We start from the raw sequence: 115,343 nt of genomic DNA on the forward strand, positions 1-115,343 counted from the left end.
CAGCAACCGCATTAAGCTGAAAATGGATTCATGGACACTCAATTAACGTCTCTGACCTGGCCATCCCCTGCCAAACTGAACCTGTTTTTGTATATCACAGGCCGCAGAGAGGATGGCTATCATCTGTTGCAAACGCTGTTTCAGTTTCTCGATTATGGTGACAGTGTCACAATCACACCCCGCACAGATGATAATATCCGGCTTCTGACGCCGCTGTCCGGTGTACCGGATGAGCAGAACCTGGTTATCCGTGCCGCCCGCTTGTTACAGCAATATGCCCGCGAACAGCATCTGACAGATACCCCGTACGGTGCGGATATCTCTGTTGATAAAATTCTGCCTCTGGGCGGCGGGATCGGCGGCGGATCATCCAATGCCGCCACAGTTCTTGTTGCGCTGAATTATCACTGGAAGTTACAGTTACCTGATGAAACTCTTGCGCAATTAGGTGTTACCCTGGGTGCCGATGTCCCGGTATTTGTCCGGGGGCATGCCGCATTTGCCGAAGGAATCGGTGAAATTCTGACCCCGGCGTCACCGCCGGAGTGCTGGTATCTGGTCGCACACCCGGGAATTTCGGTTCCGACACCGCTAATCTTCACAGATCCACAATTAATTCGCGACACCCCGATCCGCTCTCTGCCCGCATTATTAAAGGCTCCGTTCGCAAATGACTGTGAACCGACCGCAAGAAAACGTTTCCGTGAGGTTGATGAACTTCTTTCCTGGCTGCTACAATATACAACGTCACGCCTGACCGGTACGGGTGCATGTGTGTTCGGTGAGTTCGAAAACCAGGCAACCGCCCGACAGGTGTTAAGTAACGCGCCGGCGTGGGTGAAGGGCTTTGTGGCACATGGTGTCAACATATCGCCGCTTCATCAGTTCCGCGCCGGCATTAAACCGTAATTGCCCCTGATTTCGTCCCCCTGACGCTTTCAGGTGTACAATTCACTCTCTCTGGACGCATGCCTGAGGTTTTTCTCGTGCCTGATATGAAGCTTTTTGCTGGTAACGCCATCCCGGAACTGGCACAACGTGTTGCCAACCGCCTGTACACTAACCTCGGAGATGCTGCGATTGGTCGTTTCAGCGACGGTGAAGTCAGTGTTCAAATCAATGAAAACGTGCGCGGTGGTGATGTCTTCATCATCCAGTCTACCTGTGCACCGACCAATGATAATCTGATGGAACTGGTTGTGATGGTCGACGCGCTGCGCCGTGCTTCTGCGGGTCGTATCACCGCGGTAATTCCGTACTTCGGTTATGCCCGTCAGGATCGTCGTGTCCGCTCAACGCGTGTACCAATCACCGCGAAAGTGGTTGCTGACTTCCTTTCAAGTGTGGGTGTTGACCGTGTGCTGACTGTTGATCTTCACGCTGAACAGATTCAGGGTTTCTTTGATGTCCCGGTTGATAACGTCTTCGGCAGCCCGATCCTTCTGGAAGATATGTTACAGAAAGATCTGGATAACCCGATTGTGGTTTCTCCGGATATCGGTGGTGTGGTACGTGCGCGCGCCATTGCCAAACTGCTCAACGACACTGATATGGCTATCATCGATAAACGCCGCCCGCGTGCGAACGTTTCTCAGGTGATGCATATTATCGGTGATGTGGCGGGTCGTGACTGTGTACTGGTTGACGATATGATTGATACAGGGGGCACGCTGTGCAAAGCTGCGGAAGCACTGAAAGAACGTGGTGCGAAACGTGTATTTGCTTACGCAACTCACCCTATCTTCTCCGGCAACGCGGTGAACAACATCCGTGATTCAGTAATTGACGAAGTGATTGTCTGTGACACCATTCCGTTATCAGCTGAGATCAAAGCACTGAGTAATGTCCGCTCACTGACATTATCCGGGATGCTGGCTGAAGCCATCCGCCGTATCAGTAATGAAGAGTCTATCTCCGCGATGTTCGAGCACTGATTCATCTGAATCAGGCGCACATATTGCGTGTCAAACCCGTTGCTGATTACAACGGGTTTTTTGTATGCAGAACAAAATGACCGGTATTTGTTACGGCGTTACGGCATCCGGCGACGATAGCGGCTGTGAAAGTTACGCAGCCAGTAATATTTGTCTGCGATACATTCACGGCGCCCGCTTATACCGGCTCCGGCTAACCAGACTAAAGCACCGATAAAGATCCCCATAAGGGAAGCCTCAGAATAAACATCAGGCACAGGAAGTGCAAAGATAAGAACGCTGAAAGTAAAGGCCATACTGCCGACCATCAGTAACATACCGACGATCATCAGCAGATTCCCTACTAATAAGGTTAGTTTACGTTTCATAGAAACCTCCGTCACTCATTTGTCTCAAAACAACTAAAAGTACGAAAGCAGGAATTCCTTCTTAGTACAGATTATAGCCCGTATTTTTACGAATATGTTGCGTATGAGATCACATAGACCAAAAATAACCTTTTTTATTTGGCTAATCGTGCCAAACAAAAAAAATTTAATAGTTCCCCACTAAACTAGTGCACAAATAGTCACTCTTTCCCCTGCCCCGGCGTTTATTTTTGTACTCCGCGCAGCAGACAGGTAGAATATCCCTCTTTGCATTAAAACCCTGCCTGAACAACAAGTGAAAACAGTGTGAGTCAGATTAAATTAATTGTGGGGCTGGCAAACCCCGGTGCGGAATACGCCCAAACGCGCCACAATGCCGGTGCCTGGTTTGTTGATGAGCTTGCCCGTCGCCATAACCAGTCATTAAAATCAGAAAGTAAGTTTTACGGCTATACCGCACGCCTGAATATTCAGGGAAATGATGTCCGCCTGCTGGTACCGGTTACCTTTATGAACCTGAGCGGCAAAGCCGTCAGCGCCATCGCCGGTTTTTATCAGATTGCCCCGGATGAAATTCTGGTTGCCCATGATGAGCTGGATCTCCCGCCCGGCGTGGCAAAAATGAAGCTCGGCGGCGGTAACGGCGGGCATAATGGTCTGAAAGATATTCAGAGCAAACTTGGTAACAACCCGAACTTTCATCGTCTGCGTATTGGTATCGGGCATCCGGGCGATAAAAGCCAGGTTGTTGGTTTTGTGCTGGGTAAACCACCTGCCAGTGAACAGCAATTAATCGATGACACTATCGATGAAGCCGTGCGCTGCACGGATGTACTGATGAAAGACGGCATGGCAAAAGCCATCTCCCGTTTACATACGTTTAAAGCAGAGCGCTGAGTCGGGAAATGTCGTCTGTTTAGCCGCAACCGTGTATAATCAGCGGCAATTATTTAACGTGCTTGCAGACCGTATCGGTCTGCTGTCATTTTTAAGGTGAAGAATTTATGGGTTTCAAATGTGGTATCGTCGGCCTGCCGAACGTTGGTAAATCAACGCTGTTTAACGCGCTGACCAAAGCAGGTATTGAAGCGGCGAACTTTCCGTTCTGTACAATCGAACCGAACACCGGTGTTGTTCCGATGCCGGATGCCCGGTTAGATGCTCTCGCGGAAATCGTTAAACCACAGCGTATTCTGCCGACTACCATGGAATTCGTCGATATTGCAGGGCTTGTGAAAGGCGCATCCAAAGGTGAAGGTCTGGGTAACCAGTTCCTGACTAATATCCGCGAAACGGAAGCTATCGGTCACGTTGTCCGCTGTTTTGACAACGACAATATTATCCATGTATCCGGTTGTGTAAACCCGGCAGATGATATTGATACCATCAATACCGAACTGGCACTGGCGGATCTCGATACCTGCGAGCGTGCTATTCACCGTGTTCAGAAGCGCGCCAAAGGCGGTGATAAAGACGCAAAACTCGAGCTGGAAGTGCTGGAGAAATGCCTGCCGCTGCTGGAAAACGCACAGATGCTGCGCAGCCTGTCTCTGAATAAAGAAGAAGCCGGCGCTATCCGTTACCTGAGCTTCCTGACACTGAAACCAACTATGTACATTGCCAACGTCAGTGAAGATGGTTTCGAAAACAATCCGTATCTTGAACAAGTGCGTGAGATTGCAGAGAAAGAAGGTTCTGTGGTTGTGCCTGTATGTGCGGCAATTGAGTCTGACATTGCTGAACTGGAAGATGGCGACCGCGAAGAGTTTATGGCCGATCTCGGTATTGAAGAACCGGGTCTGAACCGCGTGATCCGCGCCGGTTATGCCCTGCTCGAATTGCAGACCTATTTCACCGCCGGTGTAAAAGAAGTCCGCGCATGGACCATTCCTGTCGGTGCCACTGCCCCGCAGGCAGCCGGTAAAATCCATACCGACTTTGAAAAAGGCTTTATCCGCGCCCAGACCATCGCCTATAACGATTTTATTCAGTACAAAGGTGAACAAGGCGCAAAAGAAGCCGGTAAAATGCGCGCAGAAGGCAAAGAGTATATTGTCCAGGACGGCGATGTGCTGAACTTTTTGTTTAATGTTTGATTGAGTTTAATATCCGGTAGCCATGTAAACCCACGCAAATGCGTGGGTTTTGATATGTATACCTATACATTACTGCCGCCTTAATCAGTATAGCTGCCTGCGGCTTGAATGACGGTGAGTATATATATATCAATAATTTAATTATCGTAGAAAAACATAGATGCCTGCGAATTAATATAAAATCAATACACGTAATCATATTTAATATCAGCATGGTGATTATATATAGCATCTTTTTTTACCTTTATCACCTTTAATTAAAACTGATATATCTTGTTCGGCATCAGTACATCTCCCAAATTTATTCCAGTCTTTACACGTCGTCACTGTTGTTTCAGTTGTAAAGAATTCCTGTACCTTTTTGCTGCTTAACTCTCGGTTATCATCTCCATAAGTAAACTCTTCTATAGTTGAACCGGATCGGGTTTGTATTAAGCGGTTTTTAGAATCATAGCTATATATTGTATTAACACTGTCATTTTTCATTGTACTAACCCGGCTTGATTCAGATACCCGGTCCTTGTCATCAATTAAAAATGTTGTCACTGCTTTAGCAGACATACGATCTTTCCCAATAAGAACATAAGAGGTATCTTCAGATTTATTTATTTTTCCATTGATGTCAGTCTGAAACTTTCCACTCATTTTCTGCAACATGATATTTTTTTCGATGCCATCTTGATTAACCGCAGACATTTTAAATGTCATTTTATAACCCCAGATTTTATCATTTTTATTTATCGCCATATCTGTTGCGTTGATTAGAATATTTTCTTTAATCTGAGATTTAATGACTTCATTACTTTTCAACTTTAACAGCACCCCACAACCATCAAATTCCGCATGTGTATTATTACTAATATAATCATCTTTGCTTTTTATGCGTAAATTTATTTCTTTCAGAGAATCATTAAATGGTTGCTCTTGAGTAAATATGAAATTATTAAAAGCATTGACGGAAATCATATCCCCGGAGCAGGTTTTTTCACTTGAATGTGCATTATAAGAAACACTACACATCAGACATAGCAGCAATGATTTTTTCAAGACTAATACCCCCTGTAACACGATAAACTACTAACGTACACGAATTATAGAATGATAACTACCCACCGCAATACCCCGCACCATACCCTCATCTAACCAAACTCTATTTATATCCCTACCTGACGTAATTTACAGAAAGCGGCATCATTAACGGATTTTAATAAAATTACCGGCTGTTAATCACATTCCGAAAATCACCGGACCGTTTACATTCGACCATAATTAGTTCACCATCAAAGACTATTTTACTGATACAATTCGCTATTAAATAAAAAAAAATCAGGTGGTCACCCTGTGCTCTCATCCCGCTCCCGAGTAATCATCCATCTGAGCAGTTTTCTGATTGTGATATACAGCCTGACGCTGCTGTTGCCGATGCTGGTTGCGCTGGCCGCCGGGGAGCAGAGTTTTTTTGCGTTTGCGACCAGTTTTCTGATTTTCTTTCCGGCGGGGATAGTTTGCTGGTATCGCAGTAAAACTGCGGAATTACAATTGCAGACCCGCGATGGCTTTCTGGTTATTGCTGTGTTCTGGCTGTTATTTTCAATTATCAGTGCTATGCCGTTCTGGCTGGACGACCACCTTAATATGGCATTTGAAGATGCATTATTTGAGGGGATTTCCGGTATTACCACAACGGGTGCCTCTGTCTTTCATAATGTCACTGACTTGCCCCGCTCTGTTCTTTATTACCGCGCTCAGCTCAATTTTATCGGCGGATTGGGTGTTATTGTCCTCGCCGTCGCGATATTTCCCCTGCTCGGAATAGGAGGGATGCGGTTATATCAGTCTGAAATGGCCGGTCCCTTTAAAGATGAACGCTTAACACCACGCCTGGCAAGTTCTGCCCGTAACTTATGGTTTACCTATTTATTGCTGGGTTTCCTCTGTATTGTCGCTTTTAAATTTGCCGGAATGTCGTGGTTTGATGCATTGTGTCACGGATTATCAACTGTTTCTCTCGGCGGATTTTCAACCTACAGTGAAAGTATCGGGTACTTTAACAGCTCATCCATTGAGCTGGTTGCCGGGATTTTTTCATTATTATCTGCGGTCAATTTTACACTCTATTTTATGGCACTGGCAAAGCGGAGTCTGAAACCCCTTTTCAGCAGTACTGAACTACGGTTCTATTTTGCCGTTGCCGCGTTTATTATCGCCCTGGTATTTTTTGAAGTCTGGCGGGCAAATATGTACTCCTCAGCGGAAGAGTCCTTTGTTCATGCTTTTTTCCTGACCAGTTCAATGCTGACAGATAATGGATTAGCTACCGCCGATTATGCACAGTGGCCGTCTCATATTATTGTATTACTACTGTTTGCCAGCTTTTTTTGGTGGCTGTGTCGGTTCTACCTGTGGTGGTATTAAAGCTGTCCGTTTTTTGATTTTATCCAAACAGAGTTGGCAGGAAGTCTATTCCCTTATCCACCCGAAAGCACAGACGCGGATTAAAATCGGCGATACCGTTATTCAAAACCGGTTAATCAATTCCGTCCTGAGTTTCTTCTTTCTCTATATTATCTGTACCTGTATTTTTATCTGGTGTCTCAATCTGATGGGATACGATTTAATGACCTCCTTTGCCAGTGTGGCGGCCTGCATTAATAATATGGGGCTAGGGTTTGGATTAACCGCTCCGGGTTTCGGTGAAATATCACCGGCGGCAAAATATCTGCTCTGTTTTGCTATGTTATTAGGCCGCCTGGAGATTTATACCCTGCTGGTGCTGTTTTCTGTCAGTTTCTGGCGTAACTGGCCGTAATGATATTTATTCTTTTTACCGCACTGTTAGCCTGAAATATGACAGTCATATACTCTAAATAATTCGGGATACCTGTCGGCGACAAGCGTACTCAACACCCGGGTATCCTGAAGTATGACGAGTATAAAAGATATTAATTTTTACTGCTGTATATTTACTTCGTACTTAATAGGTTCTATTAGTCAGGAGATAACATCTCCGTAACGGAGTTACATAATGTCAACAAAACTCATCTTAATTATCGCCGGTATTATTATCGGTGCCTGTGCCTTAATTCTCGGAATATACGGAAACCCGCCCAATATGGGGGTTTGTGTTGCCTGTTTTATCCGTGACAGTGCCGGTAGTATGGGGTTACATAATGCAGAAACCGTTCAATACCTTCGTCCTGAAATTTTCGGTTTTATTCTTGGCTCATTTGGTGCCGCCGTTATTTTTAAAGAATTTAAGTCCAAAGCGGGGTCTGCACCCGTTATCCGTTTTACCTTAGGTTTTCTGATGATGGCCGGTTGCCTGGTCTTTTTAGGCTGCCCGTTACGGATGATCCTACGGATAGGTGCCGGGGATTTAAATGCCGTTGTCGGGTTATTTGGTCTTGTTGCCGGTATATGGGGCGGCAGTCTGTTTCTTAAAAAAGGATTTTCATTACCGCGTAATTATCAGCAATCCGCAGCAGAAGGTCTTATCCTGCCGGCTGTTTGTCTTGTGCTGTTCATTATGTTTATTGTTGACAGCACTATATTCAAATCCAGTGTCAAAGGTCCGGGGGCAAGCCACGCTCCGGTCTGGATGGCCATTTTCGCCGGTCTTATTATCGGCGTGATTATCCAGCGTACCCGGTTTTGTTTTATTGGTATGGCGAAAAATATTTTTCTCTCGCGTAACTATAATATGGCTATCGGCGTTATTGCCCTGCTCATCATTATTATTGCCGGTAATGCCCTGACAGGGAAAATTAATATCGGATTTGAAAATCAGCCGATTGCGCATACTGATGGTCTGTGGAATTTTCTGTCCATGATGCTTGTCGGCTTGTGCGGTGTCTTTATTACCGGGTGTCCGCTGCGCCAGCTGGCTAATGCCGGTCAGGGAAATACAGATGCGGCTGTCAGTGTCCTCGGTATGCTGATCGGGGCTGCTTTTGCCCATAATTTTTCTTATGCATCGAGCCCGGCAGGTGTTACCGGAAACGGTAAACTGATTGTTATTATTGGTTTATTGTTAACGATATCAATCGGTATTATCTATACACGCATTGCCAATAAAAAATCCGAGGAAGAACATAGTGTATAATTATTTGTTTTTATTCCATTCTCAGCATGGTTTAAAAAAAACTTAAAAGCCAATTACATGCCAATGCCGTAGAATCCTCCGTGACAGATGCACCCCGCAAGGTATCGACAGAATGTGAAACTGCGCTGATTGCCGGTTTTAATACTGAAAATGCCTATCTGGATTATACCGGCGAAAATATCAGGGAAATCTGGCGGATATCCGGTTCGGATTATAAACAGGTCTGGATGGATAGAAACGCGTAGTTACACAGAATAAATCGATACATAAAAATGAGCAGCGCATCACTGCTCTTTTCTGATCAGTCATCACAATATATACCCAACGTCATTCAAGATGCAGGAAGGCGGCAAGGGAAGATAGACGGGGAGCATACACAAGTATGTGACCCGGCTAGCTGAGTGCAGCCAACGAACCTGCAGTTTGAATGAATAAGGGTATATAACAGGAAAAACAACATGTCGGCACCAGATACTATTCTTAATAAAATCACTGCCCTTTTAGACGAGCACAACGCCCGTTATGAAATAATGAGCCATGATGCGCTCGGGTTTACCTCCGGTGAAGTCGCGCAAATGCGTGATGTAGAGCTGGGACAGTGCTCCAAAGCTGTAATTCTTAAAGTAAAAGGCAATGGCGTAAAGAAAAATGTGCTTGCTGTGTTACCGGGCGATGAAAAAATTGATGGTGAAAAACTGACCGGCTTTTTCGGTGGAAAAAAGATGTCCTTTGCGACAGCCGATCAGGTGAAAGAGTTAACGGATTGCGTGCCCGGCGCACTTGCGCCTTTTACATTTAATCCTGATCTTGAGCTGGTTATTGACCCGGTATTATTTGAGCGCTATTCCGAGATTGCCTTTAATGCCGGAACATTAACCGAAACCATCGTATTGAATGCAGAAGACTACCGCGCAATTGTGAAACCGCAGGAATTTAGTTTTATCCTCTGATACTGCGCGCCTGGTTTAGCCGGTGTAAAAAAGAATATTATTCATTAATAATCAAATAGTAATATAAGAATGATAATTTAATGTTCTTTTATTACATCTATGAGGCGGGTTTAATCGCATTACAATGTGATGATTATCACGTTATGCTGAAATGGTAAATTTAGTTACATTAAAAACAATCGGTTCAGCCTGTTTTTATTGGATCTCCTAAGTATCATTTAAAATGTCAATAATTAATTTATTTCGACATTAATATTACACAGCCACTCATGCTATCAAATATGGATTATATTGTTAATTTTACGTTAAAATGATAACTAAGTGCGTTGTTAAATTACAAAAATAGATAAAACAAACATTTTGATATCTTTAATTTAACATATACGTATCATTTATGGGCATAGATCACATTTTTCACCTCTTTCCTCCTTTTCCCGCTGCCCCACATCTATAGTCAGGTTTCATTTTGGTCTCCCTACAACACTCTCTGTATCCATATAAAAGGGTCATTACCGATGAAGAAAGCCTATTTTAAAATCGCGGCATTATCTGTTGCTCTCTTTTCTGCCAGCGTGTTTGCAAAAGAATACGAAATCGTCAACGTTGTCAAAGTCTCCGGTATTCCCTGGTTTAACCAGATGGATAAAGGGGTTCAGCAGGCAGCAAAAGATCTTGGCGTGAATGCCTATCAGGTTGGTCCTTCCACGCCGGACCCAGCTCAGCAGGTTAAAATCATCGAAGACCTGATCGCCAAAAAAGTGGATGCCATCACCGTGGTTCCTAATGACGTTACCGTGCTGGAGCCTGTCTTTAAGAAAGCCCGCGCACAAGGTATTGTCATCCTGACTCATGAAGCACCGGATGGTCATAACGCAGACTGGGATATCGAAACTATCGATAACGATGCCTACGCCAAAGCCACCATGGATGAGCTGGCAAAAAACATGGGCGGCAAAGGCGGCTATGTGATTTATGTCGGTTCACTGACCGTTCCTCTGCATAATAACTGGGCTGATCTGGCTATCGAATACCAGAAAAAAACCTACCCGGAGATGTTCGAGGTCACCAGCCGTATGCCGGTTGCAGAGAGTATTGATGCTTCTTTTGCCGCGACCAACGACCTGATGAAAGCCCATCCTGAAATGAAAGGGATTGTCTCTTACGGCTCACTGGGTCTGATTGGTGCCGGTGAAGCGATCAAGAAAAAACGTGCTAAAAATAAAATCAGTACTGCAGGTATCCTGATGCCGGCGCAGGCTGCACCTTATCTGAAAGGCGGCGAAATCAAACGTGGCTTCCTGTGGAACCCGGCTGATGCGGGTTATGCCCTGGTGTCTGTCTCCAAAGATATGCTGGATGGCAAGAAAGTGACTGACGGCGTTGAAGTAAAAGGTCTGGGTAAAGCAGAAATCGATACCAAAAAACAGGTGATTAAATTTAATAAAATCCTGGAAGTTGACAGCAATAATGCGACTTCACTCGGTTTCTGATTTTTCATTCTTTTAGTCATTCCGTCATTTCCGTATTTCCGTATGTTTGTTAAAAGGGCAGCGTTGCTGCTGCCCTTATGGGCTTGTATATGTCAAAAGACGCACTGATTACCTTAAAACAGGTTTCAAAACACTTCGGCTCCGTCATTGCACTCGACAGCATTAATCTGACGTTTAACCGGGGCGAGGTTCATTGTCTTGCCGGTAAAAATGGCTGCGGCAAAAGTACCTTATTCAAGGTTATCTCCGGGGTTCATTCACCGGAAAATGGTGCTGAGATTATTATTGACGGACGAAGCTACAGTAAATTAACTCCGCAGCAATCTATCGCGCAGGGAATTCAGATAATTTATCAGGATCTCTCGCTGTTTCCGAATTTGACCGTTGCTGAAAATATTATTATTCAGGAACATGTTAAATGGTACAAAGGGCTGGCAAACCGCCGGCATCAGCTGAAACAGGCACAGGCTGTTACAGACCGTATTGGTCTTTCCCTGCCCCTGAATAAGCGTGTTGAACAACTTTCTATTGCTGAATGTCAGCTGGTCGCTATTTGCCGCGCAATGGCAAATGATGCCCGGCTGGTGATTATGGATGAACCGACCGCATCTCTGACCCGCAGTGAGGTCAATCAGTTGATCCGCGTGGTGGCTGATTTAAAAGCCGCCGGGGTAACTGTTGTGTTTGTCAGTCATAAGCTGGATGAAGTGATGGAAATTTCAGACCGGATTTCTGTTATCCGCGACGGAAAATTGATCGGAACCTATAACGCCCATGAGATGAACAGTGATGAGCTGGCTTATCTTATGACCGGACAGCGTTTCGAGTTCACACCATTACCCGCGTACAACACCAGGGGAAACCTATGTCTCTCCACCGAAAAGCTTACAAAACAAAAACAATTTTATGATATCGACCTGCAACTGCGCGCCGGAGAAATCGTCAGTATTACCGGACTACTCGGCTCCGGGCGCACAGAACTGTGCCTTGCGTTATTCGGCATGACAAAACCGGACAGCGGCACAGTGCAGATAAAGGGTTCACCGGTCACATTGCGCTCCAACCGGGACGCAATTAACCACGGCATCGGTTATGTGTCAGAAGACAGAATGAGCACAGGTCTGGTAATGGCTCAATCTATTCATGACAACACCACGTCCGTGATGCTGCCACGTCTGACCCGCAAAAGCGGATTACTCGACAACACCAGGGCACATCAATTAGTCAGTGAACTGATAGAGGCACTACAGATAAAAGTGTCCGATCCCGCATTGCCGGTAACCAGTTTATCCGGCGGCAATGCCCAGCGGATAGCGATCGCCAAATGGATCGCCGCCAAACCGGAGATCCTTATCCTCGATTCACCGACAGTCGGGGTGGATGTCGCGAACAAAGAGAGTATTTATCAGATAATCAGGATGCTGGCTGATGAAGGTATGGCTATTTTGATGATCAGTGATGAAATTCCGGAAGTATTCTATAACAGTCACCGGGTTATTGTGATGAAAGAAGGTCGTTTTACCCATGAATTCAGTCCGTTAACATCGACAGAGAAAGAAATAATGGAGGCTGTCAATGCTTAATTCACTGCGGGGGCTGTTACAGCACCACGAGTTCTGGCTGGCAGTATTGATTGTGCTGCTCTGCCTGTTCCTCGGTATCACCAATGAAGATTTTATGACGCTGGGTAATGTCTTTGACATGACCACCAGCACGGCAATTCTTGCCATTATGGCCTGCGGTCTGTTTGTGGTACTGGTTTCCGGCGGGATAGATATCTCGTTTCCGGCAACGGCGGCCATCTCTCAGTATGTAATGGCAACGTATGTTCTGTCTCAGGGCGGCAATTTCTTTATCGCTTTTGCCATTGCCGCAGTCACGGGGCTGCTGCTCGGGCTGATTAACGCCCTGCTTATCTATCGCCTGAAAGTGCCGTCCATCATTATTACTATCTCCACACTGAATATCTTTTTCGGTCTGCTGATTTATGTGACTAACGGCGAGTGGCTGTACGGCTTCCCGGAATGGTTTATGGATGGCGTTGAAGTGATGTCATTTACCGGCACTGATGGTTACGATTACGGGCTTTCCCTGCCAATCCTGACCCTGATTTCTGTGATTATACTGACCGGTTTCCTGATGAGCAAAACCCGCATCGGACGCCAGATTTACGCGGTCGGCGGTAATGCCGATGCCGCAAAGCGGGTCGGTATCAGCCTGTTGGGCGTAATGCTGTTTGTTTACGGCTATATGGGTGCGCTGGCAGGTATTGCTTCTGTGATACAAACACAGATAACTCAGTCTGTGGCACCGAATGCCCTGATGGGGTTTGAATTAACCGTACTCGCCGCTGTGGTTCTGGGCGGGGTGAGCATGTCCGGCGGAAAAGGCTCACTCACCGGTGTGATTCTGGGGGTTGCGCTGCTGGCTGTCGTGAAGAACGGACTGACACTGACGGGCGTTCCGTCTTACTGGCACACGGTTCTGACCGGTTTTATTATTGTAATCAGTATCAGCCTGACCGCGTACAACGAAAAACGCCGGGCAGCTAACGGAGGTCATCTGTCATGATGTCAATGCTGAATCTGCGGAGTGACCGCAATATTATTTATCTGCTGGTCATTATGGCGGGGATCCTGATTTTACAGGGAATTTTTAACGCCGGACCTTTCTTCTCCCTATCCAACTTCCAGTCGATGACCTCACAGATGCCGCTGCTGGGTATGCTGGCGCTGGCCATGTCTGTCTGTATGCTGACCGGCGGAATAAATCTGTCCATTATTGCCACTACTAATGCCAGCGGGCTGGTAATGGCAAGTGTGCTGGCGCTCAGCCCCGGTGATGGTGCACTGTTACTGCCCGCTCTGCTGGCAGGATTAGTGACCGCCATTGTGATCGGGCTGATTAACGGGTTCTTAATCGCCAAAGTGGGCGTTTCCCCTATCCTTGCCACACTCGGTATGATGACGTTAATCAACGGGCTGAATGTGCTGGTTTCCGGCGGTACGGTGATTTCAGGCTTTCCGCCGTCACTGTTATGGCTGGGTAACGGCACTCTTGCCGGTATCCCGATGCCGCTTATTCTGTTCCTGCTGTTTGCTTTTCTGCTGTGGGGCTTACTGGAATACACCCCGCTGGGACGCACCGTTTATCTGATGGGCTCGAATGAAAAAGCGACCCGTTTTTCCGGGCTGAATACACAGAAAACCATTATCGCGGTGTATGTCATTTCATCCGTTCTGTGCTGGGTTGCCGCGATTATTATGATGGCGAAATTTAACTCCGCCAAAGCCGGTTACGGGGAATCTTATCTGCTGATCGCCATTCTTGCCTCTGTGCTCGGCGGCGTTAATCCGGATGGCGGTTTCGGGCGCATTATCGGGATCGTACTGGCCTTATTTGTCTTACAGATGCTGGAGAGCGGGCTGAACCTGCTGGGTGTGAGCAGCTATCTCATCATGGCATTGTGGGGCGGTATTCTTATCTTATTTATTGCATTGCAGAAAGCCCGGTCATAAGGAAGCGAATTATGAGTGTCTATTTTATTGGTGTGGATGTCGGGAGCGGCAGCGCCCGGGCCGGTGTTTTTGATGCCGCAGGGCGTAAAAAAGGTGAAGCAAAGCGGGATATCCGCCAGTTTAAGCCACAGGCTGATTTTGTTGAACAATCGTCTGATGATATCTGGCAAAGTGTATGTCTGGCGGTAAAAGATGCTGTTGCCCAGGCGCGCATTGATCCTATTCAGGTCAAAGGGCTGGGGTTTGATGCCACCTGCTCTCTTGTGGTTCTGGATAAACAAGGGCAGCCACTGACCGTCAGCCCGACCGGGCGCAGTGAGCAAAATATTATTATGTGGATGGATCACCGCGCCATCAGTCAGGCACAGCGGATCAATGATACAAAGCATCCTGTGCTGGCCTATGTCGGCAACCGCATCTCCCCGGAGATGGAAACGCCGAAACTGTTATGGCTCAAACAGAATATGCCGACCACCTGGACGAAAGCGGGCTATTTCTTTGATCTGCCTGATTTTCTGACCTGGAAAGCGACATATACCAACAGCCGTTCGCTCTGCTCGACGGTGTGTAAATGGACCTATCTCGGTCATGAAGATCGTTGGGACAGTCATTTTTTCCGCCAGATTGGTCTGGAAGACCTGCTGGAAAATGACGCGCAGATTATCGGGAGTCAAATCCGTCCGATGGGTGAGCCGGTCGGTAACGGGCTGACACCGAATGCCGCCGCCGACCTGGGGCTTATCCCGGGCACGCCGGTTGCAACCTCAATAATAGATGCGCACGCAGGTGGTATCGGCGTGCTGGGTGCGGCGGATGCCACCGGTGCAAAACCGGATTTCAATACCCGCATGGCGCTGATTGGCGGTACATCCTCCTGTCACATGGCGGTGTCAAAAAATGCCCGCTTTATTGACGGGATCTGGGGGGCATATTACAGCGCCATGATCCCGGGTTACTGGCTCAATGAGGGCGGACAGTCTGCCACCGGCGCGCTTATCGATCACATGATCACATCTCATCCGCAATATCAGGATGTGCAGAAACTGTCGGAGCAGCAGCATCAGACTGTTTATCAGTTTCTGAATGACCGCCTGCTGGCACTTGCCGGATCAAAAGAAGATATCGCCCTGCTGACGCGTCATATTCATGTGCTGCCCTATTTTCACGGCAACCGCTCTCCGAGGGCGAATCCGAACCTGCGCGGTGTTGTGACCGGGCTTCGCATGACTCAGACGCCTGACGACCTTGCGCTGATTTACCTGGCAACCATTCAGGCAATTGCCCTGGGTACACGTCATATTATTGAAGAGATGAATAAAGCCGGATATGCCATTGATACTATTATGGGATGCGGCGGCGGGACCAAAAACCCGATTTTTATTCAGGAGCATGCTAACGCCACAGGTTGCGCAATGCTATTACCGGAAGAGAGTGAAGCGGTATTGCTCGGCTCCGCGATGCTCGGCTCTGTTGCGGCGGGGTTCTATGCCTCTATTCCGGAAGCCATGCAGGCAATGAGCCGCATCAGTAAAACCGTGACACCACAGGCAGAGAGTATTAAACGATTTTATGATGCCAAATACCGCGTATTTCATCAGTTGTATCATGATGACCAGCGCTACCGGCAATTAATGTCCGACGTATAATAACAGACAGGTTCCGGCTGATATTCAGTCACCGGAACCTGTGGTTTGAATGAATAATGAATAATGAATAATGAATAATAATAATTAAATAAGAATATATACTCTAAATAATTCGGGATGCATGCAGGCGACAAGCAAAGCCCGCCGGGGAGCATACATTAGTATGTGACCCGGCTAGCTGAGTGCAGCCAATGCACCTGCAGTTTGAATGAATAAGGGTATATTATTTATTTATCCAGCGTCACTGAGAACACCCCCGTCGCCGGGATCGGCATAAACTTCTCATATAATTCTTTGCGGGTCGCTTCGGGATCCAAATCAGCAAATAGCTCCGGATGCAGCCATTTTGCTAATGCCTGAAGGGCAATAATATTCTCCGGCGAATCATAGAATATATGCCATAAGCCATGAACCCGGCCTTTCTCAACGGCGGATAATTCACCAATCGGGTTACGCTGAGATATTATTCTCAGGCTGCTTTGTGCCGCCTGTGGTGTTGCCGAATAGCCTAATGTCACGCCCCTGCTGCCTTCGGGAAATACACCGGTGGCAACATAGACATCCGGATGACGGCTTAAAATATATTCCGGGTTTAATTTACCGATAGCGCCAGGAATAATGGTTTCGCCAATTGCTGTCCCACCGGCAAGGTTAATCATATCTGTCAGACTGCCTTTACCGGGTGAACCGCAGCACTCCTGTAAACCGGGCAAATAATCCACAAAAATAACCGGTTTCTTGTCTGCCGGAATATCCGCCGGAATACGGGCAATCACATCATCCATTTTTTGCTGATAATACTGATTAAACCGTTCCGCCTCTGCTGTTTTTCCGATAGCCTGCCCGAGAATACGCATACTTAATTGTGTATTTTTTACCGGATGCTGGCTGAAATCCACATGAATAACCGCGATACCGGCTGATGTTAATAACCGCGCCGCTTCACTGCCGGCACCCGGACCATGTCCGCCGGTCATCGGTAAAATAACCAGATCAGGCTGCAATGCTAATGCCTTTTCAATACTGAATGTATCTTCTGAGCCACCACCCACCACAGGAATAGTATCTGTCTGCGGAAATACCGCTTTAAACGCAGCGTAGCCCTGAACATCCAAATCACGAAAATCGCCCTGCCAGCCCACAATCCGTTTAAACGGCGCGTCTTTTTCCAGTATGGAGAGCGGATAAATCATTCGTCCCTCGCCCAGTAAAATCCGTTTTACATTATCCGGTACATCGACCTGACGACCGGTAATATCAGTAACCATAACCGCCTGAGAAAACAACGGGCACATTAACAGCCCCGCAGATAAGACTATTTTCAGTTTTGCTAATACTGTCATTTTATATTTCCGTTAACAGAAGAGATGTTATTACGCTGATGTTTTCTTTTTTTTCCACCAGATAACAATGCCACTGACATACAGCAGCGGTAATAATATGCCGGACAAAAAGGCGATAATGACTCCCGGTATTCCGATACCCATATCCTGGTGTAACTGAGTAATAAGGGGTTTATATTCCGGTATTATTGACAGAATATCAGGGCGTGCCAGAAAAATGCCGGTAACCGCGATCAGCAACAGCGGCAGTGAAAAATAGACAGCAAAAAAAATAATGCCATTGCCGCCACTTTGCCGCGCCCTGTAATCCGGGGCGGAATAAGAACAGTGCAGACATAAACTGATGCCATCCTTTACGCGGCCACCATAAAACAATCCCGCTGATAACAGAAAGAGTCAGAACAATACCGCATGTAACGACCAGCCAACCGCCGGAAACCGGCGGTAATAAGAGTGTCCGGTGCAGGGAAACAACCTGCGAAAAAATCAGGTCATCAAAAACAATAAACCCTTTCGGCGTGCCGCTTACCGGATCAATAAAAGCGATCCCCAGTTTGTCAGAATGAGAAACCGAACCAAACACCATTGCGTTCGTTGCCGGAATAAAGCCGCTCCCCGGAGCAGCTTCTCCCATAACGCGGGAAAGTTGCGGATAAGCCGCCTGCGCATTCTGCCGCCAGATATCCGGCGACAAGAAAGCAGAGTTTCCGGTTACCGGCGGCGCATAAAGCACCGCCTTACCGATTTCCCATTCCAGTACCGGTTTTTTCAGCAATAACACCGCACCGGACATTCCGATCAATGAAATAAAGAATCCGATAATAATTCCCGGCCAAAAATGCAATCTCAACCAGTTTTTACGTGTTATATACTGAGCCATACCAGTTACCAGTTATACCGCAGTGATGCGATAATGGTTCTGTCAAAACCAACGGAACAACCACCCGTTGAACAACTGGTGTAATATTTTTTGTCCGTTACGTTATTAACATTAATACCGGCACGCCAGTTTTTAAAATCAGGATTTATGCCACCCAGATCGTAATGGGCTGCCATATCAAATAAGGTATTTGACGGGTTTGAAATAGTGTTATCGTTGTTAACCGGTGAAGACCCGGTATAACGCGCACCCGCAGCAAGACCTAACCCCTGTAAATGACCGCCCTGAATAGTATAATCTGCCCATACTGATGCCGTATGTTCCGGTAAACCGGTCGGACGCTGTCCTTTCTCTTCCTCATCAGTGGTTTTGGTATTTTCCAGCTTATTAAAGGTATAAGCCGCCGTCAGATTCAGCCCGTCGACCGGTATATAGGTTCCCTGAAGTTCAATACCCCGGGAGCGGACTTCCGCCGTCTGAATGCTGTTTAAATTATTATCCGGGTCTGTCGTCAGCATATTTTGCTGTGTCAGTTCAAAGACGGTCAGTGTCGCATTAATATTTCCGCCTTCCGGCTGATATTTAAGACCGGCTTCCGTCTGTTTGGCTGTAACGGGTTTATAGGTTTCCCCGTAAAAATTAACACCCAACTGCGGATTAAATGAAGTTGAATAACTGACATACGGCGCTAACCCGAAATCGGTCAGATACATTGCCGCTGTGCGATAGGTAAATTTGCTGTCGCGCTGGTCGCTGCTGTTATTTGTTTTACGGTTTTTGGTTTTACTGTCAGACCAGTCTTCCCTGCCGCTTAATACCAGTATGATACCGTTATCAAATTTCGCCTGCTGCTGTAAATAAACCCCCGCCTGATCACTGGTCTGAAGTGTATTCGCCATCATATTATCAACCGGCCCGTACTGACCGCCGTAAACCGGGTTAAAAATATCAATCGGCGCGGCTTTCCCGGACATCAGTAAATAATCTTCGCGGGTATGGCGATAATCAACACCCGCCAGGGATGTCATTTCCGTATCTTTCAGCCACCAGTCCGCTTTTATATTATTATCCAGGCTGAGCACATCACCTTTAATCCGGAAATGGTATGCCGCACGGTTAAGTGTGCGCATATCCGGCGATAAATATAATCCCTGAGCAATATTGGTATTTAAATCAGTATGGCTGAACCGCGCACCTGAGTGTCCGGAAAAAGTATCATTAAAATTATGATCTAACTGATAACCCAGCGAGGCCTGTGTGCGGTCATTTTTTAATCCCGGCTCGTCCAGGAAAACATTCGGATCCACTTTGCCGTTCGGGTTGGGTAATAATGTTCCTGCCAGGGGTAAAAACGGGCGCGGTGCGCCAAATTTATCATGGCTGTAATCCGCTAAAATAGTCAGTGTCGTATCATCATTTGGCACCCAGGTAAATGCCGGGGCAATATAGACTTTATCATCTTTCACATGATCAATTTGCGTATCACTGTTACGGACAAGCCCGGTCAGCCGGTAAAAATAATGGTCGCTGTCACCCACAGGGCCACTTAAATCGCCCTGAATCTGTTTGCGGTTATTATTACCGCCCTGCACTTCAATTTCATGAAAGGGTTTATACAGCGGGCGTTTTGTAACCTGATTAATAATGCCGCCGGGTGAATTCTGCCCGTATAATACGGATGCAGGCCCGCGGATCACATCAATGCGCTCAAGTCCGTATTGTTCGGCTTTCGGCCATGCCTGTGCGGTTGTGCTGCGTAATCCGTCCCTTAACATCCCGGTGCTGGTAATATTAAAACCACGGATACTTAAATTATCAAAACGCGAAGATGCTGCATCGTTTGTCTGTAAAACACCGGCGGTATAACGCAGTGCTTCACTGACCGACTGTGCATTACGGGCGGTCATCTCATCACGCGTTAATACCGTGACCGACTGCGGTGTTTCAATAAGCGGTGTATCTGTCTTTGTCGCACTTACACTGCGGGTTGCAATATAGCCGTCAATTTTACCGGCAGGCGACTGCGCCGGTTTGGCTGTGACGATTATTTCATCTTTTTTTTTCGTCAGAATGACTTTCAGACGCAGCAACAGAAGAAAAAAGCAGCGGTAAGAGGGCAATACACACCGGAGATAATACACGCCCGGAGATAACCGGATAATAAAGAACAGATTTTTTCATTGAAATACGAACCTGCAGAGAGAATAAATATCAGAATGATAATGTATCTCATTTACGCATTTATCTTCTGCCGGAGACTTTCGCTGTTATGACTATTTGTTTGTCAGAAAAGCTATCTACCTGATTATATACTCTAAATAATTCGGGATACCTGTAGGCGACAAGAGAAGACCGCCGGGGAGCATAGGTAAACTATGTGACCCGGCGGGCTGAGCGTAGTCAACACCCAGGCATCCTGAAGTATGACGAGTATATTTAACATAATTCTTTAGGTGAGAACCCAAACCGCCTGCGGAAAGCGGTTGAAAACGCAGCCGGAGAATAACCGACCTGCCAGGCAATGGCAGATACCCGCATATCACCGGCACAAAGCAGGCGATGCGCTGATTGTAAGCGCTCTTCCTGAATAAATGACGTAACAGACAAACCGAATAACTGCTTAAAACCAAAACTGAGTTTGCGCATATTCAGCCCGGATTGCCGGCTGAGCTGATATACCCCCGGCGGGTTGGCTAAATCGGCTAAAATACAGTCTCTTATTTCATACAAACGGTGTATATCATGCGTCGCTAATTTAGGGTGATGAACCGTCCGGGTATTTTGCTGAATATGTTCAAATGAATAAGCGCATAACTCAAGAATTTTACCTGCCAGATACATCTCTCCCGGCGCACCGCCAAGCGGATTATTCAGGATTTGATTTCCCAGCACGGTTAATACATTACCGGCTTTACCGGACAGTAATTGCGGTCCGCGCGATACAGCATCGGTTAATAAAGGCGGCGGTGAAATGTTAAATGCATCCAGCAGGCTGTCAGATAAACAGACTGAAACAAAACGGATATCTTCTGACTGTAAAAAACGTTGGCGGCTTTCCTGTTCATCATTGTTGGCAATAACACACAAAGACGCGCCGGAAAGTGAAACACTGTTTTTATTATCCGGCTGACATTCCAGTTCACCATTCATCATCAGAACCAGTTTCAGTCCTTTCCATAACGGCTCGCTGACCCATTGCCCGGCATCCGGTGTCATCTTTCCGCAATAAAAGAAAGAGTCTGCACCGGGTAACAATGCATTCATTTTACCACTGTGCATGATACTTCACCTTTTGCCTCTTTAATAAAGGCGAATAATAACCATTATCAGGTTTGTTTTCCACCCTGATTTTTCAGACAGTGCCACCGCATGTTATAGCGGATTTATTGATAAAAACAGTCATCTTATCCGGTAAAAATAATGCCGTGACAGAGCGACGATATGATCGGAGTCACAAAACCGCCGCGCAATCCTGTTGCTTAAAACCTGTCACAGTGCACAATTACGTTGCGTTTAGTGATGTTCCTCACATTCTACAGGGGTAATGCATGTGTGACCTTTAATGTCTCCATCGGCACTTCCGTCTTAACACTTTGAATACTTGGTATTTGTGTCAGATGATCGGCATGAAACCGGCGGTATGAGGTTAAGTCTTTAGTCACAATACGTATCATCGCATCACACTCACCCGCCATCAGATGACACTCAACAATTTCGGGCATTTCATTGATGGCGGCAACAAAGTCATTGATAGTCTGCGCGTCCTGTCCTTTGAACCATATGCGGGCGTATAGCATCAGCCCCGCCCCTATCTTGCTGCCATCCAGAATCGCCGCATAGCGCTTTATAATGCCGTTTTCCTCGAGTCTGCGCACCCGGCGCAGACAGGGCGACGGCGACAGCCCGACTTCCCGCGCCAGCTCCACATTCTGAATTTTTCCGTTACGTTGCAGCTGATCCAGTATCCGCCGATCCATCTTATCCAGTTCAATTGACATTTAAATCACCACCTGACTATTTCCGCGCAATAATATTGCTAAGAATAGTTTTTTTCCGTCAATTTAACAACCTAATTTCCCGCAAAGCCCGGTATAATTCAGTTAACAAACAAATCCGTCGCAATACGAATAAATTCATTAATATTCAATATATTGCGAACTATTAATATATTATTGAATTTGGGGTGTTATATGGTCATAAATACGTTGATGGTTTTTGGTGTAACCGTATTACCCATTGTATTTGCGCCCGGTCCCGATATTTTATTCGTTTCATCACAAGGTCTGGCAAGTGGTTCAAGAGCCGCGCTGAAAGCAAATATGGGCGTGCTTTTAGGTTACGCCATGCACTCCGTCTTAGCCGCTTTCGGACTGGCAGCCGTTGTGGTGGCATCCCCGATTCTGTTTAATGGTATGCGCTGGTTTGGTGTCGCCTATATTGCGTATCTGGCGGTGCGTATGATGATGTCATCAATGCATAAAAGTGACATGCCGCAGATGCAACCCGCCGCCAAAGCCGTTATCACCAAAGGCTTTTTCACCAGCTTCCTGAACCCGAAAGGTCTTCTGGTTTACTTTGCCATTCTGCCTAACTTTATTTCCGGCAGTGAAAGTGTCGCGGTACAATCCTTGTTATTATCCGGCGTCTATATTGCCAGTTGCGCAGTCGTCTACAGCGCGGTCGCACTAATTTTCGGACAGATGAGCAAAGGCGAATATAATGATAAACGCCGCCGTATCGGTGAAGGCGTTGCCGGTGGGCTATTAGCCACTGCCGCGATGAGCCTGGCATTTAGTTAATTAGCTGATTATTCAAACAAAAAGCGGGAACCTAAGGTTCCCGTTTTTTGTTTTTTAGTATTGTACTAACCGCTATTGCTAATAGCCGTTGGTTGTCTCTTCAAGCAGATCGTTATGATAATCAGATAACACTTTCAGGGTGAATGCCGCTGTATCACACTCAGCTTCACCCATTGCCGCCAATATTGTCAGTTTGACCAACTCCATAGATACATTCAGTTCAATACCATTGAGTATCAGGAACACACTGGCCGCCTGAAATGCCGTCCTTTTATTCGCATCATTAAAAGCATGAGCTTTTGCAATTGAAATCAAATACATTGCGGAAAATTTAAATATATCATCACAGTGCTCATAATCCCTTAATGTCTCAATCCGGGAGAGAGCGCCTTCCAATTTAGCTATATTCGGCTTTCCGCTATTGGGTAATGTCGATTTTTGTATCTCTATGACTTCATCAACGGTCAGAAATCTCAGGTCCATCATTTATCTTCCAGTGCCCTGATAATATCCGCATGTTTGATCTTCGTTTTATCAAGTGCCTTTTGAAAATCGGTACGTTTATCAGTAACACATTGTATATCTTCCGGTGCGTCCGAAAAATCCTGTGCAGAACGGATTGCCTTTACATCATCTCCTATTCTCCGGATATGGCTTATTGCATCAGGTGATAATAACTTATCCGATGGCCGTTCTGCCCGCCTTGTATAAGGCGTTATCGCCGGTACATCACCGGCATATTCTCCCGCGCATCGTTGTTCACATGATGATGGAATAGTGCCGGAAATTACCACATCCGGCTTTCCGCGCTGAGTGATAGTCACACTTCCGCCTTTTCTGAGGGTATCCAGTATTGTGGAAAGCTCCGTTCTCATCTGAGTGTATGAGACATTTTTCATCGTCATCATCCTGTACATGTACATGTTATGAACTGATAATAGACTACAGACTTAAATCCGGCAATTTTTTTGTACACACAGACCCGATTATGATTGTGTCTTTTGCAGCACATAACACAACCTGCCCAGGACTTTCATTGCATTATCCATGCGCTCGTTCCATTCAAAAGAACAATTCAGCCGGAAGGCGTGATTAAACTGCTCACTGGTCGAGAACATACTGCCGGGGGCGATACTTATCTGCTCATTGAGTGCCATCTGATACAGCTTGGTGGCATCAAACGGTGGTTCAAATTCCAGCCAGAGAAAATAACCGCCCTGCGGGCAGTTAACCTTCACATTCGACGGAAAGTGCTCGCTGACAGCATAGAGCATCCGGTGCTGGCGCTGTTCAAGCTGCTGGCGCAGTTTCTTCAGGTGCGCATCATAACCACCCTGTCCCAGATACTCCGCAATCGCCTGCTGTGTCGGCATGCTGGCAGAAACGGTACTCATCATCTGCAACTGCTGGACTGTCCGCGCATGTTTACCCGCCGCCACCCAGCCAACACGAAAGCCGGGTGCAAGACACTTGGAAAATGAGGAGCAATGAAAGAAATTGTTCTCTTTATCCAGGCTTTTTGCGGGCTGTGGTGCGTTATTGCCAAAATACAGTTCGCTGTAAACATCATCCTCAATAAGCGCAATATTATGGCGCGTCAGGATATCCACCAGCCGGTGTTTATTTTCCACAGGCATTGTTCCGCCGAGCGGATTCTGAAAATGCGTCATCAGCCAGCAGGCTTTAATATCATAGCGCCCGGCGACATCTTCGAGCGCATCAAGATCGATTCCCGTCTGCGGGTCGGTTTTAATCGCCACCGCTTTCAGGCGCAGACGTTCAATCGCCTGTAATGCGCCGTAAAATGCCGGAGATTCAATCACAACCCAGTCACCCGGCTCAGTCACCGCCTGAAGGCTGAGAGACAGCGATTCCATGGCACCGGCGGTGATCACGATTTCTTCCGGGGACACATGAATGCCCTGTGATGCATAACGCCGCGAAATATTACGCCGCAGTTTTTCATTGCCCGGCGGCAGGTTAACCACCGCACTTTGTGGTGCAATACGCCGTGCCACCGCCCCCAGGGCTTTGGACAGTTTCGGCTGAACCAACAGTGTGGGATCAGGGAATGCTGAGCCGAACGGCACAATTGCCGGGTCTTTGCACGCCTGAAGCACATCAAAAAGTGAGGCGTTTATATCAACATTTTCAGTAAGATGTAACCCTAACCCACCTTTTGCCTGAGCAAACGCAGGTGCGCGTTTTGCGACAAAATAGCCGGATTGCGGGCGGGCAAGAACCCAGCCCTGACTCTCCAGTAACTGATAGGACTGTACGACAGTCATCAGACTCAGTCCCGACTGTCTGGCGCTTTCACGCAATGACGGCAGCCGGTCACCGACCTGCCAGATATCATCTTCGATCTGTTGTTTTATCTGTTCTGCTAACTGTTCGTAGCGTGTCATAGCGTGATCCCTGAAAACTGTTATAGACATATACTGATTAATTGTAACTATTATAGTCTAGCAACTCATGGTGTACTACGCCACACTTTTCATCTGCATATAATAACGAGAGGTCACAATGTTCGGGTTAAGTGCCCTTGAGCTTGCGCGAATTCAGTTCGCCTTCACTGTGTCGTTTCATATCATATTCCCTGCGATAACCATCGGGCTTGCCTCTTTTCTGGCGGTTCTTGAAGGAATGTGGCTGAAAACCCGCAATGACGATTACAAAAAGCTCTTTCATTTCTGGTCAGCCATCTTTGCCGTCAATTTCGGCATGGGTGTGGTTTCCGGTTTGGTGATGGCGTATCAGTTCGGCACCAACTGGAGTTTCTTTTCTGAGTTTGCAGGATCTATCACTGGTCCGCTGCTCACCTATGAAGTACTGACGGCGTTCTTCCTGGAAGCAGGTTTTCTGGGGGTTATGCTGTTCGGCTGGAACCGTGTCGGCGAAAAACTGCACTATTTCGCCACCTGTATGGTTGCACTCGGCACACTGATGTCCACGTTCTGGATACTCGCCTCCAACAGTTGGATGCAGACACCGCAGGGGCATGAGGTCATCAATGGGGTTGTAGTGCCGGTTGACTGGTTTGCGGTGATTTTTAATCCATCCTTCCCGTACCGCCTGCTGCACATGACAACTGCCGCCTTCCTGGCTGCCGCGTTTTTTATCGGCGCTTCTGCGGCCTGGCATCTGCTGCGCGGCAATAAATCGGGTGCGATAAAGAAAATGTTTTCAATGTCGCTCTGGCTTATCCTGGTTCTCGCACCGTTACAGGCACTGATCGGGGATGCTCACGGGCTGAATACCCTGAAATATCAGCCGGCAAAAGTAGCGGCAATGGAAGGTCACTGGGAGAACAAACCCGGGGAAGCCACGCCGCTTATTCTGTTTGGTATTCCGGATAACGAGCGGGAAGAGACGCGGTTTGCCCTGGAAATTCCGGGTCTGGCGAGCCTTATCCTGACTCACAGCCTTGATAAACAAGTCCCTGCACTGAAAGAGTTTGCTCCCGATGAGCGCCCGGCGAACGTCTTTATGGTGTTCTGGTCATTCCGTGTCATGGTCGGACTGGGAATGCTGATGATTTTAGCCGGTGTGCTGAGTCTGTGGTTACGTTACCGCAAACGCCTGTATGACTCGCGTCCGTTCCAGCACTTTATATTCTGGATGGCACCGTCCGGGCTGATTGCCCTTCTTGCGGGCTGGTTTGTCACTGAGATCGGGCGGCAACCCTGGGTGGTTTACGGGTTGCAGCGCACGAAGGATGCGGTTTCCGCGCATGGCGATGTACACATGAGCATCAGTCTGCTTCTCTTCTTTATCGTCTATGGCTCTGTATTTGGTATTGGCTACATCTATATGATGAAACTGATCCGCAAAGGTATCGCGACGGAGGTTCCTCATGAGCATTGATTTACCGCTGATTTGGTTCGTCATCATTGTATTCAGCACGCTGATGTATATCGTGATGGATGGTTTTGACTTAGGGATCGGCATCCTCTACCCCTTTGTGAAAAGCAATGCTGACCGCGACCTGATGATGAACAGTGTCGCACCGGTCTGGGACGGCAACGAAACCTGGCTGGTGCTGGGCGGCGCGGCACTGTTTGGTGCTTTTCCGCTGGCATACGCGGTTATTCTGGATGCGCTGGCTATTCCGCTGACGCTGATGCTTATTGCCCTGATTTTCCGGGGTGTCGCATTTGAGTTCCGTTTTAAAGCAGATGAACATCACCGCTATTTCTGGGATCGCGCCTTTCTGACCGGTTCTGTCATAACAACCTTTGCACAAGGTGTGGTTGTCGGCAGTGTGATTGAAGGTTTTCCGGTGGAAAACCGTGCTTTTGCAGGCGGCGCACTGGACTGGTTCACACCGTTTGCCCTCTTTTGCGGACTGGGATTGGTTGTCGCTTATGCGCTGCTCGGCTGTGGCTGGCTGGTGATGAAAACAGAAGGTCATCTGCAACAGCAGATGTATAAAGTACTGAAACCATTGACGGGGGTGATGCTGGTTGTGCTGGCAATTATCAGTCTGTGGACGCCGCTGGCGCATGAAGCAATTGCTGTCCGCTGGTTCAGTTTCCCGAATATTCTGTTTTTCCTGCCGGTTCCGCTGCTGGTGCTGGTCTGTGTTATCGCGCTGTTCCGCAGTGCCTCCCGTCACGGACATTACACACCGTTCTTCGCGGCACTGGCTTTGGTATTTCTTGGTTTTACCGGGCTTGGTATCAGTATCTGGCCGATGATTATCCCCCCGGCGATTGACTATGAAATGGCGGCAGCACCCGCTGAAAGTCTGAGCTTTATGTTAGTCGGTGCGCTGTTTATTATCCCTGTTATCCTGGTGTATACCTGGTGGAGTTATTATGTCTTCAGAGGAAAAATCACTCATGACCAAGGCTACCACTGAGTCTGCGGTGGACAGCAATTCCCCCTGGTGGAAAAAAGCCGGCTGGATGATAGCCATCTGGGCGGGCAGTGTTCTGGCACTGTTTGCTGTCTCTTCGGTTTTCCGCTTATTAATGACGGCGGCGGGAATGAAAGTAAGGTAGTCGTTATGTTTCATCCGTAAGTACCTCATCAGTGCTTCATGCCCTGTCTTTCAGGGGCATTGCCCGGCACACCACGCCCCCTCGTGGTGTGCCTTTTTTAAATGGTTCTATTGATAATGATTAGCATTCGTCAAAATACCTGCTAAACTCCGCAAAACAGATATAACTAAATAAGATAATTCATAACGGAGAGTCCGCATGAGCCGGGATAAAAAAAGAAAAAAAACATCTACCGCCCTGCACCACCACGTCTGGTTCAGGTGAAATCTTATATTGATGTCACACCCAATCTGCGCCGTATCACCTTTACATCTGAGACGATGGACACTTATCCGTCAGGCTGTGAAGGCGGTCATCTGAAACTGTTTATTGCCAAAGATGCACCGAATGCGCCTGTGCTGCCGGTTTTATCGGATAAAGGCCCTGTCTGGCCGGAAGGCAAAGAACGCCCGATAGCCCGTACTTATACTGTGCGCGCCATCCGTCCTGAACTGAAAGAGATAGAGATTGAATTTGCCCTGCATAATGATGCCGGTCCGGCGGTGGATTTTGCCAAAAATGCCAAACCGGGCGATTACATCGGTATTACCAATCCGGGCGGACCGGATCCGCTGCTGCCGGTGGCAAAGCACTATTATATGGCGGGTGATTTAACAGCACTGCCGGCGATTGCGGCACTGCTGGAAAAAATGCCTGCTGATGCACAGGGAAATGTGGCGGTTCGCATTGATCATGACGACGATAAACAAACGCTGAATAAACCTGCGGGAATGACTGTTCACTGGGTAATCGGCGGCACAGAAAAAACAGATGAGATAACCGCGCTGTTTAAAAGCTGGGCGGTAACAGATGTTACTGACTGCACGTTCTGGATTGCCGGGGAAGATTCCATGGTGAAAGATCTGCGCCGTTATGTCCGCCGTGAGTTAGGCGGGGAGCATAATCAGATGTATGCTATTCCGTACTGGCGCTTTGGTTATAATGAAGAGGGTTATCATCATCAGCGCCATGATGTAATGGATGCCGACGATTAATAACGATTAATTATAAAAAACAGCGACTCACAATAGCCGCTGTTTTTTGTTTTTATCATGATTATTTATCAGTTATACCCAACGCCATTCAGGATGCAGGCTAGCTGAGTACCGCCAACGAACCTGTAGTTTGAATGGATGAGGGTATATATGCCTGCAATGCCCGCAGACACAGTGATGACCGCACACAGTCATCCTGCGTAAATGACACCACCGACACCATTTCATCATCACTGAACCGGCGCAGTACATCTGCCAGCCCTGACGGCACATTGCCCGGTAAATCACACTGACTGACATCCCCGTTGACAATGACTGTCACATTTTCACCCATCCGGGTCAGGAACATTTTCATTTGTGTGACAGTGACATTCTGCGCCTCATCGAGGATCACCACCGCATTTTCAAATGTCCGCCCGCGCATGTAAGCAAACGGGGCAATCTCCACCTTGCCTATCTCCGGACGCAGGCAATATTGCAGAAATGATGCACCCATCCGTTTCACCAGAATGTCATATACCGGTCTGAAATAAGGTGCAAATTTATCACTCATATCACCGGGCAAAAATCCCAGATCTTCTTCCGCCTGTAACACCGGACGGGTCACGATTATCCGCTCAATTTCTTTATTAATCAGGGCATCCGCCGCAAGTGCGGTACTGATAAAGGTTTTGCCGCACCCTGCTTCGCCGTTGGCAATAATAAGCTGCTTATGTGCTATCGCCTGAATGTATTTATCCTGTGCATCATTGCGGGGTAAAACAGTGCTGTGATCCCGTTTTTCCCGCGCCATGCCGATGGCTTCCACACCGCCCGCCGGGATAAATACCGCCACATTATCATCACTGAAACGCCCCCTGCGGGACTCTTTCCGGGTCATTCGTTTTGCCTCTTTGCGTACTCTGACTACCGCTTTTTGTCTGCCCATAATCTTAATCCTGTTGAGTTATGATGACGGAGTAACTGAAACAGTGTATTGGTCAACTAAAATTGGCAACCGGCGGCGTCCTTCAGGCCATGAGTGAAAATCCGGATATAAAAAAAACCGGTGATAAACTCCACCGGACATACTCTAAATAATTCGGGATGCCTGTAGGCGACAAGCTCCGACCGCCGGGGAGCATACATCAGTATGTGACCCGGCGGGCTGAGTGCGGTCAACACCCAGGCATCCTGAAGTATGACGAGTATATAGGGGGGTTATCACCGGCTGACACTGTCGTTCGTCTGTATTACGCATTCGTTATCCTCAGATGACAAACTAAAGCGAACACTAAACTGACTGTGTGACAGTATAATGACAATGTTACGGACCTCAGCGCACTTTGCAGTTTTTTGCTGCTATATACCCTGCCGCTTCTGCTGAAATCGCATCCGGGAAATATTCACTGTTTTTTGCACTGACCCGGTTATAGCCGGGACAATCCTGATGGTGATAAATTTTACTGTTACGGTTAGCACGGATAGTCTTATTTTCCGTTTTTTTCACCGGAGATGTCGTCGTTTTTACCGGTGTTGTCTGAACCGGCGCAGAAGGCAGGCGGGTAAAAATTCCGTCGGCAGTATTGATATGACCCGGCTCCCAGTGGCGCTCACCGGTCACAAACGGGTTTGATTGCCCGGTCACCGCGCGGATACGAAGGTCGCGTTCACGCTCCCAGGCTGATGGCGGATAAGTTGCATCCCAGGTTATCAGGAGTTTCTGCTGCTGCTCTGACATCGCCAGATCATAGCGATCATGCATATAGAACCAAACCCGGGCAACCTGTCCTTTTACCTCATCACGCGGTTCAAACACCCGCTGCTTAAAATCCACCCGGCTGGTGCATTGCCCGTAACTCTTGGTTCCCGCACCGCGGGCCATACTGTAACGGAAATTACTGCGGTCGCCATTCACTTCACCAATGGAGGGTGCCAGATTATGGAGATCGGCTTCCATCGCGCGGAATACCGGATCTTCGCTGATACAGTTTTTTCGTCCGCCCTGCTGCCAGCACTGGCGCTGATGTCCAAACACCCAGGCCGGTACAATGTGTTCCCACTCAATCCGTTCTGCACGGGTTTGCTGTGACCGCACCTGATAGCCACAACTGTTCAGATCCACCCTGCCGCCTGATTTTCCTGTCCACTCCCACTGACAGCCGCAATAGAGTGTTCCCTCGCCCTGCGGGTCGCGGTTCTGATCATGATACACCTGCTCACGGGACACAATTTTTGCCTCATCAAACCGTTCAGGTGCAGCGGCAAACGCCGCGGATAATGTCAGGAAAAATGCAAATAATGACAAACTAAATAATTTTAAAATACGCATAGAAATCATATACCAACAGAATAATGAGGGCGGCAATTATGCCATGTCAGACACGGATAATCGCGTCAGAGGTGAGAATAACATCTCAATCCGCTGTTTATGGCGTATTTAGGGTGTTTTTTTACAGTATTGCCCTGACACAAATTGTATATTCTGTACCTTTTATACCCAACGTCATTCAGGATGCAGGCTGGCTTCACGCCGCCAACGAACCTGCAGTTTGAATGAATACGGGTATATGTCAGGAATGAGGAGATACAGATGCACCCGTTGGTCGATAAGATGATAGCTGAGATAGTCGGAACTGCCCGTTCTCATAATGAAGAAGAAGTCGATGTCAGTGTACAGGAGAGTTACAACCGGGTGCAGATTCAGGTTAATATCGCAGAGAAACCGGTAATGGATATTATCCTGAACCTGAACCCCGTCACTTAGACGCGCGGGCGCTTGCGGTAAAGCCACAACCCCGGTACCGATAAACCAATTGACAATGCCCCGACAACAAACGCCGCCCGCAGAAAATTATTCACCAGCATCTCAAGCAATTCAGGCGTATAACCCGCCTGTGATAGTTTGACAACAGCCAGCATCGCCATATAAGCATTAATCCCGGGAAACATCGGGATAATCGCCGCGACCGTAAATACTTTCGGATGAGCCAGCCACCAGCGTGACCACTGAATACCAATAATACCAACAAGTACCGATGCCCAGAATGTGGCTGTCACAATATCAAAATCTGCTGCCATCAGGATAAACCGGCTGCCATGACCAATTGCGCCCAGATAAGCACAATATTTCAGCGCACGTTTCGGCACATTAAAGACCATCGCAAAACCGACCGCAGGGATCGCCGCCAGCAGCATGTCCTGCATCAGCGCGGTAAAAAAAGAGAGTACGGCCATCATATCCAGTCCCTCAGACTACCGAGCGTTATCGCCATAAAAATACCGATACAGGTTGCCAGGGTCAGCAGGCTCGCCATCGCCCAGCGCGCCAGCCCTGTATTCACATGCCCTTTAAACATATCCGCAACTGCATTAATCAGCGGGAAGCCCGGCACCAGCAACAAAACACTCGCCGCCATTGCAATGCCCGATGTTGCCGTAAACAGCGGGAGCTTCAGCATAAGCCCTGCCACCATTGTGGCAGAAAAGGCGGTAAAACAGAAATTGATCAACGGATTCATGTGCCGTGCTGTCAGCACCTGACGGACATACATTGCACAACCACTGGCAACAAACGTGACACAGGCTCCGTCCCATCCGCCTTTGTTCAGTTTACAGAAACAGGCGCAGGAGAGTGCGACCATCAAAACCATGACCCAGCGCGGATAACGCAGCGGCTTAATATGAGCGAGTTTTTTCTGTACACCTTTGTAATCCAGATGTCCGTGTTCCGCGAGGATCACAACATGCTGTACCTCTGTCACCACATGCATATTAATACCGCGATCCACCACCTTGCGCGTGGAGGTCATGCAGTGCCCGTTAATAATCGTCGTCAATACAATGGCATTCGCTGAAATAGCACAATCTACCTGTTCAGCCCCGAGTGCTCTGCCTGTGCGCACCGCCAGCTCTTCCACCAGCATACTTTCCGCGCCGTGCTGCAACAGCAGTAACCCGCTCTCAATACATAACCGGGTAATGGTCCGCTGTGTATCGACTGAAATCTCTTTCCCCTGCCCCATAGTTTTACCGTTAGCCGTTGATGGTCTGACTTTCCCGCTATTCTAAATCTTTGTATTAACAACTCACTGGGTTTGATCAAGAGTTTGAATAATAATTTGAACAACCGTCTGACCAATAAACGGCCACCCTTTGTATTATTGTCAGTATGGCAGCAAAGGCAGCTATTGAGCAATCCTCCCCGGCGTGGTTAAATCAGGGCTTATATCACTACCGGAGCCTGTTTCTGTTATGTCATCATCCCCGTCACCCTTAACCCCGAAAGGGCAGCGTCGCCGCCATGCTATCCTCACCGCCGCTGCAGATGTCTTTATTCTTCATGGCTACGAGGGAACGACACTGGATATGATTATTGAACAGTCAGGCGGGTCACGCTCCACACTTTATACCTCGTTCGGGGGAAAAGAAGCGCTGTTTCTGGCGGTGATCGAACACCTTATCTGCGGAATTTTTGAAGACGGGAAAGATACCCCGGATATTGCCCCGGAGCCGGAAGCACTGTTATACGACTGCGGCAGACGTTATCTGAACAGCATTGTTCATCCGCAATCACTCGGGCTGTATCAGTTGATTCTTGCGGAATCCCAGCGCTTTCCGCAAATCAGCGAGCGCTTTTATCAGGCAGGACCTCAGCGGACATCACTGCAATTAGCTACCCGCCTGAAAACTATCCCCGGGATAGATGCATCACCAGAGATATTACAGGCTGTCGCCGCGCGTTTTCTGGAAATGCTGAAAGCAGATCTTTATCTGCCGGTATTCAGTCAGCGCCATGAAAAACCCACTGCCGAATTTATTGAAAAACAACTGCCGTTATCCGTTGAGATAACGGCCTGCTATATTCGTCACCACCTGACCTGCCAATAAGCAGCGGTGACAATCAGCATCTGCGTTCAGCCATTCAGTTCAGCGGCTTTTTCGCGCGCGGTACGCAGATCGTCTGCAACAACAACCGGCACACCATAAATGGCGGATGCCATAGGTGCAAATTGTTCCAGCTCCGCTTTATCCTGTACATCCGGGTTCACGGTCAGGATCATTGCCCGGCAATACTCCGTCATTTTGTCCTTTCCGGTTTTTAACCAACGACGGACATATTTGCGGGCATCCATATCTTCCTGAGTATCCGGTTTTTCCTGTGCGTCTTTCGGCGGATAAATCAGTGAAAAAGCGGCCTGTTTTTCCAGCAACACATCCAGCTCTTTAACCCACTGCTCTGTTTGTGCCATATTTTCCGGGAATGAAAGCATAGTCACTACCGGAAATTCGCTGATATCCATATGAATAAAGGTAAATTCTGACATAAAAACTCCGAATCTTGTTTTGTATTTATTAGTACAGTATTCGCCGATTGATCGCATGTCAACAAATAAGAATGATTTTCACTTTCATTCGCACGAATTATCCGGATTTTCCTGTTACGCCTTCCTTTTCCATCCACTGCGTAATTATGTGGTTTTTACTTAATATCTACGTAATTATGCTGACATTCATATTATTCTTATATATAAGACAGGATAATTCAGGGCATAGTGACTAATTATTCATACTTGCCCACCCTACCTACAATATAAGGCTTATAATGAAAAAACTGACGTTAATTTCCCTGGGATGCCTGTTTTCTTTGACCGCATTTGCGGCAAATGCAAGCAATGTGTGTAATGAGTACTTCACCGAGATAGACGGTATGGTGAAACTCGCAGAGCAGGAAGCGAAAGGGAATGCCGATGCCACTGCACAGGTGAATGCAATGAAACAACAGCTTGTGACAGCCAAAACACAGATCCAATCTGTCCCGCAGGAAACACAGGATATGGCATGTCAGCAAGGGCTGGATGCATTAAAGGAATTCAAAGCCGCAGCAGATAAACAGTAATTGTCCTCTGTTTGACCTTGTAAATAATTCTGTTGTATTGAAAGAGGCCCGCAGCGGACCTCTTTCTGTTTTGGATTCCGGGTACGGTCAGCGCACAACCAACACCGAAATCGGCGCATGTGCCACAATTCCTGATGCGGTAGAGCCAAGCAAATGGGTGGAAATGCTCGGATGGCGGGAACCTATCACAATAAGATCCGCCTTTATTTCTTTTGCTTTCGCAAGAACTTTATCCCGTGGTGTGCCGTAATCGACAAAATAGCTCACCTGCTCCGCAGGCAAATCAATTTTTGCGGCAATCACCTTTAATTCTTCTTTTGAACGCTCAACGGCTTTATCCGCAAATGAGCTCAAAAGTTCATAGTGATAATTATAACTTATTGAAAATTTGGAAATATCAGGCACAGAATGAAATAACATCAGTTTTGCCTGCGACATTTTTGCCAGATATACCGCGTGTTTAAGTCCGTTACTGGTCAATACATCTTCTGTCACATCAATAGGAACTAATATCATTCTATACATACTATCCCTCATTATTGATTAATGTGTACCTGACTTGAGTATAGATGGCACCGGACAAATAGCCGTGCCCGCTATCATATTTCTGATAAACAGCGCTTATTTGCGGGTGGTACTTAAACAAAGGAGGAAAACATATCCGGCGATAGTCTATTTATCACCGGATAACAATATCAGCAGATAGCGATATCAGCGGACAACCATGACAGAAACCGGGGCGTAACGAACCACACCACCGGCGGTTGAGCCTAATAAATGGGTGGAGATATTCGGGCGACGGGAGCCGATAACAATAATATCAGCATTGACCTCTTCAGCAGCCTGAATAATTTCATCCCTTGGTGAGCCGAAGGTAATCGTATACGCCAGACGCTCAGCCGGCAGATCAATTGAGTCCATCAGCATGCGTATATCTTCTTCCGCTTTGATCGTCGCTTTATCTTTTATTTCCATATAACCCAGTGCATACGCATTAATAATCGCGGATGAAATAGGCAGGACGTGGACAATATGAAGCTTCGCCCCTGTCTCTTTTGCCAGATAAAGGGCATGGCGGACAGCTTTACTGGTTAATTCTTCTTCTGAGATATCAACCGGAACTAAAATGATATTATACATACTGCCTCCTGTTACGGGTCATGCGATATACCACCACTATAGTAAATTTCACTGAAAATATCTGTGAGATTGATACCGTTACCTCTTATTTATCAGTGATTATCTCAGTCTGTAAAATTAACCGGTTACGGATAAACCTGACATAGTCAATTATTTCATGGGCGGTTAATCCGACCGGACCAATTCCGGCTGCCACACATTCATCTGCTGCCGCGCCATGGAGCCAGACACCGCCGCAGACAGCCTCCTGCATGGGCAATTTTTGTGCCAGCAGGCTACCGATGATCCCTGACAACACATCGCCGCTCCCCGCCGTGGCTAATCCGCTGTTACCGCTGTAATTACACCACAACGCGCCATCCGGGGATGCCACCAGGCTCCGGTGCCCTTTCAGAACCACCCAACAGCGGTATTGTGACGCGAGTGCCTGTGCTGCCCCAGCGCGGTCTGCCTGAATATCAGCCACAGTGGTATGCAAAAGGCGGGCAGCTTCCTGCGGGTGCGGGGTTATCACACCGTTGTCATGCAGTATTGTTCCCGGCGTTCCGGCAAGGATTGTCAGCGCGTCCGCATCCAGAACCAAAGGCTTATCCGTGACCAAAAATGCGTCCTGCGCCAATTGATAACTTTGTGTATTCAGTCCCAGACCGGGACCGGTCACCAGCGCAGTAATTGCCTGAGCGTTCATTGGGTCACCTGTCGTTCTCAGCATCAGCTCCGGTGCATTTTCAATAAACGGTAATGGTAATTGTGGCTGATTAAAACGAAGAATGACTTTGCCGCAACCGCTTTTCAGCGCGGCACATCCTGCCAGAATAATGGCGCCACTCATGCCCTGCGCTCCGCCTGTGATACTCAGCGTGCCAAATGTGCCTTTGTGACTGTCTGCGGCACGCGGTGTTTTCAGCGCCGGATAATTACTGGTTATCGTATTGATATCAATGCGGTTCATATTATTAACCTTATCGCAGGACACGGATTGTTATGTCAGTATATTAATCATTATATACCCAACGTCATTCAGAATGCAGGCTGGCGGGCTTAGTTCCGCCTACGGACCTGCTGTCTGAATGAATAAGGGGATAATGAGGAATGAAAAAGAAACTAGGGTAGTAACCGTCATTTCTGGTATTCTTTGCCGCTGATATATCGGGACAGATAAAATAAAACGGTTGAGGTTAACCATGAATAACGCATTTAAAACTGAAAACGAAATTGAAGCATTAGCAGCGGAAGTCACCTGTTTAAAAGCACTGGTAACATATTTACTGAAAGCGGTAGGCCAGGCTGATGCCGGTCGGATTATCGTTAATATGGAACGTCAGATCAGTGAGATTGATGATGAGCACTTATCTGAGACGTTTAAAAAATACTATCGCTCAGATTAAAACGGTTTACCGGAAATAATTCTGCTGCCTGGCAATAAATGCGATTCATTCGTAATGCAACAAATCGCTAAAGAGAGGAAGAAGTATTCTTGTTACTATAAATTTCCTGTACTAAATACCCTTCCTTTTATTTTTTGATTTATTCCGCACGCTGTTATACAACGTGCGGATTTTTTTATCTTCTTACCTGCGTCAGTGGTTACATCTGTGAGGGTTTGATCTCTTTCAGTAACCGGATGGCAAATAACCCGAGCACGGCAACACCCGCCACCAGCACACCCCACAACAGCCAGGTTTTCCAGGCAAACGGGGAAGCCGCCTGAGGTGCCGGACGGAGTTTTTCTTCCCCGCCCAGCGTTCTGAGCTGCTCTGATACCGTTGCAGACGGCAACTCAGCCTGGTTTTTCAGGGTATTTTCCGGCAGCATCTGTGAAAGCGGCATAAATACCGGCTCCGCATTATAAGCCCCCCACGCCAGAAGATACGGTGCCGCACCCTGTGCATTAAAGGTCAGATATTGCGCATATTTTATACCTGTGACCTCCGGCGGCTGATCACGCCAACTGCTGTTAATTGCAGTCAGGCGCAACTGCCGGACAGGCTGGTCATTGAGCATAATATTGGCATTGTGGCTTTCCGCGCCGTTATCCTCCAGCGAAAACAGCACCTGATTTGCCAGCGGTAACCATTTGCCGTCAGTTTCTGTCCGGTACTCAACCCGCACCGGCAGTACGGTATTTTGCTGTGCAATATTAATCTCCAGCCGGTTCAGATACTGAATATTCGGCAAACTGTAAATCACCGCCCCGTCCGGCTCTGCACTATGTTCAAAAACAAAACGATTCACATCCCGGCGCTCAACAGTCTGCAATCCGGTGCCTTCTGCTTTCGTAATCAGCGGCGGTGTCTGCCCGTTATCTCCCGTAACGGATAGCAGCCAGTACGGTGCTTTTCTTTCTGATGCACTGACCGATGATGGGATCATTATTTGCTGAGCCAATAAGGTATCTGTGCCGGATGTCAGATCCATCAGCGGGATATCACGCGCCACCGGTGACCAGTTTTGTTTATCATCACTGCGGTAGAGGGTGGCTTTTGCCTGCATATTACCGGTTTGCGCCGGCCAGGTCAGACTGACCTCACGCAGCGGCAGTGCCAGCGGCTGATGATTGTCCGGCACCAGCAGATACGTCGCCGTTGCCGGGCGTAACAGCGTTCCCGCATTATCATTGTAGATAGTCAGTTCTGTGCCGTTATCCGCTTTCAGACGAATTTTACGATCGTCCTCATTCCCCTGCGCGCGGGTCTGTGAGAGCGGATAGATAATAAACCGGACTCTGATTGTTTCATCGGTTGTCTGTTTTGCTGACGTCAGTGCCACCGGAACAGAATGACCGGTATTATCAAACACACGGATATCCCGCAGATCCGGCCGGGCGCTGTTCAGATAAACATTCTCCGGCACGGTCAGCCGGTAGAATGGTGCATTGCCGCCCTGCAAAACCATTTCAGCGCCCTGATTAAAATCATTCAGAGTCAATGTCTGCGCCGGTGTTTCTGCCCGGGAAAATGACGTCACTGATGCCAGAAATGCAGTCAGGATCATCATACCGCAACGCCATCTGCGATGATTTATTGCATTATTCCCTGAATTCATCCGTTATGTTCCTTATTAGTATAGTTGCCTGTCGCCACTTTCGGCGGTAGCGGGGAAAAATACCCCACAACCAGGATAAGCAGCGCAACACCGATAAACGCAATTGCGCGGGCAAGCCCGCTGCTCTGGTTCATATCAATGACAAAAAGCTTAATTATCACCACCGTCAGTGTAATCGCACCCGCCAGCCACAAGTAACGTTTATGGTAACGGGTGGCGCTTATCATCAGGATCACGGCGGTCAGCGCCCAGATAATCGCCAGTGTGGTCTGAATAAACCGGGACTGAATCAGCGCCTGTGATGTCCATGCCGTACCATCAACAAACGCCAGCGCGCGTATAAGTATCCCGTTTGCCCACCAGATACCCAGCGCAATAACGGTAAAGCCCAGCCACCGGACAATATCTGCCCGGTAACGGACTTTCGGTCGTGTCCGGATAAGCGCATTGCGCAGGCTCCATAACGCCGCGATACCGAATAATCCCGCTTCATCAAGCGGATTAAGCAACGGAATATACGTCCAGAGAGATAACTGACCATCCTGAATATTCCCGCTGATAAGCATAATCACAAGTATAACCACCAGCGGATACAGACACTGCCAGTAAAGCCCGGCATGCTTGTCCATCGGCGGCAGCGGAAGATGCTGTAATATATAAAGCGTAAAAATGATGCCGCAGATTGCCAGCAGATTAATAAAATAGATCCATTCATCCATACCCCACGGCAGGCGGTTATCTACCCACAACACTTCTGCCAGCAGCAAACCGATCAGCGTCCACAGGGTCGCACCGTGTACCAGATTACGGACAATCTGCGGAACGTTTTCCGGCAGAAGACGAATAAAGTTCACCATACTCGCAATAATCAGCAACCAGATAAAACTGCCGTACACAGAGCCCATAGGGTGATTACCGATGCCAATGTCTCCGATAATGGTCAGAAGACTGAGTGACCACAGGAAGCCGATGCAATAATACAGTTGAGTCCACTGCACTCTGCGGGCAAGGAAATACCAGCTCCAGACAGAAATGACCAGTCCGGTCAGCAGGTATTCCTGCGGCGACAGGAAATTCCCCGCCGGTGACAGCCACGGCAGCATCCATAACCACAATCCCCAGACTATCATTGCCAGGACAAGTAACAGAACCGAAACGGATTTACTGCCGGAAAGTGACCGGTAGTGATGATGCAGCGCACCTGCTGTCAGCAACCCTGCCCACTGAAAGATGTACATCCACATACTTTGCTGTGACCAGTAAATGAAATCCATACTGTACAGAAGAGAGGCAAAACCAAACAAGACCAGCCCTGTTCCGCTCAGGACAGAAACCCGCTGTTTTTGCAGGCAGGCAAACCACAGGATAGCCAGCCCTTCAATGGTCCAGACAACTGATGTCCACTGTGCCGATAATGCCAGCGGAACGGCAAGAGAAATAAACCCGGTGCTAAGCAGTAAAAAACCGAGTGAGAGACGATGCCCGGATTCCCGGAAACGGCGCAGGCTGATAACCGTCAGCACCATATAGATCAGACCAAAGCTCAGCGAGGAGATAGCGGTTCCGAGGTAAAACGGCAGTGTAATCGCGTATTGCAACGAAAACGCCAGGATCGGTGGCGCAAACAGTAAAACGGAATCCACCGTCAGTTGTTTGCGGTTCCCGTCAGTCTGCATGTGGAGCCTTGCGTACTGCTGGGTCATCAGTCCATAAAGGATCAGGTTCAGAATAATAAAAATCTGGCAGCTCAGATAGTATTCCGGCTGGTAACTGTTTACCCCCCAGGCCACACCGATAATAAAGGTAAAGGCAAAGCCGATAATATTGAGCAACCGCCAGCCCTGCCAGTGATTCATCACCAGAATGGATACGGAAAGCATCAGGTAATAAGAGAAAAGCGCAATATAGTTTCCGCTGCCGGTTGAAAGCAATACCGGTGCGGCATAACCTCCGATCACGGCAAGAACCGCCAGACTTACCGCGCGCTGCACCACAGCAAAAAAGACAGATGCCATGCAGATAATCACCATCAGTAAGAGTGCAAAAGCAGGCGGCAGGAACTGATATAATTTATAGGCAGCAAAAATAGTGATGTAGAAAGCGCCCAGACTGCCGCCCTGAACGACCAGGCTGTACAATCTGTTTTTATCGCGCACACGCCAGGCGATGATGAACAGCACAACAGACAACGTTCCTGCGCCGATCAGCCGGAACTCCGGCGTCAGCATATTGTTTTCGATACTGAATTTCAGCAGATAGGAAAGCCCGACAAACAGCAGCAGAATACCGATTTTTGCCAGCACATTGCCGTTAAGCAACCACTGGATGATATTTGCAGCGGGATTATTCCGCTCCTGAATATCACCGGTATTTCCGTCATAAACAGGTGGACGATTAACCGGTTCCACTGTTTTTGTTATGGCAACCGGTGCAGGGGTTGCAACCGGAGGCGCTTTCTCTGTCACCGCCTGCATTGAATACGGCGCAGGCGCGGGTTCAGCGCAGACAGCAACTGTTTCAATTTCTGTTTCCGGCACTGGTTCACCGGAAAGGTAACGCTTCAGTGCTCTGCGCAATTCTTCCGTTTCTGCGCTCAGGTCACTCACTTTATCTTTCAGCTCAGCTGTACGCCGTAATGCCGTATACGCGATAAACGGCGTAACGATAATAATGGCCAGCAATACAAAACCACCGATGAGTAATGAATCCATATTTATCCTGTTTGTCAGCCGCCGGTACACAGCGCAGATAACATTTGATTTCAGTTAAGTACCATTCTGCCTGTTTTACTGATGAAAATCCCGCAGAGCAATGCGATATTTAACAAATGCAATAAAATTCTGCCATCCGCCGTTAATCCGATGTGAAAACACAACCGGACAAAGCCCGGCATCTGTTTCACACTTATTTTAACCAAAATTCATTTTTACGGACTTTAAATGTTGACTGCGGTCACAAAAACGGGCAATTTTCAGATACAGATCACAACAACACAAGGATATCTGCCATGCGATTTTTTGCCCGTTTCTTAAAAGAATTAGACAAGGTTACTGCGTCCTTCTGTGTGGTCGCATTTTACCGTAATCGTCTCTGAAGCAGCTTCTTATCTGTATTCATAAACACCGTACCGGTTAAAATCAAATTTCCGTTTAAATGTTAAATTTTATTTGCAATGAAGATTGACATACATCAACCAGATGTTAAAGTAACCGCATCGCATTGTAAAAACGCAATAATAAGAACGCAATTATGTTACCTGCAATAAAAAAATATCAGACGTTTTATCTCAGAGCTGAACAAAATCGCCCGTATTATATTCTGAAGATAAGCGCACACTACTTTCAGGCTCCCTTCGCGGAGCCTTATTTTTTTCTCTCCATACCCCATCCGGCACCGAAAGATTTATACCCTTATTCATTCAAACTACAGGCTCGTTGGCGGAACGATACCCGCCGGGTCACATAGTTTCCCTATGCTCCCCGGCGGGCGGTGCTTGCCGCCTGCCTGTATCTCGAATGACGTTGGGTATATACTGGCTGCATTATTTTTTTGCGAACAATGCGAACAAGGAGCTATTGTCGTTATGCAACATGACATCCAACGTCTGAGAAGAATCCGCCAGACCCCGCAAATGCGTGATCTGTTCCGGGAAACCTCACTAAGTCTCAATGACCTTGCATTACCGATTTTTGTCGAAGAAGGTGCCGACGACTATAAAGCTATCGCCAGTATGCCGGGCGTGATGCGCATTCCGGAAAAACGCCTGGCGTATGAGATAGAGCGGATAGCAAAAGCCGGGATCAAATCAGTGATGACGTTTGGTGTGTCACATCACCTTGACGCCACCGGCAGCGACGCCTGGTCAGAAAACGGGCTAGTTGCCCGCATGTCCCGCATCTGCAAAGAAACTGTGCCTGAAATGGTGGTGATGTCTGATACCTGTTTCTGTGAATACACCAGCCACGGGCATTGCGGTGTGGTGCATGACGGTGTTGTCGATAATGACGAAACATTGCATAACCTGGGCTTACAGGCTGTTATCGCTGCACAGGCCGGAGCTGATTTTATTGCGCCATCTGCGGCGCAGGACGGACAGGTCCGCGCGATCCGTCTGGCACTGGATGCCGCCGGTTTCCATAATACCGGGATTGTGTCTTATTCGACAAAATTTGCCTCTGCCCTTTACGGCCCGTTCCGCGATGCCGCCGGTTCCTGCCTGAAAGGCGACCGCAAAACCTACCAGATGGACCCGATGAACCGCCGCGAAGCTATCCGCGAATCACTTACCGATGAGCAGGAAGGTGCGGATATGCTGATGGTTAAACCAGCCGGGGCTTACCTTGATATCCTGCGTGATGTGCGTGAGCGTTCAAACCTGCCGCTGGCGGCTTATCAGGTGAGCGGCGAATATGCCATGATCAAACTGGCCGCGCAGGCCGGGGCTATTGATGAAGAACGTGTGGTACTGGAAACGCTGGGGTCAATCAAGCGCGCCGGTGCTGATTTGATTTTCAGTTACTTTGCCCTGAGTCTGGCAGAGAACAAGATCCTGAGCTGATTGTTTAAAATATCACATTTGCTGAAAAATCCCGGTTCGCCGGGATTTTTTTGGGCTGTGCCGCATCCTATGATAATTTTTCTTCCAGAAATGCCTTCAGTACATTTGCCTGATTATGTTCTTTATCTTTTGCAGCAAATAGTAACGTCAGATTACCCTGCCCCGCTTTTACCACTAACGGCTGCCAGGATTCAGGTCTGTCTTCCAGTTCCTGCCGGTAACGTCGCTCAAATTCGGCGAATTGCCCCGTATTGGCATGAAACCACTTGCGCAGTTCTGTATCAGGCGCAACGCCTTTATTCCATTCATCGTAATGAAGATCTGTTTTTTTTGATCCCTCTTGGCCACAGGCGGTCAACCAGAACCCGGTAACCATCACTCTCAGTGACCTCATCATAAACCCGTTTACAGAAAATCATGCCGCCACTCCTTTGTACTGTTTTTCATGTGCCAGCAACCAGGCTTTACGCGCAGTACCTCCCGCATAGCCGGTCAGTTCGCCATTTTTACCTGTGATACGGTGACACGGCACCAGTATTGATACCGGATTCATTCCATTTGCCCGCCCCACCGCCCTGACAGCCTGCGGACAGGATAATATCTCCGCCAGCCCGCTGTACGTCTGTGTACTGCCGAAGGGAATACATTGTAATTGTGTCCAGACCTGCTGCTGAAAGGGCGTGCCGGGTAACACCAGCGGCACCGTAAAACACTGTAATTTACCGGAAAAATAGTTCTGTAATTGTGTTTCCAGCAGAATGAGATGCGTATTGCTCCCGTCGGTAACCGCCAGGTTCAGACGCCGGGCGACCAGTGCGAGGGTATCTTCCCGACGGTTGTCCTCAAAAAACTCCAGAAAACAAATGCCGTGCTCAGTGGCAGCCGCAGACATATCGCCCAATAGCGTATTGAATTTTGAACGAATTATCATCATGGCTCCCCATATTCACAAGCATGACCTGGTAGGTGTACTGTTTTCTTTACAAAAATGGACAATTTTTAAGCTAAAATTGATTTGATTGTGTTCAACTTCTTTTGAGCAAAAACTTGATTGAACTCACACTAATGAGTAAAGTGCATCTCAACGATACAACGTGGACTGTCCACTTAACTGTATCAGTTTGTATAATGAAATAAATATCACTCACCTGAATATTAAACATTATTTTTTAAAATAATGGAGGAATTGTTATGGCTAAATTAATCAAATCTACAAAAACAACTTTCGATCGTATTACTGATGCTGTTATGACAATTTCTGTACCGCACTTCTTTTAATTAGCGATACTATTGCCGGTGCTGCCTGATACGCAATTATACCCTTATTCATTCAAACCGCAGGTGCGTTGGTTACACTCAGCTAGCCGCCTTCCTGCATCTTGAATGACGTTGGGTATATATGTGTGTATGCAGTACAAAAAAAAATCGACAGCCTGTAAGCTGTCGATTTTTTTTATAACTTAGTCAGATAAAAAAACAGATTATTGTGCGCTCTTCGTAATATCCGGTACTTTTGCTAAGTCCGCAGCAATTTTAACGGTTTCATCAAGATAGGCATCAGGTCCTTCATAATCTTTCGGCAATGCCTCCAGATTCAGAATAGGTTTTTTACCTTCACGCGCATAACGTTCGTTAATACGCTTGAGCCGGGTCGCTTCCAGCTCTTTATCTTCTTTATCACGCTTGGCAAAATTGAGCGAAATAACATCCTGCGTTGCTTTATTGGCTTTATAGCGTTGCAGATCTTCATGGATATAACCAAATTCAGGATCTGTTTTCGTCCGCTCCTGATATTTCAGTGCAAGCTCAGGTACGGCTTTACTGACCACATCGACAGACTTGTATTCCGCAGGCGTAATACTGTCCCACGGCAACGCGTTATCTTCAAAGCTTTCGCCGATATCATCATTATCAAAGCCGGTCGGCATAATAATATCCGGTGTAACGCCTTTACGCTGCGTACTACCGCCGTTGATACGGTAAAATTTCTGGATAGTGTACTGAACAGAGCCTAAATCCGGCCATTCCGGACGCAGCATCTGGTCGTAAATCCGGCTGATCGGCCGGTGCTGCTGCACAGTGCCTTTACCGAAGGTCGGTTCACCGACAATCAGCGCACGTCCGTAATCCTGCATAGCAGCGGCAAAAATTTCAGAGGCCGAGGCACTCAGTCTGTCGACCATGACCACCAGCGGACCTTTATAGTAAATAACATCATCGGTATCCGCATCCTCACGGACACGACCATTGTTATCACGTACCTGAACCACCGGACCACTGGTAATAAACAGACCGGATAAATCCACCGCTTCTGTCAGTGCACCGCCGCCGTTACCGCGCAGGTCGATAATCACCGCATCCACTTTCTCTTTTGCCAGCTTCTGCAACTGCGTTTTGGTGTCATTGGTCAGACCGACATAAAAGCCCGGAATATTGAGAACGGCTACTTTCTGAGAACCGACCTGTTTAATGGTCATTTTAGCAGCGCGGTCTTCCAGGCGGATCTGTTCGCGGGTCAGCGTCACAATACGTGGCTTCGCACCTTTGGTGTCACCCAGTACTTCAAGGCGGACTTTACTGCCCTTCGCACCTTTGATTTGTGAAACAACATCATCCAGCCGCCAGCCGACCACATCCACCATTGCTTTACCGGTCTGACCTACCGCGAGGATTTTATCCCCGACGGCAAGTTCTTTACTCTTGAGCGCAGGACCACCTGCAACCAGTGAGTTGATCACGGTATAATCGTCATCCATACGCAATACCGCACCGATCCCTTCAAGGGAAAGGCTCATTTCTGAGTTAAACTGCTCTGTATTACGCGGAGAGAGGTAACTGGTATGCGGGTCGATTTCACGCGCAAACGCCGTCATGATCAACTGGAATATATCTTCACTTTTCGTCTGTGTCAGACGTTTAAGCGCATAGGTATAGCGCTTTGTGAGTGTTTCTTTAATTTCTTTGTCATCTTTGCCGGATAATTTCAGGGCCAGCCAGTCATATTTGACTTTGGCATCCCACAGATTATTCAGCTCAGCTTCTGTCTGCGGCCACGGCGATTTGCCTCTGTCCGTAGCAATAACATCGTCACCATCAAAATTCATCGGCTGCTTCAGACGGGCCAGCGCATATTCAAACCGCTCAAAGCGGCGCTTCTGCGACAGGTTAAACAGCTCATATAACGGCTGTAATTCCCCTTTCTGAAGGTAACTGCCGACCTGCGATTTATTTTTACTGAATGCAGCCACATCAGAGGCTAAAAACACATTATGGCTGTAATCCAGTAAATTCAGGTAACGTTCAAGAATTTTTGCTGAAAACTCAGCATCTAACTGAAACTGACGGTAATGGGAATGCAGAAACCGGGAGGTTACGCGCTCACTGACCGTCGAGTGCTCCGGAGCCTGCTGTGTATCCGGTAGCTGACTCAGTTTCACATCCGGCAATGCAGTTGTGCCGGTTTTGGCTATCGTGTTGCCGGTTAAACTAACTCCGATGAGCAACGCCAGGGGTAAAAATTTGTTCATGCCTTGGTTGACTCCGTATCAGAATTTTAAGTGTTCCGCACGTACGATCATTGCCAACCCTGAAGGTAGCTGAACACGTACACCATCTTTGGTGATTTCGAGGACCTGCGCATCCATAACGCCGGATCCTACCGTCACCTTCAGCTTCTGCCCTACAGTCAGTGCCTGAATATCCGTAATCGGAATCAGTGCAGGCTGAGGTTCGGCACGGGGCACGCGTGGTTTATTACGCGGCGCACTCCGGGTCTGTGGCGGCTGAGCAGTTCCGGCATTCGGCGCTTTAGGCTGATCCGGGTTATGACGGCGGGCGCTACCGGCGGCTTTATCAGCCGTACGCGGTTTTTTCTCACCGTTCTGCTCACGTTTTTGTGCACGCTGAGCCTGAACCCGCGCTTTGGCTTCTGTTAACTGAATACGGGCATGTTCAACATGTTCCGCTTCCAGTTCGCCGCAATCGTTACCATCCAGATCAACACGTTTTGCTCCCTCTTTGACGCCATAAAGGTAACGCCAACTGGAGGTATACATCCGCAGTGCGGTACGTAACTGTGTTTTACTGATGCCGTCTTCTTCGGTGATACGACTAACAATATCGCGGAAGATGCCGATTTTCAGTGGGCGGGCTTCCCCTTCTGCTATAAAGCAGAGCGGGAAACGCTGAGCCAAAAATGAAATAATTTCTTTACTACTATTCAACTTGGGTTGATTTTCCATGAAGTTTCCTGATTACAACGGGGCTTTGCCAACCAGTAGGCATGAACAGGCGACATTATAATAGTGTTGCAGACAAATGCTATGCTCCTGTGAGCCTAACTTGCGATCATTTCACGATATTTTGGCATAACGCACGTTGCCAGATGTGCGCAGAGCGCGTCATTCAAGGCTTTAAGGCCGATTTCATCATTATTATCAAAACGATTAAAAATCGGGCTGTCGATATCCAATACACCAATAATCAGATTATTTACACACAGAGGTAACACAATTTCTGATTTACTGGCTGAATCACACGCGATATGGCCGGCAAAATCGTGTACATCCTGTACACGGATTACCCGGTATTCAGACACCGCCGTTCCGCAGACTCCCCGTCCGACAGGAATACGGACACACGCCACTTTTCCCTGAAAGGGACCCAATACCAGAGTGTCACCCTGTAAAAGATAAAATCCCGCCCAGTTTACGTTATCCAGCTCGTCAAAAAGCACGGCACTGACATTAGACAGTGTCGCTATCACATCTTTTTCATCGCTGATAAGCGAGGTTAAACGGCGGGTCAAATCCTGATAAAACGCAATTTTATTCATGTACCACACTATATTACGGATTAATACACCAGCTAAGATAATGGTTAATTTATATCAAATTACGGGGCGACCCTATAGGAATATTACAAATCCTTGCGTAATTAAGGAAAAAAGCAGGAAAAGTGCATTATATACACTACATAATTCGGGATGCGGGCAGACGACAAGGGATGACAGACAGGAGATACGGATAAACTATGTGACCCGGCGGGCTTTGCGCGGTCAACACCCGGGCATTCTGAAGTATGACGGACGGATATATACTCTAAATAATTCCGGATGCATGCAGGCGACAAGCGAAGACTGACGGGGAGCATACATCAGTATGTGACCCGGCTGGCTGAGCGCAGTCAACACCCAGGCATTCTGAAGTATGACGAGTATAAAAAAGAGACCGGATAAAGTCCGCTATCCGGTCCAGGGAAAAAGGCTCGCAGCGAGCCATGCGCTAAAATTGCCATTGAAAATATCTTACAACCTACATAATTAAGATTAGCTGATTTATTTACATATACAATGTATTTATTTATCAAATCATTAACATGTATCTATTTTAAATAGCTTATATTTCAGTGAATTAATTAATAACCTGATATCAATCGTTAAATTTCATAACTAATACAGGTTATTTCTCACCGCACAGCGCCTCAGCAGCTTCAATGACAGGGGTAATATCCATCTGTTTTTCTGCATTATCCGATCGCTTTAATATAATAACGGAGAGATCTGTCACCTTTATTTTTTGCGCCTTCGCCTGCTCTGCTGCCACGTCATTGAGCGGATAAGACATCAGCGTCGACGGATTGATGACCCACAGCGCATTGCCTTCACGGCAATTGATCATCACCTCTTCCCGGGTAAAGGGCCAGTTTTCACCAAACTGAAATTTACTGATGGTCTTCAGTGGTGCAGCCTGCGCCGCACCGACAAGTAAAAGAGGAATTAACGCCAGTGCTTTCATTATATTATGTCTCATCTGTCTGCCGGTATGCAGCCCGCTTATCACGCAGGCTGATAGGTTGCAAAAATGGCCACCATTAAAATGGCAAGTGTGCCGAGAATTATCTCAACCCAGCAATTAATCATCAACAGGCGAAAGCGCCCTGATTGTGCTATTTTCGGGACAATGATATAGCGGTTAATCACCGCCAGTACCATCATAGTCAGTACCAGGCTGATTTTCAGCCACAGCAGTGCCTGATAATCACTGCCGCTGAAATGTGGCCAGTCCGGCAGCAGCAACACCGTACTGACAATCCCAGTCGTCAGCACCAGAAAAACCGCAACATGCCCCCAATTTGAAAACCGGATCAGTGTGGCCGTCACTTCTTTCGGTAAACCATCGGCAAGGGAAGCACGGCGCAGAAGTATCAGCAGGCAAACCAGAAACGGCCACAAGCCACCGAACCAGTATGCCGCGCTCAACAGATGAATAACCTGTACTATCTGATGAAGCCGCCCTATCCAGCCGCTGTGGAGTACCCCGTGTCCTGTGAAGGCATGCAGTGACAACATCACGGCGGCACACAGCAGAAACAGAAAACTCTGTTTTCGCCCTGACGGCAAAAATAATCCGGCTGTCAGAATGGCAGCAAACACCAGTTGCCAGCGCCAGACCTCCCCGAATGCCGTGGAAAGCACCGCAAGGATAATATCCGGATCCCGCATATCAGCCCAGCCATCTCCCATAAGTGCGCCCTGTAACAGCAGCCATAATACGGTTGTCAGTACAGTAAAAACCACCGCTGCGTGCACTGTATTATGTAACCGTGCACGCAACAGAACGGCGACGCGATCAGATGCCGGTAGTACCGAAAAAAGACCGCATCCGGCTGACAACATAAGAGAGACAAAATGAATGAAGCGGCTGGTGACCAGCAACGCTTCAGGTGTCAGAGTCATTGCGCTGTTATTTCACAGTAAACTGATAGTTACCGTTGGTTTTATGACCATCAACGGAAACCACTTTCCAGTCAACATGGTACAGACCCGCAGGCAGGGTTTCCGGCAACGGCAGAATGAGCTGAGTGTCATTGTGTTCGTTCAGAGCCAGCTTACCGGTGGCAACGGCGTTATTTTGCGCATCTTTTACACTGATTTTACTGAATTTCAGTTCGATTCCTTCGGAGAAATCCAGTGCAATATGCTCAGGTGCTTTCGCAACTGATGTATCAGCTGCCGGTTCGAGTGCTTTAATATGTGCATGAGCCAGCGCCTGCTGGCCGGATAAACCGACAAACAGAACAACAATTGCAGAGAGTTTGCGCCATTGCGCGGTCAGGGTGGTTAACATAATGGTATGCCTCATTTTTTTGCAGGTGATGTAATTATGAGGAACATACTAGCGTAACCGGCAGGCTTGCGGAAATCATCAAAACAAAAAGCGTTTTTTTTGTGATCAGCGCCACAAATAAAAACCACACAGTTATCAGTTAATTATGATAATTGTGTGGCTATATCCTTGATTCATTCAACCTGCAGGTTCGTTGGCTGCATCCTGAATGATAAACAAATCAGCAGGCTGATGGATCAACGGCCATACGCGCCAAATCTTTATCCAGCAGGAACAGTGATTTTCCGCTGTCACCCACCATTGCGAATTTATCCAGAACAGATTTGAATAATTTCTCTTCTTCATGCTGCTCAGACACATACCATTGCAGGAAGTTAAAGGTGGAATAATCTTGTGACGTCAGCGCAACATGAGCCAGTTTGTTAATTTCCTGTGTGATTAATTTTTCATGCTCCAAGGTCTGCTCAAAAATTTCACTGACAGATTTGAATTCTGACGGCGGTGCCTGAACCGTTCCCAGCAGCGGCAGTGCGCCGGTGTCACTGAGGTAATTAAACAGGCGGTGCATATGCTCCATTTCTTCGGCAGCATGGGCTTTCAGGAACGCTGCAGCGCCTTCGTAACCTTTATCCGCGCACCATGCACTCATCTGTAAATATAAGTTTGAAGAATAGAATTCCAGATTCAGCTGGGCATTCAGTTGTTTAATCATATCCGGTTTTAACATAGCAAACTCCTGTGCGGTCGTTTATTTCATCATCTGCGGTCATTATGCACACTCCCGCAGGGAAGAAAAGCGCTATTTAATATATTCACAACATATTGAAAACAAAATAATTTTGTAAAGATAATCAGAATAAATCGCATTCTCTTTCTGCTGGTTCAGCCGCCGTATTATTTCAGGGTATTTTCCGGCAAAAACGTCCGCTCTTGCAGATCCGGTGCAACTCGATTAACGTTATACCCTCACCGCTATACCCTCACCAAAAACAGGAGCATATTGTGGGTTATAATCTGGCAACACTCAGCCATGAAGAAATGGACAAAATTAATGTGGATCTGGCGGCATCCGGCGTGGCATTTAAAGAGCGCTATAATATGCCGGTGATTGCAGAACAGGTACAGCAGACACAACCTGAAATACTGCGTCCGTATTTTGCTGAACGCCTGGCGTTTTACCGTGCGCGGAGTGTGCACTTCTCCCGCCTGCCGTACGAGCCGAATAGTAAGCGATAAGGGCCCGCCTGAGCGCGCCCTTCTATACCCTTATTCATTCAAACTGCAGGTTCGTTGACTACGCTCAGCCAGCCGGGTCACATACTGATGTATGCTCCCCGTCAGTCTTCCCTTGCCGCCTTCCTGCATCCTGAATGACGTTGGGTATATACTCTTATTCATTTAAACCGCAGGTTCGTTGGCTACACTACGCCCGCCGGGTCACATAGTGGATTGCTACTTTGGCAGACCGTATGTCATTGTTTGTGCGGCACAATTAATATCGACAATATAACTGAGCTGTTTTTTCGAGCCACGCACTGTCAGCGGCACACTGTAATTACCGTCTTTTTCAGTTACGTCAGCGGTATTCACCCACGCAACCGGTTTGCTGCCCAGCAGCGCTTTATCATCCTGCCAGCGGGTATAGCGGTTTTGCACAAAGTCATACTTAACCTGTGCTGCAACCTGATCTTTTGTCAGTGAATCACACGTCGGAAATGTCACCATGCGCTGATTGTCAACAACCGGTTTTACCGGTGTTTGCGCACTTACCGTAAACGCCAGCAGTATACCGGCACCTGATAATCCGATGCGGGTACACAGATTGATTACGTTCATAAAACCTCCTGTTTTTATCTCTGTCTGAGATTAAATGTTGTCTTATATACTCTTATTCATTCAAACCGCAGGTTCGTTGGCTGCATCCTGAATGACGTTGGGTATAAAATTTCACTTAAATCTTATGCATGTGACATTAACATATTTATTATCAGGAAATTGTGACATTTGTTAGATATTTGTTACCGATCGTTGTCGTCGCTGTCATCATCATAGTCATCAGATTCTGCGTCGTAGTTATCTGTTGAATAGCCATCTGTTGCATTATCATCTGTAGCATAATCGTCAGCGTCATCTTCATCAAACAGCACGCGGACCTGTTCTCCGTCCTTATGCTGCTCGCGTAATTCTGCCGCAACCAGTGCAATAGCCTCACCACTGCTCATGCCGTCCTGCATCAGCGCATGGATACGTTCAACTGCTGCCTGTTGTTCTTCGTGATTTAATACGGGAATACCGCTGGACATAATTACCTTCTGTAACATATCGGCAAAAAACGCATTATACTCACAAAGGCCGCCGCACGCATCTGCCCGTTTTCAGTTAAGATAGTGCGATGTTTTCCTGAGAATTCGTTTACTGACAGACCAAATCATGACACAACATTCAATACCTGTACTGACACCGCTTGATTACCATCCCGGACTTGCCGTCACGCTGTTCGCGCCGCTGGCTCATCTGCCACAGGCTGTGCTGCTGCACTCGGGTGATGCTCAGCATCAGCATAACCGCTTTGATATTCTGACAGCCGACCCGGTAATGACCCTGACGACCCGGGGCGATGATACCGTTACTGAAGATAACCGGGGTCAGTCTGTCTGTCAGAAAAGTGATCCGTTCCGATTACTTGACGATGCCCTGGCGCAGTGCGGGTTTTCTCCCTGCCCGCAGGATGATTATCCGTTTATGGGGGGCGCACTCGGGCTGTGGGGATATGACCTCGGACGCCGCACAGAATCCCTGCCGTCACTGGCACGTAATGAACTCAATATTCCGGATATGGCAGTGGGTTTGTATGACTGGGCTATCATTGTGGACAACCATCGCCGCTGTGCCACACTGATTACTTATGACGATCCTGCTGCGCGTCTTGCGTGGTTACAGATACAGCGGGACGCAGCCCCCGCGCAGGCTGTTCCGTTTGCACTGACCGGCGGTTGGCAGTCAGACATGAGTGAGGCGGAATATCATGAGAAAATCGCCCGTATTCATGAGTATCTGCAGGCCGGGGACTGCTATCAGGTGAATCTGGCACAACGTTTCACCGCCCCTTATGAAGGGGATGAATGGCAGGCGTTTCTTTTGCTGAATGCAGAAAATAAAGCGCCGTTCTCTGCATTTCTGCGCCTGGCGGATGCAGCGGTTATCTCTGTTTCACCGGAGCGCTTCCTGTCGCTGAAAAACGGCACAGTGCAGACACGTCCGATAAAAGGTACCCGTCCGCGCCACCCGGAAGATGCACAGGCTGATGAGAAAGAAAAACAGGCTCTTGCCGCATCCGAAAAAGACCGCGCCGAGAACCTGATGATTGTTGACCTGATGCGCAATGATATCGGACGGGTTGCACGACCGGGCTCTGTCAGTGTGCCGTCACTGTTTGCCGTCGAGGCATTTCCGGCTGTGTATCATCTGGTCAGTACCATTACCGCCGAATTACCGCCGCAATGCCATGCGGCTGATTTACTGCGCGCCTGCTTTCCGGGTGGATCAATTACCGGCGCGCCGAAAATCCGTGCGATGGAAATTATTGAAGAGCTGGAACCTTACCGCCGACATTCCTATTGCGGGTCAATCGGCTATATTAGTTTCTGCGGAACCATGGATACCAATATTGCTATCCGTACCCTGATTGCCGAAGACAACCGGCTTTACTGCAAAGCGGGTGGCGGTATTGTGGCAGACAGCCGCGCCGCAGATGAATATCAGGAAACATTCGATAAACTGGGGCGGATTTTACCCGTTCTGCCGGAGAAATAACTCATGAATTCACTGGCGCAGTTTATCCCCCGTTTTCAGTTAATCCGCCCGGAAGAGGCAGAAATCACAGGGCAGCGTGATCGCCATGCGGCTGTTTTGCTTCCGATCACGGACAAACCCCGGCCGGGTATATTACTGACCCTGCGCGCCGCCTCACTGCGATCCCATCCGGGTCAGATTTCACTGCCCGGCGGCGCGGCGGACCCGGGTGATACCTCCCCGGTTGCCACCGCCCTGCGCGAGGCTCAGGAAGAAATTGCCATCCCGCCGCAATCGGTACAGGTGCTGGGGCAGATGGCGCCGGTTGACAGTGTGACAGGTTTTCGCGTAACCCCGGTTGTCGGGATAGTTCCCTCTTCACTGGTCTTGCGGAGTAACCCGCAGGAAGTCGCTGATATCTTTGAGCTGCCGCTGGATGCCGCTCTTGATGTAAGCCGTTACCGCTATATTGATATGAAACGCAATACCGTGGAGCGCCGCCTGTATTTTTGTCTGTATGAAGGAAGAATGATTTGGGGACTGACTGCGGGCATTTTATATCGGCTGGCAACGCAAGTTAAAAATGATTAATTTGTAACCGAATTCACACTCTTACACTATTTTACCCTGTATTTTTTTCATCAACCATGCCTATTTTTTTATCTGAAAACACTGTTACGCAGTAAAAAAATGCGATAAACTGCTTTGTTAGCGTGAGCAAACAACAGTAAAGTAACGCGCTTTACAATAAATCACTATTACATTGTTTTTTTAAGGAGTCTGACGTGATTAGCGTTTTCGACATGTTTAAAGTGGGCATTGGCCCTTCCAGCTCTCACACCGTAGGGCCGATGAAAGCCGGGAAGCAGTTTGTTGATGAATTAGTTGAAAAAGGACTGATCTCACGCGCAACCCGCGTCTCCGTTGATGTCTACGGCTCACTCTCCTTAACAGGGAAAGGTCATCATACTGATATCGCTATCATCATGGGTCTGGCGGGTAACTTACCGGCAACCGTGGATATTGATGCTATTCAGGGCTTTATCGCAAATGTCAGTGAAACAGAAAAACTGGCACTGGCAAATGGTCAGCAAACCGTTGATTTTCCGCTTGAAGGCGGGATGAATTTCCATACCGGTAACCTGCCCCTGCATGAAAACGGCATGAGCATCACTGCATTTGCCGGTAACGACGAACTGTTCACAAAAACCTATTACTCCGTCGGCGGTGGTTTTATCGTCGATGCGGAACATTTCGGTCAGGATAACGCCAATGAAACACCGGTATCCTATCCGTACGCCAGTGCTGAAGAGTTGCTGAAGCACTGCCATGAGACCGGTCTGTCTGTCTCCTCTCTGATGATGAAAAATGAGCTGGATCTGCACACCAAAGCAGACATTGACGCGTATTTTGCTGATATCTATAAAACCATGACCGACTGTATCGCGCATGGTCTGGAAACCGAAGGCATTCTGCCGGGTCCGTTGCGTGTACCACGCCGTGCAGCAGCACTGAACCGACTGATTAATTCCACCGGTAAACTGTCAAATGACCCGATGCAGGTTATTGACCTGGTCAATATGTTTGCACTGGCGGTCAATGAAGAAAATGCCGCCGGCGGACGTGTTGTGACGGCACCAACCAACGGCGCCTGCGGGATCGTGCCTGCAGTACTGGCTTACTACGACAGTTGCATTGAAAAAGTTACCCCGGATATCTATCTCCGTTACTTCCTCGCCAGCGGTGCGGTCGGCATTCTGTATAAAATGAATGCATCGATTTCAGGCGCAGAAGTCGGTTGTCAGGGAGAAGTCGGCGTTGCCTGTTCAATGGCAGCTGCGGGACTGACTGAAATTCTCGGCGGCAGCCCGGAGCAGGTTTGTATCGCGGCTGAAATTGGCATGGAACATAACCTGGGATTAACCTGTGACCCTGTCGCCGGACAAGTTCAGGTGCCGTGTATTGAGCGTAACGCGATTGCGTCTGTGAAAGCGATTAATGCCTCGCGGATGGCATTGCGCCGCACAAGTGCGCCGCGTGTCTCACTCGATAAGGTTATCGAAACCATGTATGAGACAGGCAAAGACATGAATGCCAAATACCGCGAGACATCGCGCGGTGGCCTGGCGATTAAAGTTCAGTGTGACTGAACCGGACCATGTTGTGATCTGATCCGCAAAACATAATTTTCAGACATTAATATCCCTGCAACATTGCAGGGATATTTTTTACCTGAAGCGCATCAGCATTGCTGTTTTTTTGTTCAAATTTATAATATTTAAAGTAATTATATTAATGATATGTAAAATTCATTAGTTCATCCCGCTATAAAATACTAAATAATCCCGCCATTCACCTGATAAATGACTCACTCAACATAATTATCATCTTTACTTACATGTTTCGTGTTTCGATTTTGTTGTTTTCTGACGGAAAGCAAGTTTTTTTTATAATCATAAAATGGTAGTCTTACAATTAATTAGCGCCCCGAAATTAATTACCGCTGCTTAAACGTAAATAATTAGCGGTATCACGGGCCTGAGACTATCTTTACACCGGAGTCTTGCGGTTTTTTCCTGACCCATAAAAGATTCTGTGTAATACACAAACACTATCCTGGCTGATGTTAAGGGGGAGAAAGGTGAGTATAGCCATTATGATTGGCACCCACGGTAAAGCCGCGGAGCAATTACTGCGCACGACTGAAATGTTGATTGGTGAACAGGAAAACGTTTCCTTCATCGACTTCGTTCCGGGGGAAAATGCCGACACACTGTATGCCAAGTACAATGAAAAGCTGCCCGGTTTATCAACTACCGACGGGGTATTATTCCTTGTCGATACCTGGGGCGGCAGCCCGTTCAACGCAGCAAACCGTATCGTCACTGAGCAGGATCAGGCGGCAGGCGGCACCAGTAATTATGAGATAGTCACAGGGGTGAATGTTCCGATGCTGGTAGAGACTTTTATGTGCCGTGATGATAACCCGTCATTGCAGGAACTGGTCGCTGTCGCACTCGAAACCGGCCGTGAAGGTATCCGCGCCCTGAAAACACAGGAAGCAGAAGCACCAAAAGCGGCACCAGCGCCAAAACCGGCTGCAAAACCTGCGGCACCTGCCGGTCCCGGCGGACATATGATTATTTCACTTGCGCGTATCGATGACCGTCTTATTCACGGTCAGGTTGCAACACGCTGGACCAAAGAAACGAATGTGAAGCGTATTATTGTCGTCAGTGATGATGTCGCAAAAGATACTGTCCGATCCACATTACTCAAGCAGGTAGCACCTCCGGGCGTTACTGCTCACGTCGTTGATGTCGATAAAATGATCCGTGTCTGGAATAACCCGAAATACGCCAATGAACGTTGTATGCTGCTGTTTACTAACCCGGCAGATGTACTGCGTCTGGTTGAGGGCGGTGTCAATATCACGACCGTGAATATCGGCGGGATGGCATTCCACGAAGGCAAGAAACAGGTTAATAATGCAATTTCTATCGATAGTGACGATATCGTTGCATTCAAGGCCTTAAATGAACGGAACATTGAGCTGGAAGCCCGCAAAGTGTCTACCGATTCAAAAATAAAAATGATGGATTTAATCAGCAAAGCTGAAAGTTAATTTGACCCATTACTCAATGCAAAATTTGTTTTTCACAACATGATTGGTTAAAGGAGAAAGACAATGGAACTTTCCGTTGTACAAATCGTCCTGGTCTTCATCGTTGCCTGTGTCGCAGGTATGGGGTCAATCCTCGATGAATTCCAGTTTCACCGCCCTCTGGTCGCCTGTACGTTGATGGGGATTGTACTGGGTGATATGAAAACAGGGATAATGATCGGCGGTACGCTGGAAATGATCGCCCTGGGCTGGATGAACATTGGTGCGGCAGTCGCACCGGATGCGGCGCTGGCGTCCATCATTTCCACCATTCTGGTTATTGCCGGCGGGCAAAATATCGGTGCCGGTATTGCACTTGCTATTCCGCTGGCCGCAGCCGGTCAGGTACTGACGATTATCGTCCGTACTATTACTGTCGCCTTCCAGCACATGGGGGACCGTGCCGCAGATAAGGGGAACCTCTCCGCGCTGGGCTTTATCCATGTCGGCGCCCTGCTGCTTCAGGCAATGCGTATCGCTATTCCGGCGGTTATCGTTGCAGTATCAGTCGGGACAGATGTTGTCCGTGAAATGCTGGATTCCATTCCTGACTGGGTCACTCACGGTCTGAATATCGCCGGAGGCATGATCGTTGTTGTCGGTTACGCCATGGTGATTAACATGATGCGTGCCGGTTACCTGATGCCATTCTTCTACTTAGGCTTCGTGACTGCCGCATTCACAGATTTCAACCTGGTTGCCCTGGGTGTTATCGGGACTGTGATGGCTGTGCTGTATATCCAGCTCAGTCCGAAATACAACAAATCGGAAGTCGTTGTCGCTGCCGGCAAGAACGACCTCGATAACGAGTTAGACTAAGAAGGTGAACAACATGGTTGATACAACAAGCAACATAACTGCAAAAAAACAGTTAAGAAAGAGCGATATCCGTGGTGTGTTCATCCGCTCAAACCTGTTTCAGGGGTCGTGGAACTTTGAACGTATGCAGGCGATGGGTTACGCCTTCTCCATGGTGCCGGTTATCCGCCGTCTTTATCCTGAAAATAACGACGAGCGCCGTCAGGCTATCAAACGCCACATGGAATTCTTCAACACGCATCCGTATATGGCAGCCCCTATCCTCGGGGTAACCTGTGCGATGGAAGAGCAGCGCGCCAATGGTGCTGATATCGACGATGGTGCCATCAATGGTATCAAAGTCGGTCTGATGGGACCGTTAGCCGGTGTGGGTGACCCTATTTTCTGGGGAACCGTGCGTCCGGTATTTGCCGCACTCGGTGCCGGTATTGCCATGACCGGCAGCCTGCTCGGGCCACTGCTGTTCTTCTTCCTGTTCAATATCGTCCGCCTTGCCACCCGTTACTACGGTGTGACGTACGGCTATAAAAAAGGATTGGATATCGTTCAGGATATGGGCGGCGGCTTCCTCCAGAAACTGACAGAAGGCGCCTCTATTCTCGGCCTCTTTGTCATGGGGGCGCTGGTGAACAAATGGACAAAAGTGAATATTCCGCTGGTGGTATCGGAGATTAAAAACCCGACCACAGGCGAGATAGATGTCACCACTGTCCAGACCATTCTTAACCAGTTGATGCCGGGTCTGATGCCACTGTTGCTTACCTTCGGGTGTATGTGGCTGCTGCGCCGCAAAGTAAATGCGCTGCTGATTATTATCGGTTTCTTTGTGCTCGGTATTCTGGGTTACGTTTTCGGTTTCCTGGCACCGTAATCAGTAAAAAAGTATGTTAGTTTAAGCGGGAGGAAAACCTCCCGTTTTTTATTGCCGCTTCCGGGGAAAAGAAACCACCATGACTATTAACGATATCATTTTACTGTGTGTAATTATTCTGATGCTGCTGTTTGCGGCCTATGACGAATTTATCGTCAATACACTGAAAGGTAAAACGCAGTTACGGGTCAAACTCAAACGTAACCACCGTGCTGATGCCGTTATTTTCATCTTTCTTATTGGTATTGTTATTTATAATAATATAACCGGACATGGTAGTGCATTAACAACCTATTTACTTTCCGCCTGTATTATCATTGCAATCTATCTGGCTTTTATTCGTTCACCCAAGTTATATTTTAAGCAGGATGGATTCTTTTATGCGAATGCCTTTATTAAATATAATAGAATAAAAACAATGAATTTATCTGAAGACGGCATTCTTCTTGTGGGTTTGGAAAATCGAAAAATCTACATTAAGGTATCTCATCTTGATGATTTACAACAAATTTACAATTTCATGGTTAATAATAAATAATTACCCTTTATTTTTATCCCCCTATAAAAATAAAGACTAATATCAATATTAGTCTTTATTTTCTTATTTAAAATCACGCAATGAAAATCATTCTCATTAGCATCTTTTAAAACCAGAATATCAATTCTTGCCTTTTTTATTTTCTGTGATATCTTTCCGGTCACGTCATTGGGGAGTAGCCTGTTCTATTATTCACCTCTCAGGTAAATAACAGAAAATCCGTGTCAACATGCTCGCTGGATATTATATCAGCGTGGTACGGATGCCGTTTCGGTTGGCAAGACCATAGACACACATTTCACCGGAGGTCGGGGATGATTTGTGTGTATATGGATAGCTACCCGACCGAGACTGAGTTTATGAGTTTTTATGCCACCCTCGTCCTCGCCCTGGCCCTCTCTATGGATGCCTTCGCCGTTGCTGTCTGCAAAGGCGCTACCTTGCACAAACCCCCTTTACGCGAAGCTCTGCGCACCGGTTTAATCTTTGGTGTCATTGAAGCGATCACACCGCTTATCGGCTGGACAATCGGTATTTTTGCCAGCCAGTATGTTATCGAGTGGGATCACTGGATTGCGTTTGCGCTGTTATTTATTCTCGGCGCCCGTATGATCTACAACAGTATCACTGCCGGTGATGATTGCTGCGCCCAACACGAAAAACCACAGCGCCACAGTGCAATGCACCTTGCCACAACCGCCGTTGCCACCAGCCTGGATGCCATGGCAATTGGTGTTGGTCTGGCGTTTCTGGAAGTCAATATCGTGCACACTGCCATGACTATCGGGCTGATGACCATGATAATGGCCACCACCGGGATGATTTTGGGTCGCTATATCGGCCCTATGCTGGGTAAACGCGCGGAAATTGCTGGCGGGGTTGTCCTGATCCTGATTGGATTCACCATCTTATATGAGCACATTGGTTAATCGGTTCTGCGGTTAATCCGTTCTGCTTTGCTCGCAATAAAATGACCCGCTGTCGCGGGTCATTTTATTTATGCATCACGCCGGTAAACCCGGATCAGAAAATCAGTTTCACAGGAAAATTCCGTTTCTGCTGCCAGTTGGGTTTTCACCGCCTCTGTTGCTTTCCACGCAAACGGCGTCATCGAGAGCAAGGCGGTTGCATCTGCCCCCGCCAATAGCATCGGATATGCTACCTGATACTCCTGTACCGGACTGAATCCCGGGAAACATTCCTCTTTCAGCGGATGAAGATGCACATCAGTATAAATCAGAGATTTCAGCTGGTATAAATGACGCGGACCCGGTGTGACGGTCACAATAATCCCGCCCGGCTTCACCACGCGGGTTAGCTCATCCGGGTTACAGGGAGCATAAATGCGCAATACGCCTTCCAGACTGTTATCTTCAAACGGCAGCCGCTGACTGGACGCCACGCTGAAATTCACCTGCGGATACCGCTTTGCACCAAAACGTACCGCAACTTTCGCCACATCCAGCCCGTAAACCACGACATCACGCGCAGCAAGGCTTTCCGCCAGCGCGCCGGTGTAATACCCCTCGCCACAGCCGATATCCAGAACTGCCTGCGCCTGTTCCGGTAAAAACTGGTCAAACGCCGCAATAACCTGATCACGCATCGGGCGATAATGATGATTATCCAGAAACGCTCTGCGTGCCTGCATCATCTCTTTACTGTCTCCCGGCTCTTTTGAGCGCTTAAACTGAACAGGTAACAGATTGATATATCCCTCTTTCGCGAGATCAAACTGATGGTTATTATCGCAACAATAACTGTTTGAACGGCGATCCAGCGGGTGTTGGCAAAGCGGGCATTGGTAAGACATAATCATTCACTGTGAAATAGGATAAGAGTGCAACCGGCAGCGCCGGTAACAGAAAAATTGAGGCAAAACCATATCATGAAAACGTATTGGTGGCAGGATAAAATTGATGATTATCAGCAATGGCACAGCCTGCACGTCAGAGTTAATCCACAGGCCTCTTCTTCTGTACGCAGCGACTGTTGAGTGTAATCAGATAAATCTGCTTTGAATATTTTTTGTACACGCCAGAATACGGGTATTCCTCCCACTCTTACTTCACACGAAAAATATAACAGGAATACCTATGCTCAGACTTACCCGTCCGCTTTTTGCCTCACTTTTATTTTTATTTTCAGCCACCACATTCGCTGCGGTTGACACCAAACCGGCACCGCCTGAAATAACTGCGCCCGCAGATTTAGACCTGGTCTTTGTTTTGGATAAAAGCGGGTCAATGTCCGGATTTGAACAGGATACTATCGGCGGTTATAACTCTGTGCTGGCAGAAAACCGGAAAAAAAGCGGGAATATTTATGTCACTACCGTGTTATTTAATCACGAGAGCAGTACATTACATAACCGGGAACCTATCAGTAAAGTTAAAAACCTGACACCCGGGGATTATTCTGTCGGCGGTAATACCGCATTATTGGATGCCGTTGGTCAGACAATCGAAAAAAATCCGTGAAACCCGTAAAATCACGAAAAATAACAACGTATTATTTGTCATTATTACTGATGGCGAAGAAAACAGCAGTCAGAAATACAGTCAGTCAAAAATTAAATCGATGATTAAGTCTGCGGAAAAAGAAGATAAATGGGACTTTATTTTCCTGGGTGCCAATATTGATGCTATTTCAGAAGCCGGTAACATCGGTATTAAAAGCTCGAATGCCACCGGTTATATACAGGATGAAAAAGGCTATGACAAAGCCTATGAAGCTGTAAATAAAGCTGTCTCAGTCAAACAACAGTCCAAACCGATTACCGGCGAATGGAAAGCGGATGTCGAACAGGATAACAGCGAGCGCAGTAAAAAATAACGTTTTACCTTTATAGCATTCAAAAAGTAGATCCCCGGCTGTCAGGCCGGGGATTTTCTTATTGTTATGACTTTCTTTTGGTTATGATTTTCTTTTGGCTAAATTGTTTTATGGCGGCGCAGCCAGATGAGTTTATAAGCCGCCGGAATAATAAACATCGATAATAATGGTGCAGTTATCATGCCGCCAATCATCGGCGCTGCTATCCTGCTCATCACTTCAGAGCCTGACCCCGTTCCCCATAATATCGGCAGTAAACCTGCAATAATCACCGCCACTGTCATTGCTTTCGGTCTGACGCGCAGCACCGCACCGTGGTAAAGCGCATCATCCAGACCTTCGCGGGTAAATGTCGCCGGGTTAGTCAGTTTGGGGTCTGCTTCTATGGCATGGCGCAGATACATCAGCATGACCACGCCAAATTCTGCCGCAACGCCCGCCAGCGCGATAAACCCGGTGCCGGTGGCAACGGACAGATGGAATCCCTGCCAGTACAGGAACCAGATACCGCCGATCAGCGCAAACGGCATACTTAACAGAATAAGCAGAGCCTCATCAAAACGCCGGAACGCGAGATACAGCAGGATGAAAATAATCATCAGCGTCATCGGCACCATCAGCATTAGTTTCTGATTTGCCCGCTCCAGTAATTCAAACTGACCGGAGAATGACACACTGGTTCCCGGGCGCAGCTTCACGTCCTTCTCAATAGCCTGACGCAAATCGTTCACTACAGAAACCATATCCCGCCCGCGGGCATCGATATAGATCCAGCTTGCCGGACGTGCATTTTCTGTTTTCAGCATAGACGGACCGGACGCCACGCGGATGTCTGCCAGGTCGCCGAGCGTTATCTGCTGATTCAGTGGTGTCAGCACCGGCAGTTCGCGCAACGCCTGCGGACTGTCGCGCAACGCCTGCGGATAGCGCAGACCTATCGGATAACGCGCCACACCCTCCACGGTTTCCCCCACCATCGCGCCGCCGGTTGCGGATGATACAAACAACTGAACATCACTGATGGTCATACCGTAACGTGCTGCTTTTTCACGGTTTATCACCACATCGATATAACGCCCGCCCTCAAGCCGCTCGGCAAGCGCCGACACAACACCGGGAACGGTTCTGGCGACAACTTCAATATCCGACGCCGTTGCATCAATGTCGGCTAATACCGTACCGGATACCTTAATACCAATCGGGCTTTTTATCCCGGTGGATAACATATCGATGCGGTTGCGGATAGGCGGAACCCACAAGTTGGCTAATCCCGGCAGACGAACGGTTGCATCCAGCTCCTCAATGATTTTATCCAGCGTCATGCCTTCGCGCCACTCTTCCTGCGGTTTCAGCTGAATGGTTGTTTCTATCATTTCCAGCGGCGCAGAGTCCGTTGCGGTTTCTGCTTTCCCTGCTTTGCCGAATACCGTTGCCACTTCAGGCACAGTGCGGATCAGTTTATCCGTGGTCTGTAACAGTGCGGTTGCCTGTGCAGGAGAGACTCCCGGCAATGTGGAAGGCATATACAGCAGGTCGCCCTCATTAATTTTCGGTAAAAACTCCCCGCCTATCCGGCTGAGTGGCCAGATAACAGAAAAGAGTGTGAATACCGCCACCAGCAGTGTCAGTTTCGGACGGTTCAGCACTTTCAGTAATAACGGGTGATAAATGCGGATCAAAAAACGGTTCAGCGGATTCTTGTTTTCAGCCGGAATGTTACCGCGTATCCAATAGCCCATCAGGATAGGGATAACAAAAATCGCCAGCGCGGCAGCCCCCGCCATGGCATAAGTTTTGGTAAATGCCAAGGGTCCGAACAGCCGTCCTTCCTGACCTTCAAGGGTAAAAATCGGGATAAATGATAATGTAATAATCAGCAGACTGATAAATAATGCAGGACCCACTTCAACAGAGGCTTCAGTGATCACCTGCCAGCGCGTTTTATTATCAAGAAATTTACCGGGATGCTGATGTCCCCACTCTTCCAGGCGTTTGTGTGCATTTTCTATCATCACAATCGCCGCATCTACCATCGCGCCGACGGCAATGGCTATCCCTCCCAGCGACATAATATTGGCATTCAGTCCCTGAAAATGCATGATGATAAACGCGATAAATAATCCCAGCGGCAATGAAATAATCGCCACCAGCGCAGAGCGCAGATGCCACAGGAACAGCGCACATACCACAGCAACCACCAGAAACTCTTCCAGCAGTTTAAAGGTCAGGTTTTCAATGGCGCGGTCAATCAACTGGCTGCGATCATAGGTCGTGACGATTTCAACACCTTCCGGCAGACTGCTTTTCAGTGCTTCAAGCTTAGCTTTGACCGCTGAAATCACCTCGCGGGCATTTTCGCCGGAGCGCAAAATCACTATTCCGCCCGCGACTTCACCTTCACCATCAAGTTCGGCAATGCCACGGCGCATTTCCGGCCCTATCTGCACGGTTGCCACATCACGCAGGTACACCGGTACACCATTCGCGTCCGTCTTCAGGACTATCTGATTAAAATCATCCACAGATTGCAGATAGCCGGTTGCCCGCACCATATATTCGGCTTCTGCCAGTTCAAGGGACGATCCCCCTGCCTCCTGGTTTGAAGCGGAAAGCTGCTGCTTCACCGTTGCAAGGCTGATACCGTATTGCGCTAGTTTCTGCGGTTCCACCACAATCTGATACTGTTTTACCACACCGCCGACAGATGCGACTTCTGCCACATTGGGAATGGTTTTCAGCTCATATTTCAGGAACCAGTCCTGCAATGCGCGTAAATCCGCCAGATCCTGTTTTCCGCTGCGGTCAACCAGTGCATATTCAAAAATCCAGCCGATACCGGTGGCATCCGGACCAATCTCCGCACTGACTCCGGCAGGCAATTTTCCCTGAATCTGATTAAGATATTCCAGCACCCGGGAACGCGCCCAATAGAGATCGGTTCCGTCTTCAAAAATAACATAAACATAAGAGGCACCAAACTGTGAAAACCCGCGGACTGTTTTCGCCCCGGGAACAGACAGCATGGTGGTTGTCAGCGGATAAGTTACCTGGTTTTCAACCAGTTGCGGCGCTTGTCCGGGATACGTGGTTTTGATAATAACCTGCACATCAGACAAGTCAGGCAGTGCATCAACCGGGGTTTTGGCAATCGTCCAGGCGCCCCATAAGGTCAGAAACAGCACACCGAACATCACCAGAAAGCGGTTGGCGACTGAGCGCCGGATAATCCATTCAATCATGACCGCCTCCCTGATATGCTGAGTGCGGGTCAGTATCGCGCATCCGCTCCAGCGCACCATTAATATTGGCTTCGGAATCAATCAGGAACAGTCCGTTCACCACTACTTTTTCCCCTTCACGCAGTTCATTACCAATCCCGGTATCCCCCCCTGAATCGCGCAGCACCGTGATTTTTTTCGGTACAAACTTCCCGTTTTCATCCTGAGTTATCACCCGTTGCTCACTGCCGGTATCAATCACCGCCCGCGACGGAATAAGCAGCATATCGCCGCTCTTTGCTGTTAATGTGAGATACGCATTCATGCCGGGTTTGAGCAATTCCTCCGGGTTTTCAACCTGTAAACGCAACTGAAGTGTGCGACTGACCGGGTCCGCCCCCGCCAGCAGGTCGCGCCGGGTGATTTTGAAGGTTTTATCCGGCTGAGACGGTACTGAAAGGCGCAAGTCCGCCTGTTTATCCAGCAGGTAGGCGAGAGATTCCGGTACCGCGACGGTCAGCCAGATGGGATCGATCCCCTGAATTTTGGCAACAATATTTTCTTTGCCGATATTCATCCCGGTTTTCAGATCAAATGCAGTCAGAACACCGTCAATCGGGGCAGTGATTGTAAACCGGGTTTGAATTTCCCGTTTTTGCTGCAACTGCCGGATATGATTTTCCGGCATTCCTGCAAGGCGCAGGCGTTCCAGCACGCCGCGCTGTTGTACAGCGGTGCCGCCGGTTTCTTTGAGCAGCAGATATTCACTCTGCGCTTCCACCCATTCCGGCACGGTGATCTCAATCAGCGGCATCCCTTTGCGCACGCGGTCACCGGTGGTCAGCGGATAGACTTTTTCAATAAATCCCCCGGCACGCGCCTGGACAATGACAAACTGATAATCATTAAACATCACATTTGCCGGAAATGTGCGGATGTAATCCAGCGTTCCGCGACGAACCTGTGCAGTTTTCAACCCGAGATTCTGCTGCTGAACCGGGTCTATCCGTACGCCGTTGCCTGTTCCGCCACCCTCTTCATCCGCATATTTAGGCACCAGATCCATATCCATAAACGGGGATTTACCCGGCTTATCAAATTTGGTATCGGGTTTCATCGGGTCATACCAAAAGAGGACTTTCCGCTCCGGTTCCTGAACGGCGGTATCATTCTGTGCAGAAGCGAAATACGGTGAGATCCCGATTGCCACCGCACCGCCGATAATCAGGCTGCTGATGATCACCGCGCTGTATTTTAATGTTGCAGATGCCATGTCCGTTCCCCGGAAATAGCCGGTGAATTACCGGACTGAGATTGACTGAAGAAGGGAAATATTTTCCTGCTGAATGAATGTGAAGCTGACTTTGTCACCTTCTTTCAGATCCGTAAATTGCGGTGTAGCTTCTGTATAGGTAAAGCGCATCTGCATTGCGGGCCAGCCTAGTGATGCGATAGCATCATGATCTATCGTGATTTTTTTTATTCTCCGCATCAATTCCCCTGACAGTACCGACGGCTTCGGTAACCTGCTGCGATACCGGAGATGCAGACACAGATGCAGATACATTGTGATGTGTTTCATTGGCGGACGCAGGCAGTGAGAATGCTGCCATGCCCGCCACTAATGTGACGATGAGAGATAGACGCATAATAAGTATCCTTATTTTAATATACCCTTATTCATTCAAACTGCAGGTTCGTTGGCTGCACTCAGCTAGCCGGGTCACATACTGATGTATGCTCCCCGGCAATCGGAGCTTGCCGCCTGCCTGCATCTTGAATGACGTTGGGTATAATGTTGATGATCAGGCTTTCCATCCGCCGCCCAATGCGGCAAACAGGGTGATTTCATTTATTTTCTGGTTATATTTCAGTGTGGCGAGGGTTTGGCGCGTGGTCAGCAATGCCCGCTGTGCATCCAGCACATCGAGATAACTGCTCTGCCCGCGGGCAAAAAGAAATTGTGCGCGTTGTAATGTGATATCCAGTGAGGCGGCGTATCGCGTCTGTGCCGCTACCTGTTGTGCAAGACTGTTCCGCAGCGCCAGTGCATCCGCGACGTCTTTAAAGGCGTTCTGAATGCGCTGCTCATAGATAACCACCGCTTTTTCCTGTCGGATCTCCGCCAGCGCCAGGTTCGCGCTGTTGCGCCCGCCATTAAATACCGGAATAGTGATTTTCGGGATAAAGCGCCAGATACCGGTAGCGGCATCGAGTACAGAAGCCAGGTTACTGCTGCTGCCGGAGATATCGCCGGTCAGCGAAACAGACGGGAAAAATGCCGCGCGGGCAGCGCCGATATTGGCATTTGCTGCCAGCAAAAGGTGTTCGGCTTCGGTAATATCCGGGCGTTGCAGTAAAATATCTGACCGGAGATTGGCCGGTAAGTTAACTTCCGGGGAAACCAGTGCATCAGCCGGATTTACCGGTAATAACGGGCGGTAATCCCCGGATACCCGCTGCAACGCATTAGCGGCCTGTTTCAGTTCACCCTCACGCGCGGCAATATCTGCCTGTGCGCTTTCCGTTTGTCCGCGCGCCTGCTCCAGCGAGAGCACATTGCTGTTCCCGGTCACCAGACGGCGCTCAATAAACCGGTAAGATTGCACATAGTAGCTCAGGCTCTCACGGCTGATAGCAAGCTGCTCTGTGGCAAGGTGATACTGGTAATAACTCTGCATCGCTGTACTTATCAGCAGGATTTGCGCAGTCCGCTGCGCTTCCTGTGTGGCAAGAAAATTTTGCTGATCGGCGTCACTCAGGTTCTGTAACCGTCCCCAGAAATCCGGCTCAAAGCTCAGTGAAAAACCGGTTTCATAACTGTCTTCCGTCCGTTTTTCGCCGGTAAATCTGCCTTGTGACGTGGCACTGAGATTGCCGTTTACCTGCGGTAGTTGGTCTGCCCGCGTCACACCGTATTTCTCACGGGCTTCACGGACATTGAGGATCGCTGTTTTTAAATCGGCATTTGTGCGCAGTGTCTGCTCAATCAGTGCCGTGGCGGCAGGATTGGCGAAAAACTGACGCCAGCCCGGAACACTGTAATCACCGGTGCTGACCAGCCCGTTCTGCGCCAGGGAAAATTGCTGAGGAACCGGGAGCGCCGGACGCTGATAATCCGGCGCAAACGAAACGCAGCCGGTCAGAACAAAAAAGGTGCTCAGTGAGATATATTTTAAAATCCGCATACTGTCCGGTCCGCCGGTTATTAACATAATAGCCGCAGTGTACCGGGGTGATTCTGTTTACTGAGTGACAGGAAAATGACGAAATTGTCATTTTAGGTAACGGGCATTGATCTCATGATTTTGCGCATTAAAATGGCTGATGTACTTCACTGAACAGGAACAAGTGTGAAAATTTTAATCATTGAAGATGAAAGCAAAACAGGCGAATACCTGAAAAAAGGATTATCAGAGGCCGGTTTTATTGTCGATCTGACCGATAATGGTCTGACCGGGTATCATCTGGCGCTGACGGCTGATTATGACCTGATTGTGCTGGATATTATGCTGCCGGATGTCAACGGCTGGGAAATTATCCGTATGCTCAGAGCCGCAAATAAAGGTATGCCGGTGTTACTGCTCTCCGCACTCGGTACTATTGAGCACCGCGTCAAAGGTCTTGAGCTGGGTGCGGATGACTATCTGGTCAAGCCCTTTGCATTTGCCGAGTTACTGGCGCGGGTCAGAACCCTGCTGCGCCGGGGAACTGCGATTATTGCCGAAAGCGAATTCCGGATCGCTGACCTGATGATGGATCGCGCGTCACGCAAAGTGACCCGCAGCGGTGAACGCATCACGCTGACGAGTAAAGAATTTTCACTGCTGGAATTTTTTCTGCGCCACCAGGGTGAAGTGCTGCCGCGTGCACTTATCGCCTCACAGGTCTGGGATATGAATTTTGACAGTGATACCAATGTGATTGATGTGGCAGTCAAACGCCTGCGCGCCAAAATTGATCAGGATTTTGAGCCGAAACTGATCCATACCATCCGCAGTGTCGGTTATGTCCTTGAGATCCCCGATGATAAAAAATAAGCCCTGCCGCCCCTTTTCCCTTGCCACCCGGCTGACCTTTTTTATCAGCCTGGCAACAGTGGCTGCCTTTGTCGCATTCACCTGGATAATGCTTCATTCCGTGGAGAAACATTTTGCCCAGCAGGATGACAGTGACCTGCGGCAAATCAGTGCAACAATTAACAGTATTCTTCAGGACAACAGTGAATCAGAATCTCAGCGGCTCGGTACACTGAATTCAGTCCTGAATAATTACCCGAACATTGCGGCGATCTTGCTTGATAAAAACAATAATGTTCTGTTCCGATCAGAGAAAGGTCCTGATTTTAATGTCATTATTGACTCTCCGGAATTCGCTCAGAAATCATATGGTGACCGGGTATTCCGTTGGGAAAAAGAGAATGACCCAACCGCCTACCGCATCCTTATCACCCCGGCGGGTGCGCACTATACCTTATTAATTTCACTCTCAATCAATTTCCATCTGCATTACATTGATGAACTGAAACATAATTTAATGATGACAGCATCCGCCATCAGTCTGCTGATTATCATCATTGTGTTATTTGCGGTTTATACCGGGCATCAGCCGCTGCGCAGTGTCAGCGATAAAATTAAAAATATTACCTCTGAAGATTTAACTGTCAGGTTAGATCCGGAAAATGTGCCGATTGAATTGGCACAATTAGTTATTTCGTTTAACCATATGCTCGGCAGGATAGAAGATGTCTTTACCCGCCAGGCTAATTTCTCTGCGGATATTGCGCATGAAATACGCACGCCTATTACCAACCTGCTGACACAAACAGAAATTGCATTAAGTCAGCCGCGTACCACAAAAGAGCTGGAGGATATTCTGGACTCCGGTATGGAGGAATATCACCGGCTGGCTAAAATGGTGACAGATATGCTTTTTCTGGCGCAGGCCGATAATAATCAGCTTATTCCGGAGCAATCCAGGCTGAATTTGCACACTGAAGCCATGAAGGTAATTGATTATTACGATATCGTCGCCGAAGAGCAGGGAATTTCATTAATGCTGACAGGCGACCCTGCATATATTAATGGTGATTCAGCGATGATCCGCAGGGTTATTAATAATTTACTCTCCAATGCCGTCCGCTATACCCCGCCGGAAGGCACTATTACTATTGCAATAAAACAAGAAGATAATCTTATTACACTGATGGTAAAAAACCCCGGAACGCCGATTGCAGCAGAGCACCTTCCCCGCCTGTTTGACCGGTTGTACCGGGTTGACCCTGCAAGGCGGCGCAATGGTGAAGGCAGCGGCATCGGGCTGGCGATTGTCAAATCCATTGTTACCGCTCATCACGGCAAAATACAGGCTGAATCTGATGAAGATTCCACCCGGTTTATTATTTCATTCCCTGTTATTACTGACTGAATGCAGCCAACGAACCAGCAGTTTGAATAAATAAGGGTATATGACAAACATGTCATTATTCCGTCACGCCTGCAACAGAACGCATTTTATATAATCATCCCATCGAACACAGCATACAACGCTAACCTTCATGGAGATATATTATGAAAAGCATTATGAAAAAAGTAATAACCACGGCTGCATTAATGATGATATTTTCCGGCGCAGCCACTGCTGCCACACAAAATACCACCCGCTTCAGTCAGATGAATGAGCATGAAAAAGCCGTGGTTGCGCACGATATGATGAATAACGGACGTTCCGGTGCGCACCAGGTAATGAGCAGTGACCATAAAAATAAAGTACCTGCTGAACAAAAAGCGGCTGAAAATACCACTACCGGGTTTTCACAGATGAATCAACATGAGCAGGCCGCTGTCGCACATGACATGATGAATAACGGACGCGCCGGGCAACATCAGGTTATCAGTAATAAACATAGCCGGCTTGCCGGTGATAAAACAGACACTGCTGCAAACAACAGTACCGCGACACCCTTTTCACAAATGAGTCAGCAGGAAAGAGCCGCCGTTTCCCGCGATATGATGAATAACGGGCGCTCAGGTCCGCATCAGTTACTTGCGGAACAACACCGCAGACAGAGTTAATTTTTTAATCCCCCATTTCCGTACTCTGTTGCTTTTTATTATTTCCTTGTGATTGTAGCGTTATTTTTGCCCCGGCTTACGGGGCTTTTTTTGTTTTTTTCGGCTTTACTGCCTTCTTTTTTGACTGTGGCGGCGGCGGTAAATCACGGAATGCCCGCACATTACGGTTTTGCTTTGCCTGACCTATCAGCCCCATCAATGTTTCAGACAGTGGCACCATAAAATCCTGATAACGGTACTGTTTCTCACTGATTTGCGTCAGGGTTGATTCCCAGTGCGCCGTCATATCCGGCAGTGTCGCCATCTCCGGCAAGACATGAATAAGTGCGCGCCCCGCAGGCGATGAGTGAATATTTCGCCCTTTTTTGTACAAAAATTCACGGCGGAACAGCAATTCAATAATCCCCGCACGGGTCGCTTCTGTACCTAAACCATCGGTTTCACGCAGCACTTTTTTCAGGGATTTATCTTTCACAAACCGGGCAATCCCGGTCATGGCGGAAAGCAGCGTGGCATCGGTAAACGGGCGTGGCGGCTGAGTCTGGCGCTCCACCACTTCCCCGCGCTCACACAACAGTTCATCACCCTTGGTCAGAACCGGCAGCGGTGTGCCTTCGTTTTCTTCATCCCGCTCTTTGGCACCCAACAGGGTGCGCCATCCCGCCTGTGAGAGAAACCGGGCTTTCGCAACAAATTTTCCGTTGGCAATATCCAGCTCAATCACACACTTACGGTATTGTGCATCCGGCATAAACTGCATCAGATACTGGCGGGCAACCAGCTCATAAACATTCGCTTCATTTTCACTGAGCGACACGCGGGAGGATTTTGCCGTCGGAATAATGGCGTGGTGCGCATCGACTTTTTTATCATCCCAGCAGCGGTTTCGCAGGGAATCATCCAGATTATCCTGTGGCAGCAAATCCGGCGTATGCACAGAAATCGCGTTCAGTACGGTATGCCGTCCGGCAAAATGCTCTTCCGGCAGATAACGGCTGTCCGAACGCGGATAGGTAATTAATTTATGGGTTTCATACAGACGCTGACAGGTATCCAGCACTATCTGAGCACTCAGTCCGTAGCGTTTGGCGGCCTCAATCTGTAATGCGGACAACGAAAACGGTAATGGTGCCACTTCGTTTTCTGTTTTGTCCTGAAAATCCGTGACCAGCGCAGGCTGCCCGCTGATACGGCTGACAACATGTTCTGCCAGTGTGCGGTTGATCAGACGTCCGTCTTCATCCTGATGATCCTGGCACGCTTCACTCGGCTGCCACAGAGCAGTAAAATGCTCATCTGCCGGTGTGACAATATGCGCCCGTACTTCAAAAAAATCACGCGGCACAAAATTTTCGATATCTTCATCGCGGCGCACCACCAGCCCGAGCACCGGGGTCTGTACGCGCCCGACAGATAACACGCCGTTATAACCGGCATTGCGCCCGAGGATAGTATAGGCGCGGGTCATATTGATGCCGTAGAGCCAATCCGCACGCGATCGCGCCAGTGCTGAAACACACAACGGAATAAATTCCCGGTTGGATCGCATCTTTCCGACCGCCCGCGTCACTGCCTGCGGGTTAAGGTCATTCACCAGACAGCGCAGCGCCTGCTGACGGAGCGCCGGGTCAAGCTCCAGAAAATCCAGCACTTCATCCACTAGTAACTGCCCTTCGCGATCGGGGTCACCGGCGTGGATAACTTCAGTGGCGGACCGGAGCAGTGAGCCGATAGTGCGCAACTGTTTCGCAACCGAATCACGCGGTTTGAGTATCCATTTTTCAGGGATAATCGGTAGATCGGCGAGGTTCCAGCGGGCATAGCGGGGATCGTATGCATCCGGCTCTGCCTGTTCGAGCAGATGCCCGATACACCAGGTGACGCAATCATTTTCACCGCAACGGATAAAGCCGTCCCCCCGCTGGTGCGGTTTAGGTAATACGTCCGCAATCGCACGAGCGAGGCTTGGCTTTTCAGCAATAAACAAACGCATGTTTATGCAGTAACTTCTATCAGTGCACGATCTGCATCCGGCGCAACTAATTCGCCTACCGGGCTGAGGGTCAGACCATATTTACGTGCAACCGCTTCCACTTCTTCACGCGCGGCAGGATCAACTGCCAGTAACAGACCGCCGGAGGTTTGCGGATCACACAGCAATTTGCGCTGAACGTCGGTCATTTCGCCGACAAGATGCCCGTAACTGTCAAAGTTACGCTGCGTACCGCCCGGCGTGCAGCCCAGTGCGATATAATCATAAACACCCGGTAAAACCGGAATAGAATCAGTGTGAATAATTGCCTGTAAACCAGAGCCACGGCAAATTTCGCTCAGGTGCCCGAGCAGCCCGAAGCCGGTCACATCCGTCATGGCTTTCACACCACTAATTTCTGAGAAATCTGCACCCGGTTTGTTGAGCTGACACATGGTGTCGCGCGCCAGGTTTTTATGTTCCGGGCGCAGTTTGCTCTCTTTCTCAGCGGTGGTCAGCACGCCGATACCCAGCGGTTTGGTCAGCAGTAACTGACAACCGGCCTGAGCGAGATTGTTTTGTTTGATTTTGTCTGTCGGCACAATACCTGTCACTGCCAGACCAAAAATCGGTTCAGGGGCATCAATCGAGTGACCACCCGCCAGCGAAATTCCGGCTTCACGACAGACCGCGCGACCGCCTTCAATAACCTGCTGCGCAATTTCCGGTGCCAGTTTGGCAATCGGCCAGCCGAGGATAGCAATCGCCATAATCGGCTTGCCACCCATGGCATAAATATCACTGATCGCATTAGTGGCGGCAATGCGACCGAAATCAAACGGATCATCCACAATCGGCATGAAAAAATCCGTGGTACTGATGATGCCGATGCCGTTACCGATGTCATACACTGCGGCATCATCACGGGATTCATTACCGACCAGTAAATTAGGATCAATAAATTTAGCCTGCTCACTGTGCAGGATAGTTTCGAGTACTTTAGGGGAAATTTTACAACCACAACCCGCGCCGTGACTGTATTGCGTTAAACGCACTGCTTCTGACATGATAATCTCCTTGTTAGCGTCAATCTGCTCAGAACCAGCTGACAAAAGGGGTGAGATCCACAGGCGCCACAGTAGCCGGCGCTTTCAGTGCCGGGGTGCCGAGATAAAGAAAGCCGACAATTTTATCATGCTCTTCACATCCCAGACCATCCCGTACCACCGGATCTTTTGTCCATGAACCTGTACGCCAGATCCCGCCGAAGCCCTGAGCCACTGCTGCCATCTGCATGGCCTGTACAGTACAGCCCGCAGCAACCACCTGTTCCCACTCAGGAACCTTGTGCGCGGTTTTTACCTTTGCGATAACCGTGATAATTAACGGCGCTCGTAAAGGTGCATTGCGGGCTTTCTCTTCAACCTCTGATCCAAGACCGGCTTCCTTTGCTGCTTTTTCGAGCAACTGACTGAATTTAGTAATACCTTCGTTTTGCATCACAATAAAATGCCAGGGCTGTAACGCGCCATGATCCGGCGCACGCATCCCGGCATTCAGAATAGTATTTAAGGCGTCACCCGACGGTGCAGGTGTTGTCAAACGTGACGCTGAGCGGCGATTAAGTAATAAAGTCAGTGCATCCATCAGTTATCCCCTTTTTTTAGTCGCTGATAAGCTACCACTTTTTTCGCTATTTTTAAGGTTAGATTGTTTAAATGCTTATATTTCAGGCGATCCGTCGTTTTCAGGCTGACAAATCCGTTCATCCTCTTTACGATAGCAGGACATCTTTGTATTTGGAGCCGTCATGCGTATTTTATGGACTATCATCACCGGATTTTTTAAATGGAGCTGGCGAATACTGAATTTTGTGCGTCACCTTGTCGCCAACATTCTTTTTCTGGTCTTACTGCTGATTGTGGCCGGCGTGTATGTCACCCTCAGTGAATCTGATACCCAGGTCAGCAGAGAGCCCGGAGCATTATATGTAAATCTCTCCGGTGTTGTCGTCGATCAGATTTCCCGTAACAGTCCGCTTGAAGGTCTCAGCCGCCAGCTGCTTGGTGCGTCTGCCGGTCAGTTGCAGGAGAACTCACTCTTTGACGTGGTTGACACTATCCGCACCGCCGCCGGTGACCCGGACATTACCGGGATGGTTCTTAAACTGGATGATTTTGCCGGTGCTGACCAGCCATCACTCAATTATATCGGAAAAGCGATCAGTGAGTTCCGCAAACAGGGCAAACACGTTTATGCGATCAGCGGCAGCTACAGTCAGTCACAGTATTATCTCGCCTCTTATGCTGACAAAATCGTGATGCCGCCACAAGGTGGCGTCGGTATCTACGGGTTCGCGACGAATACCTTGTATTATAACGAGTTACTGGAGATGCTGAAAGTCAAAGCGCACATCTTCCGCGTCGGCACCTATAAATCGGCTGTTGAACCAATGATGCGTAATGATATGTCACCGGAAGCCCGCGAATCAACCCAACGGTTTGTCGATATCCTGTGGGATAACTACCTCACCACCCTTGCCGCCAACCGCAAAACAGATAAAACCACCGTTTTTCCGGGTGCGACAAAAATGCTCGCCCTGATGAAACTGGCACAAGGTGACAATGCCCGTTATGCCATGCAACAAAAACTGGTGGATGAAATCATGCCGTCGAGTGTTTTTGAAGCCGAAATGGTGAAAGTGTTTGGCTGGGATAAACAAAACAAAACCTTTAACGCCGTTCAGTTCAGCGAGTATGCCAAACTCAGGGGAGTCGGTGTTGCGCCGGAAAAAGAGACGCAGAATATTGCCGTTGTCGTTGTGCAGGGCGCGATTGTTGACGGACCGGATGCACCGGGCATGGCAGGCGGTGACGCTGTTTCTGCGCTTATCCGCGAAGCACGTCTGAACCCTGATGTGAAAGCACTGGTTCTGCGGGTAAACAGCCCCGGCGGCAGTGTAACCGCCTCTGACCAGATCCGCGCCGAAGTCGCCGCACTGAAACAAGCCGGAAAACCGGTTGTGGTTTCGATGGGCGGTGTTGCGGCATCAGGCGGTTACTGGGTTTCCACCCCGGCTGACTACATTGTTGCCTCACCGAGTACCATCACCGGCTCTATCGGGATTTTCGGGGTGGTCACCACCTTTGAAGATACCCTCAGCCAAATCGGTGTTCACACCGATGGCGTATCCACCTCACCGCTCGCCGATGCAACCGCTACCAAAGCACTGACACCGGAGTTTTCAGAGCTGATGCAGATGTATATCGAAAACGGCTACCGCTCTTTCCTGACGATTGTTGCGCAGTCACGGCACAAAACCACGGAAGAAGTGGATAAGATTGCTCAGGGGCGCGTCTGGATAGGGCTTGATGCCAAAGCTAATGGTCTGGTTGATAAACTGGGTGATTTTGATGATGCCGTCGCGAAAGCCGCTGAGCTGGCAAATGTTGAAAAACCGGTACTGACCTGGATGCAGCCGGAGATGACCTTTGTGGATAAACTGCTGTCAGAAGCGGTCGGGAATGTAAGTATCACCCTGCCGTCAACCTTGCAGGGACTTATCCCGGCACCTGTCGGCGCGACACTGACGCAACAGGCTACTTTCTCCAAAATGCTGACCGATCCGCAATACCGTTACGCGTTCTGCTTAAATTGTACTGATATTCAATAAGTTTATTCTTCAACCGAAAACCATAACCTGAAGCCTGTTCGTGACGAACAGGCTTTTTTTTTATTTCTGAACACCCTATAATTCCTGCAACTTTCCCTGTCACTCAGTTAAGAGCAGCAACATGCAAAAGAAATCCATTTATGTGGTCTATACCGGCGGTACTATCGGGATGCAGCACTCGGCGCAGGGCTATGTTCCTGTTTCCGGACACCTGCAACGCCAGGTCGCGATGATGCCGGAATTTTTCCGTCCTGAAATGCCGGATTTCACTATCACAGAGCATCAGCCGCTGATTGATTCATCCGATATGACACCCGATGACTGGCAGTGCATCGCCGATGATATCAACGCTCAATATGATCACTATGACGGATTCGTCATTCTGCATGGTACGGACACCATGGCGTTTACCGCCTCCGCGCTCTCTTTTATGTTTGAAAACCTGACCAAGCCGGTAATAGTGACAGGGTCACAAATCCCGCTGGAAGCCCTGCGTTCAGATGGTCAGATAAACCTGCTCAACGCGCTCTATCTGGCTGCTCATTATCCGGTCAATGAAGTCGGTTTGTTCTTCAACAACCGCCTGTACCGTGGTAACCGGACAGTAAAAGCCCACGCAGACGGCTTTGCGGCGTTTACGTCGCCGAACTATCCGCCACTGATGGAAGCCGGTATTAATATCCGCAACCTGAATACCAACCCGCTGCCGCAGAGTGATGCGCCCTTCACGCTGCATAATATTACCCCGCAGCCGATTGGCGTTGTCACTGTATATCCCGGGCTTTCTGTCGATGTGGTGAACAATATTCTGCAACAGCCGGTCAAAGCACTGATTATCCGCTCTTACGGCGTCGGTAATGCCCCGCAGCAACCTAAATTACTCAGTGCTCTGCGCGACGCCACTGAGCGCGGCATCATAGTGATAAACCTGACACAATGCATCTCCGGACGCGTCAATATGGACGGCTATGCCACCGGGCATGCTCTCGCGGATGTCGGTGTGCTCAGCGGGTTTGATATGACCTTTGAAGCCGCCCTGACCAAGCTGCATTATCTGCTCAGCCAGGATTACACCAGTGATGAGATCCGTATTCTTATGCAGCAGGATTTACGCGGTGAGCTCAGCTATAACGACAACTGAGCTATAACAAAGGCCGGGGATACAAGACGATGAACACAGCCCTTCTTCTGGTGGATTTACAAAATGATTTCTGTCAGGGCGGCTCACTCGCCGTACAGGACAGTGACAGCGTGATCCTCACCGCTAACCTGATGATAAAATATTGTCAGCAGCAGGCAATACCGGTGGTAGCCAGCCGGGATTGGCATCCGGCAAATCATCTGAGCTTTGCGGTCAACTCAGGAACGGTTGTCGGTGAATGCGGTGAGCTTAACGGACAACCACAGGTGTGGTGGCCGGTTCATTGTGTGCAGCACAGCCCGGGTGCGGATTTGCATCCCGACCTGAACAAACAGGGTATCGGGCACATTATTTTCAAAGGTGAAACCCCACAGATTGACAGTTACAGTGCGTTTTATGATAACGACCACCAGCGCCCGACAGCCCTTCTTTCCCTGCTTGCCGCACAGAATATTACCCGGCTGGTTATCCTCGGGATAGCCACCGATTACTGTGTGAAATTTACGGTGTTTGATGCGCTGGCGGAAGGTTTTGCGGTAACAGTGATAACGGATGGTTGCCGGGGCGTCAATTTACAGGAAAATGACAGCAATAACGCGCTGAAAGAAATGGAAAAACAGGGTGCGGTGTTACAGACCTGCGCGCAATTTTGCAGCACAAAAATCTGACAACAGCTCTGACAACAGATAAGACAGACGCGGGACAGCGGCATTTCTGCGCAGTCCCGGTTGGTGCTCAGTCCTGCGGCCGGATGGTCGCCAGGTGTGTATCACTGAACAGGGCTTTCAGCGCCTGTTTGGATTTCAGGCTGATCTCCCCGTTCACACCAATGGTCATGTGCTCCGGGTCCTCGTTATGACGGGACTGCCATATCATCACCAGTTGCAGGCTGCTGCTCTTCTGTGATTCTGTCAGCGGCACGCCATCAGCCCATTTGCCTAACTCGACGGCGGTCACCAGGCGCCGGTATACTTCCGGTGTCATGGCGGACAGCAAATCATCAATTTCCATTCTTACTCCTTCCCCGAATACGACTGATTTTACCTTTTGATTACATCAAAAAGCTGAATCGTTTTTTCTTTGGTTGATTAAATGTTAAATTGAAAACTTAACAGACTAACCTTTTGTTATTTCTTTTGTTTTTTTATCTTCAAAACTCAGTGATGCTGAGTTAATGCAATACCGCTGCCCTGTCGGCGCAGGTCCGTCAGGAAAAACGTGCCCGAGATGCGCATCACAATGCCCACAGCGGGTCTCAATACGATGCATGCCATGAGAGCTGTCGTCAATATACCGGATCGCACTTTTGCTGACAGGTTCATAAAAACTTGGCCAGCCGCAGCCTGCATCAAATTTAGTATCAGAATAAAAAACAGGGGAATCGCAGCAAATACAACGATATACACCCTGGTCTTCATTATATAGCAGGCGGCCGGTAAACGGATGCTCTGTTCCTGCCTCCTGTGTGACGTAGCGCTGAATATCTGTCAGTGCAGGTTTTTTTTCAGTCCCGGACATTGCTGAATCCTTATCATTATTCTGTAACCCAAACTAAAGTATAAGGGTAACAAAAAATTAACAACCTGTGGCCGGATGTTATTCTAAACGTGTCCTGTCAGCATTGACACCGCTTATTTGTGATGTGATTCACATTTATGTGCCATGCCCGCTGTCTTTCTTGCGCTAACTCCCGATAATAGCGGCGACAAATTTACTGAAAGTGGCGATTTGTTACGCGAAATTGAGTATTTTTTCTGTCAGATGACATTACTTGACACGATTCCGCTTGACGGCTGGCAAGGTTTTGGTAACTTTAGTAGCAACTTTAATTCACTAATAAATAGCTGGTGGTAATACTATGACTATCAAAGTAGGTATTAATGGTTTTGGTCGTATCGGCCGTATCGTATTCCGTGCTGCACAAGAGCGTTCTGATATCGAAATCGTTGCAATCAACGACCTGCTCGATGCTGATTACATGGCATACATGCTGAAGTACGACTCAACTCACGGCCGTTTTAACGGTACTGTTGAAGTGAAAGATGGCCATCTGGTTGTTAATGGTAAAACTATCCGCGTAACGGCTGAGCGTGATCCTGCTAATCTGAAGTGGAAAGAAGCCGGCGTTGATGTTGTTGCTGAAGCAACCGGTCTGTTCCTGACTGACGAAACTGCACGTAAACACATTCAGGCAGGCGCGAAGAAAGTTGTCCTGACCGGACCTTCCAAAGACGAAACTCCGATGTTTGTTATGGGCGTTAACCATAAAGAATACAAAGGTCAGGAAATCGTCTCAAACGCATCATGTACCACTAACTGCCTGGCACCACTGGCTAAAGTTATCAACGACAACTTCGGTATCGTTGAAGGTCTGATGACCACTGTTCATGCAACCACAGCAACCCAGAAAACAGTTGATGGCCCGTCACATAAAGACTGGCGCGGCGGCCGCGGTGCATCTCAGAACATCATCCCTTCTTCTACCGGTGCGGCTAAAGCCGTAGGTAAAGTTATCCCTGCTCTGAACGGGAAACTGACCGGGATGTCTTTCCGTGTTCCTACCCCTAACGTCTCTGTTGTTGACCTGACTGTCCGTCTGGAAAAATCAGCAACTTATGCGCAGATCTGTGACACCATCAAAGCAGCTGCCGCAGGCGAGCTGAAAGGTGTTCTGGGTTACACTGAAGATGATGTGGTTTCCACAGACTTTAACGGCGAAGTGCTGACATCTGTATTTGATGCAAAAGCCGGTATCGCGCTGAACGACAACTTTGTGAAACTGGTTTCATGGTATGACAACGAAACCGGCTATTCTCATAAAGTACTGGATCTGATTGCACACATCTCCAAATAAATCTGCATTCATTTTATCCTGACAAAGAGCCGCTGATGCGGCTCTTTTGTTTTTCAGTGAACAGACGTAAAGTACAAAGAGAACTTTATTTTTTTCATTTCAAAAGGGTAAATTATGATTGAGCGCCTTCTTGCATTACCTGTCGTCAGTCCGATCACTCCCTCTCTGTCACAGCGCCAGATGGGTGAACTGCCCGTTATTGTGATCGACCATCCGAAAGTCCGCGCGGCAGTCAGTTATCAGGGCGCACACGTACTCGCGTGGCAGCCGGCAGAGGCTGAACATCCCGGATTATGGCTCAGTGAAAACAGCGCGTTTACCCCGGGCGTGCCGGTACGCGGCGGGATCCCAATCTGCTGGCCGTGGTTCGGTCCGGTACAGGCTCCGGCTCACGGATTTGCCCGCACAATGCAGTGGGATTTTACCGCACACAATGAAAATGAAGACGGTGTTTTTCTGACCTTCACCCTGCGTGACAGTGCAGAAACCCGCAAAATATGGCCTCACGAATTCACACTGATTGCCCGTATCCGCCTGGGGGAAACCTGCGAGGTTGAACTTGAGGCTTACGGGCAGTATCAGGCAACCGCCGCGCTGCACAGCTATTTTACCGTCGGGGATATCGCACAGATTAGTGTTACCGGTCTGGGACAGCATGTGGTGGATAAACTGGCTCAGCGCGAAACCTATACCGATGATGACAAGCTGATTTTTCAGGGACGTACAGACCGCATCTATACCGAGCCGGAGCAGTGCAGTTATATCCGCGATAAAAAACTGAAACGGACGATTGAAGTCGTGCATTTTCATCACAGCGATGTGGTGTGCTGGAACCCCGGCGCTGCGTTATCCGCTGATATGAAAGATATGACGGATGACGGTTATAAAACCATGGTATGTGTCGAAAGCGCGCGGATTAATCACCCTATGGCCCCTCAGGGCGATAAACCCTCTCATCTCTCTGTCCGTGTCAGCCTGAATCCTGAAATCGCCTGACGGCAGTTACAGCGACGAATAGCCGGTAACAAATTACCGGCGTTCATCCACCGTCAGTAATAACGGTGAGTCAAACATTGATTTGGGGGAGATCACCGTTTCATTCAGCGGGATACGGTTACCGTAGCGCTCTTTCATTTTAGCTCTGACCGCCGGTGATGACAGGTCAAACTCACGCAATGTCTGCAATTTCCCGATCTCTGTGCCGGATGCATTTTTGTATATCTTCCAGACCAGCTCAGAGCAGTAGATCCGCTCATCATCCCATGAAAATGTCAGGTCATAAGGCCGCGACTGATAACGGAGCGCTTCCTGATACAGTGCCTTTTTCTGCGATCCCGTCAGCGGTGTGCGCAGCCGTTTCAGCACATAATGACCGGAAACGCCCCGTGCAACCCACTGTTTCAGCGGCGTAAATTTCACAACATCTGCCGCTTCATACACATAAGGTTTCCCGTCACGCAGCAGAATAATACCCATATGACTGTAGGGCGAATGCGTGGCTTTCTGAATGGCGGCACTTTGGGATGAACGCGAGGTGTGGAAAATAATATCGCCCTGTTGCGGTTGCAGGGCAAATACGGGGGCGGTGAAAAAACAAAAGAGTAATAACAGGTTGCGCACTGATATTATCATGCGTCGTCTCCTGTGAAATGCCATAAAAAAACTGCACCGGACAGCCTGTCAGGTGCAGCTCAGTAGTCTGTCTGTTTTATCAGAAGCTATAAGTTACGCCGGTCCACAGAATTGAGGCGGTTTTTTTATCCACCATCGGGCTGTCTTTGGCTTCATTCGGTAACAGGTCAATACGACCCATTGCGAACGCTGACCAATTATCATCAAACTTATAATTTCCTGTCACTTCAATATACGGCATAAAACTGCTGCCCGGACGGTATTCATCCAGACCGCTGCGGCGGGATTCTGTATCGGTTATGCCGTATTCATAGCGGTTCTGGCGCTCACTCTTCCAGACAACCCCGACACCCGGCTGAAGTGACCAGCTATCACCTTTAACGTTGTAGAGGTAAGCGCCATCAAAGCGCATGCCGTCACTTTTCCCGAGGATATCACCGGAGAAATTAGCGCGCAATGTTCCCCACTCTTCATGATGACGATAGCTCATGCCCGCCATCGCTGTATCACGACGGTTATCAAGCTTGCGCATACGGGAATCTTTATTATCTTTAGCGCGGTAAGCCTGCGGATAGTAATAAAGATCGACAGAAAGCTGATCTTTCTTATCATTCCACAGATAGTAACCCGTCGCTAACGTATGGAAATAAAAGTTTTTACCATCATAGTTAACCATCGGAACCGGCATGAATTTATCTGACGTTTTTGTCCCGCGATAGGCCTGTTCCTGGTATAAAACAGAGGCCCCGACAGACCACTTGCCGTCATCCGCCAATGCGGAGGCAGACAATGACGCCAGCACTGCCGTTGCCAGCAAACCGATTATTTTCTTATGCATTATTATTTCCTGAGTTAAATTCGTCTGCAAATTACAGTGATACGTATTCGCACAGTGATATATTTTACCGTGAATGATAATTCAGTAATGATTAAAATTACAAATATTTACTGTATCAAAACGTGCCGTTAACATGTTCCGAAACCACTCAGGGCGGCAATAACTGCCTGTCCGGCAGCGATCCCGCCATCCCCGCACGGAAGCTGGCGGGGTTCAAGAATGTGGCGGTGAGTTAATCCTGCCTTAATAAAGCTACGTAATAACCGGTTATTAAATACCCCGCCGGAGAGCACAACGGTATTGGTCTGATACTGTTCTGCGGCGTTATCTGCCATTTTTGCAAAAGTATTGGTCAGCATGACATGGAAGCGGAAGGCTTTTTCAGCTGATGTCAGCGAACCATCCGCCAGCATCATCCAGAGCGGAAGCAGATTAATCGTATTATCCGGATTAACCGGTAGTGACTTCGTTGTTCTCATTCCACCCTGGTTGTGACACTGTAACGCATGTGATTCCAATGCACAGGCGGCTTCACCTTCCCAGCTTACCGGACCGGAGATCAATCCCAGCGCACAGGCAACCGCATCGAACAATCGCCCGCAAGATGATACGCGGGGCGAATTAATTCCCTGTTCAATGGCTTTTATCAGTAATTCACAGCCCTGTTCAGGCAAACGGGCTGACAACGGTGAGTCCGCTGATAGTCCGGCATGATGCAGGTGCGCCAGCAAATTACGCCACGGCTGTGTTGCCGCTTTGTCTCCGCCCGGCAAACTCACGGCGGGCAGGCCGCCGGTGCGGATCATGTTACGGTAATCCCCCGCCAGTACTTCGCCGCCCCACAACTGATTGTCTGCACCAAACCCAAGGCCATCCAGCGCAATACCGACAACCACACCATCCTCCTGCCGCCAGCCGTGCTCTGCCAGACAGGCAGCAATATGGGCATGATGATGATACACAGGTATAAACGGCACCTGCCAGGCTGCGGCGAGCGCCATTGCGGTTTTATGGCTGACATACCCGGGATGCGCATCCGCAGCGACTGCCTGAGGGTGCACCTGATAAATCTGCTGAAACAGTGCCAGTGATGCCTCCTGTTGCGCCTGCACGGAAAGGTCATCAAGATCACCAAGATGGGGTCCGGTAATCAGCTGGTGATGATGCAAAAAACAAAATGCATTTTTCAGATCCCCGCCCAACGCCAGTATTGACGGCGTTTCTCTGCCGGTCACTGCACTGATATCGATCGTATCCGGCACATAGCCCCGCGCCCGGCGCAGCATCTGGTTACCGTCTTTCTGATAACGAACAAGGGAATCATCTGCACGCTGAATGATTTCGCGGTTATGCAGCAAAAAGACATCGGCAATCGTATTAAGTTGTTCAAATGCGGTGGTGCTATCAAGCGCCGGTGTATGACCGGAGGCATTACCGGATGTCATCACCAACGGGCGCTGACTGTCATGCAGCAGCAGATGCTGCAATGGGTTAGACGGTAACATAATGCCGATTTCACACAAATTCGGTGCTATCAGCGGTGATAATGCAGCGAACAGCCGGGGTTCTTCAATTAACACAATCGGCGCTGCCGGGCTTTTTAATAATGTCACCAGCGCCGCATCAGGTTCGTGTCCCAGACAGGCAGCCAGCCAGTCGACTGAGGGGATCATCACAGCAAACGGTTTTGCCGGGCGGTGTTTGCGAACCCGTAATTTCGCGACCGCATCACTGTTTTGTGCATCAACAGCAAGATGAAAGCCGCCAAGCCCCTGCATAGCCAGAATATTGCCATTGTGCAGTTGCCTGACACTCTCAGCGATTGCATCGTTATGACGCGCCACCACCTGCTGATTCACACCCGTCAGCCAGATTTGTGGTCCGCAGTCAGGACAGGCATTCGGCTGCGCATGGAAGCGCCGGTCGCCCGGGTCTTCATACTCTTTCTGACATACCGGACAAAACGGGAAAACAGACATCGCCGTATTGGGGCGGTCGTACGGCATGCTGCGGATAATAGTGAAACGCGGTCCGCAATGGGTGCAATTTATGAACGGATAACGGTAGCGGCGGTTTTGCGGGTCAAATAATTCTGCGCGGCAGGCATCACAGGTGGCGGCATCCGGAATAATTTCCGTGTCCATCTCACCATGCCCGCTGGCACAAATAACAAAGGCCGCCGGATGCTGTGCAAAGGTATAGTCGTGCTGCTCAATACTATCTATCCGCGCGAGTGGCGGACACTGAGCCTGTAACCGGGCAATAAACCCGGCAACATCGGCACTTTTTAACAGGTGAACAAGCACCCCTTCGCTGTCATTACTGACATCACCGCACAGCGCCATCTGGTGCGCTATCTGCCAGACTGCGGGACGAAACCCGACGCCCTGAACTTTACCTTTAACCCGTATTGCCACACCCGCAATCATAAAACGCTCCAGACTGATTTCAACCGATACCCTGATTTCAATCAACATAGTGTACAGCGGTCAGATGTACGGGTTATTTAGCCAGATCAGAAAAAAGCGGAATTTATACCCTTTCATTCAAACTGCAGGTTCGTTGGCCGCACTCAACCAGCCGGGTCACATACTAATGTATGCTCCCCGTCTATCTTCCCTTGCCGCCTGCCTGCATCCTGAATGACGTTGAGTATGCCTGAAATCAGTCAGTTATCACTACCGACACCCGCCGTGCCAGCGCCGTCAGCAATTCATAGCCGATTGTTCCCGCATGCATGGCAACCTCATCCACCGGCAGAGATTTCCCCCACAGCTCCACCGGTGTGCCGATATCCGCCGCCGGGCACTCAGAGATATCAACCGTCAGCATATCCATGGAAATACGCCCTGCCAGCGGACAGCGCTGTCCTTCAATCCATACCGGTGTGCCGTCCGGCGCATGGCGGGGATAACCATCGGCGTAGCCACAGGCAATAGTGGCAATGCGCATGGGTTTATCTGCGGTAAACCGGCTGCCGTAACCGACTGTATCTCCGGCTGCAATATAATGAACTGCAATAATTTCACTGCGTAGTGTCATCGCCGGCTTTAGTGCAAATTCCGCAATATCTGCATAATTTCCGGAGGGCGATGCCCCGTAAAGAATAATTCCGCAGCGGACTTCATCACCCCGCGAATCCGGCTCCCACAGTGCAGCCGCTGAATTAGCCAGACAGTGCGGCAGATTCAGGGAGCTGAATAGCGCAATGCGTGACATCTGCTGATGAATACCGGCAGTCAGATCTGCATCAGAAAAATGGCTCATCAGGGTAATATTATGCACCTGCGGCACTATTTTCAGACGCTGGAGTGCATTCAGATAAGATGCGGGAGAAAACCCCAGCCGGTTCATGCCGCTGTTCAGCTTGAGATAAACATTTAACGGATGAATAAGTGAGGCATCTTCAATTGCCTTTAACTGCCAGTCACTGTGTACCGATGTTGATAACTGATAACGGTCAATCAGCGCCAGATCCTCTGGCTGAAAAAAGCCTTCCAGCAGCAGAATGGGTTTCTGCCAGCCCCGCTCCCGCAGCGTGACCGCGTCTGTAAAATCCAGCAGCGCAATACCATCGGCTTCAGCCAGTGCCGGGAGGATCCGTTCAATACCATGACCATAGGCATCTGCTTTAACCACCGCCCACACCAGGGACGGGCTGACAATACGGCTTACCTGCGCCAGATTATGGCGGATGGCATCATTATGAATAACTGCCTGTATCGGACGCGGCATAAAATAGATGGCTCCTGTTCTGTTAATAACCTTATTCATTCAAACTACAGGTTCGTTGGCGGCATCCTGAATGACGTCGGGTATATTATGTTATGCGGTATGCAACTGCTGCGGAATAACCAGCTTTGTTTTAAACCCGTTCAGGTAGCGGGAAACCGCCAGGTCATCTGCGCGGATAGCGGTCTGGTGTCCGGTCATAATATCAGCCAGAAGTTGCCCGCTGCCGCAGGCCATCGTCCAGCCGAGTGTGCCGTGTCCGGTATTAAGGAACAGATTTTTATATGCTGTCGGACCGACAATCGGTGTACCGTCCGGTGTCATCGGGCGCAATCCTGTCCAGAATGTCGCTTTTGTTATGTCCCCGCCGCCGCCATAAAGATCCTGTACCACCATTTTCAGTGTTTCACAGCGCCGTTTCACAATATCCAGATTAAACCCGGTGACTTCCGCCATGCCCCCGACACGGATGCGTTCATCAAAGCGCGTTACGGCAATTTTATATGTTTCATCCAGCACGGTTGAGACAGGCGCACGGCTGACATCGGCTATCGGCATGGTCAGTGAATAGCCTTTGAGCGGATAAACCGGCACTGAAATGTGACCGCGTAACAACTGAGTTGAGTAAGAGCCGAGTGCAACCACATACTGGTCGCCGGTGATCACTTCTTCATCACAAATAACACCGCTGACGCGATCACCGCTATACTGAAGCCGGTGAATATTCACGCCGAAACGAAATTTCACCCCTGCCTGCCGCGCCATTTCCGCCAGGCGTTTGGTGAATAAATTACAATCGCCTGTTTCATCATTCGGTAATTGCAAACCACCACTGAGCTTGTGCTCCACATGCGCCAGCGCAGGCTCTGCCTCATGAATTTCACCGGCACTCAGTAACCGGTAAGGCACACCCTCCTGCGTCAGGACGGCGATATCATTGGCGGCATTATCCAGCTGTTTTTGTGTACGGAACAGTTGCAATGTGCCGCCCGACCGCCCTTCATACTGAATACCGGTTTCTGCCCGCAGGGTTTGCAGACAGTCCCGGCTGTATTCGGCAATGCGGACCATGCGGCTTTTGTTCATCACATAATAATCAGCACCGCAATTGCGTAGCATCTGCCACATCCAGCGTAACTGAAACAAGGAACCATCCGGACGGATTGCCAGCGGCGCATGTTTTTCAAACATCCACTTTACCGCTTTCAGGGGAATGCCGGGCGCACCCCATGGTGTCGCGTAGCCGGGTGAAATTTGTCCGGCATTGCCGAAGCTTGTCTCTTCTGCTGCGGCAGACTGCCGGTCAATCACGGTCACATTGTGGCCTTTTTGCGAGAGATACCAGGCTGTTGTAACTCCGATAACACCACTTCCCAGGATGACAACGTTCATATTGCCGCCTTTTTGTTAAATTGACGTTATCACCAGCATAATATTTCAGAAACATTTTGCCAACATAGCAGCATTCACTCAGGGCGGAATATGTTTGTTTATTTGCAGTCAGTCACAAAACAGAGCATATTTTCATCAATGTAATTAATAATTAATTTATTTTTTCATCCGAAAATAGTTTTATTTTATTATAAAACAATATGTTACTACCGGTTCACTTTACCGACATGAGCTACTCAATACGGGAGGCAGCAGGATGTGGAATAACAGAGATTGATACAACAGAGAGTGAAACAGAGGATGTTTTTTACCGTGGAGTAAGAGAGATACACAGAATTTTCCGGCTGTCATGTAACGCGGGAGTCATTTCAGGCACTGACAGCAAAAAACCGGCCTGAGCCGGTTTTTCAGATTATATGCTGGTAATCAGCGTGTCTGCGGATTCAGATCCTGTGCGATTTCGCTCTGCATGGTCTGCCAGATAAGCCCGCTCTCTTTGCCGTAATGGCGGACACAGTCAAGCACGCTGTCATAGGCTTTTTCACGGCATAACGTAATGAGTTGCTGATAGAAATTCAATGCCAGCCTGCGGGCTTGCGGACTGGCAAAATAAAACCGTCCGACTCTGGTGTACAGCCCTTTTAATCCGTTGAAAATCAAACCGTAAATCGGGTTTCCGGAGGCAAATGCCAGACCGCGGAATACATCATAATCATACTGACTGAATGCCGCAGGGTTATCCTCCGGTACAGAATCCTGCCCGAGGACTTCCAGTGATTTCTCAGGATTATGGCGAAACGCGGTGCGGATAAAAATAGAGGCAATATTTGTCCGGGCTGCCAGCAGGTTTTCAATCAGTTCCGGCGCACTTTCGTGATCCAGACGGGCGATAGTTTCCAGAATATTAAGACCGGAGGTTTCCCAAAAATTGTTAATTTTAGTGGGTTTTCCGTGCTGAATAGTCAACCAGCCATCTCTGGCAAGGCGCTGTAATACTTCACGCAAGGTGGTACGGGTCACACCGATAAGTTCTGATAACTCACGTTCTGCGGGTAAAATGGAACCGGGCGGAAAACGATTATTCCAGATGCTTTCAATAATATACTCTTCTGCAAACCCCGCAGGCTCTGCGCTTTGATTACCATAGCTGACTTCATCCGACGCAAATAATTAATTTTCCAATGGCGGGGATGATAACAGAATGTAGTGCCGCGATATAGCAATGACCATTCGAAAGAGTGAATCAGATCATAAATAACAACAGTGTGTGTTCACACGCAGATCAGTTGATTTAAATCCTTAATAAATTCAGAATACCGGCGTAGTATAAAATACTGCATATCTTCATGCTGCTTTTCCCTGCAACCCCTACGGAGGACACACAGCAATAATGGAAATGTCAATGCGGCAAGCCTTCCTGAAAAACTTTATGGGTCATTCACCTGACTGGTACAAGCTTGCTATTATTTCGTTTTTAATAATAAATCCGATTGTTTACTTTCTTATCGACCCGTTTACGGCGGGCTGGTTATTAGTTATTGAGTTTATCTTTACGCTCGCGATGGCGCTCAAGTGCTACCCCCTGCAACCGGGTGGTCTGCTGGCGATAGAAGCGGTTATCATCGGGATGACGTCTCCCGATCAAATCAGCCATGAAATAATGAATAACCTTGAAGTTATTTTATTGCTGATTTTTATGGTCGCCGGTATCTACTTTATGAAGCAGTTGCTGCTGTTTCTGTTCACGAAAATGTTGCTAACTATCCGCTCAAAACGGGCACTTTCCCTGGCGTTCTGTCTTGCCAGTGCCTTTTTATCTGCCTTTCTCGATGCACTGACAGTGATAGCCGTTGTTATCAGCGTTTCTGTCGGTTTTTATGCCATTTTTCATCAGTATGCCTCTTCACAAAAAGAGATATTACCCCTCAGTGATGATCATTTTATCGACAGCGCAGAGAAAAAACAGACACTGGAACAGTTCCGCGCGTTTTTACGCAGCCTGATGATGCATGCCGGTATAGGTACAGCACTGGGCGGAGTGATGACCATGGTGGGTGAACCACAGAACCTGATTATCGCCAAACATGCCGGATGGGATTTTATTAATTTCTTCCTGCGTATGGCACCGGTGACGATCCCGGTCTTTTTTTGCGGTTTACTGGTCTGTTATCTGGTCGAACGTTTCAGATTGTTTGGTTATGGTGCAGAGTTACCGGAACGGGTCAGAGCCGTACTTGAAGATAATGCACAAAAATCTGCCGCACACCGGACCAAACAAGAAAAAATGCAGCTGATTGTTCAGGGGGTTATCGGCCTCTGGCTGATTTTTGCACTGGCATTTCATCTCGCGGAAGTCGGGCTTATCGGGTTGTCGGTTATCATCCTGGCAACGGCTTTTTGCGGGATCACGGAAGAGCATGCTCTGGGTGAAGCCTTTGAGGAAGCGCTGCCGTTTACCGCGCTGCTGACTGTCTTTTTCTCTGTTGTTGCGGTGATTGTTGATCAGAAACTGTTTACGCCGTTTATTCAGTTTGTTCTCAGTTCTGACCCCTCCTCGCAGCTTTCACTGTTTTACCTGTTCAACGGGCTGCTCTCAGCCGTTTCCGATAATGTCTTTGTCGGAACCGTCTATATTAATGAAGCAATGACCGCGATGAAGGAAGGGCTGGTTTCCTATACACAGTATGAATACCTCGCCGTTGCTATCAATACCGGGACAAATCTGCCGTCAGTGGCAACCCCGAATGGTCAGGCTGCATTCCTGTTCCTGCTGACCTCCGCACTGGCACCGCTTATCCGCCTTTCCTACGGGAAAATGGTGATGATGGCGCTGCCTTATACCATTGTGATGACCCTTGTCGGTTTCTTTGGTGTCGAACTGTGGCTGGTTCCGGTTTCAGAATGGATGGCGGGTCAGGGTATCATTACGCTGCCGTAACAGATGTATTACACTAAACTAACCGGAATAACGCTGTTATTCCGGTTTTTTCATTTCCGCACCGGGCGGATGCGGAAAAGAGATGCGTCGCTGTACTTTTTGTCGTACATTCATTCGTAACGTTAGTCTATTCATTCATTTACCGGATAATACGGATAATATTATGCTGACTTACCTTTATGAGTGTTCCCGGGGTCGCAGTGCGTGGTTTTTACTGATGATCTCCGCGCTGGCACTCGACGGTATCGCCCTGTTCTTTCAGCACGGGATGGGATTACAACCGTGTGTGATGTGTATTTATGAACGTATTGCCGTGCTGGGTATTGCGTTTGCCGGCTTCCTGGGCTGGGTGGCACCGCGTACCGCACTTATCCGCTGGATTGCTGTCGCGTTATGGATTTACAGCGGGATAATCGGGTTGCAACTGGCATGGGAGCACACCATGATCCAGCTCTATCCGTCACCTTTTAATACCTGTGATTTCTTTGTGAATTTCCCGGAATGGCTCCCGCTCAATGAGTGGCTGCCGGCGGTTTTCGAAGCGTCAGGTGATTGTTCAGTTCAGCAGTGGGTATTTCTGAAACTGGATATGCCGCAGTGGCTGATCGGGATTTTTGTGGTGTATCTGATAATCAGCGCGCTGGTGCTGTTATCTCAGTTTATCCATAAGAAAAAACGCCGCACCCTGTTCAGTTAACGGGTGATAAACAAAAGGCATCCGCACCATTGGTGCGGATGCCTTTTGCAAAAATATGCTTCACAGCACTTCAATCAGCGTGAATTCCTCGAAAATCAATTCCATCTCCGGCGAAAAAGACCCTTCCCGCGTAAAATATGCCTGATGCTCTCTCTGCCAGAAAGAGAGACTTAAATCCCCCTCGCCCTCTGCTGCGGCGATGGCAGATGTAACATCACAGAAGCGGACAAGCTGCATTGATATGGTGCGGATAACACAAACCGGCACATTGCTGCCATTAAGAATAATACTGTATCCGCCAATCTCCGGTTTAACCCCTTCCTGTATAAAACTATTCAGGGAGGAACAGCTTGCTCTTTTTTGCCCGTGAATAACCAGCGCGGCCAGTTCATCCGCCAGTTCCGGTGAATCACCAAACGGCCAGGCGACGACTCCCGGGTATTTAGCCCGTAATACATCAGATATCACAGCACTGAACCGCAACTACCGGAAAGCAGCGCCCGTTCATTACAGCGTTTTCCGTTGGCAAACTGACAAACCGATGACTGCGCGCCGTTCAGTTCATGAATAAGCGACGGTGTTCCGCCTGCATAACTGCATGATGCACGGGCATCTTCCGTTAAATCTGTCAGTGGTTGCTGATAACGCAGAACCTGCTTTTGCTGCACCGTTTCCGTTGACTGACTGCATGCCGCCAGTAATCCGACTGCGCTGATAAATATTGCGCGCAAAGCCCACCGACCGGCATGATAAAAATCTGCTGATTTCATTCTGTTTTTGCCTCACATCCCATCACCGGTACTAATGACCGCTGCTTTTGGAGAATAAATTTATCACTAACACACCCGCAATAATGAGAGCCATCCCGGTAATTGCAGGTAAATCCAGCTTCTGCTGATAAATAAAATAAGCGGCTACAGAGACAATAACAATCCCCAACCCTGACCATATTGCATAAGCTATCCCCAGCGGCATTACACGAACCACCTGAGAGAGCGCAAAAAATGACACACAATAGCCAATCACCACTACCACTGACGGAATAAGCCGGGTGAATCCGTCCGCTGCCCGCAGCATGGAGGTTGCGATCACTTCAGAGCCCACCGCCAGAATCAGCCATAAAAAACCATTCATAGAAAACCTGTCATTCTGTATTTATGATTAAATCAGATCCGCAGTATAAAGGCGTTGCAGAAAAAAGGATAAAAATATCCGGTGGCGCAATTTTGCCCGCGAGTTTATACCCAACATCATTCAAGATGCAGGCAGGCGGCAAGCTCCGACCGCCGGGGAGCATACATCAGTATGTGACCCGGCTGGCTGAGCGTAGCCAACGCACCTGCAGTTTGAATGAATAAGGGTATACATTTTGTGTTTTCTTTGACATGATAACCGCGATTCCATTTCCCCTGAGGATGTCAGCTGACATGATTTAATGCCTGTACGTAACCACAATATCGTCCGTATCTTATTGATGCGATTTGTTGATATTGGGCAGGCTGCTATCCTCATCATTTTTTGTCGTATTTAAATTGTGCATAATCGCCTGCCCTGAATATTTCAGGAGCTTACTTATGCCTGTTCATTGCCATTTTTCACACTTATCTGTCATTTTTAACGACACCCCGCTGTTTGAGAATATCAGCGGCACATTAACACATCAGGTTCAGGGACTGACCGGCAACAACGGCCGGGGGAAATCCGTGCTGATGTCTCTGCTCGCACAATTTCGCCTGCCGACAACCGGTACGGTCAGCTGGCATACACCTTTTCATTATGTTCCGCAACTGACACGACTGCCCGGTGTGACACTGGCTGATGCGTTAGGGAACAGCCATATTCAGGCGGCTTTCCGGCGTACCGAAAACGGCACCGCCACCGCTGATGACTATGATTTTCTGTCCGATAAATGGGATTTCCCTCATCGCCTCCAATCATTACTGGAAAGCGCGCAACTGGGTCATTTTTCGCCCGATACGCCGTCAGCACAACTCAGCGGCGGTGAGCAAACCCGGCTGGCGCTCTGTTGTGCTTTTTTGCAACCAGATACGTTTTTATTGCTCGATGAACCGGGAAACCATCTGGACAGTGCCGGTCGCCGCTGGTTGAGTGAGCAGCTTCTTCAGCATCCTGCCGGGGCATTGGTTATCAGCCATGACCGGCGGTTACTTGATGATATGCACCGTATTTTTGAACTGACCCCGTCGTCACTGGACGAATATGGCGGCAATTACAGTCACTTTGCTGAGCAAAAAGCCTTTCAGCTTAATGCGTTACAAAGTGAAGAAAAGCAGTTGCAAACCAATGCACGTAAAGAAAAAGACGAGTTACAGCGCACGCTGGAGAAAAAAGCACAGCGCCGCCGCCAGGGAGAACAAGTGCGTTCATCCGGTTCGTCTTCCGCACTTTTACTGGATATGAAAAAAAATAAGTCGGAAAAACAACAGTCTGCTATCACACAGCGCCATGAGCGGGTGATGGGGCAACTGGATGACCAGCGGCGTGCCGTAAATGAACAAATACAGCGGATAACACCGCAAATGCTGGCATTTGACTATCAGGATTATCAAAAACGGATCAGGGTGAATGCACATGACCTGGTTTTGCCGTTCGGCTCACAACAGCCGGTTTCACTGACGATTTCCGGCGGGGAGCACTGGCATATTGCAGGGCGCAACGGCTGCGGAAAGTCCACTTTGCTGAAAGTGCTGACTCATCAGTCAGCCGCCGCGTCCGGTCAACATTCGCTGCACGGTCACTGGCGCTATCTTGATCAGCACCTGGCTCTGCTGAATAAATCGCTGCCGGTTGTTGATGCATTATGCGAATTTGACCCGTCCATTACAGCACAAACCTGGCGCACCCATCTGGGCGCATTACGCATACGGGGGGATAAGGGGCTGATTACCCTCTCACAACTGAGTGGCGGCGAACAACTGAAAGTCACATTGCTGGCATTAACACTCTCTGCGCCACTGCCGGATATTTTATTGCTGGATGAACCTGATAACCATCTGGATCTGGATTCAAAATTACTGCTTGAAGGTGTATTACGCAGTTACAAGGGCGCATTATTATTAGTCAGTCATGATGATGCGTTTGTAGAAAACTGTGCTGTGACTCATACCCTGATATTATAACAAATACAGCAATATACGGCGGCACTGCCGCCGTATCATATCATTTATAGTTTATAACTTACAGATACTCACAATAACAAAACGGGCAATATTGGCATCATTGGCTGTTGCATCATTAATTGCAGCAGTGTTAAACATTGTCAGAAACTTTTCTGCATCTGTATTATTAATATCTGTATTGATTGCAATCTGGCTACGTAATAAAACGGATCCTGTCAAACCAAGACCTTCATAACACACAATATACTTATCCATATCCTTTTGAATTCCTGTCTTTATCCATAAACGCTTATATTAATGCTTATTTTTGGTTCCGGTTATCAGTATTTCCTTAATTTACTGCCCGCCCTTCTTTATCACCTAATGGCGTATGCAACTGTGACGGCACGAATACACCGGTGTTATCATTGCGTCCCTGTAATAATACTTTTGCCTCTTTTTGTCCGTATTCACTGACCGCCTGTTGTGACAATTTCCCGATAATGGAGTCAGGTGAACGAAGACGGTTAATAATCAGCACAACCTCGGTATCCGGAAAATCAGACATCATATTTTGATCGCCTTCACTATCTCCGGCAACTAACAGAGGCCCTTTTCCTGCATATTTAGCCTGAATAAACTGCCGGATAGTCTCTGTTTTTCCTTTTCCCTGTGTCTGCGGATAGGCAGGGTCTAAATCCGCGGTCAGCTTATTTTCTTTTGTGCGAAATAAATGCATCGCGAAAACCTGAGAGTCAGGAACCAGATACGGCGGCTGTATTACAACGGATTTGATCACTTCAAGATTTGAGGCAGAAATAACATAAACATCAATACCGGATTTTTGTAATACCTGATAGAGATCCTGCATTTCAGGCACTAAACGAAAGCCGTTATGCCAGGAAATATCGACTACACCAGCCAAACCCTGTAACGATTCCGGGCTTTGCCACGTAACGCTTTCTACCGGCTGAGCTTGTTGCCATGTAATCGTTTTTTCTGTTATGTCTGCGACCTGTTCAGGCGTCATATTCTTAAATAAATAGGTTACCCACGGATAAGAGACGTCATGCTGAAATGTTCCGCCGATAGCCGCATATAAATAGCGCATTTTGGTAATGAAGTTTTGATAATGCGGGGATTTTTTTTATTTCAGAAAGCGGTTTATTACCATTGAGTGTGTCCGCATTCTCATACAGCCACTGGTAGCTTCCGATAATATCCGCACCCACTTTTTCAATATTAACAGCCTGACCTTTTTTATTATTAAATTCAGCCCCGAAATCAGTCGCAGGAATATCTTTAAAAATAACAGTTTTCAGCTCTTGTGGCGTCATGGCAAATAACAGGTTTTCGAGCTGATAAATCATGGCCGCTTCTTCAATATCCAGAAATGCGGTCGTATTATCAAAATCAAATACGGCATAATACGTATGAGCCGGCGATTTCCCGGCTTTTGCCAGCATCGCATCCAGGCGCTGTTTATTAACACTGTCCCATTGTCCCAGCTGTAATGTCTGCGATTTTATAGCGACCTGCGATGTAGCTGACGTATTCAGTGAAACAGTTTGGGAATTTGCAGCGGTAATATTCAGTGTCAATGCGCTGACTGCCAGAGCAATCAGGGTATAACGGTTAATCAATTTCACAGGAAACCCCTTTTAAAAAGAAAATACTGATAAAAGGGATAACACAGGGGCATTTTTTGCTGTATCAAAAATCAGCAACGAATAACATTAAGCGAAATGGATCACACTCTTTTGTCCGCGACCGAACTCTGATAATTAATAACAGGCAGACAAACCAACTACCATTGCGGCAGAAAACAGGATGCTGAAATAAAATAGTACGGCGAATATCAGAATGGACTCAGGACAAAATAAAAAACAGGATACTTCGCAATATTACTGTACTTTGTATCCTGTTTATCTGCGACCCGCTTACTTCAGCGTATACATTGTCAGCACCGTGTATGTCAGATCGTTTTCATCGGTGATCCGCACCAGATTAGCATTACTGACCACGCCAACCACAATTTCCACGCCATCTTTTTCATATTTGCGCTTAAACTGCCCAATTTTACCCTTGGCTATTTTTTCAAGGAAAGGCGTATTCCGGTCATATTCTTCATTGATACCGTCCGGCTGACCGTATTGCGCTTCCATCTCAGCATTAATTTTATCATATTCACTGAGAAGCACCGCCTGGTCACGGCTCCAGATCCCGAAACGGGATATCCCGTTTAATCCTTTCCCTTCCGGTGAAAATACCGTCATGAAAAATTGTTTTTTAATGTCCGGTGATTCCAGTGAACTGCATAATTCCCCGCCGTCACTGGTCCGGGTACAGTCCAGCTCATTAAGATTCAGTTCACTTAATTCTTCCGGTGTCTGACCCCATTTAAATCCGTAAGGTGCATCCGGTGTATTGCTTCCTGAGCCTGCACAGCCTGACAGTAATACGGCCATAATTCCTGATATAATAAACTTTCGCATACCTCACCCTAATGTACATTGAGCCACTTAATACGGATCATACCAAAGACCGGTAACAGACCTGAAGCCCGGCAACTGACTTCCGCGCAAAATCAGACTTAATGAAGTCACTGTGCCGTACTCATACTAATATACAGGTCTGTAAACCAGATGAACATCACAGAAATGCCTGTGATGAATATTCAGTCAACCAGCTGAATATCCAATCCTCTCAGTAGGTCTAATGCTTCAATTCTTGAAAATGTTGCATTTGTGACTTTATTTTGCCGGATATCAATATTAAATGAATGACTGCCGGTTAAATCTGTATTTTCCAGGTTTGTATGCATAAACAAACTGTTTGATAAGTCACAATCTTGTATAAAAGATTTACAGAGTTCTGCATTTCTGAAGTCCGCATCATGTATTCTGCATGTTTCAAAATGAGATTCATGTAATTTTAAGTCAAAGAAATTGCAGCTGTCTAAAATACACTCTTTAAAACTCAGTTGGGAATAAAAGTCAAACGCAGGCCAATAGCCTTTTGTCCAGTCAATTCCGACAAGTTTGCATCCCGTAAATTCAACCACTGAAAACCGGCTGCCGGGCACGTCCGTCAGACTTAAATTACATGCATCAAACTGACAATTTAAAAATCTGCATTGTGAGAAAACCGCTGATGTAAAATCACAATTAATGAATTCACAACGTTCAAACACTATATCTGAATAATGTTGATAACTCAGTTCCTGCTTGTCAAAACAGGTATCAAAATATTCACCGTTATTTTCCGGCTCTGCCATCAGTCGTCTCCTGAAACAGCATCCGGTTGTAAAACCCGGTAATCATTATCATTTATACCCTTATTCATTCAAACTGCAGGTTCGTTGGCTGCAATTTGAATGACGTTGGGTATATAAGCCTCAGAAACATTAGTAAATACCTTTCATTCTCTGTTGTTCTTTATAAATAGCCTGGTTTTCTCTGATTGTATTTACTGTACTGTTTTCATAAGGATCATTTTTTTTACTTCCGACGTCACTGTCTGTGTGTTCTGATGCTGAACATCCTGCGATTACCACCGGTACCAAAATGCTTAATATTATTTTATACATTTGCTTTCCTTTATAAACAGACCACATCCGATTCAGAGTGTAAAGCGGGCAAAAAGTTCCGACATAAAGTGCCGGAACTTTGTAAGCCAATGATGAATAAACACACTGCTGTATGTAGTAATACCTGCCTGACTCGTATATTTAATTCATTTTGTGCAATATTCAGAATGTTCCGCCTGCAAAAAAGGAATAAATGCTGTAAATCTTCTTCTCTGCATAAATGAGTCTGATTTTGGTAACGAGGTAATTATGTCTGTCAGCAATAAATCCGTGTATTCCGCATGTTCTAAACTGACCCTGATGGTCATGAAATTAAGTGGATTAAAACGGACCATCACGATTAATCAGTATTTTGACTGGGCAACAGATAAATCACTTATTCAACGATTTATTGATGATAACAAAGACCACACTTCTGGTCTGGTCGCTTTAGATAAAACAAATAAAGATTGCAAAGCAGACCTCATCGCATATCTGGATACTGAGATCCGCAAATATGCCGGAACGGAACAAAAAGAAAACTATACCGCACTCAAAAACGGTAATCTTTTAGTCATTAAAACGTTCAGTACCATCATGCAAAAGCACAGTTGACGGACAAAAAACACAATAAGCACAGTTGCCAACCACCCGTTTCATTTTTCGGACTATAAACACCCGCTCCGCGGGTGATTATGATGGATACAATGTATTACTAATTATTTTATCACTGTCCCCCGCCCGAAAGCCTTTTCCCTCATCAACCCGATTCCGGCGATAGCAAACAAGCAACAAATGAATTTAGGATTAGTCTTAATTTTTATTAAAAAACACATGTTACTTGTTTAAAAACAAAAATTTAAGAGTATTCCCGACAGAAATAAGTTTCATTTTTTTGACATAACTCATTTTATTTAAAGTAGTATTAATACTCACCATAAGTTATAAAAACCGCTTAAAAATTTATAAATATTGCAATTCACTTCCTTATATATAGAAATTCGTCCAAAACGAGCGTGTGCTTGTTACTTATCGTGAAACCACTTCATATGAAAAGAGCATCCATTATAAATACTGTTAAACACACCACATCGTTAAACTTAATTGTTCAGTTATTTTTTTGTTTTTTTTAACCTGTATTACATCTGCAATTGCTGAATCAAATAATACTTCCGCTATCAGAGAGCCTACTAAAACAACTAATATATCAAACGGTTATACCACCATCCTTCAAGGTGATTCTTTGACGCCACCTTTTACCCCGGATACCCGTCAATCAGGAACTGTTAATTTAATTAATAATAATACTGATGCCGTGACACCTTTATCTGATAAAAAAATGGATATTACCCACTCATAAAACTGCATCAGAAACCGTTGCATCTGCCTATAATTTTCCGGATCAGAACAAAACAATTACACTGTAAATGCCGTTGCTGTTGATACAGAAGGAAACCGCTCCAATCAAACGCAGACACAAATCAGTGTTATTCAAAATACGGTCAGCATTGCCCAAAGCACCCTGACACCGGAAGAGAGTCATTTATCAGCTGACGGCAAAAGTACACAACCGCTGACATTAATAATCAGAGATAAGCAAGGCCAGCCTGTTGATATTCCTGCATCTGACATCATGGTTAAGGTAAATCACCAATTATCCGGTTACCGGAATGTTGCCACTGTTTCTGATTTTATCAGGAAAAGCGCCGGTCATTATACTGCTGTCGTTACAGCCGGTACTCAGGCAGAAACGATTACAGTTACCCCTGTAGCACAACATATATCCCTGATATCTGCCCGCGTATTTATCAAAGAAGTCACGCCGTCAGAAAATAACTCAACATTTACAGCCAGCCCATTAATAATAAAAGCTGATAATATCGAAAATAGCACATTAACCTTTGTAGCCAAAGATGCTAATGGCAATGCTATTAGTCAGCTAAATACTCAGCTTACTTTTGTCATTAAGGATAGCCGGGGTAATGAACCAAATATAAATAAAGTCAGCCTCAGCCGTATTACTGAAAATACCTCAGGTATTTATAGTGCCGAGCTTAAAGGAACATTACCGGATTTATATACGATAACACCGTATATAAACACTGAAAAAATAGGTAATTTGCAAGAGGACATTCTGTTGATTGCTGATGACAGTACTGCCACTATTGCAGATGGTGATTTACAGGTAACTATAGATGGCGCTGCCGCTGATGGTTATTCAGTAAATGAAGTCGTCGCAAAAGTAACCGACCGCAATGGAAATACCCTCTCCGGACAGAAAGTCATATTCACCGCAAATAATGGTGCGCGGGTAACAACCATCACCGGAATAACCGGGCCAGATGGCCTCGCTATGGCGATATTAACAAATATGACCGCAGGAAACACTCAGGTCGTTGCTTCCCTTTCCAACGGAACAAGTAAATCAGTCAATGTAACATTTGCGGTGGATTTTAGCCGGGCACTAATAAGTCTGAAAACGACTAAAGATAATGCGATTAAAGACGGTATTGATAGCGATGAAGTGGAAGCAACGGTAACCGATAACAGCGGATTACCTATTAAAGGTATCAACGTTAAATTCAGAGCACGAAACGGATTTAGTCAGGTAATTACTCCGGAGGTCACCACCGATAGCAATGGTAAAGCAAAAACAACGGTTGTATCCAAATCAGTACTCTCTAATTCCATAATAGCAGTGTTGCCCAACGGAAATAGTGCAGATACACCGGTGAATTTTATTTTACTGAATCGGACTTATTCAGTGGTAACTAATAATGCTAAAGCTGACGGTGTAGATAAAAACAGATTCCGTATTACCTTAACCCGTTCTGATAACGGTCTTCCCGCAGCCGGACAGGAAATAATGTTCGAAACACCCTCTCCGATGACATTATCTGATGAACGGGTTATAACGGATGAGACAGGTACTGCAAATATCACCATAACAAGTACATCACCGAGCGGAATTGGCGGATACAATTTATTAATTGATGCAACCGCCTGCTGCACCATTTCACTCGGAGGTATTAATTTCCGTTAACGTTTTATAATATTAATAATCAATCTTTCTGTATCCGGGGAGATTGATTATATTAGCCTGCTTTCAATTAGTTAATAATGAAAACAAAAAGAAATGAACACCGCAGGGAAAACCCTGCGGTGGTGAAATAATTAAAGGATCGGGAACACTATGCTTGCGATCATTCCGGCACCTGAGAGTGCGGTACCGACAATACCTGCGGCCATAAGACCAAAACCAAGTCCGCCGGTTACCGGACCTAATACTGCGCCGGCAACAATTGTAGGAATAGAGACTAATAAACCAAGCCCGGCAGGAATTGCTAATAAGCCGAAGCCACCATTTACAGCATCAAATTCATTTACGTTTAATTCTCTCATGGCGACACTCCTTAATTTAATATTATACCTCTCCTTGCACTGCATATTTATCTGTTAGTTTAAGATAAATATAATCATATTATATACCGCCATTAAGAAGACACCAATATTTAAAGAATCATTTTAATCTTATCGCCGAAATTACTAATCTCGCAAAAATCACTTAAACTGAAATTTAGTATTTTTATAGATTTTCACATGGCTAAATGGTGTTAATTTGATTTAAAAAACCAATACCACACCAATATTTTAGAGTGTTTATCTTTTTCACTCATATTAATGAATGAAATAATTAAAAATACCTGTTTTATTATTTAATTTAGTAAAACCACTTATTGTAATACAGCGTACCTCCGGATTTTTGCTCGCACCGACAGCCGGTAAAAATGAGTCTTTTTTACCGGCGCGTATCAGAAGACCCCGTCTATCTGCTATCATTGCATCTTTCTCCCAGACACTTTGCCGCAGATAGCCTGTCATTTTTATCTGTCAGTCTGCAAAACAACACAAAACAGTAAAGAAACAGTAAGAAATGAATACACCAAAAGATCAGCACAATATTAATAAATTGCAGAAACGCTTACGCAGCCATACCGGTAAAGCCATTGCCGATTTTAATATGATTGAAGATGGCGACCGCATTATGGTTTGTCTCTCCGGCGGCAAAGACAGCTATACCCTGCTTTCTGTTTTGCAGAGTCTGCAACAGAGCGCACCCATCAGTTTTTCACTGATCGCGGTAAACCTGGATCAGAAACAACCGGGCTTTCCCGGTCATATTCTGCCGGAATATCTGGAAAACCTCGGTGTTGAATACAAAATCGTGGAAGAGAACACGTACGGGATTGTGAAAGAGAAAATCCCCGAAGGTAAAACGACCTGTTCTCTCTGTTCACGCCTGCGCCGTGGTATTTTATACCGCACTGCTACCGAGCTTGGCGCGACAAAAATTGCCCTCGGACATCACAGGGACGATATTTTACAGACACTGTTCCTGAATATGTTTTTTGGCGGCAAACTCAAAGGTATGCCACCAAAACTGATGAGTGATGATGGCAAGCACATTGTTATCCGTCCGCTGGCGTATTGCCGCGAAAAAGATATTGAGCATTTCGCCGAGGCAAAAGGATTCCCGATTATTCCGTGTAATTTATGTGGTTCACAGCCGAATTTACAGCGCCAGATAATTAAAGATCTGCTGCGTGACTGGGACAAACGGTATCCGGGTCGCATTGAAACCATGTTCACCGCCACACAGAATGTCGTACCATCACATTTATGTGATACCGGACTATTTGATTTCAAATCAATTCATCAGGGTGGTGATGTAGTGGATGGCGGCGATTTGGCGTTTGACAGGGAAACACTGCCATCGCAACCCGTTTGGACGGTTGATGACGATGAAAGCTCAGACTTTACAGAACACCGCCTGGATGTGGTGGAAGTGAAGTAAGCCTGTACGGTCAATTCTGCTAAAGCGCTCCCTGTGAGCGTTTTTTTTTGCCGGTCAGAACGGATGCAAAATTCAGGCAAAAAAAAACCGATGTATAAATACACCGGCATGATAATGGTCAATATTCTGTATAAGAATTCAATATGAGAAAAACTACAATTATGGAGCACAACGTTCATCGCTCAACGTTGTATTCACCTGCGGGACTAATAGTGCCCTAACTGACGTCACCGTTTCTTGATATAGCTCAAGTCCGGTACGGTAAATCACATAAAATTACGCGTTTTTACAACCAGTTACTCTTGCGTAACCACCAGGCAACAAAGCCTATCACACCGGCTAATCCCACACAGAACAAACTGAATGCAAACGGAAAATCGCCGCCCGGAATACCACCGAGATTGACACCAAACAAGCCAGTCAGAAACGTTGTCGGTAAAAAAATCATTGCCAGCAATGACATAGTATAAGTGCGCCGGTTCATGGCATCTGCCATCATGTTAGTGATTTCATCTGAAATAACCGAGGTCCGCGCGATACAGGAGTCAATATCATCAATAATCCGTCCGAGCCGGTCGCTGACATCTGTCAGTTGATGACGATCCTCATCTGAGAGCCAGACGTAGCGCTCTGATGCCAACCTGGCAAACACATCACGTTGTGGTGCCATATAACGGCGCAGGACAATTAACTGCTTGCGCAGCAGCGCCAGTTCCCCGCGTGCCGGAATACGCGGTTCAAGTATCGCATCTTCCATGTCGATCAGTTTGTCATGCAGATCTTCGATAAAGTCGGCGACTTCATCTGTAATACAAAATGCGGCTTCTGCCAGCCATTCGCCGGTATTTTTCGCGCCTTCGCCATTCAGTAAATCATCCTGAATCGTCTGGATAGAGTGCACTTTCCGGTGGCGGGTCGAGATAATATAGTTGCTGCTTATCCAGATACGGAACGCCACAAGCTGATCCGGTCTGTCACCTTCGTTATTATTAATAGTTTGCAGCGTGATAAGCGCCGCCTCTCCGATTCGGACAATCCGCGGGCGGATCACATCATTGGTCAGCCCGTCCTTCGCCAGAACCGGCAGCAGGTCAGTTTCACGCAGCCAGCGCTGATTATTGGCAGAGAGATAGTCCAGATGCGCCCACATCGGCTGCTTTTGTCCGGCAACCGCATTGACATCAACAGGAACGCAGCCCCCTTCTCCGTCAAGCTGAACCCTGTAAATAGGATCGGTTCCCTGAAAAGCAGATCCGTACAATGCACCCATGTGTTTCTCCTCCGAGGTTCTGCCGCATTCCCCCGCTCCCTGCGGGGAAATGACAGGAGGCAGGTTTAGTGCTTAATAATATAGAGATTATGGCTGTACGCCACATCTTCCGGATTATTAACCGGATACCCTTTCAGCCACGGTTTGATCAGGCGGCCATTGGTGTACTGATAGATAGGTGCAATCGGGGTATCTTCCGCCAGCAGTTTTTCAGCTTCGTTATAATCGGCATTGCGGGCTTCATCATCGGTTTCCAGTGCCGCTGTTTTCAGTAATTCATCATATTTTTTACTGTGATACTTCGAAATATTACCGGTGTGAATACTGCTCAGCAGCGACAGGAAGGTCGACGGCTCATTATAATCGCCCACCCAGGAGGCGCGGATCACATCAAAATTCCCGGTATTACGGCTGTCAATGTAGGTTTTCCACTCCTGGTTCACCAGCCTGACTTCCACGCCCAGCTTTTTCTTCCACATCGATCCGACCGCAATAGCAATTTTCTGATGATTTTCCGAGCTGTTGTACAGCAGGGAAAGTTTCATCGGGTTATGCGGGCCATAACCGGCGGCCGCCATCAGCGTTTTTGCCTGGCTGTCCAGTTCGCTCTGACTGAATTTCTGATAACGTCCCGGTTCCGGGGTAAAGCCGGCGGTGACATCAGGCGTAAAGCGCCATGCCGGTTTTTCGCCGGTGCCAAGGACTTTTTCGGCAATCACCGCGCGGTCGATAGTCATGGAAAGCGCCTGGCGCACACGCGGATCATTGGTCGGCGCGCGCTGTGTATTAAAGGCGTAATAATAGGTGCCGAGCTGATCCGGAATATAAATCTGATCCGGAATGGATTTTTTCAGCTTCTGATACTGATTTTTCGGGAAGGATTCAGTGATATCCAAATCACCGGCAAGATAGCGCTTTGTTGCCTGTGATTCATGATTAATCGGCACAAAGGTAACGGATGTCAGTACTGTGTGTTTGTTATCCCAGTAATGCGGGTTCGGTGTCAGAACAATTTTTTCATTTACCACCCGCTCATGCAGGACAAATGCACCGTTTCCGACCAGATGCCCGGCGCGGACCCAGTTATCGCCATATTTCTCTATTGTCGCGCGATTTACCGGGAAAAGGCTGAAATTCGCCGCTAAATTCGGGAAGTAAGGGACGGGTCTGTCCAGCGTAATGCGCAATGTGTGCGGATCAATGGCTTCTGCCCCCAGTGTGGCGGGTGCCATTTTGCCGTCGATAATCGCCTGCGCATTATTAATACCGGCAAGAGGTGCGAACCAGGCGAATGTTGAAAGGCTTTTCGGATCAACCAAACGCCGCCAACTGTAAACAAAGTCCTGTGCGGTGACAGGGGTGCCGTCTGACCACTGCGCATCTTTGCGCAGATGGAATGTCCAGACCAGATTGTTATTTGTTTCCCAGGAGGAAGCTACTCCGGGAACAGGCTTTCCGCCCGCATCCTGGCTGGTCAGCCCTTCAAATAAATCACGCAGGAGCTGCGCTTCGGTCAGCCCGACCGCTTTTACCGGATCAAGTGATGCAGGTTCGTCTTTAAGATGACGATAAACAGATTGCTCTTTTGCCAGCTCAGTTCCGGCGGGGATCACCGCCGCCATGGCACAGAACAGAGAAGAAAAGGTGAACACCGCACCAGCAAGAAATGCGGTACGTGATAAATTTGCCGGCATGAGCATAACGGACGCCTTGTATTAAAAATAGTAAACCGATAGATTATCCGATGATTACCGAAACACAACAATCGAATATTACATTTTAATGGACGATATTCGATGTAAAAACACCTGTCTGCTATTTTTAAATAAACAATTATGGGCTTCATTAAAAGGATAAAAAATATGACTAATACTGTAAAACTTCAGGGTAATGATGTACGGGTTTATGGTTCGTTCCCGCACGTTGGTGATAAAGCCGCACCCTTCAGCTTAGTGACCGGTGAACTGTCCGATGCCACCCTCGCCACGTATGCCGGAAAACGTAAAATCCTCAATATTTTCCCGAGTGTGGATACCGGTGTGTGTGCGACCTCTGTGCGCAAATTTAATGAAACAGCCGCAAAACTCAGTAATGCCGTTGTTTTATGTATCTCCGCTGATCTGCCTTTTGCTCAGGCGCGTTTCTGCGGCGCGGAAGGCATTGAAAATGTCGTGATGCTTTCCACCCTGCGCGACCCGGAGTTCCGTGAAAATTACGGCGTCGGGATTGGCAGCGGCCCGTTAGCCGGTCTGTGCGCCCGTGCGGTTGTGGTGCTGGATGAGAAAGATAATGTGATTTACAGCCAGCTCGTCGGCGAAATCACAGAAGAGCCGGATTATGACAGCGCGCTGAATGCACTGAAATAATTAGCTTTATATATACATATCCAACGTCATTCAAGATGCAGGAAGGCGGCAAGGGAAGACAGACGGGGAGCATACATCAGTATGTGACCCGGCTGGCTGAGCGTAGCCAACGCACCTGCAGTTTGAATGAATAAGGGTATAAAAAGAACCCCGCTACCGGAAAAGGTGCGGGGTTCTTTTTACAGCACTTTTTACACCACAGATAACTCAGGCTTCTTCGTCTTCGTCACTGCCATTATTCTTTGCACTGCCGCGCGCCCGGCTCAGCCCGTATTCACGCAACTTATTTGCGATCGCGGTATGGGAGACATTAAGCCGTTTCGCCAACTTACGGGTACTCGGATAGTGGCGGTACAAACGGGTCAGTACCGAGCATTCAAACCGCTTGGTGATATCATCCAGCGAGCCGCTGAGAATGTCCTCACTGAAACCAATTTCCGCTTCCAGCTCCGGTAAAACAATATCCTGCGGACGTAACAGCGCACCTTCCAGTGAGGAAAGTGCCTGATAAATCACGTTGCGTAACTGACGGACATTACCCGGCCAGTGATAGGCAGATAAAAACGGCCCCAGCTCCGGGGCAAGGCGCGGTTCTTCACACTCCTGCTCGTCAGAAAAACGCTTAACCAAATCGCGGGTCAGCGGAAGAATATCTTCCTGGTGATCACGCAGCGGCGGAATGGTAAGCGTCAGCACATTGAGGCGGTAATAAAGGTCTTCGCGGAATTTCCCCTCTTTTACCAGCTCCAGCAGATTTTTTTGTGTCGCACAGATAACCCGCACATCCACTTTTACTTCATGCTCTTCCCCGACACGGCGAAAAGTGCCGTCATTGAGAAACCGCAGCAGTTTTATCTGCATCTGTGATGACATTTCGGCAATTTCATCCAGAAGGACGGTGCCGCCGTTGGCTTGCTCAAAGAAGCCTTTTTTCGGTTCGGTGCTGTTGGCGTATGCCCCTGCGGCGTAACCAAACAGTTCGGTTTCCACCACATCATCCGGCATGGAGGCGCAGTTGAGTCCCAGGAACGGCTGGCTGCCGCGCACACTGTAAAGGTGGCAGGCTTTGGCAAACACGTCTTTCCCGGTACCGGTTTCACCAACCAGTAACAGCGGGGAGTCCATTTTTGCCATGCGCTGCGCCTGTTCAACCACATGGCGCATTTTGGCGCTTTTTGCCACCAAATCATCAAAGCTGCCTGAGTGGGCCACCTGCATACGGCGTTTCTGCCCGGTTACGCTGTTATTCTCTGCGCGCAACAAAACAACCGCACCGATAGCCGCAGAAGCATCGTCTTTGTCATCAAAGCTGATTGGTGTGACGTTCAGGCTGTAAGTGTGCCCTTTGAGTGTCAGGGTTTCTTTATGCGCAGACGGGGTATCCTGCTCAATCCAGCGGCTGAAATTAAACTGGCTGAAGTAATAGGTGATATTGCGCTGCTGAATGCGCTCTTCTGTGGTGGCAAACAGAGACAGCGCCGCACTGTTGGCAAGCTCGATATTACCGCGCAAATCCAACGATAAAATCGGGTCTTCCAGGGATTCGAGTAATACCCACATCGCCCGTTGTTCGCGCTCTGAAGGCATAAAATGAACGGTTCTGACATCCACCACGCCCTGAATACGGCGGATCTCAGCCATAAGGGACTGAAATACAGAAAAATCAATCTGCATGAAATTAAGGTAAATCCGACCGTTCGGGGCAATTTCAATGCCTTTCAGGTCGATATTTTGCAATACCAGCAGATCCAATAACTCCCGCGTCAGTCCGATTCGGTCCTGGCAAATTACTTCCAATCGCATCATTACGATCCTATTTACACTTACAGTTATTATTTTCCGGCTAATTGAACCTGATTTTACGGTATAAAATGAAAACTGTCACGATTAGTTGACACAATTAATGCGCCCTGTGATCGCAGTTCCGTATATTCCGTTGTATATAGTAAGCCGAAAAGAGGATATCTCAGGAAATGTAATACAGGGCAGACGATAAATCGCCCGGGAAGGGTGATAACGCACCCGTTCAGAAGCATAACGGGATCAGGGTAAAATAGACAGTGACAGAACACGGATTTCTGCATGATAAGACCGGATGGCATCACAAAATGCACATCCGGTCTGTAAATCGGCTGTCAGGCGGATTTTTCCGGTGTTTTACCTTTAGGAATTGCCTGTTTAAGTTGTTGTAACAACTGTTTGCGAAAATCGGTCAGTTTTGGTTTATCATTTTCAATCCAGGGAAGCGGACGGCACAACTCCATCGCTTTGATGCCCAGGCGGGCAGTCAGTAATCCGGCACCCATGCCTTGTGCCGCGCGGGCAGAGAGCCGTGCGGTAATGTCCTGGGATAGCCAGTCCATGCCCACTTCGCGGATAAGCTCTGAAGCACCTGCAAACGCAATATTCAGTAAGACCAGTTTAAACAAACGTAAGCGGCTGTAATAGCCCAGCTCGATGCCGTAAATCGCTGCGACCCGGTTTATCAGGCGGATATTACGCCAGGCAATAAACGCCATATCCACCAGCGCCAGCGGGCTGACCGCGATCATCAGCGCAGATTCTGCCGCAGAACGGCTTATTGCCCGGCGTGCCTGTTCATCCAACACCGGCTGGACAATCTGACTGTACAATGTCACCACTTCGCGATCGTTATGACTGCTCTGTAACAGGCTCTGCCACTTCTGTAATGCAGGATGATGCGCCGGAATACTTGCCTGCTCAGCCAGCTTTTCACAAAATGCGCGCCCGCCTCCGATGCGGTGGCTTTGCAACAACGCGCAAGCGGCTTCCCGCTCGCTGGCACGCTGGCGCAAACGGTACAGGCGCCGCCATTCTGTCAGCACCGAACCGACTCCCGCAATCAGGACTAAAAATGTTGCCGCTATACCGCCGAGAGCCGTCCAGTCATTACCTGTCCACGCATCATTCACCCACTGAATAAGTTGCGCGACAGCACTGATCCCCAGCAATCCGCCGGCAACAAAAATCAGCTTACGCCAGAGGCTGCGGCGCGGTTTCAGAACCTGGTTCATCAGGGCTTCCGCATCCCCTTCCGCGTCCTGTTCTGACTGGATAGCAATTGATTGCTCAAAGACAATATCTGCCGCATCCGTAAACTGACGGGCGGGTTTAAGTTCTTCCTGTGGTGCAGGTGACAACGGCGTTTCGTCAAAGTCTATCCGTGATTTTACCGGCTCATTCATGACAATTTATCTCCCAGTAAAAATTCCATCGCACTGTCCATACGGATATGCGGCAATGGTGTGTCCATCCGCATCGGCAGCGGGCGGAACGATTCAAACTGAAATCCCTGCTGCTGCCAGAACTGTGCATCCGGCAGGCGTTTGGGCACTTCACCGGGATAGAATGTCAGCGGTGTGTTATCCGCCAGGCGCATGCCTTTCAGGGCAGGTATTTTTTCCCCCTGATGCATTACCATACCGTTTTCTGTCGCCTGCACAGACGCCAGCCCGATACAATCCATTTTGATCCCTTCAAATGCTGCCTGCTGCCATGCCGATTGCGTCAGTTGCTGTAGCAGGGCAACCAGATTGGCATGCTGATCTGCCGTGATATGGTCGGCTTTACTTGCTGCAAACAGCAGTTTGTCGATACAGGGCGAAAACAGGCGGCGCAACAACGTGCGCTTGCCATAATGAAAGCTCTGCATCAGTTGTGTCAGCGCAAGGCGCATATCATTAAACGCCTGCGGCCCGCTGTTCAGCGGGGTCAGGCAATCCACCAGCACTATCTGGCGGTCAAAATGCTGAAAATAGTGCTTATAAAATCCTTTGACCACATGGTCACAATAGTACTGGTAGCGATCACGCAGCATGCCGAGCACGCTGTTTTTCGCCGCTTTATTCAGCCGGGTCTGATCCGGCATCTGATCGGTGATAAACGGAAAAAACTGTAAACCCGGGGCTCCCGCCATATCTCCGGGCAGCACAAAGCGACCGGGCTGGATAAAATGGAACCCTGCCGCTTTGCAGCGGTGCAGATAATCCGTATACGCCTGCGCTATCGCGGCAAGCGCCTGTTCATCTGCCGGTGCATATGGGTCCAACTGACGGCACAGCGCCAGCCAGGGTTCTGCCCACTGTCCCCGTTCCCCTTTGAGCAGCGTTTGCATCTGTGCAGACCAGGTCAGATAATCCTGCTCCAGCATAGGTAAATCCAGCAACCATTCACCCGGGTAATCCACTATCTCCAGATAGAGCGTAGAGGTTTCTTTAAAATGGCGCAGCAGGCTGTCTTGCGTGCGGTAGCGCAGTTTCAGGCGGATTTCGCTGACACCACGCGTCGGCACCGGCCAGTCCGGCGGAGAACCATACAGTGATGCCAGCCCTTCATCATAGGCAAAACGCGGCACACCCAAATCCCGTTGTGGTATCCGCTTCACGCCGTGAATACGTCCGTCACGGGCGGCAGAAAACAGCGGCAGCCGCGCACCGCTCTGAACATTGAGTAACTGATTAACAAACGAGGTAATAAACGCGGTTTTTCCGCTGCGGCTCAGCCCGGTAACCGCCAGACGCAGATGGCGATCCAGCCCCCGGTTTACCAGGGCGTTCAGTTCATTTTGCAGTCGTTTCATGTTTCTCCCACGGCAAATGACGGATCAGTTTTTCCATTCCGGCGCGCAGTGCAGGCTCAAGAGCCAGTAATACCAGCCCGCGCAACGGCTGACGGGCCACTGATTTTAACACCACCCCGGCAATACCGGCAGGTGCCGCCATCAGTGCCGCAGAGGTTAATAAGCGCAGCCCGGTTTTACCAAAACGCAATAAAGTCTGTTTGTTCTTTAATTTCATATCGTTATCACTTTGATATATACCCTGAATAACTCAGAATGCATGCAGGCAACAGCGCACTCAACACCCAGGCATCCTGAAGTATGACAAGTATATACTCTAAATAATTCGGGATGCATGTAGGCGACAAGCTCCGACCGCCCGGGAGCATACATCAGTATGTGACCCGGCTAACTGAGCGTAGCCAACGCACCTGCAGTTTGAATGAATAAGGGTATAATTAAAGATCACGAAAGCGGCGGTTAAGCGTAAACCGCTCCGACGTCACATAACGCTCAATATCGCGGATCTGCTTTTCGGTGCGCGCCTGGCTACGCTCCACCTGCTCAAGCAACTCTGCGGCACTTTGTCCGCCTGCATCGCGGTGATGGTCCTGCGGGACAACCGGTAATATCATGCCGAACAGGATATACATGGTGATAGTCAGCCAGAAAAACCCGGTAAAGGTGGCGACAACCGCGATAACGCGGATAAGCCAGACCGGTACATCAAAATAGTTAGCAATACCGGCACAGACTCCCCGAAACATACCCTCATCCGGATACCGGTACAGTTTACGTGACTGAAATTCCATTATGATTGCCTCCAGCCCGGATTTTCCGCATCCAGAATCGCTTCCAGTGTTTTAATCCGCGCTTCCATTTGTTGTGAATTTTCAGCCAGCGCCGTGAGACGCCGGGTGTCAAATGCGTCGGGCCGGCTTCCCCGCTGACTGTTGTAGTGCAGCCATAACCAGATCGGCAGCACAAACAATACAAAGATAGTCAGTGGTATACCTAAAAATACAAATGCCATGTTGTTGTCCTTAATGGTATTAATTCAGGAAAGCCTTTTACTGACCTTATTCGCCCTTTTCGTCTTTTTCAAGTCGTGCTTTGATAGCGGCTATCTGCGCGCTTATCTCATCTTCCGCTTTCAGCTCGGCAAACTGCTGCTCCAGGGACTTTTCCTTCCCCAAACCATAACTTGCCGCTTCGCCTTCCATATGGTCGATGCGGGCTTCAAATTGATCAAAACGCGCCATTGCCTGGTCCATCTTGCCGCTGTCCAACTGTCGGCGCACCGCGCGGGACGATTTCGCCGCATCATGGCGTACCACCATAGATTGCTGTTTGGCGCGGGTTTCAGTCAGTTTCTGCTCCAGCTCGTTAATTTCAGTTTTCAGCCGTGCAATTGTTTCATCAAGAATAATCAATTCGTGACGTAATGTATCCACATGCCCTGCAACGCGCTGTTTTTCCAGCAGTGCAGCGCGTGCTAAATCTTCTTTGCCTTTGGTTATCGCCAGTTCTGCTTTTTCCTGCCATTCACTGACCTGGCGATCGCCGTTTTCTATCTGACGCGACAGATTTTTACGCTCCGCCAGGGTACGGGCAGAGGTTGAGCGGATTTCCACCAGCATATCTTCCATTTCCTGAATCATCAGGCGGATCATTTTCTGCGGATCTTCTGCTTTATCCAGCAGTGACGCGACGTTAGCATTAATGATATCGGCAAAACGTGAAAAAATTCCCATAATGTGTATCCTTTTTTATCCGTAATGACCGCCCCGCAGGCTGAATGTTGTTGTCATGATGAATTGACAAACTGAGTATTACAAGATGCGTGCCAACCCTGAGAATTTTTTTTAATCTGCTGTTTTTACTGAATTTTATTAATTTCACTTTTGTCACGACTTGCGATAAAGTGGTCTTATTCACCACTAAGTGGTCAGATTAACCATGAAAAAATACAATGAATAATACCCCTGATAC

Annotated in this window: 114 protein-coding genes, 4 pseudogenes and 1 riboswitch (2 of these 119 only partly in view); of the genes and pseudogenes, 51 read left to right on the forward strand and 67 right to left on the reverse strand. The window is 48.1% G+C overall.

Going from position 1 to position 115,343, the window contains the following annotated elements:
• The 3 genes from lolB to prs all read left to right on the forward strand — a co-directional run.
• Positions 1-46 carry the 3' portion of a lipoprotein insertase outer membrane protein LolB gene (gene lolB / locus AYY16_RS04770; protein ID WP_082970653.1) on the forward strand. Its footprint begins 584 nt before the window's first position, so only the last 46 of its 630 coding nucleotides appear in the window; its start codon lies beyond the left edge, outside the window; the stop codon is at positions 44-46.
• A complete protein-coding gene (gene ispE / locus AYY16_RS04775; RefSeq protein ID WP_067362735.1) occupies positions 31-909 on the forward strand; it encodes a 4-(cytidine 5'-diphospho)-2-C-methyl-D-erythritol kinase in 879 nt (292 codons plus the stop codon). The genes lolB and ispE overlap by 16 nt, the downstream gene beginning before the upstream one ends.
• Positions 910-986: 77 nt before the next feature.
• Positions 987-1,934, forward strand: coding sequence for a ribose-phosphate diphosphokinase (gene prs, locus AYY16_RS04780; protein WP_150384674.1), 948 nt, complete (start codon positions 987-989; stop codon positions 1,932-1,934).
• 98 nt (positions 1,935-2,032) lie between these two features.
• On the opposite strand, the gene AYY16_RS04785 is transcribed toward prs, so the two are convergent.
• The gene (locus AYY16_RS04785) at positions 2,033-2,302 is read right to left on the reverse strand and encodes a stress-induced YchH family protein (RefSeq protein ID WP_067362742.1); all 270 of its coding nucleotides are present in this window, start codon (positions 2,300-2,302) and stop codon (positions 2,033-2,035) included.
• A gap of 306 nt (positions 2,303-2,608) precedes the next feature.
• Between AYY16_RS04785 and pth the strand changes: the two genes are divergently transcribed.
• Both pth and ychF read left to right on the forward strand, forming a co-directional pair.
• Positions 2,609-3,199 carry an aminoacyl-tRNA hydrolase gene (gene pth / locus AYY16_RS04790; RefSeq protein WP_067362746.1) on the forward strand — a complete coding sequence of 197 codons (591 nt, stop codon included), beginning with the start codon at positions 2,609-2,611 and terminating at the stop codon, positions 3,197-3,199.
• 107 nt (positions 3,200-3,306) lie between these two features.
• Positions 3,307-4,398, forward strand: coding sequence for a redox-regulated ATPase YchF (ychF, locus tag AYY16_RS04795; RefSeq protein WP_067362750.1), 1,092 nt, complete (start codon positions 3,307-3,309; stop codon positions 4,396-4,398).
• 219 nt (positions 4,399-4,617) lie between these two features.
• Here the strand turns inward: ychF and AYY16_RS04800 are convergent, their stop codons facing one another.
• Entirely contained in the window at positions 4,618-5,445 is an 828-nt protein-coding gene (locus tag AYY16_RS04800) for a hypothetical protein (protein WP_235846207.1), read from the reverse strand.
• A gap of 375 nt (positions 5,446-5,820) precedes the next feature.
• On the opposite strand from AYY16_RS04800, the pseudogene AYY16_RS04805 reads away from it, so the two are divergent.
• The 9 genes and pseudogenes from AYY16_RS04805 (at position 5,821) to AYY16_RS04845 (ending at position 16,104) form a co-directional block, all read left to right on the forward strand.
• Positions 5,821-7,207, forward strand: a pseudogene (locus tag AYY16_RS04805) (TrkH family potassium uptake protein).
• A gap of 216 nt (positions 7,208-7,423) precedes the next feature.
• Positions 7,424-8,500, forward strand: coding sequence for a YedE family putative selenium transporter (gene yedE, locus AYY16_RS04810; RefSeq protein ID WP_223861137.1), 1,077 nt, complete (start codon positions 7,424-7,426; stop codon positions 8,498-8,500).
• Positions 8,501-8,580: 80 nt separating this feature from the next.
• Positions 8,581-8,745 (forward strand): hypothetical protein, encoded by a 165-nt coding sequence (locus AYY16_RS20840; RefSeq protein WP_235846208.1) that lies wholly within the window; start codon positions 8,581-8,583, stop codon positions 8,743-8,745.
• A gap of 213 nt (positions 8,746-8,958) precedes the next feature.
• Positions 8,959-9,450 carry a YbaK/EbsC family protein gene (locus AYY16_RS04820; protein ID WP_067362757.1) on the forward strand — a complete coding sequence of 164 codons (492 nt, stop codon included), beginning with the start codon at positions 8,959-8,961 and terminating at the stop codon, positions 9,448-9,450.
• 515 nt (positions 9,451-9,965) lie between these two features.
• Entirely contained in the window at positions 9,966-10,940 is a 975-nt protein-coding gene (locus tag AYY16_RS04825; protein ID WP_067362760.1) for a substrate-binding domain-containing protein, read from the forward strand.
• 89 nt (positions 10,941-11,029) lie between these two features.
• Positions 11,030-12,523 carry a sugar ABC transporter ATP-binding protein gene (locus AYY16_RS04830; RefSeq protein ID WP_067362763.1) on the forward strand — a complete coding sequence of 498 codons (1,494 nt, stop codon included), beginning with the start codon at positions 11,030-11,032 and terminating at the stop codon, positions 12,521-12,523.
• A complete protein-coding gene (locus AYY16_RS04835) occupies positions 12,516-13,511 on the forward strand; it encodes an ABC transporter permease (protein WP_067362766.1) in 996 nt (331 codons plus the stop codon). Before AYY16_RS04830 ends, AYY16_RS04835 begins: the two co-directional genes overlap by 8 nt.
• Positions 13,511-14,458 (forward strand): ABC transporter permease, encoded by a 948-nt coding sequence (locus tag AYY16_RS04840; RefSeq protein WP_067364709.1) that lies wholly within the window; start codon positions 13,511-13,513, stop codon positions 14,456-14,458. The genes AYY16_RS04835 and AYY16_RS04840 overlap by 1 nt, the downstream gene beginning before the upstream one ends.
• Before the next feature lie 11 nt (positions 14,459-14,469).
• A complete protein-coding gene (locus tag AYY16_RS04845; protein ID WP_067362769.1) occupies positions 14,470-16,104 on the forward strand; it encodes an FGGY-family carbohydrate kinase in 1,635 nt (544 codons plus the stop codon).
• A 227-nt stretch (positions 16,105-16,331) separates the two neighbouring features.
• On the opposite strand, the gene AYY16_RS04850 is transcribed toward AYY16_RS04845, so the two are convergent.
• The 6 genes from AYY16_RS04850 to AYY16_RS04870 all read right to left on the reverse strand — a co-directional run bounded on the left by AYY16_RS04850 (position 16,332) and on the right by AYY16_RS04870 (position 22,325).
• Positions 16,332-17,447 carry an ABC transporter substrate-binding protein gene (locus tag AYY16_RS04850; RefSeq protein ID WP_067362772.1) on the reverse strand — a complete coding sequence of 372 codons (1,116 nt, stop codon included), beginning with the start codon at positions 17,445-17,447 and terminating at the stop codon, positions 16,332-16,334.
• Between the two features lie 30 nt (positions 17,448-17,477).
• Complete coding sequence (locus AYY16_RS21395; RefSeq protein WP_268874120.1) at positions 17,478-17,687, reverse strand: PepSY domain-containing protein; 210 nt, start codon at positions 17,685-17,687, stop codon at positions 17,478-17,480.
• Positions 17,647-18,327: a PepSY-associated TM helix domain-containing protein gene (locus tag AYY16_RS04855; protein ID WP_082970588.1), complete on the reverse strand. Its 681-nt coding sequence runs from the start codon at positions 18,325-18,327 to the stop codon at positions 17,647-17,649. Before AYY16_RS04855 ends, AYY16_RS21395 begins: the two co-directional genes overlap by 41 nt.
• 5 nt (positions 18,328-18,332) lie before the next feature.
• The gene (locus tag AYY16_RS04860) at positions 18,333-20,447 is read right to left on the reverse strand and encodes a TonB-dependent siderophore receptor (protein ID WP_067362775.1); all 2,115 of its coding nucleotides are present in this window, start codon (positions 20,445-20,447) and stop codon (positions 18,333-18,335) included.
• Positions 20,448-20,763: 316 nt separating this feature from the next.
• Positions 20,764-21,606 (reverse strand): helix-turn-helix domain-containing protein, encoded by an 843-nt coding sequence (locus tag AYY16_RS04865; RefSeq protein WP_067362778.1) that lies wholly within the window; start codon positions 21,604-21,606, stop codon positions 20,764-20,766.
• Positions 21,607-21,860: 254 nt separating this feature from the next.
• On the reverse strand, positions 21,861-22,325 hold the full coding sequence (locus AYY16_RS04870) for an Lrp/AsnC family transcriptional regulator (RefSeq protein ID WP_067362781.1): 465 nt from the start codon (positions 22,323-22,325) through the stop codon (positions 21,861-21,863).
• A 192-nt stretch (positions 22,326-22,517) separates the two neighbouring features.
• Between AYY16_RS04870 and AYY16_RS04875 the strand changes: the two genes are divergently transcribed.
• Positions 22,518-23,126 carry a LysE family translocator gene (locus tag AYY16_RS04875; protein ID WP_067362784.1) on the forward strand — a complete coding sequence of 203 codons (609 nt, stop codon included), beginning with the start codon at positions 22,518-22,520 and terminating at the stop codon, positions 23,124-23,126.
• 78 nt (positions 23,127-23,204) lie between these two features.
• On the opposite strand, the gene AYY16_RS04880 is transcribed toward AYY16_RS04875, so the two are convergent.
• The 3 genes from AYY16_RS04880 to AYY16_RS04890 form a co-directional block, all read right to left on the reverse strand.
• Positions 23,205-23,612 carry a type II toxin-antitoxin system death-on-curing family toxin gene (locus AYY16_RS04880; RefSeq protein WP_067362787.1) on the reverse strand — a complete coding sequence of 136 codons (408 nt, stop codon included), beginning with the start codon at positions 23,610-23,612 and terminating at the stop codon, positions 23,205-23,207.
• A complete protein-coding gene (locus AYY16_RS04885; RefSeq protein ID WP_067362790.1) occupies positions 23,609-24,025 on the reverse strand; it encodes a type II toxin-antitoxin system Phd/YefM family antitoxin in 417 nt (138 codons plus the stop codon). The genes AYY16_RS04880 and AYY16_RS04885 overlap by 4 nt, the downstream gene beginning before the upstream one ends.
• An 87-nt stretch (positions 24,026-24,112) precedes the next feature.
• On the reverse strand, positions 24,113-25,534 hold the full coding sequence (locus AYY16_RS04890) for an aminotransferase-like domain-containing protein (RefSeq protein WP_067362792.1): 1,422 nt from the start codon (positions 25,532-25,534) through the stop codon (positions 24,113-24,115).
• Positions 25,535-25,652: 118 nt separating this feature from the next.
• Between AYY16_RS04890 and AYY16_RS04895 the strand changes: the two genes are divergently transcribed.
• From AYY16_RS04895 to AYY16_RS04905, 4 genes are all read left to right on the forward strand, one after another.
• The gene (locus AYY16_RS04895; RefSeq protein ID WP_067362795.1) at positions 25,653-26,993 is read left to right on the forward strand and encodes a cytochrome ubiquinol oxidase subunit I; all 1,341 of its coding nucleotides are present in this window, start codon (positions 25,653-25,655) and stop codon (positions 26,991-26,993) included.
• Positions 26,983-27,990: a cytochrome d ubiquinol oxidase subunit II gene (gene cydB, locus AYY16_RS04900; RefSeq protein WP_067362798.1), complete on the forward strand. Its 1,008-nt coding sequence runs from the start codon at positions 26,983-26,985 to the stop codon at positions 27,988-27,990. The genes AYY16_RS04895 and cydB overlap by 11 nt, the downstream gene beginning before the upstream one ends.
• Complete coding sequence (locus tag AYY16_RS19550) at positions 27,971-28,132, forward strand: DUF2474 domain-containing protein (RefSeq protein WP_082970590.1); 162 nt, start codon at positions 27,971-27,973, stop codon at positions 28,130-28,132. Before cydB ends, AYY16_RS19550 begins: the two co-directional genes overlap by 20 nt.
• A 260-nt stretch (positions 28,133-28,392) precedes the next feature.
• A complete protein-coding gene (locus AYY16_RS04905; protein ID WP_235846209.1) occupies positions 28,393-29,166 on the forward strand; it encodes a siderophore-interacting protein in 774 nt (257 codons plus the stop codon).
• A 100-nt stretch (positions 29,167-29,266) separates the two neighbouring features.
• On the opposite strand, the gene phoH is transcribed toward AYY16_RS04905, so the two are convergent.
• The gene (gene phoH / locus AYY16_RS04910) at positions 29,267-30,094 is read right to left on the reverse strand and encodes a phosphate starvation-inducible protein PhoH (RefSeq protein ID WP_067362804.1); all 828 of its coding nucleotides are present in this window, start codon (positions 30,092-30,094) and stop codon (positions 29,267-29,269) included.
• 387 nt (positions 30,095-30,481) lie between these two features.
• Positions 30,482-31,486 (reverse strand): endonuclease, encoded by a 1,005-nt coding sequence (locus AYY16_RS04915; protein ID WP_067362807.1) that lies wholly within the window; start codon positions 31,484-31,486, stop codon positions 30,482-30,484.
• Between the two features lie 252 nt (positions 31,487-31,738).
• Between AYY16_RS04915 and AYY16_RS20530 the strand changes: the two genes are divergently transcribed.
• Positions 31,739-31,912 carry a hypothetical protein gene (locus tag AYY16_RS20530; protein ID WP_166417015.1) on the forward strand — a complete coding sequence of 58 codons (174 nt, stop codon included), beginning with the start codon at positions 31,739-31,741 and terminating at the stop codon, positions 31,910-31,912.
• On the opposite strand, the gene AYY16_RS04920 is transcribed toward AYY16_RS20530, so the two are convergent.
• Both AYY16_RS04920 and AYY16_RS04925 read right to left on the reverse strand, forming a co-directional pair.
• A complete protein-coding gene (locus tag AYY16_RS04920; RefSeq protein WP_067364712.1) occupies positions 31,909-32,382 on the reverse strand; it encodes a threonine/serine exporter in 474 nt (157 codons plus the stop codon). The genes AYY16_RS20530 and AYY16_RS04920 overlap by 4 nt on opposite strands.
• Positions 32,382-33,170 carry a threonine/serine exporter family protein gene (locus AYY16_RS04925; protein WP_067362810.1) on the reverse strand — a complete coding sequence of 263 codons (789 nt, stop codon included), beginning with the start codon at positions 33,168-33,170 and terminating at the stop codon, positions 32,382-32,384. Before AYY16_RS04925 ends, AYY16_RS04920 begins: the two co-directional genes overlap by 1 nt.
• Positions 33,171-33,399: 229 nt before the next feature.
• On the opposite strand from AYY16_RS04925, the gene AYY16_RS04930 reads away from it, so the two are divergent.
• A complete protein-coding gene (locus tag AYY16_RS04930) occupies positions 33,400-34,035 on the forward strand; it encodes a TetR/AcrR family transcriptional regulator (protein WP_067362813.1) in 636 nt (211 codons plus the stop codon).
• A 26-nt stretch (positions 34,036-34,061) separates the two neighbouring features.
• Here the strand turns inward: AYY16_RS04930 and AYY16_RS04935 are convergent, their stop codons facing one another.
• Positions 34,062-34,472 carry a hypothetical protein gene (locus tag AYY16_RS04935; protein ID WP_067362817.1) on the reverse strand — a complete coding sequence of 137 codons (411 nt, stop codon included), beginning with the start codon at positions 34,470-34,472 and terminating at the stop codon, positions 34,062-34,064.
• Between the two features lie 278 nt (positions 34,473-34,750).
• Between AYY16_RS04935 and AYY16_RS04940 the strand changes: the two genes are divergently transcribed.
• The gene (locus AYY16_RS04940) at positions 34,751-35,044 is read left to right on the forward strand and encodes a DUF5339 domain-containing protein (protein WP_067362819.1); all 294 of its coding nucleotides are present in this window, start codon (positions 34,751-34,753) and stop codon (positions 35,042-35,044) included.
• 87 nt (positions 35,045-35,131) lie between these two features.
• Here AYY16_RS04940 and AYY16_RS04945 read toward each other — a convergent pair whose 3' ends face one another.
• From AYY16_RS04945 to AYY16_RS04955, 3 genes are all read right to left on the reverse strand, one after another.
• Positions 35,132-35,569, reverse strand: a complete 438-nt coding sequence (locus tag AYY16_RS04945; protein WP_067362822.1) for a universal stress protein — start codon at positions 35,567-35,569, stop codon at positions 35,132-35,134.
• 186 nt (positions 35,570-35,755) lie between these two features.
• Positions 35,756-36,184 (reverse strand): universal stress protein, encoded by a 429-nt coding sequence (locus tag AYY16_RS04950; protein WP_067362825.1) that lies wholly within the window; start codon positions 36,182-36,184, stop codon positions 35,756-35,758.
• Positions 36,185-36,269: 85 nt separating this feature from the next.
• Complete coding sequence (locus tag AYY16_RS04955; protein ID WP_067362832.1) at positions 36,270-37,136, reverse strand: NAD(P)H-hydrate dehydratase; 867 nt, start codon at positions 37,134-37,136, stop codon at positions 36,270-36,272.
• Positions 37,137-37,368: 232 nt separating this feature from the next.
• On the opposite strand from AYY16_RS04955, the pseudogene AYY16_RS04960 reads away from it, so the two are divergent.
• A pseudogene (locus tag AYY16_RS04960) lies at positions 37,369-37,591 on the forward strand (DUF2594 family protein).
• A 180-nt stretch (positions 37,592-37,771) separates the two neighbouring features.
• Here AYY16_RS04960 and AYY16_RS04965 read toward each other — a convergent pair.
• Complete coding sequence (locus AYY16_RS04965; protein WP_223861133.1) at positions 37,772-39,181, reverse strand: DUF3999 domain-containing protein; 1,410 nt, start codon at positions 39,179-39,181, stop codon at positions 37,772-37,774.
• Between the two features lie 44 nt (positions 39,182-39,225).
• Entirely contained in the window at positions 39,226-41,940 is a 2,715-nt protein-coding gene (locus AYY16_RS04970) for a DUF2339 domain-containing protein (RefSeq protein WP_067362837.1), read from the reverse strand.
• Between the two features lie 872 nt (positions 41,941-42,812).
• Between AYY16_RS04970 and hemB the strand changes: the two genes are divergently transcribed.
• The gene (gene hemB, locus AYY16_RS04975; protein ID WP_067362846.1) at positions 42,813-43,787 is read left to right on the forward strand and encodes a porphobilinogen synthase; all 975 of its coding nucleotides are present in this window, start codon (positions 42,813-42,815) and stop codon (positions 43,785-43,787) included.
• Positions 43,788-43,854: 67 nt separating this feature from the next.
• Here hemB and AYY16_RS04980 read toward each other — a convergent pair.
• From AYY16_RS04980 to ftnA, 9 genes and pseudogenes are all read right to left on the reverse strand, one after another.
• Positions 43,855-44,206, reverse strand: a pseudogene (locus tag AYY16_RS04980) (DUF488 domain-containing protein).
• Complete coding sequence (locus AYY16_RS04985; protein WP_223861132.1) at positions 44,203-44,721, reverse strand: methylated-DNA--[protein]-cysteine S-methyltransferase; 519 nt, start codon at positions 44,719-44,721, stop codon at positions 44,203-44,205. Before AYY16_RS04985 ends, AYY16_RS04980 begins: the two are co-directional and overlap by 4 nt.
• Positions 44,722-45,268: 547 nt before the next feature.
• Complete coding sequence (prc, locus tag AYY16_RS04990) at positions 45,269-47,314, reverse strand: carboxy terminal-processing peptidase (RefSeq protein WP_067362849.1); 2,046 nt, start codon at positions 47,312-47,314, stop codon at positions 45,269-45,271.
• An 18-nt stretch (positions 47,315-47,332) separates the two neighbouring features.
• Entirely contained in the window at positions 47,333-48,028 is a 696-nt protein-coding gene (gene proQ, locus AYY16_RS04995; RefSeq protein ID WP_067362851.1) for an RNA chaperone ProQ, read from the reverse strand.
• Between the two features lie 95 nt (positions 48,029-48,123).
• On the reverse strand, positions 48,124-48,621 hold the full coding sequence (locus AYY16_RS05000) for a GAF domain-containing protein (RefSeq protein WP_067362854.1): 498 nt from the start codon (positions 48,619-48,621) through the stop codon (positions 48,124-48,126).
• 625 nt (positions 48,622-49,246) lie between these two features.
• A complete protein-coding gene (locus tag AYY16_RS05005; protein ID WP_223861131.1) occupies positions 49,247-49,597 on the reverse strand; it encodes a YebY family protein in 351 nt (116 codons plus the stop codon).
• A 26-nt stretch (positions 49,598-49,623) separates the two neighbouring features.
• Positions 49,624-50,523 carry a copper homeostasis membrane protein CopD gene (gene copD, locus AYY16_RS05010; protein ID WP_082970591.1) on the reverse strand — a complete coding sequence of 300 codons (900 nt, stop codon included), beginning with the start codon at positions 50,521-50,523 and terminating at the stop codon, positions 49,624-49,626.
• Positions 50,524-50,530: 7 nt separating this feature from the next.
• Complete coding sequence (copC, locus tag AYY16_RS05015; protein WP_067364723.1) at positions 50,531-50,917, reverse strand: copper homeostasis periplasmic binding protein CopC; 387 nt, start codon at positions 50,915-50,917, stop codon at positions 50,531-50,533.
• 217 nt (positions 50,918-51,134) lie between these two features.
• Entirely contained in the window at positions 51,135-51,641 is a 507-nt protein-coding gene (gene ftnA / locus AYY16_RS05020; RefSeq protein ID WP_067362856.1) for a non-heme ferritin, read from the reverse strand.
• Positions 51,642-51,916: 275 nt separating this feature from the next.
• Between ftnA and AYY16_RS05025 the strand changes: the two genes are divergently transcribed.
• Positions 51,917-52,150 (forward strand): DNA polymerase III subunit theta, encoded by a 234-nt coding sequence (locus AYY16_RS05025; protein WP_067362858.1) that lies wholly within the window; start codon positions 51,917-51,919, stop codon positions 52,148-52,150.
• Positions 52,151-52,366: 216 nt separating this feature from the next.
• On the opposite strand, the gene yebF is transcribed toward AYY16_RS05025, so the two are convergent.
• Positions 52,367-52,750 (reverse strand): protein YebF, encoded by a 384-nt coding sequence (yebF, locus tag AYY16_RS05030; protein WP_067362862.1) that lies wholly within the window; start codon positions 52,748-52,750, stop codon positions 52,367-52,369.
• Between the two features lie 182 nt (positions 52,751-52,932).
• The gene (locus AYY16_RS05035; protein ID WP_067362865.1) at positions 52,933-53,217 is read right to left on the reverse strand and encodes a YoaH family protein; all 285 of its coding nucleotides are present in this window, start codon (positions 53,215-53,217) and stop codon (positions 52,933-52,935) included.
• Positions 53,218-53,344: 127 nt separating this feature from the next.
• Here AYY16_RS05035 and pabB point away from each other — a divergent pair, with 127 nt between their 5' ends.
• The 8 genes from pabB to mntP all read left to right on the forward strand — a co-directional run bounded on the left by pabB (position 53,345) and on the right by mntP (position 61,527).
• The gene (pabB, locus tag AYY16_RS05040; RefSeq protein ID WP_067362867.1) at positions 53,345-54,727 is read left to right on the forward strand and encodes an aminodeoxychorismate synthase component 1; all 1,383 of its coding nucleotides are present in this window, start codon (positions 53,345-53,347) and stop codon (positions 54,725-54,727) included.
• Between the two features lie 3 nt (positions 54,728-54,730).
• On the forward strand, positions 54,731-55,297 hold the full coding sequence (locus AYY16_RS05045; RefSeq protein WP_067362870.1) for a CoA pyrophosphatase: 567 nt from the start codon (positions 54,731-54,733) through the stop codon (positions 55,295-55,297).
• Positions 55,298-55,491: 194 nt separating this feature from the next.
• Entirely contained in the window at positions 55,492-56,856 is a 1,365-nt protein-coding gene (locus AYY16_RS05050; protein ID WP_067362873.1) for an L-serine ammonia-lyase, read from the forward strand.
• A gap of 491 nt (positions 56,857-57,347) precedes the next feature.
• Positions 57,348-58,331, forward strand: a complete 984-nt coding sequence (gene manX, locus AYY16_RS05055) for a PTS mannose transporter subunit IIAB (protein WP_208020720.1) — start codon at positions 57,348-57,350, stop codon at positions 58,329-58,331.
• A gap of 63 nt (positions 58,332-58,394) precedes the next feature.
• The gene (locus AYY16_RS05060) at positions 58,395-59,189 is read left to right on the forward strand and encodes a PTS mannose/fructose/sorbose transporter subunit IIC (RefSeq protein ID WP_067362879.1); all 795 of its coding nucleotides are present in this window, start codon (positions 58,395-58,397) and stop codon (positions 59,187-59,189) included.
• A gap of 13 nt (positions 59,190-59,202) precedes the next feature.
• On the forward strand, positions 59,203-60,060 hold the full coding sequence (locus tag AYY16_RS05065; protein ID WP_067362881.1) for a PTS mannose transporter subunit IID: 858 nt from the start codon (positions 59,203-59,205) through the stop codon (positions 60,058-60,060).
• Between the two features lie 79 nt (positions 60,061-60,139).
• Positions 60,140-60,598, forward strand: coding sequence for a DUF986 family protein (locus tag AYY16_RS05070; protein ID WP_067362884.1), 459 nt, complete (start codon positions 60,140-60,142; stop codon positions 60,596-60,598).
• A 156-nt stretch (positions 60,599-60,754) separates the two neighbouring features.
• Positions 60,755-60,951, forward strand: a riboswitch (yybP-ykoY riboswitch).
• 6 nt (positions 60,952-60,957) lie between these two features.
• Positions 60,958-61,527 carry a manganese efflux pump MntP gene (mntP, locus tag AYY16_RS05075; protein ID WP_067364726.1) on the forward strand — a complete coding sequence of 190 codons (570 nt, stop codon included), beginning with the start codon at positions 60,958-60,960 and terminating at the stop codon, positions 61,525-61,527.
• Positions 61,528-61,595: 68 nt separating this feature from the next.
• Here mntP and rlmA read toward each other — a convergent pair whose 3' ends face one another.
• Positions 61,596-62,411 carry a 23S rRNA (guanine(745)-N(1))-methyltransferase gene (gene rlmA, locus AYY16_RS05080; protein ID WP_067364729.1) on the reverse strand — a complete coding sequence of 272 codons (816 nt, stop codon included), beginning with the start codon at positions 62,409-62,411 and terminating at the stop codon, positions 61,596-61,598.
• 283 nt (positions 62,412-62,694) lie between these two features.
• Here rlmA and AYY16_RS20845 point away from each other — a divergent pair, with 283 nt between their 5' ends.
• Both AYY16_RS20845 and AYY16_RS20850 read left to right on the forward strand, forming a co-directional pair.
• A complete protein-coding gene (locus AYY16_RS20845) occupies positions 62,695-63,078 on the forward strand; it encodes a vWA domain-containing protein (protein ID WP_235846210.1) in 384 nt (127 codons plus the stop codon).
• A complete protein-coding gene (locus tag AYY16_RS20850) occupies positions 63,044-63,433 on the forward strand; it encodes a hypothetical protein (RefSeq protein ID WP_235846211.1) in 390 nt (129 codons plus the stop codon). Before AYY16_RS20845 ends, AYY16_RS20850 begins: the two co-directional genes overlap by 35 nt.
• Positions 63,434-63,531: 98 nt before the next feature.
• Here AYY16_RS20850 and AYY16_RS05090 read toward each other — a convergent pair whose 3' ends face one another.
• From AYY16_RS05090 to AYY16_RS05105, 5 genes are all read right to left on the reverse strand, one after another.
• On the reverse strand, positions 63,532-66,672 hold the full coding sequence (locus tag AYY16_RS05090; protein ID WP_067362886.1) for a CusA/CzcA family heavy metal efflux RND transporter: 3,141 nt from the start codon (positions 66,670-66,672) through the stop codon (positions 63,532-63,534).
• A complete protein-coding gene (locus AYY16_RS05095; protein WP_067362888.1) occupies positions 66,665-67,924 on the reverse strand; it encodes an efflux RND transporter periplasmic adaptor subunit in 1,260 nt (419 codons plus the stop codon). Before AYY16_RS05095 ends, AYY16_RS05090 begins: the two co-directional genes overlap by 8 nt.
• Positions 67,925-67,951: 27 nt before the next feature.
• Positions 67,952-68,143, reverse strand: a complete 192-nt coding sequence (locus tag AYY16_RS20855; protein ID WP_235846214.1) for a copper-binding protein — start codon at positions 68,141-68,143, stop codon at positions 67,952-67,954.
• A complete protein-coding gene (locus AYY16_RS20860; RefSeq protein ID WP_235846219.1) occupies positions 68,109-68,300 on the reverse strand; it encodes a hypothetical protein in 192 nt (63 codons plus the stop codon). The genes AYY16_RS20855 and AYY16_RS20860 overlap by 35 nt, the downstream gene beginning before the upstream one ends.
• 156 nt (positions 68,301-68,456) lie before the next feature.
• Complete coding sequence (locus AYY16_RS05105; protein ID WP_067364735.1) at positions 68,457-69,839, reverse strand: Cu(I)/Ag(I) efflux RND transporter outer membrane protein; 1,383 nt, start codon at positions 69,837-69,839, stop codon at positions 68,457-68,459.
• 165 nt (positions 69,840-70,004) lie between these two features.
• Between AYY16_RS05105 and AYY16_RS05110 the strand changes: the two genes are divergently transcribed.
• From AYY16_RS05110 to AYY16_RS05120, 3 genes are all read left to right on the forward strand, one after another.
• Positions 70,005-70,691 carry a copper/silver response regulator transcription factor gene (locus tag AYY16_RS05110; protein ID WP_067362891.1) on the forward strand — a complete coding sequence of 229 codons (687 nt, stop codon included), beginning with the start codon at positions 70,005-70,007 and terminating at the stop codon, positions 70,689-70,691.
• Entirely contained in the window at positions 70,681-72,078 is a 1,398-nt protein-coding gene (locus AYY16_RS05115; protein ID WP_067364732.1) for a Cu(+)/Ag(+) sensor histidine kinase, read from the forward strand. The genes AYY16_RS05110 and AYY16_RS05115 overlap by 11 nt, the downstream gene beginning before the upstream one ends.
• Before the next feature lie 143 nt (positions 72,079-72,221).
• On the forward strand, positions 72,222-72,725 hold the full coding sequence (locus AYY16_RS05120) for a hypothetical protein (RefSeq protein ID WP_082970595.1): 504 nt from the start codon (positions 72,222-72,224) through the stop codon (positions 72,723-72,725).
• A 76-nt stretch (positions 72,726-72,801) separates the two neighbouring features.
• Here the strand turns inward: AYY16_RS05120 and AYY16_RS05125 are convergent, their stop codons facing one another.
• The 3 genes from AYY16_RS05125 to AYY16_RS05135 are packed head-to-tail and all read right to left on the reverse strand — an operon-like array spanning position 72,802 to position 76,344.
• The gene (locus AYY16_RS05125; protein WP_067362893.1) at positions 72,802-74,718 is read right to left on the reverse strand and encodes a DNA topoisomerase III; all 1,917 of its coding nucleotides are present in this window, start codon (positions 74,716-74,718) and stop codon (positions 72,802-72,804) included.
• Positions 74,719-74,720: 2 nt separating this feature from the next.
• Entirely contained in the window at positions 74,721-75,764 is a 1,044-nt protein-coding gene (selD, locus tag AYY16_RS05130; protein WP_067362896.1) for a selenide, water dikinase SelD, read from the reverse strand.
• A gap of 28 nt (positions 75,765-75,792) precedes the next feature.
• Positions 75,793-76,344, reverse strand: a complete 552-nt coding sequence (locus AYY16_RS05135; RefSeq protein WP_067362898.1) for an NAD(P)H nitroreductase — start codon at positions 76,342-76,344, stop codon at positions 75,793-75,795.
• A 163-nt stretch (positions 76,345-76,507) separates the two neighbouring features.
• On the opposite strand from AYY16_RS05135, the gene sppA reads away from it, so the two are divergent.
• From sppA to pncA, 3 genes are all read left to right on the forward strand, one after another.
• Entirely contained in the window at positions 76,508-78,370 is a 1,863-nt protein-coding gene (gene sppA / locus AYY16_RS05140) for a signal peptide peptidase SppA (RefSeq protein ID WP_067362901.1), read from the forward strand.
• A 121-nt stretch (positions 78,371-78,491) separates the two neighbouring features.
• The gene (gene ansA / locus AYY16_RS05145; RefSeq protein ID WP_067362903.1) at positions 78,492-79,511 is read left to right on the forward strand and encodes an asparaginase; all 1,020 of its coding nucleotides are present in this window, start codon (positions 78,492-78,494) and stop codon (positions 79,509-79,511) included.
• A 29-nt stretch (positions 79,512-79,540) separates the two neighbouring features.
• Complete coding sequence (gene pncA / locus AYY16_RS05150) at positions 79,541-80,179, forward strand: bifunctional nicotinamidase/pyrazinamidase (RefSeq protein WP_067362907.1); 639 nt, start codon at positions 79,541-79,543, stop codon at positions 80,177-80,179.
• 67 nt (positions 80,180-80,246) lie between these two features.
• On the opposite strand, the gene AYY16_RS05155 is transcribed toward pncA, so the two are convergent.
• Together AYY16_RS05155 and msrB are read right to left on the reverse strand one after the other, a co-directional pair.
• Positions 80,247-80,522 carry a YeaC family protein gene (locus AYY16_RS05155; RefSeq protein ID WP_067362910.1) on the reverse strand — a complete coding sequence of 92 codons (276 nt, stop codon included), beginning with the start codon at positions 80,520-80,522 and terminating at the stop codon, positions 80,247-80,249.
• 105 nt (positions 80,523-80,627) lie between these two features.
• Positions 80,628-81,029, reverse strand: coding sequence for a peptide-methionine (R)-S-oxide reductase MsrB (gene msrB / locus AYY16_RS05160; RefSeq protein ID WP_067362912.1), 402 nt, complete (start codon positions 81,027-81,029; stop codon positions 80,628-80,630).
• 340 nt (positions 81,030-81,369) lie between these two features.
• Between msrB and gapA the strand changes: the two genes are divergently transcribed.
• Positions 81,370-82,365: a glyceraldehyde-3-phosphate dehydrogenase gene (gene gapA, locus AYY16_RS05165; RefSeq protein WP_067362914.1), complete on the forward strand. Its 996-nt coding sequence runs from the start codon at positions 81,370-81,372 to the stop codon at positions 82,363-82,365.
• 114 nt (positions 82,366-82,479) lie between these two features.
• On the forward strand, positions 82,480-83,361 hold the full coding sequence (locus AYY16_RS05170; RefSeq protein WP_067362916.1) for a D-hexose-6-phosphate mutarotase: 882 nt from the start codon (positions 82,480-82,482) through the stop codon (positions 83,359-83,361).
• Between the two features lie 33 nt (positions 83,362-83,394).
• On the opposite strand, the gene AYY16_RS05175 is transcribed toward AYY16_RS05170, so the two are convergent.
• The 6 genes and pseudogenes from AYY16_RS05175 to fadR form a co-directional block, all read right to left on the reverse strand.
• Positions 83,395-83,997 (reverse strand): YiiX family permuted papain-like enzyme, encoded by a 603-nt coding sequence (locus AYY16_RS05175; RefSeq protein ID WP_067362917.1) that lies wholly within the window; start codon positions 83,995-83,997, stop codon positions 83,395-83,397.
• Between the two features lie 79 nt (positions 83,998-84,076).
• Entirely contained in the window at positions 84,077-84,835 is a 759-nt protein-coding gene (locus tag AYY16_RS05180) for a MipA/OmpV family protein (RefSeq protein ID WP_067362919.1), read from the reverse strand.
• Positions 84,836-84,963: 128 nt separating this feature from the next.
• On the reverse strand, positions 84,964-87,264 hold the full coding sequence (gene hypF / locus AYY16_RS05185) for a carbamoyltransferase HypF (RefSeq protein ID WP_067364740.1): 2,301 nt from the start codon (positions 87,262-87,264) through the stop codon (positions 84,964-84,966).
• 235 nt (positions 87,265-87,499) lie between these two features.
• Positions 87,500-88,570 carry an alanine racemase gene (gene alr / locus AYY16_RS05190; protein ID WP_067364742.1) on the reverse strand — a complete coding sequence of 357 codons (1,071 nt, stop codon included), beginning with the start codon at positions 88,568-88,570 and terminating at the stop codon, positions 87,500-87,502.
• A 90-nt stretch (positions 88,571-88,660) separates the two neighbouring features.
• Entirely contained in the window at positions 88,661-89,959 is a 1,299-nt protein-coding gene (locus tag AYY16_RS05195; RefSeq protein WP_067362922.1) for a D-amino acid dehydrogenase, read from the reverse strand.
• Positions 89,960-90,385: 426 nt separating this feature from the next.
• Positions 90,386-91,104 (reverse strand): annotated as a pseudogene (fadR, locus tag AYY16_RS05200) (fatty acid metabolism transcriptional regulator FadR).
• Positions 91,105-91,349: 245 nt separating this feature from the next.
• Between fadR and nhaB the strand changes: the two are divergent.
• Together nhaB and dsbB are read left to right on the forward strand one after the other, a co-directional pair.
• Entirely contained in the window at positions 91,350-92,897 is a 1,548-nt protein-coding gene (gene nhaB, locus AYY16_RS05205; RefSeq protein WP_067362925.1) for a sodium/proton antiporter NhaB, read from the forward strand.
• Positions 92,898-93,060: 163 nt separating this feature from the next.
• Positions 93,061-93,594 (forward strand): disulfide bond formation protein DsbB, encoded by a 534-nt coding sequence (gene dsbB, locus AYY16_RS05210; RefSeq protein ID WP_067362928.1) that lies wholly within the window; start codon positions 93,061-93,063, stop codon positions 93,592-93,594.
• Between the two features lie 60 nt (positions 93,595-93,654).
• On the opposite strand, the gene AYY16_RS05215 is transcribed toward dsbB, so the two are convergent.
• From AYY16_RS05215 to AYY16_RS05225, 3 genes are read right to left on the reverse strand one after another with little or no spacing between them, the layout of a single operon-like run.
• Positions 93,655-94,059: an ASCH domain-containing protein gene (locus tag AYY16_RS05215; RefSeq protein WP_067364745.1), complete on the reverse strand. Its 405-nt coding sequence runs from the start codon at positions 94,057-94,059 to the stop codon at positions 93,655-93,657.
• Positions 94,059-94,364 (reverse strand): putative hemolysin, encoded by a 306-nt coding sequence (locus AYY16_RS05220; RefSeq protein WP_067362937.1) that lies wholly within the window; start codon positions 94,362-94,364, stop codon positions 94,059-94,061. The genes AYY16_RS05215 and AYY16_RS05220 overlap by 1 nt, the downstream gene beginning before the upstream one ends.
• A 31-nt stretch (positions 94,365-94,395) precedes the next feature.
• Entirely contained in the window at positions 94,396-94,728 is a 333-nt protein-coding gene (locus tag AYY16_RS05225; protein ID WP_067362940.1) for an SMR family transporter, read from the reverse strand.
• 440 nt (positions 94,729-95,168) lie between these two features.
• Between AYY16_RS05225 and AYY16_RS05230 the strand changes: the two genes are divergently transcribed.
• A complete protein-coding gene (locus tag AYY16_RS05230) occupies positions 95,169-96,734 on the forward strand; it encodes an ATP-binding cassette domain-containing protein (protein ID WP_067362943.1) in 1,566 nt (521 codons plus the stop codon).
• Positions 96,735-96,785: 51 nt separating this feature from the next.
• Here AYY16_RS05230 and AYY16_RS05235 read toward each other — a convergent pair whose 3' ends face one another.
• The 5 genes from AYY16_RS05235 to AYY16_RS05250 all read right to left on the reverse strand — a co-directional run bounded on the left by AYY16_RS05235 (position 96,786) and on the right by AYY16_RS05250 (position 99,990).
• Positions 96,786-96,989 carry a hypothetical protein gene (locus tag AYY16_RS05235; protein WP_067362946.1) on the reverse strand — a complete coding sequence of 68 codons (204 nt, stop codon included), beginning with the start codon at positions 96,987-96,989 and terminating at the stop codon, positions 96,786-96,788.
• A gap of 76 nt (positions 96,990-97,065) precedes the next feature.
• Entirely contained in the window at positions 97,066-97,824 is a 759-nt protein-coding gene (locus AYY16_RS20865) for a haloacid dehalogenase-like hydrolase (protein ID WP_235846220.1), read from the reverse strand.
• Positions 97,781-98,362 carry a hypothetical protein gene (locus tag AYY16_RS20870; protein WP_235846221.1) on the reverse strand — a complete coding sequence of 194 codons (582 nt, stop codon included), beginning with the start codon at positions 98,360-98,362 and terminating at the stop codon, positions 97,781-97,783. Before AYY16_RS20870 ends, AYY16_RS20865 begins: the two co-directional genes overlap by 44 nt.
• 291 nt (positions 98,363-98,653) lie before the next feature.
• Positions 98,654-99,181: a hypothetical protein gene (locus AYY16_RS05245; RefSeq protein WP_223861129.1), complete on the reverse strand. Its 528-nt coding sequence runs from the start codon at positions 99,179-99,181 to the stop codon at positions 98,654-98,656.
• A gap of 209 nt (positions 99,182-99,390) precedes the next feature.
• The gene (locus AYY16_RS05250; RefSeq protein ID WP_067362952.1) at positions 99,391-99,990 is read right to left on the reverse strand and encodes a pentapeptide repeat-containing protein; all 600 of its coding nucleotides are present in this window, start codon (positions 99,988-99,990) and stop codon (positions 99,391-99,393) included.
• Between the two features lie 561 nt (positions 99,991-100,551).
• Here AYY16_RS05250 and AYY16_RS05260 point away from each other — a divergent pair.
• A complete protein-coding gene (locus AYY16_RS05260; RefSeq protein WP_223861127.1) occupies positions 100,552-100,896 on the forward strand; it encodes a hypothetical protein in 345 nt (114 codons plus the stop codon).
• 892 nt (positions 100,897-101,788) lie between these two features.
• Positions 101,789-103,324 carry an Ig-like domain-containing protein gene (locus tag AYY16_RS05265; protein ID WP_223861197.1) on the forward strand — a complete coding sequence of 512 codons (1,536 nt, stop codon included), beginning with the start codon at positions 101,789-101,791 and terminating at the stop codon, positions 103,322-103,324.
• 131 nt (positions 103,325-103,455) lie between these two features.
• On the opposite strand, the gene AYY16_RS05270 is transcribed toward AYY16_RS05265, so the two are convergent.
• A complete protein-coding gene (locus AYY16_RS05270) occupies positions 103,456-103,683 on the reverse strand; it encodes a hypothetical protein (RefSeq protein WP_067362959.1) in 228 nt (75 codons plus the stop codon).
• Positions 103,684-104,215: 532 nt separating this feature from the next.
• On the opposite strand from AYY16_RS05270, the gene ttcA reads away from it, so the two are divergent.
• Positions 104,216-105,136 (forward strand): tRNA 2-thiocytidine(32) synthetase TtcA, encoded by a 921-nt coding sequence (gene ttcA / locus AYY16_RS05280; protein ID WP_067362965.1) that lies wholly within the window; start codon positions 104,216-104,218, stop codon positions 105,134-105,136.
• Positions 105,137-105,422: 286 nt separating this feature from the next.
• Here ttcA and zntB read toward each other — a convergent pair whose 3' ends face one another.
• Positions 105,423-106,406, reverse strand: a complete 984-nt coding sequence (gene zntB, locus AYY16_RS05285; RefSeq protein WP_067362968.1) for a zinc transporter ZntB — start codon at positions 106,404-106,406, stop codon at positions 105,423-105,425.
• Between the two features lie 65 nt (positions 106,407-106,471).
• Positions 106,472-108,106: a peptide ABC transporter substrate-binding protein gene (locus AYY16_RS05290; RefSeq protein ID WP_067362971.1), complete on the reverse strand. Its 1,635-nt coding sequence runs from the start codon at positions 108,104-108,106 to the stop codon at positions 106,472-106,474.
• A gap of 162 nt (positions 108,107-108,268) precedes the next feature.
• On the opposite strand from AYY16_RS05290, the gene tpx reads away from it, so the two are divergent.
• Complete coding sequence (tpx, locus tag AYY16_RS05295; RefSeq protein WP_067362974.1) at positions 108,269-108,772, forward strand: thiol peroxidase; 504 nt, start codon at positions 108,269-108,271, stop codon at positions 108,770-108,772.
• Between the two features lie 207 nt (positions 108,773-108,979).
• Here the strand turns inward: tpx and tyrR are convergent, their stop codons facing one another.
• The 7 genes from tyrR to pspA form a co-directional block, all read right to left on the reverse strand.
• Positions 108,980-110,575 (reverse strand): transcriptional regulator TyrR, encoded by a 1,596-nt coding sequence (tyrR, locus tag AYY16_RS05300; RefSeq protein WP_067364750.1) that lies wholly within the window; start codon positions 110,573-110,575, stop codon positions 108,980-108,982.
• A 332-nt stretch (positions 110,576-110,907) separates the two neighbouring features.
• The gene (locus AYY16_RS05305; protein ID WP_067362977.1) at positions 110,908-111,978 is read right to left on the reverse strand and encodes a YcjF family protein; all 1,071 of its coding nucleotides are present in this window, start codon (positions 111,976-111,978) and stop codon (positions 110,908-110,910) included.
• A complete protein-coding gene (locus AYY16_RS05310) occupies positions 111,975-113,372 on the reverse strand; it encodes a YcjX family GTP-binding protein (protein WP_067362980.1) in 1,398 nt (465 codons plus the stop codon). Before AYY16_RS05310 ends, AYY16_RS05305 begins: the two co-directional genes overlap by 4 nt.
• A complete protein-coding gene (locus tag AYY16_RS05315) occupies positions 113,353-113,589 on the reverse strand; it encodes a phage shock protein PspD (protein ID WP_067362982.1) in 237 nt (78 codons plus the stop codon). Before AYY16_RS05315 ends, AYY16_RS05310 begins: the two co-directional genes overlap by 20 nt.
• A 220-nt stretch (positions 113,590-113,809) precedes the next feature.
• Positions 113,810-114,163, reverse strand: a complete 354-nt coding sequence (gene pspC / locus AYY16_RS05320) for an envelope stress response membrane protein PspC (RefSeq protein ID WP_067362985.1) — start codon at positions 114,161-114,163, stop codon at positions 113,810-113,812.
• Positions 114,163-114,384, reverse strand: coding sequence for an envelope stress response membrane protein PspB (gene pspB, locus AYY16_RS05325; protein WP_067362988.1), 222 nt, complete (start codon positions 114,382-114,384; stop codon positions 114,163-114,165). The genes pspC and pspB overlap by 1 nt, the downstream gene beginning before the upstream one ends.
• Before the next feature lie 46 nt (positions 114,385-114,430).
• On the reverse strand, positions 114,431-115,105 hold the full coding sequence (gene pspA, locus AYY16_RS05330; RefSeq protein ID WP_067362991.1) for a phage shock protein PspA: 675 nt from the start codon (positions 115,103-115,105) through the stop codon (positions 114,431-114,433).
• A 218-nt stretch (positions 115,106-115,323) separates the two neighbouring features.
• On the opposite strand from pspA, the gene pspF reads away from it, so the two are divergent.
• Positions 115,324-115,343 carry the start of a phage shock protein operon transcriptional activator gene (gene pspF / locus AYY16_RS05335; protein ID WP_067362993.1) on the forward strand. The gene runs 997 nt beyond the window's last position, so only the first 20 of its 1,017 coding nucleotides appear in the window; the start codon lies at positions 115,324-115,326; the stop codon falls past the right edge of the window.

The sequence above is a fragment of the Morganella psychrotolerans genome (assembly GCF_001676155.1).
GTDB classification, from domain to species: domain Bacteria; phylum Pseudomonadota; class Gammaproteobacteria; order Enterobacterales; family Enterobacteriaceae; genus Morganella; species Morganella psychrotolerans.

Coding starts and splice junctions, on each gene's coding strand:
- mntP (WP_067364726.1), top strand. CDS start 60,958: ATGAGTTTTTATGCCACCCTCGTCCTCGCCCTGGCCCTCTCTATGGAT.
- proQ (WP_067362851.1), bottom strand. CDS start 48,028: ATGGAAAATCAACCCAAGTTGAATAGTAGTAAAGAAATTATTTCATTT.
- AYY16_RS20860 (WP_235846219.1), bottom strand. CDS start 68,300: ATGCGTCTATCTCTCATCGTCACATTAGTGGCGGGCATGGCAGCATTC.
- zntB (WP_067362968.1), bottom strand. CDS start 106,406: ATGGGTGCATTGTACGGATCTGCTTTTCAGGGAACCGATCCTATTTAC.
- AYY16_RS05180 (WP_067362919.1), bottom strand. CDS start 84,835: ATGCATAAGAAAATAATCGGTTTGCTGGCAACGGCAGTGCTGGCGTCA.
- AYY16_RS05290 (WP_067362971.1), bottom strand. CDS start 108,106: ATGCTCATGCCGGCAAATTTATCACGTACCGCATTTCTTGCTGGTGCG.
- AYY16_RS20845 (WP_235846210.1), top strand. CDS start 62,695: ATGCTCAGACTTACCCGTCCGCTTTTTGCCTCACTTTTATTTTTATTT.
- ttcA (WP_067362965.1), top strand. CDS start 104,216: ATGAATACACCAAAAGATCAGCACAATATTAATAAATTGCAGAAACGC.
- AYY16_RS05260 (WP_223861127.1), top strand. CDS start 100,552: ATGTCTGTCAGCAATAAATCCGTGTATTCCGCATGTTCTAAACTGACC.
- ansA (WP_067362903.1), top strand. CDS start 78,492: ATGCAAAAGAAATCCATTTATGTGGTCTATACCGGCGGTACTATCGGG.
- nhaB (WP_067362925.1), top strand. CDS start 91,350: ATGGAAATGTCAATGCGGCAAGCCTTCCTGAAAAACTTTATGGGTCAT.
- AYY16_RS05220 (WP_067362937.1), bottom strand. CDS start 94,364: ATGAAATCAGCAGATTTTTATCATGCCGGTCGGTGGGCTTTGCGCGCA.
- AYY16_RS05235 (WP_067362946.1), bottom strand. CDS start 96,989: ATGGATAAGTATATTGTGTGTTATGAAGGTCTTGGTTTGACAGGATCC.
- AYY16_RS04855 (WP_082970588.1), bottom strand. CDS start 18,327: ATGGCTCAGTATATAACACGTAAAAACTGGTTGAGATTGCATTTTTGG.
- cydB (WP_067362798.1), top strand. CDS start 26,983: ATGAGCATTGATTTACCGCTGATTTGGTTCGTCATCATTGTATTCAGC.
- yebF (WP_067362862.1), bottom strand. CDS start 52,750: ATGAACGTAATCAATCTGTGTACCCGCATCGGATTATCAGGTGCCGGT.
- AYY16_RS04830 (WP_067362763.1), top strand. CDS start 11,030: ATGTCAAAAGACGCACTGATTACCTTAAAACAGGTTTCAAAACACTTC.
- AYY16_RS04850 (WP_067362772.1), bottom strand. CDS start 17,447: ATGACAGTATTAGCAAAACTGAAAATAGTCTTATCTGCGGGGCTGTTA.
- rlmA (WP_067364729.1), bottom strand. CDS start 62,411: ATGTCTTACCAATGCCCGCTTTGCCAACACCCGCTGGATCGCCGTTCA.
- AYY16_RS05065 (WP_067362881.1), top strand. CDS start 59,203: ATGGTTGATACAACAAGCAACATAACTGCAAAAAAACAGTTAAGAAAG.
- AYY16_RS05035 (WP_067362865.1), bottom strand. CDS start 53,217: ATGTCCAGCGGTATTCCCGTATTAAATCACGAAGAACAACAGGCAGCA.
- AYY16_RS04825 (WP_067362760.1), top strand. CDS start 9,966: ATGAAGAAAGCCTATTTTAAAATCGCGGCATTATCTGTTGCTCTCTTT.
- pabB (WP_067362867.1), top strand. CDS start 53,345: ATGACACAACATTCAATACCTGTACTGACACCGCTTGATTACCATCCC.
- AYY16_RS04965 (WP_223861133.1), bottom strand. CDS start 39,181: ATGATGATCCTGACTGCATTTCTGGCATCAGTGACGTCATTTTCCCGG.
- AYY16_RS04985 (WP_223861132.1), bottom strand. CDS start 44,721: ATGATGATAATTCGTTCAAAATTCAATACGCTATTGGGCGATATGTCT.
- AYY16_RS05070 (WP_067362884.1), top strand. CDS start 60,140: ATGACTATTAACGATATCATTTTACTGTGTGTAATTATTCTGATGCTG.
- gapA (WP_067362914.1), top strand. CDS start 81,370: ATGACTATCAAAGTAGGTATTAATGGTTTTGGTCGTATCGGCCGTATC.
- ispE (WP_067362735.1), top strand. CDS start 31: ATGGACACTCAATTAACGTCTCTGACCTGGCCATCCCCTGCCAAACTG.
- tpx (WP_067362974.1), top strand. CDS start 108,269: ATGACTAATACTGTAAAACTTCAGGGTAATGATGTACGGGTTTATGGT.
- AYY16_RS05230 (WP_067362943.1), top strand. CDS start 95,169: ATGCCTGTTCATTGCCATTTTTCACACTTATCTGTCATTTTTAACGAC.
- AYY16_RS05170 (WP_067362916.1), top strand. CDS start 82,480: ATGATTGAGCGCCTTCTTGCATTACCTGTCGTCAGTCCGATCACTCCC.
- AYY16_RS04955 (WP_067362832.1), bottom strand. CDS start 37,136: ATGAACCGCATTGATATCAATACGATAACCAGTAATTATCCGGCGCTG.
- AYY16_RS19550 (WP_082970590.1), top strand. CDS start 27,971: ATGACCAAGGCTACCACTGAGTCTGCGGTGGACAGCAATTCCCCCTGG.
- hypF (WP_067364740.1), bottom strand. CDS start 87,264: ATGATTGCGGGTGTGGCAATACGGGTTAAAGGTAAAGTTCAGGGCGTC.
- AYY16_RS04920 (WP_067364712.1), bottom strand. CDS start 32,382: ATGGCCGTACTCTCTTTTTTTACCGCGCTGATGCAGGACATGCTGCTG.
- hemB (WP_067362846.1), top strand. CDS start 42,813: ATGCAACATGACATCCAACGTCTGAGAAGAATCCGCCAGACCCCGCAA.
- AYY16_RS20855 (WP_235846214.1), bottom strand. CDS start 68,143: ATGCGGAGAATAAAAAAAATCACGATAGATCATGATGCTATCGCATCA.
- AYY16_RS04835 (WP_067362766.1), top strand. CDS start 12,516: ATGCTTAATTCACTGCGGGGGCTGTTACAGCACCACGAGTTCTGGCTG.
- AYY16_RS05175 (WP_067362917.1), bottom strand. CDS start 83,997: ATGATAATATCAGTGCGCAACCTGTTATTACTCTTTTGTTTTTTCACC.
- alr (WP_067364742.1), bottom strand. CDS start 88,570: ATGCCGCGTCCGATACAGGCAGTTATTCATAATGATGCCATCCGCCAT.
- AYY16_RS04950 (WP_067362825.1), bottom strand. CDS start 36,184: ATGTATAATATCATTTTAGTTCCGGTTGATATCTCAGAAGAAGAATTA.
- AYY16_RS04785 (WP_067362742.1), bottom strand. CDS start 2,302: ATGAAACGTAAACTAACCTTATTAGTAGGGAATCTGCTGATGATCGTC.
- yedE (WP_223861137.1), top strand. CDS start 7,424: ATGTCAACAAAACTCATCTTAATTATCGCCGGTATTATTATCGGTGCC.
- AYY16_RS05270 (WP_067362959.1), bottom strand. CDS start 103,683: ATGAGAGAATTAAACGTAAATGAATTTGATGCTGTAAATGGTGGCTTC.
- AYY16_RS04845 (WP_067362769.1), top strand. CDS start 14,470: ATGAGTGTCTATTTTATTGGTGTGGATGTCGGGAGCGGCAGCGCCCGG.
- copD (WP_082970591.1), bottom strand. CDS start 50,523: ATGACTCTGACACCTGAAGCGTTGCTGGTCACCAGCCGCTTCATTCAT.
- AYY16_RS05105 (WP_067364735.1), bottom strand. CDS start 69,839: ATGCGGATTTTAAAATATATCTCACTGAGCACCTTTTTTGTTCTGACC.
- ftnA (WP_067362856.1), bottom strand. CDS start 51,641: ATGTTAAAACCGGATATGATTAAACAACTGAATGCCCAGCTGAATCTG.
- tyrR (WP_067364750.1), bottom strand. CDS start 110,575: ATGCGATTGGAAGTAATTTGCCAGGACCGAATCGGACTGACGCGGGAG.
- AYY16_RS05045 (WP_067362870.1), top strand. CDS start 54,731: ATGAATTCACTGGCGCAGTTTATCCCCCGTTTTCAGTTAATCCGCCCG.
- AYY16_RS05095 (WP_067362888.1), bottom strand. CDS start 67,924: ATGGCATCTGCAACATTAAAATACAGCGCGGTGATCATCAGCAGCCTG.
- AYY16_RS05000 (WP_067362854.1), bottom strand. CDS start 48,621: ATGAATAAAATTGCGTTTTATCAGGATTTGACCCGCCGTTTAACCTCG.
- AYY16_RS05155 (WP_067362910.1), bottom strand. CDS start 80,522: ATGGAAATTGATGATTTGCTGTCCGCCATGACACCGGAAGTATACCGG.
- AYY16_RS04940 (WP_067362819.1), top strand. CDS start 34,751: ATGAAAAAACTGACGTTAATTTCCCTGGGATGCCTGTTTTCTTTGACC.
- AYY16_RS04915 (WP_067362807.1), bottom strand. CDS start 31,486: ATGATTTCTATGCGTATTTTAAAATTATTTAGTTTGTCATTATTTGCA.
- dsbB (WP_067362928.1), top strand. CDS start 93,061: ATGCTGACTTACCTTTATGAGTGTTCCCGGGGTCGCAGTGCGTGGTTT.
- AYY16_RS05005 (WP_223861131.1), bottom strand. CDS start 49,597: ATGAGACATAATATAATGAAAGCACTGGCGTTAATTCCTCTTTTACTT.
- AYY16_RS05125 (WP_067362893.1), bottom strand. CDS start 74,718: ATGCGTTTGTTTATTGCTGAAAAGCCAAGCCTCGCTCGTGCGATTGCG.
- AYY16_RS04970 (WP_067362837.1), bottom strand. CDS start 41,940: ATGGATTCATTACTCATCGGTGGTTTTGTATTGCTGGCCATTATTATC.
- ychF (WP_067362750.1), top strand. CDS start 3,307: ATGGGTTTCAAATGTGGTATCGTCGGCCTGCCGAACGTTGGTAAATCA.
- AYY16_RS04875 (WP_067362784.1), top strand. CDS start 22,518: ATGGTCATAAATACGTTGATGGTTTTTGGTGTAACCGTATTACCCATT.
- sppA (WP_067362901.1), top strand. CDS start 76,508: ATGCGTATTTTATGGACTATCATCACCGGATTTTTTAAATGGAGCTGG.
- AYY16_RS05135 (WP_067362898.1), bottom strand. CDS start 76,344: ATGGATGCACTGACTTTATTACTTAATCGCCGCTCAGCGTCACGTTTG.
- AYY16_RS04895 (WP_067362795.1), top strand. CDS start 25,653: ATGTTCGGGTTAAGTGCCCTTGAGCTTGCGCGAATTCAGTTCGCCTTC.
- AYY16_RS04945 (WP_067362822.1), bottom strand. CDS start 35,569: ATGTATAGAATGATATTAGTTCCTATTGATGTGACAGAAGATGTATTG.
- AYY16_RS04890 (WP_067362792.1), bottom strand. CDS start 25,534: ATGACACGCTACGAACAGTTAGCAGAACAGATAAAACAACAGATCGAA.
- AYY16_RS20850 (WP_235846211.1), top strand. CDS start 63,044: ATGCCGTTGGTCAGACAATCGAAAAAAATCCGTGAAACCCGTAAAATC.
- AYY16_RS04840 (WP_067364709.1), top strand. CDS start 13,511: ATGTCAATGCTGAATCTGCGGAGTGACCGCAATATTATTTATCTGCTG.
- AYY16_RS04925 (WP_067362810.1), bottom strand. CDS start 33,170: ATGGGGCAGGGGAAAGAGATTTCAGTCGATACACAGCGGACCATTACC.
- AYY16_RS05060 (WP_067362879.1), top strand. CDS start 58,395: ATGGAACTTTCCGTTGTACAAATCGTCCTGGTCTTCATCGTTGCCTGT.
- AYY16_RS04870 (WP_067362781.1), bottom strand. CDS start 22,325: ATGTCAATTGAACTGGATAAGATGGATCGGCGGATACTGGATCAGCTG.
- AYY16_RS05225 (WP_067362940.1), bottom strand. CDS start 94,728: ATGAATGGTTTTTTATGGCTGATTCTGGCGGTGGGCTCTGAAGTGATC.
- AYY16_RS05315 (WP_067362982.1), bottom strand. CDS start 113,589: ATGAAATTAAAGAACAAACAGACTTTATTGCGTTTTGGTAAAACCGGG.
- AYY16_RS05245 (WP_223861129.1), bottom strand. CDS start 99,181: ATGGCCGTATTACTGTCAGGCTGTGCAGGCTCAGGAAGCAATACACCG.
- pspC (WP_067362985.1), bottom strand. CDS start 114,163: ATGGAATTTCAGTCACGTAAACTGTACCGGTATCCGGATGAGGGTATG.
- AYY16_RS05120 (WP_082970595.1), top strand. CDS start 72,222: ATGAAAAGCATTATGAAAAAAGTAATAACCACGGCTGCATTAATGATG.
- AYY16_RS04930 (WP_067362813.1), top strand. CDS start 33,400: ATGTCATCATCCCCGTCACCCTTAACCCCGAAAGGGCAGCGTCGCCGC.
- AYY16_RS04820 (WP_067362757.1), top strand. CDS start 8,959: ATGTCGGCACCAGATACTATTCTTAATAAAATCACTGCCCTTTTAGAC.
- AYY16_RS20530 (WP_166417015.1), top strand. CDS start 31,739: ATGCACCCGTTGGTCGATAAGATGATAGCTGAGATAGTCGGAACTGCC.
- prc (WP_067362849.1), bottom strand. CDS start 47,314: ATGAACAAATTTTTACCCCTGGCGTTGCTCATCGGAGTTAGTTTAACC.
- AYY16_RS20865 (WP_235846220.1), bottom strand. CDS start 97,824: ATGCGCTATTTATATGCGGCTATCGGCGGAACATTTCAGCATGACGTC.
- AYY16_RS04865 (WP_067362778.1), bottom strand. CDS start 21,606: ATGCACAGTGGTAAAATGAATGCATTGTTACCCGGTGCAGACTCTTTC.
- AYY16_RS05305 (WP_067362977.1), bottom strand. CDS start 111,978: ATGAATGAGCCGGTAAAATCACGGATAGACTTTGACGAAACGCCGTTG.
- pncA (WP_067362907.1), top strand. CDS start 79,541: ATGAACACAGCCCTTCTTCTGGTGGATTTACAAAATGATTTCTGTCAG.
- pspB (WP_067362988.1), bottom strand. CDS start 114,384: ATGGCATTTGTATTTTTAGGTATACCACTGACTATCTTTGTATTGTTT.
- AYY16_RS05090 (WP_067362886.1), bottom strand. CDS start 66,672: ATGATTGAATGGATTATCCGGCGCTCAGTCGCCAACCGCTTTCTGGTG.
- pspA (WP_067362991.1), bottom strand. CDS start 115,105: ATGGGAATTTTTTCACGTTTTGCCGATATCATTAATGCTAACGTCGCG.
- AYY16_RS05310 (WP_067362980.1), bottom strand. CDS start 113,372: ATGAAACGACTGCAAAATGAACTGAACGCCCTGGTAAACCGGGGGCTG.
- AYY16_RS04880 (WP_067362787.1), bottom strand. CDS start 23,612: ATGATGGACCTGAGATTTCTGACCGTTGATGAAGTCATAGAGATACAA.
- phoH (WP_067362804.1), bottom strand. CDS start 30,094: ATGGGCAGACAAAAAGCGGTAGTCAGAGTACGCAAAGAGGCAAAACGA.
- selD (WP_067362896.1), bottom strand. CDS start 75,764: ATGTCAGAAGCAGTGCGTTTAACGCAATACAGTCACGGCGCGGGTTGT.
- AYY16_RS04885 (WP_067362790.1), bottom strand. CDS start 24,025: ATGAAAAATGTCTCATACACTCAGATGAGAACGGAGCTTTCCACAATA.
- AYY16_RS05250 (WP_067362952.1), bottom strand. CDS start 99,990: ATGGCAGAGCCGGAAAATAACGGTGAATATTTTGATACCTGTTTTGAC.
- AYY16_RS04935 (WP_067362817.1), bottom strand. CDS start 34,472: ATGTCAGAATTTACCTTTATTCATATGGATATCAGCGAATTTCCGGTA.
- msrB (WP_067362912.1), bottom strand. CDS start 81,029: ATGTCCGGGACTGAAAAAAAACCTGCACTGACAGATATTCAGCGCTAC.
- AYY16_RS05195 (WP_067362922.1), bottom strand. CDS start 89,959: ATGAACGTTGTCATCCTGGGAAGTGGTGTTATCGGAGTTACAACAGCC.